113 protein-coding genes and 1 pseudogene (2 of these 114 only partly in view) are annotated in these 113,065 nt (G+C 69.2%); 47 read left to right on the plus strand and 67 right to left on the minus strand.

Features of this window, described 5'->3' with window-relative positions; translation table 11 throughout:
- The 7 genes from tkt to NB3_RS13465 all read left to right on the plus strand — a co-directional run.
- Positions 1-1,265, plus strand: the 3' portion of a protein-coding gene (gene tkt, locus NB3_RS13435) for a transketolase (protein ID WP_067801884.1). The gene continues 877 nt to the left of window position 1, outside the view; 1,265 of the gene's 2,142 nt are visible here — the last part of the coding sequence; its start codon lies beyond the left edge, outside the window; it ends in the stop codon at positions 1,263-1,265.
- Positions 1,266-1,271: 6 nt separating this feature from the next.
- Positions 1,272-2,408 carry a transaldolase gene (gene tal, locus NB3_RS13440; RefSeq protein ID WP_067801886.1) on the plus strand — a complete coding sequence of 379 codons (1,137 nt, stop codon included), beginning with the start codon at positions 1,272-1,274 and terminating at the stop codon, positions 2,406-2,408.
- Positions 2,409-2,411: 3 nt separating this feature from the next.
- The gene (zwf, locus tag NB3_RS13445; RefSeq protein WP_067801888.1) at positions 2,412-3,986 is read left to right on the plus strand and encodes a glucose-6-phosphate dehydrogenase; all 1,575 of its coding nucleotides are present in this window, start codon (positions 2,412-2,414) and stop codon (positions 3,984-3,986) included.
- Positions 3,983-4,891 carry a glucose-6-phosphate dehydrogenase assembly protein OpcA gene (opcA, locus tag NB3_RS13450; RefSeq protein WP_174553200.1) on the plus strand — a complete coding sequence of 303 codons (909 nt, stop codon included), beginning with the start codon at positions 3,983-3,985 and terminating at the stop codon, positions 4,889-4,891. The genes zwf and opcA overlap by 4 nt, the downstream gene beginning before the upstream one ends.
- On the plus strand, positions 4,884-5,639 hold the full coding sequence (pgl, locus tag NB3_RS13455; protein WP_067801907.1) for a 6-phosphogluconolactonase: 756 nt from the start codon (positions 4,884-4,886) through the stop codon (positions 5,637-5,639). The genes opcA and pgl overlap by 8 nt, the downstream gene beginning before the upstream one ends.
- Positions 5,640-5,745: 106 nt before the next feature.
- Positions 5,746-8,061: a transketolase C-terminal domain-containing protein gene (locus NB3_RS13460; RefSeq protein ID WP_084486206.1), complete on the plus strand. Its 2,316-nt coding sequence runs from the start codon at positions 5,746-5,748 to the stop codon at positions 8,059-8,061.
- A gap of 48 nt (positions 8,062-8,109) precedes the next feature.
- Positions 8,110-8,589, plus strand: a complete 480-nt coding sequence (locus NB3_RS13465; protein WP_067801909.1) for an SRPBCC family protein — start codon at positions 8,110-8,112, stop codon at positions 8,587-8,589.
- Positions 8,590-8,597: 8 nt separating this feature from the next.
- Here NB3_RS13465 and NB3_RS13470 read toward each other — a convergent pair whose 3' ends face one another.
- Together NB3_RS13470 and NB3_RS13475 are read right to left on the minus strand one after the other, a co-directional pair.
- Positions 8,598-9,200: a DUF7691 family protein gene (locus NB3_RS13470; protein WP_067801911.1), complete on the minus strand. Its 603-nt coding sequence runs from the start codon at positions 9,198-9,200 to the stop codon at positions 8,598-8,600.
- A 61-nt stretch (positions 9,201-9,261) separates the two neighbouring features.
- A complete protein-coding gene (locus tag NB3_RS13475) occupies positions 9,262-10,197 on the minus strand; it encodes an alpha/beta fold hydrolase (RefSeq protein WP_067802259.1) in 936 nt (311 codons plus the stop codon).
- 101 nt (positions 10,198-10,298) lie between these two features.
- Here NB3_RS13475 and NB3_RS13480 point away from each other — a divergent pair, with 101 nt between their 5' ends.
- Positions 10,299-11,147 carry an SDR family NAD(P)-dependent oxidoreductase gene (locus tag NB3_RS13480; protein WP_067801913.1) on the plus strand — a complete coding sequence of 283 codons (849 nt, stop codon included), beginning with the start codon at positions 10,299-10,301 and terminating at the stop codon, positions 11,145-11,147.
- 225 nt (positions 11,148-11,372) lie between these two features.
- Here the strand turns inward: NB3_RS13480 and secG are convergent, their stop codons facing one another.
- From secG to NB3_RS13495, 3 genes are read right to left on the minus strand one after another with little or no spacing between them, the layout of a single operon-like run.
- Positions 11,373-11,606: a preprotein translocase subunit SecG gene (secG, locus tag NB3_RS13485; protein ID WP_039798855.1), complete on the minus strand. Its 234-nt coding sequence runs from the start codon at positions 11,604-11,606 to the stop codon at positions 11,373-11,375.
- 55 nt (positions 11,607-11,661) lie between these two features.
- Positions 11,662-13,260, minus strand: coding sequence for an MFS transporter (locus NB3_RS13490; RefSeq protein ID WP_067801915.1), 1,599 nt, complete (start codon positions 13,258-13,260; stop codon positions 11,662-11,664).
- 10 nt (positions 13,261-13,270) lie between these two features.
- The gene (locus NB3_RS13495) at positions 13,271-14,215 is read right to left on the minus strand and encodes an EamA family transporter (RefSeq protein WP_067801918.1); all 945 of its coding nucleotides are present in this window, start codon (positions 14,213-14,215) and stop codon (positions 13,271-13,273) included.
- A gap of 288 nt (positions 14,216-14,503) precedes the next feature.
- On the opposite strand from NB3_RS13495, the gene NB3_RS13500 reads away from it, so the two are divergent.
- Positions 14,504-15,286, plus strand: coding sequence for an META domain-containing protein (locus tag NB3_RS13500; RefSeq protein WP_067801922.1), 783 nt, complete (start codon positions 14,504-14,506; stop codon positions 15,284-15,286).
- A 9-nt stretch (positions 15,287-15,295) separates the two neighbouring features.
- On the opposite strand, the gene NB3_RS13505 is transcribed toward NB3_RS13500, so the two are convergent.
- From NB3_RS13505 to NB3_RS13550, 10 genes are all read right to left on the minus strand, one after another.
- The gene (locus NB3_RS13505; protein WP_067801925.1) at positions 15,296-15,940 is read right to left on the minus strand and encodes a DUF1579 family protein; all 645 of its coding nucleotides are present in this window, start codon (positions 15,938-15,940) and stop codon (positions 15,296-15,298) included.
- Between the two features lie 144 nt (positions 15,941-16,084).
- Entirely contained in the window at positions 16,085-16,870 is a 786-nt protein-coding gene (tpiA, locus tag NB3_RS13510; RefSeq protein ID WP_067801933.1) for a triose-phosphate isomerase, read from the minus strand.
- A 2-nt stretch (positions 16,871-16,872) separates the two neighbouring features.
- Positions 16,873-18,087 carry a phosphoglycerate kinase gene (locus NB3_RS13515; RefSeq protein ID WP_067801936.1) on the minus strand — a complete coding sequence of 405 codons (1,215 nt, stop codon included), beginning with the start codon at positions 18,085-18,087 and terminating at the stop codon, positions 16,873-16,875.
- A gap of 5 nt (positions 18,088-18,092) precedes the next feature.
- Positions 18,093-19,112, minus strand: a complete 1,020-nt coding sequence (gene gap / locus NB3_RS13520; RefSeq protein ID WP_063017743.1) for a type I glyceraldehyde-3-phosphate dehydrogenase — start codon at positions 19,110-19,112, stop codon at positions 18,093-18,095.
- A gap of 200 nt (positions 19,113-19,312) precedes the next feature.
- Positions 19,313-20,296, minus strand: a complete 984-nt coding sequence (gene whiA / locus NB3_RS13525; protein WP_043693711.1) for a DNA-binding protein WhiA — start codon at positions 20,294-20,296, stop codon at positions 19,313-19,315.
- Positions 20,287-21,333, minus strand: coding sequence for a gluconeogenesis factor YvcK family protein (locus NB3_RS13530; RefSeq protein WP_067801940.1), 1,047 nt, complete (start codon positions 21,331-21,333; stop codon positions 20,287-20,289). The genes whiA and NB3_RS13530 overlap by 10 nt, the downstream gene beginning before the upstream one ends.
- Positions 21,330-22,310: an RNase adapter RapZ gene (gene rapZ, locus NB3_RS13535; protein ID WP_084486207.1), complete on the minus strand. Its 981-nt coding sequence runs from the start codon at positions 22,308-22,310 to the stop codon at positions 21,330-21,332. Before rapZ ends, NB3_RS13530 begins: the two co-directional genes overlap by 4 nt.
- A 111-nt stretch (positions 22,311-22,421) precedes the next feature.
- Positions 22,422-24,431, minus strand: a complete 2,010-nt coding sequence (gene uvrC, locus NB3_RS13540; protein ID WP_067801945.1) for an excinuclease ABC subunit UvrC — start codon at positions 24,429-24,431, stop codon at positions 22,422-22,424.
- A gap of 57 nt (positions 24,432-24,488) precedes the next feature.
- Positions 24,489-24,914, minus strand: coding sequence for a hypothetical protein (locus NB3_RS13545; protein ID WP_067801947.1), 426 nt, complete (start codon positions 24,912-24,914; stop codon positions 24,489-24,491).
- 138 nt (positions 24,915-25,052) lie between these two features.
- Complete coding sequence (locus NB3_RS13550) at positions 25,053-25,742, minus strand: HAD family hydrolase (RefSeq protein ID WP_067801949.1); 690 nt, start codon at positions 25,740-25,742, stop codon at positions 25,053-25,055.
- Between the two features lie 153 nt (positions 25,743-25,895).
- Here NB3_RS13550 and NB3_RS13555 point away from each other — a divergent pair, with 153 nt between their 5' ends.
- Complete coding sequence (locus NB3_RS13555; protein WP_067801952.1) at positions 25,896-27,848, plus strand: gamma-glutamyltransferase family protein; 1,953 nt, start codon at positions 25,896-25,898, stop codon at positions 27,846-27,848.
- Positions 27,849-27,890: 42 nt separating this feature from the next.
- Here NB3_RS13555 and NB3_RS13560 read toward each other — a convergent pair whose 3' ends face one another.
- The 5 genes from NB3_RS13560 to NB3_RS13580 form a co-directional block, all read right to left on the minus strand.
- Positions 27,891-28,430 carry a GNAT family N-acetyltransferase gene (locus NB3_RS13560; protein ID WP_067801955.1) on the minus strand — a complete coding sequence of 180 codons (540 nt, stop codon included), beginning with the start codon at positions 28,428-28,430 and terminating at the stop codon, positions 27,891-27,893.
- A gap of 52 nt (positions 28,431-28,482) precedes the next feature.
- The gene (locus tag NB3_RS13565; RefSeq protein ID WP_067801957.1) at positions 28,483-28,974 is read right to left on the minus strand and encodes a PH domain-containing protein; all 492 of its coding nucleotides are present in this window, start codon (positions 28,972-28,974) and stop codon (positions 28,483-28,485) included.
- Between the two features lie 2 nt (positions 28,975-28,976).
- On the minus strand, positions 28,977-29,456 hold the full coding sequence (gene ribH / locus NB3_RS13570; RefSeq protein ID WP_067801959.1) for a 6,7-dimethyl-8-ribityllumazine synthase: 480 nt from the start codon (positions 29,454-29,456) through the stop codon (positions 28,977-28,979).
- Positions 29,457-29,487: 31 nt separating this feature from the next.
- Positions 29,488-30,732: a bifunctional 3,4-dihydroxy-2-butanone-4-phosphate synthase/GTP cyclohydrolase II gene (locus tag NB3_RS13575; protein ID WP_039798874.1), complete on the minus strand. Its 1,245-nt coding sequence runs from the start codon at positions 30,730-30,732 to the stop codon at positions 29,488-29,490.
- 358 nt (positions 30,733-31,090) lie between these two features.
- On the minus strand, positions 31,091-31,714 hold the full coding sequence (locus NB3_RS13580; RefSeq protein WP_067801961.1) for a riboflavin synthase: 624 nt from the start codon (positions 31,712-31,714) through the stop codon (positions 31,091-31,093).
- A gap of 562 nt (positions 31,715-32,276) precedes the next feature.
- On the opposite strand from NB3_RS13580, the gene NB3_RS13585 reads away from it, so the two are divergent.
- Positions 32,277-32,747 (plus strand): hypothetical protein, encoded by a 471-nt coding sequence (locus NB3_RS13585; RefSeq protein ID WP_067801964.1) that lies wholly within the window; start codon positions 32,277-32,279, stop codon positions 32,745-32,747.
- 6 nt (positions 32,748-32,753) lie between these two features.
- On the opposite strand, the gene rpe is transcribed toward NB3_RS13585, so the two are convergent.
- Positions 32,754-33,410 carry a ribulose-phosphate 3-epimerase gene (gene rpe, locus NB3_RS13590; RefSeq protein ID WP_067801969.1) on the minus strand — a complete coding sequence of 219 codons (657 nt, stop codon included), beginning with the start codon at positions 33,408-33,410 and terminating at the stop codon, positions 32,754-32,756.
- A 96-nt stretch (positions 33,411-33,506) separates the two neighbouring features.
- On the opposite strand from rpe, the gene NB3_RS13595 reads away from it, so the two are divergent.
- Together NB3_RS13595 and NB3_RS13600 are read left to right on the plus strand one after the other, a co-directional pair.
- The gene (locus NB3_RS13595) at positions 33,507-33,929 is read left to right on the plus strand and encodes an ATP-binding protein (RefSeq protein ID WP_067801972.1); all 423 of its coding nucleotides are present in this window, start codon (positions 33,507-33,509) and stop codon (positions 33,927-33,929) included.
- Entirely contained in the window at positions 33,929-34,792 is an 864-nt protein-coding gene (locus NB3_RS13600; protein ID WP_084486208.1) for a SigB/SigF/SigG family RNA polymerase sigma factor, read from the plus strand. The genes NB3_RS13595 and NB3_RS13600 overlap by 1 nt, the downstream gene beginning before the upstream one ends.
- 290 nt (positions 34,793-35,082) lie before the next feature.
- Here NB3_RS13600 and NB3_RS13605 read toward each other — a convergent pair whose 3' ends face one another.
- The 3 genes from NB3_RS13605 to def are packed head-to-tail and all read right to left on the minus strand — an operon-like array spanning position 35,083 to position 38,212.
- Positions 35,083-36,726, minus strand: a complete 1,644-nt coding sequence (locus NB3_RS13605) for an RsmB/NOP family class I SAM-dependent RNA methyltransferase (protein WP_084486209.1) — start codon at positions 36,724-36,726, stop codon at positions 35,083-35,085.
- On the minus strand, positions 36,723-37,646 hold the full coding sequence (gene fmt / locus NB3_RS13610; RefSeq protein ID WP_067801974.1) for a methionyl-tRNA formyltransferase: 924 nt from the start codon (positions 37,644-37,646) through the stop codon (positions 36,723-36,725). Before fmt ends, NB3_RS13605 begins: the two co-directional genes overlap by 4 nt.
- Complete coding sequence (gene def / locus NB3_RS13615; RefSeq protein ID WP_067801975.1) at positions 37,646-38,212, minus strand: peptide deformylase; 567 nt, start codon at positions 38,210-38,212, stop codon at positions 37,646-37,648. The genes fmt and def overlap by 1 nt, the downstream gene beginning before the upstream one ends.
- 309 nt (positions 38,213-38,521) lie before the next feature.
- Here def and NB3_RS13620 point away from each other — a divergent pair, with 309 nt between their 5' ends.
- Positions 38,522-38,857, plus strand: a complete 336-nt coding sequence (locus NB3_RS13620; RefSeq protein WP_067801977.1) for a YnfA family protein — start codon at positions 38,522-38,524, stop codon at positions 38,855-38,857.
- 423 nt (positions 38,858-39,280) lie between these two features.
- Here the strand turns inward: NB3_RS13620 and NB3_RS35020 are convergent, their stop codons facing one another.
- Positions 39,281-39,460, minus strand: coding sequence for a hypothetical protein (locus NB3_RS35020; protein WP_157111782.1), 180 nt, complete (start codon positions 39,458-39,460; stop codon positions 39,281-39,283).
- 134 nt (positions 39,461-39,594) lie between these two features.
- On the minus strand, positions 39,595-40,014 hold the full coding sequence (locus tag NB3_RS13625) for a tautomerase family protein (protein ID WP_067801979.1): 420 nt from the start codon (positions 40,012-40,014) through the stop codon (positions 39,595-39,597).
- A gap of 279 nt (positions 40,015-40,293) precedes the next feature.
- Here NB3_RS13625 and NB3_RS13630 point away from each other — a divergent pair, with 279 nt between their 5' ends.
- The gene (locus NB3_RS13630) at positions 40,294-40,752 is read left to right on the plus strand and encodes a winged helix-turn-helix transcriptional regulator (protein WP_067801980.1); all 459 of its coding nucleotides are present in this window, start codon (positions 40,294-40,296) and stop codon (positions 40,750-40,752) included.
- A 112-nt stretch (positions 40,753-40,864) separates the two neighbouring features.
- On the opposite strand, the gene NB3_RS13635 is transcribed toward NB3_RS13630, so the two are convergent.
- Positions 40,865-41,809 (minus strand): LacI family DNA-binding transcriptional regulator, encoded by a 945-nt coding sequence (locus tag NB3_RS13635; RefSeq protein WP_244891892.1) that lies wholly within the window; start codon positions 41,807-41,809, stop codon positions 40,865-40,867.
- A 310-nt stretch (positions 41,810-42,119) separates the two neighbouring features.
- On the opposite strand from NB3_RS13635, the gene NB3_RS13640 reads away from it, so the two are divergent.
- The 4 genes from NB3_RS13640 to NB3_RS13655 all read left to right on the plus strand — a co-directional run bounded on the left by NB3_RS13640 (position 42,120) and on the right by NB3_RS13655 (position 47,378).
- A complete protein-coding gene (locus NB3_RS13640) occupies positions 42,120-43,037 on the plus strand; it encodes a nitrilase family protein (protein ID WP_067801992.1) in 918 nt (305 codons plus the stop codon).
- A gap of 10 nt (positions 43,038-43,047) precedes the next feature.
- On the plus strand, positions 43,048-44,250 hold the full coding sequence (locus NB3_RS13645) for a hypothetical protein (protein ID WP_067801995.1): 1,203 nt from the start codon (positions 43,048-43,050) through the stop codon (positions 44,248-44,250).
- A complete protein-coding gene (locus tag NB3_RS13650; RefSeq protein ID WP_067802000.1) occupies positions 44,247-45,638 on the plus strand; it encodes an amidase in 1,392 nt (463 codons plus the stop codon). Before NB3_RS13645 ends, NB3_RS13650 begins: the two co-directional genes overlap by 4 nt.
- A gap of 96 nt (positions 45,639-45,734) precedes the next feature.
- On the plus strand, positions 45,735-47,378 hold the full coding sequence (locus NB3_RS13655) for a FumA C-terminus/TtdB family hydratase beta subunit (protein ID WP_067802003.1): 1,644 nt from the start codon (positions 45,735-45,737) through the stop codon (positions 47,376-47,378).
- Between the two features lie 22 nt (positions 47,379-47,400).
- On the opposite strand, the gene NB3_RS13660 is transcribed toward NB3_RS13655, so the two are convergent.
- Positions 47,401-48,315 (minus strand): D-alanyl-D-alanine carboxypeptidase family protein, encoded by a 915-nt coding sequence (locus NB3_RS13660; protein ID WP_067802272.1) that lies wholly within the window; start codon positions 48,313-48,315, stop codon positions 47,401-47,403.
- On the opposite strand from NB3_RS13660, the gene NB3_RS35550 reads away from it, so the two are divergent.
- Positions 48,214-48,423: a hypothetical protein gene (locus NB3_RS35550; protein WP_169810680.1), complete on the plus strand. Its 210-nt coding sequence runs from the start codon at positions 48,214-48,216 to the stop codon at positions 48,421-48,423. The two genes, NB3_RS13660 and NB3_RS35550, sit on opposite strands and share 102 nt — an antisense overlap.
- A gap of 17 nt (positions 48,424-48,440) precedes the next feature.
- Here NB3_RS35550 and NB3_RS35025 read toward each other — a convergent pair whose 3' ends face one another.
- Positions 48,441-48,617, minus strand: a complete 177-nt coding sequence (locus NB3_RS35025; protein WP_157111783.1) for a hypothetical protein — start codon at positions 48,615-48,617, stop codon at positions 48,441-48,443.
- 48 nt (positions 48,618-48,665) lie between these two features.
- On the minus strand, positions 48,666-49,652 hold the full coding sequence (locus tag NB3_RS13665; RefSeq protein ID WP_067802009.1) for a helix-turn-helix transcriptional regulator: 987 nt from the start codon (positions 49,650-49,652) through the stop codon (positions 48,666-48,668).
- Positions 49,653-49,744: 92 nt separating this feature from the next.
- Between NB3_RS13665 and NB3_RS13670 the strand changes: the two genes are divergently transcribed.
- The 5 genes from NB3_RS13670 to NB3_RS13685 all read left to right on the plus strand — a co-directional run bounded on the left by NB3_RS13670 (position 49,745) and on the right by NB3_RS13685 (position 52,772).
- Positions 49,745-50,167, plus strand: coding sequence for a VOC family protein (locus NB3_RS13670; RefSeq protein ID WP_067802012.1), 423 nt, complete (start codon positions 49,745-49,747; stop codon positions 50,165-50,167).
- 98 nt (positions 50,168-50,265) lie between these two features.
- Positions 50,266-50,940, plus strand: a complete 675-nt coding sequence (locus NB3_RS13675) for a hypothetical protein (RefSeq protein WP_067802016.1) — start codon at positions 50,266-50,268, stop codon at positions 50,938-50,940.
- A gap of 220 nt (positions 50,941-51,160) precedes the next feature.
- Entirely contained in the window at positions 51,161-51,307 is a 147-nt protein-coding gene (locus NB3_RS35030; protein WP_157111784.1) for a hypothetical protein, read from the plus strand.
- A gap of 39 nt (positions 51,308-51,346) precedes the next feature.
- Positions 51,347-52,324 (plus strand): NAD-dependent epimerase/dehydratase family protein, encoded by a 978-nt coding sequence (locus NB3_RS13680; protein WP_067802023.1) that lies wholly within the window; start codon positions 51,347-51,349, stop codon positions 52,322-52,324.
- 106 nt (positions 52,325-52,430) lie between these two features.
- Positions 52,431-52,772 carry an ArsR/SmtB family transcription factor gene (locus NB3_RS13685; RefSeq protein ID WP_067802025.1) on the plus strand — a complete coding sequence of 114 codons (342 nt, stop codon included), beginning with the start codon at positions 52,431-52,433 and terminating at the stop codon, positions 52,770-52,772.
- 30 nt (positions 52,773-52,802) lie between these two features.
- Here NB3_RS13685 and NB3_RS13690 read toward each other — a convergent pair whose 3' ends face one another.
- Positions 52,803-53,882, minus strand: coding sequence for an alpha/beta fold hydrolase (locus tag NB3_RS13690; RefSeq protein WP_084486210.1), 1,080 nt, complete (start codon positions 53,880-53,882; stop codon positions 52,803-52,805).
- Positions 53,883-53,974: 92 nt separating this feature from the next.
- The gene (locus NB3_RS13695; RefSeq protein WP_067802030.1) at positions 53,975-54,373 is read right to left on the minus strand and encodes a MerR family transcriptional regulator; all 399 of its coding nucleotides are present in this window, start codon (positions 54,371-54,373) and stop codon (positions 53,975-53,977) included.
- Positions 54,374-54,435: 62 nt separating this feature from the next.
- On the opposite strand from NB3_RS13695, the gene NB3_RS13700 reads away from it, so the two are divergent.
- Together NB3_RS13700 and NB3_RS13705 are read left to right on the plus strand one after the other, a co-directional pair.
- Positions 54,436-55,257, plus strand: a complete 822-nt coding sequence (locus tag NB3_RS13700; protein ID WP_067802032.1) for an LLM class F420-dependent oxidoreductase — start codon at positions 54,436-54,438, stop codon at positions 55,255-55,257.
- A 224-nt stretch (positions 55,258-55,481) separates the two neighbouring features.
- Positions 55,482-56,342, plus strand: a complete 861-nt coding sequence (locus NB3_RS13705) for a TIGR03619 family F420-dependent LLM class oxidoreductase (RefSeq protein ID WP_067802034.1) — start codon at positions 55,482-55,484, stop codon at positions 56,340-56,342.
- Positions 56,343-56,454: 112 nt separating this feature from the next.
- On the opposite strand, the gene NB3_RS13710 is transcribed toward NB3_RS13705, so the two are convergent.
- Positions 56,455-56,928, minus strand: a complete 474-nt coding sequence (locus NB3_RS13710; RefSeq protein ID WP_067802037.1) for an RICIN domain-containing protein — start codon at positions 56,926-56,928, stop codon at positions 56,455-56,457.
- 212 nt (positions 56,929-57,140) lie between these two features.
- On the opposite strand from NB3_RS13710, the gene NB3_RS13715 reads away from it, so the two are divergent.
- The 3 genes from NB3_RS13715 (at position 57,141) to NB3_RS13725 (ending at position 60,833) form a co-directional block, all read left to right on the plus strand.
- The gene (locus NB3_RS13715) at positions 57,141-57,497 is read left to right on the plus strand and encodes a hypothetical protein (protein WP_067802040.1); all 357 of its coding nucleotides are present in this window, start codon (positions 57,141-57,143) and stop codon (positions 57,495-57,497) included.
- Positions 57,498-57,585: 88 nt separating this feature from the next.
- Positions 57,586-59,043 (plus strand): flavin-containing monooxygenase, encoded by a 1,458-nt coding sequence (locus NB3_RS13720; protein WP_067802041.1) that lies wholly within the window; start codon positions 57,586-57,588, stop codon positions 59,041-59,043.
- A 47-nt stretch (positions 59,044-59,090) separates the two neighbouring features.
- Complete coding sequence (locus NB3_RS13725) at positions 59,091-60,833, plus strand: GMC family oxidoreductase (RefSeq protein ID WP_067802045.1); 1,743 nt, start codon at positions 59,091-59,093, stop codon at positions 60,831-60,833.
- Positions 60,834-61,194: 361 nt separating this feature from the next.
- Here the strand turns inward: NB3_RS13725 and NB3_RS13735 are convergent, their stop codons facing one another.
- The gene (locus NB3_RS13735) at positions 61,195-61,986 is read right to left on the minus strand and encodes a DUF1206 domain-containing protein (protein ID WP_244891893.1); all 792 of its coding nucleotides are present in this window, start codon (positions 61,984-61,986) and stop codon (positions 61,195-61,197) included.
- 956 nt (positions 61,987-62,942) lie between these two features.
- Between NB3_RS13735 and NB3_RS13740 the strand changes: the two genes are divergently transcribed.
- Complete coding sequence (locus NB3_RS13740; RefSeq protein ID WP_067802049.1) at positions 62,943-64,475, plus strand: acyl-CoA synthetase; 1,533 nt, start codon at positions 62,943-62,945, stop codon at positions 64,473-64,475.
- Between the two features lie 12 nt (positions 64,476-64,487).
- On the opposite strand, the gene NB3_RS13745 is transcribed toward NB3_RS13740, so the two are convergent.
- Positions 64,488-65,429 carry an alpha/beta fold hydrolase gene (locus tag NB3_RS13745; RefSeq protein ID WP_067802053.1) on the minus strand — a complete coding sequence of 314 codons (942 nt, stop codon included), beginning with the start codon at positions 65,427-65,429 and terminating at the stop codon, positions 64,488-64,490.
- A gap of 184 nt (positions 65,430-65,613) precedes the next feature.
- Positions 65,614-66,474, minus strand: a complete 861-nt coding sequence (locus NB3_RS13750) for a TetR-type transcription factor C-terminal domain-containing protein (protein ID WP_067802055.1) — start codon at positions 66,472-66,474, stop codon at positions 65,614-65,616.
- Positions 66,475-66,633: 159 nt separating this feature from the next.
- Between NB3_RS13750 and NB3_RS13755 the strand changes: the two genes are divergently transcribed.
- Both NB3_RS13755 and NB3_RS13760 read left to right on the plus strand, forming a co-directional pair.
- A complete protein-coding gene (locus tag NB3_RS13755; protein ID WP_067802057.1) occupies positions 66,634-67,848 on the plus strand; it encodes an acyl-CoA dehydrogenase family protein in 1,215 nt (404 codons plus the stop codon).
- Positions 67,849-68,059: 211 nt separating this feature from the next.
- Positions 68,060-68,287 carry a hypothetical protein gene (locus tag NB3_RS13760; protein WP_067802060.1) on the plus strand — a complete coding sequence of 76 codons (228 nt, stop codon included), beginning with the start codon at positions 68,060-68,062 and terminating at the stop codon, positions 68,285-68,287.
- Positions 68,288-68,371: 84 nt separating this feature from the next.
- Here NB3_RS13760 and mbp1 read toward each other — a convergent pair whose 3' ends face one another.
- Positions 68,372-68,617: a microaggregate-binding protein 1 gene (mbp1, locus tag NB3_RS13765; RefSeq protein ID WP_067802064.1), complete on the minus strand. Its 246-nt coding sequence runs from the start codon at positions 68,615-68,617 to the stop codon at positions 68,372-68,374.
- Positions 68,618-69,285: 668 nt separating this feature from the next.
- Here mbp1 and NB3_RS13770 point away from each other — a divergent pair.
- Positions 69,286-69,570 (plus strand): hypothetical protein, encoded by a 285-nt coding sequence (locus NB3_RS13770; RefSeq protein ID WP_067802066.1) that lies wholly within the window; start codon positions 69,286-69,288, stop codon positions 69,568-69,570.
- Between the two features lie 158 nt (positions 69,571-69,728).
- Here the strand turns inward: NB3_RS13770 and NB3_RS13775 are convergent, their stop codons facing one another.
- From NB3_RS13775 to NB3_RS13795, 5 genes are all read right to left on the minus strand, one after another.
- The gene (locus NB3_RS13775; protein ID WP_067802069.1) at positions 69,729-70,952 is read right to left on the minus strand and encodes an NADH:flavin oxidoreductase; all 1,224 of its coding nucleotides are present in this window, start codon (positions 70,950-70,952) and stop codon (positions 69,729-69,731) included.
- Positions 70,949-71,530: a TetR/AcrR family transcriptional regulator gene (locus NB3_RS13780; RefSeq protein ID WP_067802073.1), complete on the minus strand. Its 582-nt coding sequence runs from the start codon at positions 71,528-71,530 to the stop codon at positions 70,949-70,951. Before NB3_RS13780 ends, NB3_RS13775 begins: the two co-directional genes overlap by 4 nt.
- A gap of 216 nt (positions 71,531-71,746) precedes the next feature.
- Entirely contained in the window at positions 71,747-72,697 is a 951-nt protein-coding gene (locus NB3_RS13785; protein ID WP_244891900.1) for an esterase/lipase family protein, read from the minus strand.
- A 117-nt stretch (positions 72,698-72,814) separates the two neighbouring features.
- Entirely contained in the window at positions 72,815-73,468 is a 654-nt protein-coding gene (locus tag NB3_RS13790; RefSeq protein ID WP_067802075.1) for a PadR family transcriptional regulator, read from the minus strand.
- 102 nt (positions 73,469-73,570) lie between these two features.
- A complete protein-coding gene (locus tag NB3_RS13795) occupies positions 73,571-74,149 on the minus strand; it encodes a TetR/AcrR family transcriptional regulator (protein ID WP_067802079.1) in 579 nt (192 codons plus the stop codon).
- Positions 74,150-74,224: 75 nt separating this feature from the next.
- On the opposite strand from NB3_RS13795, the gene NB3_RS13800 reads away from it, so the two are divergent.
- Entirely contained in the window at positions 74,225-75,067 is an 843-nt protein-coding gene (locus NB3_RS13800; RefSeq protein ID WP_067802081.1) for an NAD(P)H-binding protein, read from the plus strand.
- Between the two features lie 198 nt (positions 75,068-75,265).
- Here the strand turns inward: NB3_RS13800 and NB3_RS36170 are convergent, their stop codons facing one another.
- From NB3_RS36170 to NB3_RS13870, 14 genes are all read right to left on the minus strand, one after another.
- Entirely contained in the window at positions 75,266-77,662 is a 2,397-nt protein-coding gene (locus NB3_RS36170) for a primosomal protein N' (RefSeq protein WP_169810686.1), read from the minus strand.
- Positions 77,663-77,750: 88 nt separating this feature from the next.
- Positions 77,751-78,962, minus strand: a complete 1,212-nt coding sequence (gene metK, locus NB3_RS13810; protein WP_084486213.1) for a methionine adenosyltransferase — start codon at positions 78,960-78,962, stop codon at positions 77,751-77,753.
- Positions 78,963-79,183: 221 nt separating this feature from the next.
- Complete coding sequence (gene coaBC / locus NB3_RS13815) at positions 79,184-80,407, minus strand: bifunctional phosphopantothenoylcysteine decarboxylase/phosphopantothenate--cysteine ligase CoaBC (protein WP_067802084.1); 1,224 nt, start codon at positions 80,405-80,407, stop codon at positions 79,184-79,186.
- Between the two features lie 44 nt (positions 80,408-80,451).
- The gene (gene rpoZ / locus NB3_RS13820) at positions 80,452-80,733 is read right to left on the minus strand and encodes a DNA-directed RNA polymerase subunit omega (protein WP_040780043.1); all 282 of its coding nucleotides are present in this window, start codon (positions 80,731-80,733) and stop codon (positions 80,452-80,454) included.
- A gap of 176 nt (positions 80,734-80,909) precedes the next feature.
- Positions 80,910-81,494 carry a guanylate kinase gene (gene gmk, locus NB3_RS13825; RefSeq protein ID WP_067802087.1) on the minus strand — a complete coding sequence of 195 codons (585 nt, stop codon included), beginning with the start codon at positions 81,492-81,494 and terminating at the stop codon, positions 80,910-80,912.
- 8 nt (positions 81,495-81,502) lie between these two features.
- Complete coding sequence (mihF, locus tag NB3_RS13830; RefSeq protein WP_028476708.1) at positions 81,503-81,823, minus strand: integration host factor, actinobacterial type; 321 nt, start codon at positions 81,821-81,823, stop codon at positions 81,503-81,505.
- Between the two features lie 570 nt (positions 81,824-82,393).
- The gene (gene pyrF / locus NB3_RS13835) at positions 82,394-83,218 is read right to left on the minus strand and encodes an orotidine-5'-phosphate decarboxylase (RefSeq protein WP_067802287.1); all 825 of its coding nucleotides are present in this window, start codon (positions 83,216-83,218) and stop codon (positions 82,394-82,396) included.
- Between the two features lie 25 nt (positions 83,219-83,243).
- Positions 83,244-86,552, minus strand: coding sequence for a carbamoyl-phosphate synthase large subunit (gene carB, locus NB3_RS13840; protein WP_067802089.1), 3,309 nt, complete (start codon positions 86,550-86,552; stop codon positions 83,244-83,246).
- Positions 86,552-87,664: a glutamine-hydrolyzing carbamoyl-phosphate synthase small subunit gene (gene carA / locus NB3_RS13845; RefSeq protein ID WP_067802094.1), complete on the minus strand. Its 1,113-nt coding sequence runs from the start codon at positions 87,662-87,664 to the stop codon at positions 86,552-86,554. The genes carB and carA overlap by 1 nt, the downstream gene beginning before the upstream one ends.
- A complete protein-coding gene (locus NB3_RS13850) occupies positions 87,661-88,182 on the minus strand; it encodes a PH-like domain-containing protein (RefSeq protein WP_067802098.1) in 522 nt (173 codons plus the stop codon). Before NB3_RS13850 ends, carA begins: the two co-directional genes overlap by 4 nt.
- A gap of 38 nt (positions 88,183-88,220) precedes the next feature.
- The gene (locus tag NB3_RS13855) at positions 88,221-89,525 is read right to left on the minus strand and encodes a dihydroorotase (RefSeq protein ID WP_067802102.1); all 1,305 of its coding nucleotides are present in this window, start codon (positions 89,523-89,525) and stop codon (positions 88,221-88,223) included.
- Positions 89,522-90,487, minus strand: a complete 966-nt coding sequence (locus NB3_RS13860) for an aspartate carbamoyltransferase catalytic subunit (RefSeq protein WP_067802105.1) — start codon at positions 90,485-90,487, stop codon at positions 89,522-89,524. The genes NB3_RS13855 and NB3_RS13860 overlap by 4 nt, the downstream gene beginning before the upstream one ends.
- Before the next feature lie 40 nt (positions 90,488-90,527).
- Positions 90,528-91,160: a bifunctional pyr operon transcriptional regulator/uracil phosphoribosyltransferase PyrR gene (gene pyrR, locus NB3_RS13865; protein ID WP_067802108.1), complete on the minus strand. Its 633-nt coding sequence runs from the start codon at positions 91,158-91,160 to the stop codon at positions 90,528-90,530.
- Between the two features lie 134 nt (positions 91,161-91,294).
- The gene (locus NB3_RS13870) at positions 91,295-92,152 is read right to left on the minus strand and encodes an SAM-dependent methyltransferase (protein ID WP_067802111.1); all 858 of its coding nucleotides are present in this window, start codon (positions 92,150-92,152) and stop codon (positions 91,295-91,297) included.
- A gap of 133 nt (positions 92,153-92,285) precedes the next feature.
- On the opposite strand from NB3_RS13870, the gene NB3_RS13875 reads away from it, so the two are divergent.
- The 3 genes from NB3_RS13875 to NB3_RS13885 are packed head-to-tail and all read left to right on the plus strand — an operon-like array spanning position 92,286 to position 94,169.
- On the plus strand, positions 92,286-92,912 hold the full coding sequence (locus tag NB3_RS13875) for an alpha-ketoglutarate-dependent dioxygenase AlkB (RefSeq protein WP_067802114.1): 627 nt from the start codon (positions 92,286-92,288) through the stop codon (positions 92,910-92,912).
- A gap of 50 nt (positions 92,913-92,962) precedes the next feature.
- Entirely contained in the window at positions 92,963-93,412 is a 450-nt protein-coding gene (locus NB3_RS13880; RefSeq protein ID WP_067802117.1) for an SgcJ/EcaC family oxidoreductase, read from the plus strand.
- 43 nt (positions 93,413-93,455) lie between these two features.
- Positions 93,456-94,169, plus strand: a complete 714-nt coding sequence (locus NB3_RS13885; protein WP_067802120.1) for an HD domain-containing protein — start codon at positions 93,456-93,458, stop codon at positions 94,167-94,169.
- Between the two features lie 64 nt (positions 94,170-94,233).
- Here the strand turns inward: NB3_RS13885 and NB3_RS13890 are convergent, their stop codons facing one another.
- Positions 94,234-94,809, minus strand: a complete 576-nt coding sequence (locus NB3_RS13890) for a TetR/AcrR family transcriptional regulator (protein WP_067802123.1) — start codon at positions 94,807-94,809, stop codon at positions 94,234-94,236.
- Between the two features lie 86 nt (positions 94,810-94,895).
- Between NB3_RS13890 and NB3_RS13895 the strand changes: the two genes are divergently transcribed.
- Complete coding sequence (locus NB3_RS13895) at positions 94,896-95,882, plus strand: quinone oxidoreductase family protein (protein ID WP_067802290.1); 987 nt, start codon at positions 94,896-94,898, stop codon at positions 95,880-95,882.
- A gap of 36 nt (positions 95,883-95,918) precedes the next feature.
- Entirely contained in the window at positions 95,919-97,085 is a 1,167-nt protein-coding gene (locus NB3_RS13900) for a serpin family protein (protein WP_067802126.1), read from the plus strand.
- Between the two features lie 3 nt (positions 97,086-97,088).
- On the opposite strand, the gene NB3_RS13905 is transcribed toward NB3_RS13900, so the two are convergent.
- The 4 genes from NB3_RS13905 to NB3_RS13920 form a co-directional block, all read right to left on the minus strand.
- Positions 97,089-98,315: an FAD-dependent oxidoreductase gene (locus NB3_RS13905; protein WP_067802128.1), complete on the minus strand. Its 1,227-nt coding sequence runs from the start codon at positions 98,313-98,315 to the stop codon at positions 97,089-97,091.
- A gap of 105 nt (positions 98,316-98,420) precedes the next feature.
- Positions 98,421-98,948 carry a DUF4334 domain-containing protein gene (locus tag NB3_RS13910; RefSeq protein ID WP_067802129.1) on the minus strand — a complete coding sequence of 176 codons (528 nt, stop codon included), beginning with the start codon at positions 98,946-98,948 and terminating at the stop codon, positions 98,421-98,423.
- A gap of 101 nt (positions 98,949-99,049) precedes the next feature.
- Positions 99,050-99,556 carry a DMT family transporter gene (locus tag NB3_RS13915; RefSeq protein WP_067802132.1) on the minus strand — a complete coding sequence of 169 codons (507 nt, stop codon included), beginning with the start codon at positions 99,554-99,556 and terminating at the stop codon, positions 99,050-99,052.
- A gap of 66 nt (positions 99,557-99,622) precedes the next feature.
- On the minus strand, positions 99,623-100,111 hold the full coding sequence (locus tag NB3_RS13920) for a DMT family transporter (RefSeq protein WP_067802135.1): 489 nt from the start codon (positions 100,109-100,111) through the stop codon (positions 99,623-99,625).
- A 213-nt stretch (positions 100,112-100,324) separates the two neighbouring features.
- Between NB3_RS13920 and NB3_RS13925 the strand changes: the two genes are divergently transcribed.
- The gene (locus NB3_RS13925; RefSeq protein WP_244891894.1) at positions 100,325-101,578 is read left to right on the plus strand and encodes an ArsB/NhaD family transporter; all 1,254 of its coding nucleotides are present in this window, start codon (positions 100,325-100,327) and stop codon (positions 101,576-101,578) included.
- A gap of 237 nt (positions 101,579-101,815) precedes the next feature.
- Here the strand turns inward: NB3_RS13925 and NB3_RS13930 are convergent, their stop codons facing one another.
- Genes NB3_RS13930 through NB3_RS13945 form a run of 4 tightly spaced genes read right to left on the minus strand, consistent with a single transcriptional unit; the run spans position 101,816 to position 104,355 of the window.
- Positions 101,816-102,079: a YciI family protein gene (locus tag NB3_RS13930; protein WP_174553198.1), complete on the minus strand. Its 264-nt coding sequence runs from the start codon at positions 102,077-102,079 to the stop codon at positions 101,816-101,818.
- Positions 102,076-102,585 (minus strand): transcription antitermination factor NusB, encoded by a 510-nt coding sequence (nusB, locus tag NB3_RS13935; RefSeq protein ID WP_067802299.1) that lies wholly within the window; start codon positions 102,583-102,585, stop codon positions 102,076-102,078. Before nusB ends, NB3_RS13930 begins: the two co-directional genes overlap by 4 nt.
- A 33-nt stretch (positions 102,586-102,618) precedes the next feature.
- The gene (efp, locus tag NB3_RS13940) at positions 102,619-103,182 is read right to left on the minus strand and encodes an elongation factor P (protein WP_039798939.1); all 564 of its coding nucleotides are present in this window, start codon (positions 103,180-103,182) and stop codon (positions 102,619-102,621) included.
- A gap of 48 nt (positions 103,183-103,230) precedes the next feature.
- Positions 103,231-104,355: a M24 family metallopeptidase gene (locus NB3_RS13945; protein WP_067802137.1), complete on the minus strand. Its 1,125-nt coding sequence runs from the start codon at positions 104,353-104,355 to the stop codon at positions 103,231-103,233.
- Between the two features lie 204 nt (positions 104,356-104,559).
- Here NB3_RS13945 and NB3_RS13950 point away from each other — a divergent pair, with 204 nt between their 5' ends.
- The 5 genes and pseudogenes from NB3_RS13950 to aroB all read left to right on the plus strand — a co-directional run bounded on the left by NB3_RS13950 (position 104,560) and on the right by aroB (position 109,386).
- The gene (locus NB3_RS13950; RefSeq protein ID WP_067802139.1) at positions 104,560-105,021 is read left to right on the plus strand and encodes a prepilin peptidase; all 462 of its coding nucleotides are present in this window, start codon (positions 104,560-104,562) and stop codon (positions 105,019-105,021) included.
- Between the two features lie 168 nt (positions 105,022-105,189).
- Entirely contained in the window at positions 105,190-106,071 is an 882-nt protein-coding gene (locus tag NB3_RS13955; protein ID WP_067802142.1) for a universal stress protein, read from the plus strand.
- A 104-nt stretch (positions 106,072-106,175) separates the two neighbouring features.
- On the plus strand, positions 106,176-107,384 hold the full coding sequence (gene aroC, locus NB3_RS13960; RefSeq protein ID WP_067802305.1) for a chorismate synthase: 1,209 nt from the start codon (positions 106,176-106,178) through the stop codon (positions 107,382-107,384).
- Positions 107,381-107,899: pseudogene (locus NB3_RS36175) on the plus strand (shikimate kinase); the annotation flags it as partial. The gene aroC and the pseudogene NB3_RS36175, both read left to right, overlap by 4 nt.
- A gap of 365 nt (positions 107,900-108,264) precedes the next feature.
- On the plus strand, positions 108,265-109,386 hold the full coding sequence (gene aroB, locus NB3_RS13970) for a 3-dehydroquinate synthase (RefSeq protein ID WP_067802147.1): 1,122 nt from the start codon (positions 108,265-108,267) through the stop codon (positions 109,384-109,386).
- Between the two features lie 55 nt (positions 109,387-109,441).
- On the opposite strand, the gene NB3_RS13975 is transcribed toward aroB, so the two are convergent.
- Complete coding sequence (locus tag NB3_RS13975) at positions 109,442-109,921, minus strand: B-4DMT family transporter (protein WP_244891895.1); 480 nt, start codon at positions 109,919-109,921, stop codon at positions 109,442-109,444.
- Between the two features lie 118 nt (positions 109,922-110,039).
- Here NB3_RS13975 and NB3_RS13980 point away from each other — a divergent pair, with 118 nt between their 5' ends.
- Positions 110,040-110,978 carry a TauD/TfdA dioxygenase family protein gene (locus tag NB3_RS13980; RefSeq protein WP_067802152.1) on the plus strand — a complete coding sequence of 313 codons (939 nt, stop codon included), beginning with the start codon at positions 110,040-110,042 and terminating at the stop codon, positions 110,976-110,978.
- Here NB3_RS13980 and NB3_RS13985 read toward each other — a convergent pair.
- Positions 110,957-113,065, minus strand: partial view of an nSTAND1 domain-containing NTPase gene (locus NB3_RS13985; RefSeq protein WP_067802155.1) — the 3' portion only. It continues 1,467 nt past the right edge of the window; 2,109 of the gene's 3,576 nt are visible here — the last part of the coding sequence; the start codon falls outside the window, past its right edge; its stop codon occupies positions 110,957-110,959. The genes NB3_RS13980 and NB3_RS13985 overlap by 22 nt on opposite strands.

Below are 113,065 nucleotides of genomic sequence, written 5' to 3' on the forward strand. Positions count from 1 at the left end.
CCGCCACCAAGAAGATCCTCGGCTTCGACCCGGACAAGAGCTTCGACGTCGACCCGGCCGTCATCGAGCACACCCGCAAGGCCATCGAGCGCGGCCGCGCGGCGCACGAGCAGTGGCAGCAGTCCTTCGACGCGTGGGCCGCGGCCAACCCGGAGAACAAGGCGCTGTTCGACCGCCTCTTCGCGCGGCGGCTGCCGGAGAACTGGACCGCGAATCTGCCCAGCTACGAACCGGATCCGAAGGGCATGGCCACGCGCAAGGCGTCCGGCAAGGTGCTCGCCGCGCTGGCGCCGGTGCTGCCGGAGCTGTGGGGCGGTTCGGCCGACCTGGCCGAGTCCAACAACACCACCATGCCCGACCAGCGCAGCTTCGGGCCGGAGTCGATCTCCACCGGCATGTGGAAGGCCGACCCGTACGGCCGCACCCTGCACTTCGGCGTCCGCGAGCACGCCATGGCCGCGATCCTCAACGGCATCGCGCTGCACGGCCCGACCCGTCCGTACGGCGGCACCTTCCTGGTGTTCAGCGACTACATGCGCCCCTCGGTGCGCCTGGCCGCGCTGATGCGGGTGCCCGCGATCTACGTCTGGACCCACGACTCCATCGGTCTCGGCGAGGACGGCCCCACCCACCAGCCGATCGAGCACCTGGCCGCGCTGCGCGCCATCCCGGGCCTGAACGTGGTCCGTCCCGGCGACGCCAACGAGACCACCTACGCCTGGCGCACCATTCTGGAGCGCGACAGCAGCGAGCACAGCTCGCACTTCTCCGTGTCCGAGCCGCCGCACCAGGACGGCCCGTCCGGCCTCGCGCTGACCCGCCAGGATCTGCCGATCCTCGAGGGCACCAACTACGAAGGCGTCAAGAAGGGCGGCTACATCCTGGCCGAGGCGTCCACGGGCACACCGCAAGTGATCCTGATCGCCACCGGGTCGGAGCTCCACCTCGCGGTCGCCGCCCGCACTACGCTGGAGGAGCAGGGCATCGCCACCCGCGTGGTGTCGATGCCGTGCGTGGAGTGGTTCGACGCGCAGGACAAGGCTTACCGGGACGAAGTGCTTCCCCCCGCGATCGCCGCGCGCGTCATCGTCGAAGCCGGTATCGCGATGCCGTGGTACCGGTTCGCCGGTGACGCGGGCGAGATCGTGTCGATCGAGCACTTCGGCGCCTCCGCCGACTACAAGACCCTGTTCCGCGAATTCGGCTTCACTCCGGAAGCCGTCGTTGCCGCCGCGCAGCGCACGCTCGAGAACGTGAAGGGATAAGCGCTCATGGCTCAGAACGAGAATCTCGCCGCCCTCTCGGCGGCGGGGGTGTCCGTATGGCTCGACGATCTGTCCAGGGACCGGATCGGCTCGGGCAACCTGCTCGAGCTGATCGAGACCAGGTCGGTCGTCGGTGTCACCACCAACCCGACGATCTTCCAGGGTGCGCTCAGCCAGGGCCACGCCTACGACGGCCAGCTGAAAGACCTTGCCGCGCAAGGCGCCGACGCCGACGCCGCCATCCGCACCATCACCACCGATGACGTCCGCGCGGCCTGCGACGTGTTCGCCCCGGTCTTCGAGGCGACCGGCGGCGTGGACGGCCGGGTCTCCATCGAGGTCGACCCCCGCCTGGCGTTCGACACCGGCAAGACCGTCGCGCAGGCGGTCGAACTGTGGAAGATCGTCGACCGGCCCAACCTGTTCATCAAGATCCCGGCCACCGAGGAGGGCCTGCCCGCCATCACGGCCGTGCTCGCGGAGGGCATCAGCGTGAACGTCACGCTGATCTTCTCGGTGCAGCGCTACCGCGCGGTCATGGGCGCCTACCTGGAAGGCGTGAACAAGGCCAAGGTCGCCGGGCACGACCCGGCCAAGATCCACTCCGTCGCCTCGTTCTTCGTCTCCCGCGTGGACACCGAGATCGACAAGCGGCTCGAGGCGATCGGCACCGAGGAGGCGCTCGCGCTGCGCGGCAAGGCAGGCATCGCCAACGCCCGTCTGGCCTACGCCGAGTACCAGGACGTATTCGACGGCGGCAAGCACACCTCCACGTTCCTGACCCTGGCCGCTTCGGGCGCGAACCGGCAGCGGCCGCTGTGGGCATCGACCGGCGTGAAGAACCCGGAGTACCCGGACACGATGTACGTCACCGAGCTGGTCGCCGGGAACACGGTGAACACGCTGCCGGAGAAGACGCTGCAGGCCGTCGCCGATCACGGCGTGATCAGTGGCGACACGATCAGCGGCAAGGCGGAGGAGGCCCAAGAGGTCTTCGACCGGCTCGCCGCGGTGGGCGTCGACCTCGACGACGTGTTCGCGGTGCTCGAGCGCGAGGGCGTGGACAAGTTCGAGAAGTCCTGGGAGGAGCTGCTTTCCGCCACCGCCGACGAGCTGAAGTCGGCGTCGACCGGGAACGGCTGATCGATGGCCGGGACAGCGGCCGAGGATCGGCCCGACGCGGCCGAATGGCACAACCCGCTGCGGGACAAACGGGACAAACGGCTTCCGCGCATCGCCGGACCGTGCAGCATGGTCATCTTCGGCGTGACGGGTGACCTGTCGCGGAAGAAGCTGATGCCGGCCATCTACGACCTGGCGAACCGGGGGCTGCTGCCCCCGGCCTTCGGCCTGGTCGGCTTCGCGCGCCGCGACTACGCGGACGAGGACTTCGCTCAAGTGGTGCTGGAGGCGGTCAAGGCGCACGCGCGCACCCCGTTCCGCCAGGAGGTCTGGGATCAGCTTCTGGAGGGCATCCGGTTCGTCCAGGGCACCTTCGACGACAACGCGGCCTTCGACCGGCTCGCCGACACCCTGACCACGCTGGACAAGGAGCGCGGCACCGGCGGCAATCACGCGTTCTATCTGTCCATCCCGCCGAACATGTTCCCGGTCGTGCTCGATCAGCTCTGCGCGCACGGCCTGGCCCAGACCACCGGGCCGGACGCGGCGCGCAAGCCGTGGCGGCGGGTGGTGATCGAGAAGCCGTTCGGGCACGACCTGAAGAGCGCGCAGGAACTCAACGCGCTGGTCAACGGCGTGTTTCCGGAGGAGCGGGTCTTCCGCATCGACCACTATCTCGGCAAGGAGACGGTGCAGAACATCCTCGCGCTGCGCTTCGCCAACCAGCAGTACGAGCCGATCTGGAATGCCAACTTCGTCGACCACGTGCAGATCACCATGGCCGAGGACATCGGCCTCGGCGGACGCGCAGGCTATTACGACGGCATCGGCGCCGCGCGCGACGTGATCCAGAACCACCTGCTGCAACTGCTGGCCCTCACCGCCATGGAGGAGCCGATCAGCTTCGAGCCCAAGCAATTGCAGACCGAGAAGATCAAGGTGCTCTCGGCGACCAGGCTCATCGAACCGCTGGACGAGACCACCGCGCGCGGCCAGTACACCGAGGGCTGGCAGGGCAGCGAGCACGTGGTCGGGCTGTTGGAAGAAGAGGGCTTCGACCCGAACTCCAGGACCGAGACCTATGCCGCGATCCGCCTGGAGATCGACACCCGCCGCTGGGCGGGTGTGCCGTTCTTCCTGCGCACCGGCAAACGGCTCGGACGCAGGGTCACCGAGATCGCGGTGATCTTCAAGCGGGCGCCGCACCTGCCGTTCGACCAGACCATGACCGAGGAACTCGGCCAGAACGCGCTGGTCATCCGGGTGCAGCCGGACGAGGGCATCACCACGCGGTTCGGCTCGAAGGTGCCCGGCTCCAGCATGGAGGTACGCGACGTCAACATGGACTTCAGCTACGGCGAGGCGTTCACCGAGTCCTCGCCGGAGGCCTACGAACGCCTGATCCTCGACGTGCTGCTCGGGGAGCCGTCGTTGTTCCCGGTGAACGCGGAGGTCGAATTGTCCTGGCGCATCCTCGATCCGGTGCTCGACCACTGGGCCGCGGGGGGAAGGCCGGAGCCGTACGAGGCGGGCACCTGGGGTCCGTCGTCCGCGGACGAGATGATCGCCCGCACCGGGCGGGAATGGCGGCGCCCGTGATCGTCGACATGCCCGACACCAAGACCGGCGAGGTCACCAAGCGCATCGTGCAGTTACGCGAGAGCAACGGCGTGATCACCATGGGCCGCGTGCTCACGCTGGTGGTGTGCACGCTCGACAGCTCCGAGGCCGAGCACGCGATCGAGGCGGCGAACGAGGCCAGTCGCGAGCACCCCTGTCGCGTGGTGGTGCTCGCGCGCGGCGACCGGGAGGCGCCCACCCGGCTGGACGCGCAGATCCGGGTCGGCGGCGACGCGGGCGCGGCCGAGGTCATCGTGCTGCGGCTGCAAGGCCAACTGGTCAATCACGAGAGCAGCGTCGTCACCCCGTTCCTGCTGCCGGACACTCCGGTGGTCGCCTGGTGGCCGCGCGGAGCGCCGGAGTTCCCGTCCAAGGATTCGGTCGGCCGTCTCGCGGGCCGCCGCATCACCGACGCCACGTTCGCCGCCGATCCCCAGGCGGCGATCAAGAAGCGGCTGCGGTCCTATGCCAGCGGCGACACCGATCTGGCGTGGAGCCGGATCACCTACTGGCGGGCTCTGCTGGCGTCGGCCATGGACGAGCCGCCGTTCGAGCCGGTGGATTCGGTGACGGTCTCCGGGCTGCGCGACGAGCCCGCCCTGGACATGCTGGCCGGCTGGCTGGCCGCCCGGCTGGATTGTCCCGTGCGCAGGCGCACCGGCCCGCTGCGGGTGGAGCTGCATCGGCCCACCGTCTCCATCGCGATCGAACGACCGCAGACCGGGCGCACCGCCACGCTGACCCGCACCGGCGAACCGGTGCAGCGCATCGCGCTGGCGCGCAGGGAGACTCGGGACTGCCTCGCCGAGGATCTGCGCAGGTTGGACGCGGACGAGATCTACGCCGAGGCGCTGGCCGGAATCGAAAGGGTGATCTATGAGTGAGCACACCGATTCGCCGTTCCCCAGCGACACCGTCGAGGTGCATCTCGACACCGAGTCGCTGGTGGCCGCCGCGGCGGCCCGCTTCGTCTCGGTCGTCGTGGCCGCTCAGGCCGAGCGCGGTTCGGCGTCGGTGGTGCTGACCGGCGGCGGCACCGGCATCGCCCTGCTCGAGCAGGTGCGCAAGGCGCCTGGTGACATCGACTGGTCCCGGGTCGAGGTGTTCTGGGGCGACGAGCGTTTCGTGCCCGCGAACGATCCCGAGCGCAACGACCTGCAAGCCAGGCAGGCGCTGCTCGACCACGTGCCGGTGGATCCGGCGCGCGTGCACCCGGTGGCCGTGTCCGACGGCGAGTACCCCGATCCGGTGGAGGCCGCCGCCGAGTACTCCGCCGCGGTGCACGCCCACCTCACCGAACACGGCGCGTTCGATCTGCACCTGCTCGGCATGGGCGGCGAGGGTCACGTGAATTCGCTGTTCCCGGATACCGACGCGGTGCGGGAAGCGCACGAACTCGTCGTCGCCGTGACGAATTCGCCGAAGCCGCCGCCGGTGCGGGTGACGTTGACCCTGCCCGCGGTGCGCCGCAGCAGGCACGTCGTGCTGGTGGTCGGCGGCGCGGCGAAGGCCGAGGCGGTCGCCGCGGCCATCGGCGGCGCGGACCCGGTGGACGTGCCCGCGGCGGGCGCGACGGGCATCGACTCCACCACCTGGCTGCTCGATCAGGAGGCCGCGTCCGCCCTGCGCTGAGCGACTGTCCGCCACCTCGTAAATCCACCTGTCAGCAACCCCGGTTTTCGTAAGAACACCGTCGGATATCCCCGCCGAGCGGCGGAGTTTACGAGATGATCGGTCGGTGACCGATCAGGCAGTCGAGCTGGACGAGCGGTTCCGTGCCGCCGTCGCCGCACTCGCGCCGTACCCCGGCCGCGCGGCGGATCAGCCGATCGCACCGGGCGCGGCGATCACCGGCGCGGCATGCCTCGAGTTGTTCGAAGCACAGGCGACGAGCAGGCATCTCGATTTCGCGGCCCGCCGCCTCGGTGCTGCCCGGCAGGGCTACTACAGCATCGGATCGTCCGGCCACGAGGGCAATGCCGCTCTGGCGGCCGCACTGCGGGTCACCGATCCCGCCCTGTTGCATTACCGGTCGGGAGCGTTCTTCGTGCACCGGGCCCGGCGCGTGCCGGGGCTCGATCCCATCCGGGACGTCCTGCTCGGGGTGGTGGCCGCGGCGGCGGACCCGATCTCCGGTGGGCGGCACAAGGTGTTCGGCAGCGCCGCCGCCGACGTCATCCCGCAGACCTCGACCATCGCCTCACACCTCCCACGCGCCGTCGGGCTGGCGTTCGCGATCGATCGCGCGGCCCGGCTCGATGTCCCCTGTCCCTGGCCCGCCGACTCGGTCGTGGTGTGCAGTTTCGGCGACGCGTCGGCCAATCACTCCACCGCGGCCGGGGCGATCAACGCCGCGATCCACACCGCCCGGCAGGGCGTCGCCATGCCGATCCTGTTCGTCTGCGAGGACAACGGCATCGGGATCAGCGTTCCCACCCCAGCGGAGTGGATTCGGCAGGCGTACGGCAGCCGCCCCGGCCTGGCCTGGTTCTCCGCGGACGGTTGCGCCGCCGTCGACGCGCTGACCACCGCGAACACCGCGGCGCGGTGGGTGCGGGAGCGCCGTGCGCCCGCGTTCTTGCACCTGCGGACCGTGCGTCTGCTCGGTCACGCGGGATCCGACGTCGAGACCGCCTACCGCCGCCCCGCCGAGATCGCCGCCGACCTCGCCCGCGATCCGGTCCTGGCCACCGCACGGCTGCTGATCGAGTCCGGCGTGGCCACGCCCGCCGACGTGCTCGACCGCTATGCCGCCATCGGCCGCCGGGTCGCCACCGTCGCCGAACTCGTCTCGACGGAACCGAAACTCGCCTCGGCGGCGGCCGTGCTGGCCCCGATCGCCCGCGCCCGCCCGGCGCTCGTGCGCGCCGACGCGCTCCGACCCGGCCCGTTCCCCCGCGACCAGCGCGAACACGCGGACACACCGGAGGCGATCATCGGCGTCGGCGCGTCACGCCGGAACGGCGCGGCCCGCACCGAGCCGATGACCATGGCGCAGGCGATCAACGACACCCTCGCGAGTCTGCTGGCACGCGATCGCGACGTGCTCGTCTTCGGGGAAGACGTCGGCCGCAAGGGCGGCGTGTACGGCGTGACCAAAGGTTTGCAGAAGGCGTTCGGCGCGCGCCGGGTGTTCGACACCCTGCTGGACGAACAGAGCGTCCTCGGCACCGCGTTGGGCACGGCACTCGCCGGGTTCGTGCCGATTCCGGAGATCCAGTACCTCGCCTACCTGCACAACGCCGCCGACCAGATCCGCGGCGAGGCGGCCACGCTGTCGTTCTTCTCCGACGGCCGCTACCGCAATCCGATGGTGGTGCGGATCGCCGGATACGCCTACCAGAAGGGTTTCGGCGGCCACTTCCACAACGACAACTCGGTGGCCGCGCTGCGTGACATCCCCGGCATCGTGCTCGCCTCGCCCGCCCGCGCCGACGACGCAGCGGCGATGCTGCGCACGTGCGTGTCGGCGGCCCGCGTGGACGGCAGGGTCTGCCTGTACCTCGAGCCGATCGCGCTGTATCACACCCGCGACCTGCATCGTCCCGGCGACGACGAATGGCTGGCGTGCCCGTCCGCGGCCGGGGACGCCGCGATCGGCCGCGCCCGCGTCTACGGTGACGGCGCCGATCTGACCTTGGTCGGCTTCGCCAACGGGGTGCCGATGAGCCTGCGCGCGGCGCGGCGTCTGGCCCGGCACGGCATCGACGCGCGCGTGCTCGACCTACGCTGGCTCGCTCCCCTGCCGGTGGACGATCTGCTGCGCCACGCGCGCGCGACCGGGCGGGTCCTCGTGGCGGACGAGACCCGCCGCAGCGGGGGTGTGTCGGAGGCCGTGTGCGCCGCGCTGGTGGATGCCGGTTTCACCGGCCGCCTGGCGCGTGTGACCAGCGAGGACAGTTTCGTGCCTCTGGGTCCGGCCGCCGCGACGGTGCTGCTCGACGAGGACCGGATCGAAGCCGCGGCGCTGCGCCTGCTGAGCGAGGCGACCGGCGCACGACCGCGGCGCGCCGAAGCCCCGCATTCCGCGGAACTCGATTCGGCCGGGGAATAGTGGAAATACAGTGAGCACGACGGTGACCAGCAGCGGAAAGGACTCGCGATGACCACGATGTCCATGCTCGGCGAGGTGCGACCGGAGCACGAGCACACGGCCGACGGCGACCTGGTGCTTCTGCACTACCTGCGGTCGTTCCACAAGCCCGTGCTGGAGGTGTGGTCGGCGGCCACCGAACGCGGCCAGCTCGCCCGCTGGCTCGGCGCGGTCTCCGGCGGCAACGGCAACCTGACCATCGATCTGTTCGACGGTCCCGTGTCCGGTCCGGTCGCGGTGCGCGTCGACCACTGCCAGGCGCCGCACGAATTGGTCGTGCACGTCGACGGCTGCCTGCTGGAAGTCCGGATGACCCAGGTCGGCGTGGTCACCACCGTGGAGCTGACCCGCCGTCATGTCTCCCCCGCCGACGCGGGCGTCATCGGCCCGCGCTGGCAGTACCTGCTCGACCGCCTCACCGCCTACCTCGACTATCAACCGCTGCCGCGCTGGTCGGACTATCCGAAGCTGGCCGGGGAATACCGCTAGGCCCGCGGTCAGTAGAAGAATCCGGCGACACCCCAGCCGGGACGCGCCTGCGCCTCCCGGATCCACGCCACGCAGGACTCGATGGCGGCGAGCACCTCGTGATCCACCTCCTCGCGTTGCGGTGGCGTGGTCGACTCCCATTGCACCAGCGCTTCCGCGCACTGCTCCGGCGTCCACTCGCCGTAGCCGGGCAATTCGTCCGGCTGCGGCAGCGACGGCGGCAGCGAGTGGTACATGAACGACCGGACACTGACCGCTTTGATGCCGAGCGTGGCCAGCCCGTCGTCGACGTGGTCGAGCCAGCGGCCCCGGAACGCCGAGAAGTAGCGATTGTCCACGAACCGGCCGTAGAACTGGCAGATCGTCTGGAAGGCGTAGCCGTACTGGAAACCGTAGGCGGGGTCGAACGGGCCGCCGTCGATGACGGCGCGCACCGCCTCGTAGCGGGTGGGCGCGCCGGCCGCGATCTCCTCGGCGAACCAGTCGTCGTCATGGGTGAGCTGGGCTTTGAACCGGCCGCCGATCATCCGCCGGAGCTTGTCGTCCCCTGACCCGATGGCGCCCTTGATCCGGTCCAGCTCGACGACGTAGATGCTCAGGCCATAACTCATTCACCGAACAGTAGCGGTGCCCACCGACATCGAACGCGCCTGAGCCCGACGATGATTCGGTTCAGGCCGGATGCGCGGCCAGATGGGCCAGATGAGCGGTGAGCAACGCGTTCACCTGCTCGGTCCGTTCCAACTGGACGAGGTGGCCCGCGTCGGCGATCTCGGTCACCGCGCGCAGGTCGGCGACGTGCGCGCGCATCGTGGCGAGCGGATCGCGGCCGCTGAAACCTTCCATGTCGGGATCTCGGTCGCCGTACAGGAAGTAGGCGGGCACAGTGACTTTCGCGTCCGCGTAGTCGGCGGTGAGTTCCCAGTTGCGATCGAGGTTGCGGTACCAGTTCAATCCGCCGGTGAACCCGGTTCGCTCGAAATCCTCGGCCAGCACGTCCAATTCGTCCGCGCCGAGCCAGCGCCACGGCAGCGCGGGGGCCTGCGGCAGCACGTCGAGGTAGCCGGTGCCCTCGGCGGGGAAACGCCAGGTGTCGAGGTAGTGATAGTCGGCGCTGAGCGCGTGGTACACGCGGGCGAGGAACTCCCGTGGCCGCGCGCCGAGTTCCGCGTCCGCCACGCCGGGAGTCTGGAAGTAGTGCAAGTGCAGGAAGTGCCGAGCCGCCGCCTTGGCCCACAGCTGCGACGGAGCGCGCGGCGGACGCGGCGCGAACGGATTGTTCAGGACGACCACCCCGCGCACCCGCTCCGGCGCGCGCAACGCCAGTTCCCATACCAGGGCCGCACCGAAGTCCAAGCCGACGAACACCGCCTGCTGCGCGCCGATGTCGTCGAGCAGGGCGAGCAGATCACCGCAGACCGCGCGATTGGTGTACGCCTCCGGGTCGGCCGGGATATCGGTGCGCCCGTAACCCCGCAGGTCCGGCGCGATGGCACGGTATCCGGCCGCCGCGACCGCGGGAAGCTGACGGTGCCAGATGTACCAGGTGTGCGGGAAGCCGTGGCAGAAGACCACCGGCTGCCCGGCTCCCTGCTCGGCGACGTGCATTCGCACGCCGCCGGTCGTCACGAACCGATGCGTCAGCTCCACTCGGACCTCCCAGCGATACACTAGAACACGTTATCGTTTCACGGTAATGTTCCGGTTTCGTGAGCGGAATACCCGAAAGGCTCGAAGGCAAGGTCGCGGTGGTCACCGGCGCCAGCCGCGGCATCGGCAAGGGCATCGCGCTGGAACTCGGCGCGGCGGGCGCCACGGTGTTCGTCACCGGCCGCTCGACGGCGCAGGGACGACTACCAGGCACCGTACACGCCACGGCCGCCGAAATCGATGCCGCGGGCGGGACCGGCATCCCGTTCGTGTGCGACCACCGCGACGACGACGCGGTGGAGCGGCTGTTCGAGCTGATCCGCACCGAGCACGGCAGACTGGACGTGCTGGTGAACAACGTCTACAACTCCCCCGCCGCGGCCCGCTGGCTGGGCAAGCCGTTCTGGGAGGTCCCGCCGGAGGCATGGGACGAATCGTTCGACGTGGGCGTGCGATCCCATTATGTGGCAAGCTATTTCGCCGCTGGGCTGCTGATCGAGTCCGGCGGGCTGATCGTCAACATCTCGTCGCCGGGCGCGCGCCGGTACATGCACAACGCGGTGTACGGAGTCGCGAAATCCGCCGTCGACCGGCTCACCGCCGACCTGGCGCAGAATCTCGCCGGCACCGAGGTCACCGTGGTCTCGCTTTGGCCGGGCATCGTGAACACCGAACTGCTGCAACTGGTTCCGGCCGATGCCGAGGGCAGGCGGCTGGTCACCCTCCCCGGCGAGGGCACCTTCGACCTCGGCGACGCGCAGACGCCGCGCTTCACCGGCCGCGCCGTCGTCGCGCTCGCCACCGACGCGGGGCGGCGCGCGCGCACCGGACTTCCCTGGCCGGTCGCCGATCTCGCCGAGTACTACGGGTTCACCGACGTCGACGGCCGCGTTCATCGCCTCGACTGACGCCGGTCAGAGCACACCGAGAAAGCGCTGCACCGAACGCGGCGGGACCGGCTTCGAGCGTCAGCGCCGCGGCCGCGCCGCTGACCGCCGGTTACGGCGCGGGACAGATCCTGGGTCCGCTGGTGGTGGCCCCGGTGATCGGGACGAGCTATTCCGCCGCGTTCGTCATCGCCGCGATCGTGCTCGGCGCGGCGGCGCTCACGGCGGGCGCGGTGACCGCGGGGATCAGGCGAACTTGATCTCCAGGCCGATGCCGAGGATGGCGATCAGCCAGATGACGCCGGTGAAGATGGTGACGCGGTCGAGGTTCTTCTCCACGACGGTGGACCCGGACAGGCTGGACTGCACGCCGCCGCCGAACAAGCTGGACAGACCTCCACCCTTGGCGCGGTGCAGCAGCACCAGCAGCACCAGCAGCACGCTGGTGATGATCAGGAGGATATCCAGGAACATCCGCATGCCGGACAGTGTATGCGGTCGGTGCGACGGCACCGAATCAGGCACTCGGCGGGGCCTACCGCCGGTCGACCGCGACCAGGTGGGTGACCTGTTCCCCTTCGGCGGCGCCGAACTTCGCGACGGCCTCTTCCCGCAGCTGATCCTGGGCGGTGAGCCGAACCTGGTGCTGGTGCATGTGCTCGGCCCAGGAGCGCACGACGAACGCCTCGACATAGCGATCGATCACCCCGACGTCGCGATACAGGCGCCATTCCATCGCTCCGGTGCGCTGCCTGGAGCGCCCGACGAAGGCCATGGCGGCGAGGAATTCCTCCACGCATTCCTCCGGCACGTCGTAGTTGCGCAGGATCAGCACCGGACCGTCGTCGGGATCGGGTTCGACCACCAGCTCCGGTTCCGGCCAGAACGCCGATGGTGTGAGATCGAGCAGCTCGGGATCGTTGCGGATGGGCAGCCACACCGTGCTCACCGCGCAGAACGCCAGCAGCGCCGCGGCCCACAGCAGCGCGGGCACCGTACCGATCGCGTCGGCGACCACGCCCCAGACCAGCGAGCCGATCGCCTGTCCGCCCATGAAGACCAGCAGGTACACCGACAGTCCTCGGGCGCGCACCCAGGACGGCAACAGCAGTTGCATGGTCGAGTTCATCGTGGACATGGCCAGCAGCCAGGCCAGCCCCGCGAACACCAGCAGCACGAGCACCACCGGCACGACGCTCAGCAGCGCGCTGCCCGCCGTCGCCAGTCCGAACAGGATCGCGGCGGCGGTCAACCGCTGAGTGGGGGTCAGCCACGCGCGCAACCGCGACAGCCCCGCGGCGCCGAGCACCGCGCCGATGCCGAGCGCGCCGAGCATCAGGCCGTACCCGGACGAGGACAATCCGAGCTGATCACGCGCGACCACCGGCAGCAACGCCCACACCGCGCTGGCGGGCGCGATGAACAGGATCGAGCGCAACAGCACCCGGCGGATGGCGGGTGCCGCGCGGATGAACCGGGTGCCCGCCTGCAAGGCCGCCAGCGGGCGCTCGGTGGGCAGACGCCGATCGGTCGCGGGGCGGCGCCACACCGTCAGCACCGCGACGATGCCGACGAACGACACCGCGTTCAGCGCGAACACCAGCGTCGGCCCGGACAGCGACACCAGGACCCCGGCCAGCGCCGGACCCACCGCCCTTCCGATGTTGATGTTCATGCTGCCCAGCGCCGACGCCGCCGGGATCTGCTCGCGCGGGACGAGTTCGGGCTGGATGGCCTGCCAGGCGGGCGCGGTCAGCGCTTGGCCGCAGCCGAGCAGGAACAACAGGGTGAGCAGCACCGCGGGCGTGGTGTGCCCGGTCGCGGTCGAGACCGCCAGGACCATGGCCAGCACCGCCATCGTGGACTGCGCGCCGAGCAGCAGCCTGCGCCGATCCAGCAGGTCGGCGATCACGCCGGACGGGATGGACAGCAACATCACCGGAAGCGTGATCGCGGTCTGCACGAATGACACCAGCGCCGCCGCGTTGGGCTGATCGACCATGATCCACTGCGCGCCGACGGTCTGCATCCAGGTGCCCAGGTTCGACACCAATTGCGCCACCCACAGCGCCCGGTAGACCGGAGAACGCAGCGGCGCCCAGGTGGAAATCGGCGTCGTCGCGGCGGTGGTCACTCGCCGGAGTCTAGTCGCGGGACGAACACCTTCCCGCCGCCGTGTCCTGCGCAGGCGCCGCCGGTCGCGCCGGTCTCGCCGCGAGCAGCACCGCCAGGACGAGCAAGGCGGCGCCGGCCAGCCCCGGCGCGGTGAGGCGTTCGCCCAGGAACACCGCCGCCAGCACCGCTCCCGTGAGCGGTTCGAGCAGGGCGAGCACCGCGGCGAGCCCGGGACCGGCCGTCGCGAGCCCCCGGAAGTACAGGGTGTAGGCCACGGCGGTGGGCGCCAGCCCCAGCAGGAGCACCAGCGCGACGCTGTTCGGCGTCGGATCGAACGCGACACCGCCCGCCGCCGCGAGCGGAGCCAGCAGCACAGCGCCACCGGTGAACCCGAGGCCCGTGGTGGTCATCGCGTCGAGCCCGGGAACGGGCGTCGCGTTGATCACGGTGACCGTCGCGAACGCCGCCGCGGCCGTCGACGCGAGCACCGCACCCGCCAGCAACCCGCCTGCCCCCGCGTCGCCGGTCGGGACGCCGACCAGCAGAGCCAGTCCGCAGAGGGCGATGCCGATGGTCACCGCACGGAGCCGGTCCACCGCGCGCCTTCCGGTGGAATGCTCCAGCGCGGCGACGAGCACCGGCGACATGCCGATCGTGATCAACGTGGCGAGGCTCACCGACGACGTCGTCACGGCGGCGAAATAGGCCGCCTGGAACACCGCCGCGAGCACGGCCACCGCGCCGATCCGCCGCCACGCCAGCGGGTCGCGCGGCCACGGCCGCCGCGTACTCACCAGCAGCGCCACCAACAGCAGCCCGCCGACGGCGAGCCGGCAGGTCGCCACCGCGACAGGTGACAACCCGGTGGCCCGGTGCAACAAGGTGCCGAGCAGACCTCCGGTACCCCAGAGGATTCCGGCGCCGACGAGGTGGACCAGCCCCGAACGGCCGGTCGAGGACACAGATGAGGACATCGAGAATCGCGCTCCTGCGACGAGAGGGATAAGGGGTCGCGGAAGCGAGGTGCACAGCAATGCCGAAAGGGCGCGCTCACCGCTCGGTGGCGCGCTGGAGACCTACACCTCGCTCAGGAGGCGGGCGGCGGGGTGATGGGGAAGCACCGGTGCACGGCACAGATCCTAGTACGAGGCGCGGCGAGTCATCCCATGAGTTCCGGTTTCCGCCCGGCCACGGTTGCCCCGCGCAGCCGCCGCGACCGCCGAAATCCTGGTGGAACTGGACGACATCGGTAGCATCGCCGCATGGTGGCACACTCGGCGCGACTGGGACCCGTCGTCCTGCTCGCCCTCTGCGCGATCACCGGGTGCTCGAGCGGCGAACCGAAGCGGGGCGCCGACGAACCGACTCCGGTGGACCGCACCTTCATCTCGACCGATGTGCAGGGCACTCCGATTCCCGGCGGCGGACCGCTGACGCTCGGCTTCACCGACAGCCGCGTCGCCGCAGACGCCGGCTGCAACAAGTTCACCGGCGCGGTCTCCTTCGACGACCACGTCCTGCACGTCTCCGGTCTGGCCACCACCCTCATGGCCTGCGAGGACGATCGGCGCGGAGCCGACGAATGGCTCAGCGAGCTGCTGAATTCCGAGCCGAGCTGGCGGCTCGACGACGCGCGGCTGATGCTGCACAGCCCCGACCGCACCGTCACCTTGCTCGACAAGAAGGTCGCCCGGCCGGACAAACCGGTCAAGGGCACGCCGTGGCTGGCCACCGCGCTCATCACCGACAACAGCCAGGTCCGCTCCCGCGCCCTCGACGAGGCCCAGCCCACGCTCGTCATCGCCGAGGACGGCGGTGTCTCCGGCAACGCCGGGTGCAACCGCATGACCGGCAGCGCCGAGGTGTCCGGTACCGGGATCACGTTCCGGATCGCCACCACGAAGATGATGTGCTCGCCGGAGGTGATGGAAGTCGAGCAGGCCGTGCTGAAAGCCCTGGACGGCAAGACCACCGCCGCGGTGGACGCCGACACGCTGACCCTGCGCAACGACAACGGCGCGGGACTGGTCCTGCACGCGCAGTGAGCGCGCCCGCTACTTCTTCCGCGTGAGCACCACGCGATCGGCGACCCGCTCCGCCTCGCCGGGCGGCGCGAAGTAGATCTCCATGACCACCCGATCGGCCGATTCCGGGCGGATCACCGTGCGCATCGGAATGGTCTTGCCCACGAACTGCGGGCCGAGCACACCGGGATCGGTGAATTCCCCGGCCATGACGATGTCGGGGTCGCCGCCACTGTTCTTGGCGCCCTTGTAGCTCATCGTCATCGGCGTGACACTGTCGACGGTCGTCCACTCGTAGCGGTTGTCCGTCGGCGCGAATCCGAGCAGACCGAGCCGGTAGTACGGTTTGTCGCCGAAGGCGCCCTCCGCTTGCTCCCGCAGGAAGTTGCCGCCGGTCTCGGCGATCCAGTCCCACCGCGAGACGATCTCGCTCCTGATCGGATTCTCCGCCGTGCCACCGGCGATGTAGGTCGATTTCTCGCCCTTCCACTCCCCCACGAGCTGGTTCAGCCTGCGGTGCCCGGCGTCCTGCTGCTGCGGCTGCGCCGCCGTCGCGGTGGCGGAGGTCGCGTCGTGGTGGGTGTGCTCGTCGTGCGAGGTGTCTCCGGAACAACCGGCGAGGGCGGCCAGCGCGACGAGCGCGACCGGGAGTGCGGCGTACAGCTTGCGTGGCATCACGGAAATCCTTGTCCGACCGGCGATTCGAGCCGCGTCATCATCGCACGGACCGACCGCGCCGGTCGTTCACCGCTGGGAAACGCACGACAGCCCGGTATCGCGGGAGCGGCGATACCGGGCTGTCGCGGGTAGTGCCAGGGGTCAGGGCAGCGGGCCGCCCGCGGCGATGGCGGAAAGAGTGGCGAATTCGTCACCCTTGAGCGAAGCGCCGCCGACCAGCGCGCCGTCGATGTCGCTCTGCGCGACCAGTTCTCCGACGTTCTTGGCGTTCACCGACCCGCCGTAGAGCACGCGGACACCCGCCGCGACCTCCGGCGAGGCGAGCTTCTCCAGTTCCCCGCGGATCGCGCCGCACACCTCTTGCGCGTCGGCGGGAGTGGCGACCTTGCCGGTGCCGATCGCCCACACCGGCTCGTAGGCGATGACGATCTTCGAGATCTCCTCCGCCGTCAGGCCTTTCAGCGAGCCACGCAGTTGCTCGAGGTTGTACTCGACGTGCGTGCCCGCCTCGCGGATGTTCAAGCCTTCGCCGATGCACACGATCGGGGTGATCCCGTGCTTGAGCGCCTGCTTGGCCTTCGCCAGCACGGTCGCGTCGTCCTCGTTGTGGTACTGCCGCCGCTCGGAGTGCCCGACCACGACGAAGGTGCAGCCCAGCTTGGCGAGCATGCTCGCGCTGATCTCGCCGGTGTAGGCGCCCGACTCGTGCACCGAGACGTCCTGGCCGCCGTAGGTGAGCAGCAGCTTGTCGCCTTCGACCAGCGTCTGCACGCTGCGGATGTCGACGAACGGCGGGATCACCGCCACGTCCACCTTGTCGAAGTACTTCTCCGGCAGCGCGAACGCGATCTTCTGCACCAGAGCGATGGCCTCGAGATGATTGAGGTTCATCTTCCAGTTGCCCGCGATGAGCGGTTTGCGTGCCATGCTCAGTCCTCCAACACCGCGATGCCGGGCAGTTCCTTGCCCTCCAGGTACTCCAGCGACGCGCCGCCGCCCGTGGAGATGTGCGAGAAGCCGTCCTCTGGCAGGCCGAGCGCGCGCACGGCCGCCGCCGAGTCGCCGCCGCCGACCACGGTGAACGCGCCCTTGCCGGTGGCCGTCACGATCGCCTCGGCCACCCCGCGGGTGCCCGCGGCGAACTTCTCGAACTCGAACACGCCCATCGGCCCGTTCCAGAACACGGTCCGCGCCTCGGTCAGCAGGGCCGCGAAGCGGTCCACCGAATCCGGGCCGATGTCCAGGCCCAGCCAGTCGTCCGGGATCTCGTGCGCCGCAACCACCTTCGACTCCGCGTCGGCGGCGAACTTGTCGGCAACCACGATGTCGCGCGGCAGATGGATGACGTCGGCGTACTGCTCGAGCAGCCGCTTGCAGGTGTCGACCATCTCCTCCTGCAACAGCGAGGCGCCCACCGAAAGGCCCTGTGCCGCAAGGAAGGTGAAGCACATGCCGCCGCCGATCACCAGCGTGTCGACCTTCGGCGCGAGCGCCTCGATGACCGCGAGCTTGTCGGAGACCTTGGAACCGCCGAGCACGACCGCGTACGGCCGGTCCGGGTTCTCGGTGAGCTTGGCCAGCACGTCCACCTCGGCCGCGACCAGCGTGCCCGCGTAGTGCGGCAGCGCCTGCGCGACGTCGTACACCGACGCCTGCTTGCGGTGCACCACGCCGAACCCGTCGGAGACGAACGCGCCGTCGTCGCCGACCAGCTCGACCAGCGCCGCGGCCAGCTTGGCCCGGTCGGCGTCGTCCTTGCTGGTCTCGCGCGGGTCGAAGCGGATGTTCTCCAGCAGCAGCACGTCACCGTCGGTGAGGCCCTCCGACCGCGCCAGCGCGTCCTGGCCCACCACGTCACCGGCGAGCTGCACATTGCGGCCCAGCTCCTCGGCGAGCCTGGCGGCCACCGGCGCCAGCGACAGCTTCGGGTCCGGTCCGCCCTTCGGCCTGCCGAGGTGCGCGGTGACGACGACCTTGGCGCCCGCCTCGGCGAGCGCCTTGATGGTCGGCGCGGAGGCGATGATGCGGCCGGGATCGGTGATCTGTCCCTGGTCGTCGAGGGGCACGTTCAGGTCGGAGCGCACCAGCACGCCCCGGCCCTCGACGCCCTCGCCGAGCAGGTCCGCGAGTGTCTTGACAGCCATGCGCGTCAGAGCGACTTGCCGACGAGGCCGATGAGATCGGCGAGGCGGTTGGAGTAGCCCCACTCGTTGTCGTACCAGGACACGACCTTGACCTGGTCGTCGATCACCTTGGTCAGCGGCGCGTCGTAGATCGACGAGGCCGGGTCGGTGACGATGTCGCTGGAGACGATCGGGTCGGTGTTGTACTTCAGGATGCCCTTCAGCGGACCCTCGGCGGCGGCCTTGTAGGCGGCGTTGATCTCCTCGATCGAGGCCGACTTGCGCAGGGTGGCGGTCAGGTCGGTGACCGAGCCCGTCGGGACCGGGACGCGCAGCGCGTAGCCGTCCAGCTTGCCCTGCAACTCGGGCAGCACCAGGCCGATGGCCTTGGCGGCGCCGGTGCCGGTGGGCACGATGTTCAGCGCGGCGGCGCGGGCGCGGCGCAGGTCGCTGTGCGGGCCGTCCTGCAGGTTCTGGTCCTGGGTGTAGGCGTGGATGGTGGTCATCAGGCCGCGCTCGATGCCGAACTCGTCGTTGAGCACCTTGGCCAGCGGGCCGAGGCAGTTGGTGGTGCACGAGGCGTTGGAGATGATGTTCTGGCTGCCGTCGTACTTGTCGTCGTTGACACCCATGACGATGGTGATGTCCTCGCCCTTGGCCGGCGCGGAGATGATCACCTTCTTGGCGCCCGCAGCCAGGTGGCCCTTGGCCTTGGTGGCGTCGGTGAAGATGCCGGTGGACTCGACGACCACGTCGACGCCCAGGTCGCCCCAGGGCAGCGCGGCGGGGCCCTCCTTGATGGCCAGCGCCTTGATCCGCTGGTCGCCCACCACGATGGTGTCGTCGCCGTCGAGGGAGACGTCCTGGGGCAGCCTGCCCAGGATCGAGTCGTACTTGAGCAGGGTCGCGAGGGTCGCGTTGTCGGTGAGGTCGTTGACCGCGACGATCTCGATGTCGGTGGTGCCGAGCGCCTTCTGCGCCTCCACCGCCCGGAAGAAGTTACGTCCGATACGACCGAAGCCGTTGATGCCTACCCGGACAGTCACGTTATCGCTCCTCAACTTTCCAGCGGATCATTCCGATGTCCACTCACACTAACGTCCTGCCGTGGCCTCGCCGACACGCACCTGGCTTTCGCGCGAGCCGCGATGCCTGGTCAGACGCCCGACCAGCAGGAGTCGCAGCGGGCCGGAAACACGCGATCCCCGCGACCGGGGACGGCGCGGGGATCGTGGAAAACGCGTGCTCAGGCTTCGTCGAGCAGTTCGGCCGTGACGGCCGATTCGGTGTCGGGCACGCCCAGCTCCTTGGCGCGCCGGTCGGCCATCGACAGCAGCCGCCGGATACGGCCAGCGACAGCGTCTTTCGTCATCGGCGGGTCGGCGAGCTGGCCGAGTTCCTCCAGCGACGCCTGCCGGTGCTGCACCCGCAGCCGGCCCGCCGCGGCGAGATGATCGGGCACGTCGTCGCTGAGGATCTCCAGCGCGCGTTCCACCCGCGCCGCCGCCGCGACCGCCGCCCGCGCCGAGCGGCGCAGGTTGGCGTCGTCGAAGTTGGCCAGCCGATTCGCGGTCGCGCGCACCTCGCGGCGCAGCCTGCGTTCCTCCCACACCATCCTGGTGCCGTGCGCGCCCATCCTGGTCAGCAGCGCGCCGATCGCCTCACCGTCGCGCACCACCACGCGATCGGTGCCGCGCACCTCCCGCGCCTTGGCCGTGATGCCGAGCCGCCGGGCCGCGCCGACCAGCGCCAGCGCCGCCTCGGGACCGGGGCAGCTGACCTCGAGCGCCGAGGAGCGGCCCGGTTCGGTGAGCGAGCCGTGGGCGAGAAACGCACCGCGCCAAGCGGCTTCGGCGTCGGCGATGCTGCCGCCGACCACCTGCGCGGGCAGGCCGCGCACCGGACGGCCGCGGACGTCGAGCAGACCGGTCTGCCGGGCCAGCGCCTCGCCCTCCTTGGAGACGCGCACCACGTACCGCGAGGTCTTGCGCAGTCCGCCCGCGCCGAGCACGTGCACGTCGGAGCCGTAGCCGTAGAGCTCGAAGATCTCCCGGCGCAGCCTGCGCGCGATGGACCCCATGTCCACCTCGGCCTCGACGATCACCCGGCCGCCGACGATGTGCAGGCCGCCCGCGAAACGCAGCAGAGCGGACAGTTCCGCCTTGCGGGAACTCACCTGCGACACCGTGAGCCTGCTCAGCTCGTCTTTCACATCGGCTGTCATCGCCACGGGACGCGCTCCTTTCCACCCAACCCGGAACGCACATCCTGACCCATGTGCCGTCCCTCGACTCGAAGCCCTGCCATTTGCGGCCGAGGTTGCCGGATCAGTTGATCCAGTGCGGCGGCAAGTTTTCCGGGGTGATGCCGGTCCGTTCCCGCTTCGGCGACATCGGAGAAGGTTACTCGCGCCCGCAACTGCTCGGCAGCCCTGGCCACATGTTCCCGCTCGCGGCCCTCCGGCACGCAGCCGGAGTCGACCAGCACCTCATCGACGACGAATTCCGGTGCGTGCTGGGACAATACATGCAAATGCCGTTCGGCGGAGAACCCCGCGGTCTCCCCCGGCTCCGCGGCGAGATTGAGCACGAGGACTTTCCGCGCCCTGGTGTACACCAGGGCCTCCCGTAGCTCGGGGACGAGGACGTGCGGAATCACGCTGGTGAACCACGATCCCGGGCCGAGCACCACGACGTCGGCGTGTTCGATCGCCGAGGTCGCCTCCGGGCTGGCCGGTGGATCGGACGGAATCAGCCGCACCCGCCGCACCTTACCCGGCGTCGTGGCGATGGCAACTTGACCGCGAATGCAGCGGCTCACCCGAGGATCGGCTTCGAGCCCGGACACATCCGCCTCGATGTCCAGCGCGATCGGCGACATGGGGAGGACGCGGCCGGTGATGCGCAACATGCGGGCGACTTCGTCGAGCGCGGCCACCGGGTCGCCGAGCACCTCGGTGAGCCCCGCCAGGATCAGATTGCCCACGGAGTGCCCGGCCAGCGCGCCGGTACCGCCGAAGCGATGCTGCACGGTGCGCGTCCAGACGCCGTCGGCGTCCTCGGCCAACGCGGCCAGCGCCATCCGCAGATCACCCGGCGGCAGCACCCCCAGCTCGGCGCGCAGCCGCCCCGAGGAGCCGCCGTCGTCGGCGACGGTGACCACCGCGCAGATCTTCCTGGTCAGCCGCCGAACCGCGGTCAGCGTCGCGTACAGCCCGTGTCCGCCACCCAGCGCGACGATGCTGGGATTGGATTCCCAACCGGTCATTCTCGCCCCAGATCTCGATGCACGACCCGCACCACGTCGGCGGACTCCTCCGCCTCGCCGGTGACCTCGCTCATCAACTCGCCCAGTGCCTCGGCAATCGCGACGCTCCGGTGCTTGCCTCCGGTGCAGCCCACTGCGACCGTCATGTATCGCTTCCCCTCTTGGCGGTAACCGTTGGTGGTCAGCTCGACCAGGTGGTGGCAGGTGCGCAGGTAATCCTCCGCACCGGGACGCGACAGCACGTACTCGCTGACCACCGTCTCCTGACCGGTATGTTCCCGCAACTCCGGTATCCAATGCGGATTGGGTAGAAAACGGACATCCAACACCATGTCGGCGTCCAGCGGAACCCCGTACTTGAAGCCGAACGACTGCACGGTGAGCTGCAACGCGGTGGGCGCGCCGCCGCCGTAGGCCTCCTCCATCTTGCGGTGCAGCTGATGGATGGACAGCTCGGTGGTGTCGATCACCAGGTCGGCGGCGGCCTTCACGGCCGAAAGGCGCACCCGCTCGGCGGCGATGCCCGCCGACAGCGTGCCGTCCTTGCTCTCGCTCTGCAGCGGATGCCTGCGCCGCGCGAAACCGAAACGTCGGATCAGCACGTCGTCGGACGCCTCGAGGAAAAGGACTCTGGTGCGCACGCCGAGAGTCCGCAACTGCTCGGTGACCACCGAGAGGTCGCCGGTGAAGAACCGGCTGCGCACGTCCATGACCAGCGCGAGACGGCGGATCGGCGGCTTCGCCGAAGCGCCCAGCTCCACCATCCGCCCGAACAGCTCGGGCGGCAGGTTGTCGGCCACATACCAGCCGAGGTCTTCGAGCACGCGGGCGGCGGTGCCTCGGCCCGCGCCCGAGAGCCCGGTCACGATCACGACCTCGACCGGCGGATTCGCCCCGCCGACGGCGCTGGACGAGACCGCTCGTCCCGCGCTCGTCGGCGGGTTGCCCGCACTGCTGTTCGATTCGACGCGTGTCATGTCCTACCGGATCCGTCTCTGGGGTGCCTTCCGATCATCGCGCACCGGCTTCGGTATCGGCCGCAGACACAACGTACGCGAAACCGAAACTTCCGGTGCACTGTCGACTGACTATTCGGACTCGAGCGCCGCAAGGACCGCTTTCGCGGTCGCCAACCCGATGCCGGGCACCTCGGTGATCTCCTCGACCGTGGCCTGCTTCAGCTTGGCCACCGACCCGAAATGGGTGACCAGCGCGGTCCGGCGCGCCGCGCCGAGCCCGGGGACCGAGTCCAGCGCCGAGGCGGTCATCCGGCGGGAGCGTTTGCTGCGATGGAACGTGATGGCGAAGCGGTGCGCCTCGTCCCGGACCCGTTGCAGCAGATACAACGCCTCACTGGTGCGCGGCAGGATCACCGGGTCGCTCTCGCCGGGCACCCAGACCTCCTCCAGGCGTTTGGCCAGCCCGATCACCGCGACATCGGTGATGCCCAGCTCGTCGAGCACCTCGGCGGCCGCCGCGACCTGGGGCGCGCCGCCGTCGACGACGAACAGGTTGGGCGGGTAGGAGAACTTGCGCGGACGCCCGGTGCGGGGATCGATGCCCGGGCGGGAGGTGAGGTCGAGCGCGTCCTCGTCGCCTCCGGTCGCGGCGAGCTCCTCGTGCTCCATCAGGTCGCGCTCGCGGCGCAGCTTGAGGAAGCGGCGGCGGGTCACCTCGGCGATGCTGCCGACGTCGTCGGAGCGGCCTTCGCCCGCCGCTTCCCGGATCGTGTAGTGGCGGTATTCGGACTTGCGGGCCAGACCGTCCTCGAAGACCACCAGCGAGGCGACCACATCGGTCCCCTGCACGTGGCTCACGTCGACGCACTCGATGCGCAGCGGCGCGGTGTCCAGCTCCAAGGCGTCCTGGATCTCCTGCAGCGCTTGCGATCTCGACGTGAGATCGCCCGCTCGCTTGAGCTTGTGCTGGGCCAGCGCCTCCATCGCGTTGCGCTGCACGGTCTCGGCCAGCGCCTTTTTGTCCCCGCGCTGGGGCACGCGCAGCTTCACCGCCGAACCGCGCAGGTCCGACAGCCACTGCTGGACCTGCTCGACGTCGGCGGGCAGCTCGGGCACGAGCACCTCGCGGGGCACCACGGCGGCGGGCTGCTCGTCGGCGGACTGCTCGGCCACCGCCACCTGCTCGCCGTAGAACTGGGTGAGGAACTGCTCGACCAACGCGGCGAGTTCCCCGCCCGCCTCGGGGACGTCGACAGCGTCACCCGACTTGTCGACCACCCAGCCGCGCTGGCCGCGCACCCGGCCGTCGCGCACGTGGAAGACTTGCACCGCGACTTCCAGCTCGTCGGCGGCGAAGGCGATGACGTCGGCGTCGGTGCCCGTGCCGAGCACCACCGCCTGCTTCTCCAGCGCGCGGCGCAGCGCTTGGACGTCGTCGCGCAGCCGGGCCGCGGTCTCGAAGTCCAGGTCTTCGGCGGCATCGTGCATCCGGCGCTCCAGTTCCCGGACCAGGCGATCGGTGCGGCCCGCGAGGAAATCGCAGAAGTCCTCGACGATCGCGCGATGCTCCTCGGCGCTCACCCGCCCGACGCACGGGGCCGAGCACTTGTCGATGTAGCCGAGCAGGCACGGACGCCCGATCTGACTGTGCCGCCGGAAGACTCCGTTGGAGCAGGTGCGCGCGGGAAACACCCGCAGCAGCAGATCCAGCGTCTCGCGGATGGCCCACGCGTGCGCGAAGGGGCCGAAATAACGGACGCCTTTGCGCCGCGCGCCGCGGTAGACGAACAGTCGCGGGTATTCCTCGTTCAGGGTGACCGCGAGCACCGGATAGGACTTGTCGTCGCGGTAGCGGACGTTGAAGCGGGGATCGAATTCCTTGATCCAGTTGTATTCCAGCTGCAACGCCTCCACCTCGGTGGAGACGACCGTCCACTCGACACTCGCGGCCGTGGTGACCATCTGCCGCGTGCGTGGATGCAGCCCGGCGACGTCGGCGAAATACGAATTGAGCCTGCTGCGCAGGCTCTTGGCCTTGCCGACGTAGATGACCTGCCGATGGGCGTCCCGGAATTTGTAGACACCTGGTTCGACGGGGATCGTGCCCGGCGCGGGCCGGTACGTCGCTGGATCTGCCACCCATCCAGGGTATAGACCGGGACCGACAGCCCGGCCGACGGTGGCTCCCGGCGGAGGTCAGCGCACGGGGACCCCGAACCACGCCTTGGCTTCCTGGCGGCACAGCAGGTGCACGACGGCTGCCGACGTGGCGAGCGAGTACCCGGCGGCGACGAGGCCGACGACGGGCGGGACCGTCGCGAGGTCCCTGATCGCCCAGCACCCGACAACCGCCTGCAACAGTGCCAGCGCGAGCGTCAGCCTGCGCACGGCGGGCGCGCCCTCGGCGAATCCCAGCACGAGCAAGCCCAGCGCCCACGCGACGCAGAACTGGGTGGATGCCGTCGCGGCCGCGTCGCCGCCGCGGGTCACATTCATCAGCACGGGATAGGCGAGTCCGAATCCCGCCATCCCGGCGACGGCTTCCCGCACGTCCCTAACCGCGTCCGGCATGGCCGTTTCCACGCCGACGGAGGGCTCCTCACCGGAGAACGCCAAGCTCACAGCCGTACCCCCGTTGGTAGGCGAACCGTCCGGCGCACCTGCGAACACGCCGGAACCGCACCGTAACACGGTGACATGCGGCACAACTCGGACTTCGGGAAATGAACCCGAGCGATCCCGTCGGATCGACCGGCCGGGCTACGCCACGAGACCGTGCCGCCGCAGCGCGGCCAGCAGCGCGTCCGGCCGCTCGGCGGTGGGCAGCGCCTCGACCAGAGCGAACCGGCTGCCCAGCGCCTCGGCGCCGCCGTCGGCCTCGGCGCTGTCGCCGATCATCAGAGCGGCTTCGGCGGGCACACCCAGTTCACCCAGGGCGGAACGGAAGATCTCCGGATCGGGCTTCATGGCGCCGACCTCGTAGGAGAGGGTGAACGCGCCGACCAGCCGATCCCAGCCGCGCGACGCGAACGACGGACGGATGTCGAACGGGATATTGCTGACCACCGCGACCGGAACACCCTGTGCCGCGAGCAGATCGAGAACGGCCGCGCTGTCGGGGTACGGCGTCCACTCCAGCGGGTCGAGCAGCCGGGCATACAGTCGTTCGGCGTCCTCGTCGGTGGGCACTCCCGAGGCGCGCAGCACCTTCATCATCACCTTGCGATGCAGCGCGGGGTCCAGGTCGCGATGATCCCAGGCGTACTGCGTCTCTTCGTCGAACTCGACGACGTGATGGATCGGCGCCGTCATCCGCCGCATGATCTCGGCCTTCTCGTCCACGTCGAACGCCTGCCCGTCCGGGCGGGTCAGGTCCGCGTACCAGGATTCGTCGGCCTCCAAGCGGAACAAGGTCCCGGAGAAGTCGAACAGCACCGCCTCGATCGCCACTCGGCCAGCCTACCGGCCGCGCGCGCGGCGGCTCGGGGCCCGCACCCGCCGTTCCCGGTCGCTCTCGCTTCGACACACGCTGCGGCCAGGGCGATTTCGCCGGTGGGAAGGAAACCGGCGCGGCCTTCGGTACCGGGGGTTAGAGTCCCCGGCATGGGGCGCAAGCGAGGAACTCGGGTCGCCGTAATGGCGGCGTTCGTACTCACCGTCGGCATGGCCACCGCCTGTTCGTCCGGAGAAGACCAGGCGGGCGGTGTCTGCGAGACGGTGCCGAACGGTACGCCGGTGACGGCCGCCGCGACGGGGCCCGCGGGCAGTGGCACCAAGGATCTCAGCACCAACCCGGAAATAGCGTCCGGCTATCGCGCGAACATGACGCCGGTGCGCACGCACACGTTCGCGGTGTCCACGGCGAACCCGGTGTCGACCAAGGCCGCGTGCGAGGTCCTCCGCGACGGCGGCACCGCGGCCGACGCGCTGGTCGCGGCCCAGACGGTGCTCGGGCTGGTCGAGCCGCAGGCCTCCGGTATCGGCGGCGGCGCGTTCCTGGTCTACTACGACGCGAACACCAAGACCGTGGACGCCTACGACGGCCGCGAGACGGCCCCTGCCGCCGCCACCGAGAACTATCTGCGCTGGATCAGCGATACCGATCGCACCGAACCCAAGCCGAACACCCGGGCCAGCGGCCGCTCCATCGGCGTGCCAGGCGTGCTGCGGATGCTCGAACTGGCGCACCACGATCACGGCAAGACCGCGTGGCGCGAACTGTTCGACCCCGCCATCGGACTGGCCGATCAGGGCTTCCGGATCAGCCCCCGCCTCGCGGGACAGATCGCGGAGTCGGCCAAGGACCTCGCCGCGGACGACGACGCCAAGGCGTATTTCCTCAACCCGGACGGTAGCCCGAAGACCGCCGACACCGTCCTGACCAACCCGGCCATGGCGAAGACGCTCGGCGCCGTCGCCACCGACGGCGCGCAGGCCTTCTACACCGGCGCCATCGCCCAGGACATCGTCGCGGCCGCGGGCCGGTCCTCCGGCGGGCGCACTCCCGGCCTGATCACCACCCAGGACTTGGCCGGCTACCAGGCGAAGAAGCGCACCGCCCTGTGCACCGGCTACCGCGAGCACGAACTCTGCGGCATGCCCAGCCCCTCGTCGGGCGGCATCACCGTCGCCGCCACCTTGGGCATCCTGGAGAACTTCGACATGGCCGCCCTGCGGCCCGACGAGATCGACCGCAACGGCGGCAAGCCCGATGCCGAGGCGGTGCATCTGATCTCGGAGGCCGAGCGCCTCGCCTACGCCGATCGCAACAAGTATGTGGCCGACCCGGATTTCGTGCCGCTGCCGGGCAATTCGGCGCAGACCCTGCTGAATCGCGACTATCTGCGTCAGCGCGCCGGGCTGATCGACCGGAACCGCAGCATGGGCACCGCGCAGCCGGGCGACTTCGGCCCCGCGCCGCTCGGCGTCGGCCCGCAACCGCCCGAGCACGGCACCAGCCACATCTCGGTGGTCGACAAGTACGGCAACGCCGCGGCGATGACCACCACCGTGGAGTCGGCGTTCGGTTCGTTCCACCTGGTGGACGGCTTCGTGCTGAACAATCAGCTCACCGACTTCAGCGCCGATCCGCTGGGCGCCGACGGCCTGCCGGTGGCCAACCGGGTGCAGCCGGGCAAGCGCCCGCGCAGCTCCATGAGCCCGACGCTGATCTTCGGCAAGGCGCCCGACGGCTCGCGCGGCGAGCTCACGCATGTCGCGGGCTCGCCAGGCGGTTCGGTGATCATCCAGTTCGTGGTGAAGACGCTGGTCAATATGTTCGACTGGGGCCTGGATCCGCAACAAGCGGTGTCCGCGGTCGCGTTCGGCGCCGGTAACACTCCGTCCACCGGCATCGGCGGTGAGCATCCCGCGATCGACGCCACCGACAACGGCGACCACGATCCGCTGGTGTTGCGGCTGCGCCAGCTCGGCCATCAGGTCTCGGTGGCGCCGCAGTCCAGCGGTCTCAGCGCCCTGAAACGCGACGGCGCCGACGGCTGGATCGGTGGCGCGGATCCACGCCGCGAAGGCGCGGTCCTCGGCGATACGCGGTGATCGAACCGGTGGGCTCGGCCGGACCGCCCGAGCCCACCGGGGCTATCTCCTCCTGAGCATCGGATACACGACCGGACCCCGGCCGATCGGCAGCTCGGCTTGCGGCTGGAAACCGAATCGCGTGTAGAACGGCACCGTGCCGCTGGTGTTCGAGATGAGGAAGCAGTCCTGCTCGGCCGCCGCCAATCGCCGTTCGAGCAGCTCCGTCGCCAGTCCCCGGCCCTGCGCACCGGGCCGCGTCCCGATGGCGGCCAGGTACAGATGCGGCGTCCGCGGCCGTGCGTGCTCCATTAGCCGCCCGGCGGCCAGCGCCCGCGCCGCGCTCGGCCCCAGGGCTCGCAGCAAGGTCAACGGCTTCGCCGTCGGCGACAGCACGTGCGCCGGTTCCCACAGCGCCACACACGCGAGGTTGCCCTCCGCATCGTGCGCGAGATCGACCAGGCCGTTCTTTCGGCGCGACGCGATGCGCGATTCCCAGAACCAGGGCAATGCTTTTCGCCGCCGCGGCTGCCTCGGCCAGAAGTAGGTCATCAGTGGATCGTCGGCGAAAGCCGCCGCGAGAACGGACGCACCTGGCTCCATGACCGCGAGGCTAGACGACCACGCGGACCCGCGCGAGCCGGGCAGCGCCCGCTTACTTCCTCCCGGAATACTTCGCGCCGAGTTCGCGCAGCCGAGCCATCGCCCGCGCCGCGTGCTCCTTGTCGTTCGAGCGGATCGCCAGCAGCGGGACGTAATCGTCGTCGACCAACTCCAGGCGCGCCCACGACTTCCGATCCGGGAACGACACGCCGCGGATGTAGTCCCACGGGAACTCGTTGTCGCCCAAGATATTTCGCACCGACACGCCGCGCGGACCGACGCGGAGGCGCGGCCTGGTCAGCAGCAGCACGGCCGCGGCGCCGAGCAGGCCGATCCCGATCATCGCGATCTGATCGGCCACCCGGAAGTTCACGCCGGTAGACCCACTGCGCAACCAGATACCGCCCACCGTGAACGCGGCCGCCACCAGCACCGCCGCGATCCAGGCCGTCCGCACCGCGCGCCGGGGCCGCACCTCGAAGTCCCACTCGGACGCGTCGTCGGCCGCGACCACGTTCCTCCGGAAGATACGGACGACCGGCATCGCTACGCGGACTGCCGCAGGGCGCGCAGCGTCAGCGCGGCGTCCAGCGCCGCGGCGGCCGCCTGCTCGCCCTTGTTCTCATGGGAGTCCGGCAACCCGGCCCGATCCAGGGCCTGCCGCTCGTTGTTGGTGGTGAGCACTCCGTTCGCGACCGGCGTGCCTTCGTCCAGCGAAACCCGGGTGAGCCCCGCGGTCACCGCGTCGCAGACGTACTCGAAATGCGGCGTGTCACCGCGGATCACCACACCGAGGGCTACCACCGCATCGTGCGACTTGGCCAGCTCCTGAGCCACCACCGGCAATTCCATCGCGCCCGCGCAGCGCACCACCGTGATCTGCTGGACGCCCGCGTCCTTGGCCACCCGCTCGGCGTTCGCCAGCAAGGTGTCGCAGATCTGGGTGTGCCAGCGCGAGGCGACGATGCCCAAGGAGAGTTCCTTGGCGTCCGCCAGCGCGAAAGTCGGTACCCCGGTACCGCTCATCGATGTCCGCCTTTCGGAGTCGGTTCGCAGTTCAGTGCGCGGTCTCGCCGAGGTCGAGCTCGTCGAGTCCGATCAGGTCATGACCCATGCGGTCGCGCTTGGTGCGCAGGTAGCGCAGGTTCTCCGCGTTCGCGCGCAGCGGCATCGGCACCCGCTCGGTGATCCGCAAGCCGTAGCCGTCCAAGCCGACCCGCTTGGCCGGGTTGTTGGTGAGCAACCGCATCGACCGGATGCCGAGATCCACCAGGATCTGCGCGCCGGTGCCGTAATCGCGGGCATCCGCGGGCAGGCCGAGTTCCAGATTCGCGTCCACCGTGTCGTGGCCGGAGTCCTGTAGCTGGTAGGCCTGCAACTTGTGCATCAGGCCGATCCCGCGGCCTTCGTGACCGCGCATGTACAGCACCACGCCGCGCCCCTCGGCCGCGACCATCTCCAGCGCGGCATCCAGCTGCGGACCGCAGTCGCAGCGCAACGACCCGAACACGTCACCGGTCAGGCACTCCGAGTGCACGCGCACCAGGATGTCATCACCGTCGCTGATGTCGCCACGCACCAGCGCGACGTGCTCGACCTCGTCGTAAATGCTCTGATAGCCGACGGCCATGAACTCGCCGTGCGCGGTGGGGATACGCGCCTCCGCCACCCGCACCACATGCTTCTCGTGCCTGCGCCGCCACGCGATCATGTCCGCGATCGAGATCAGCGCGAGCTCGTGCTCGTCGGCGAAGACGCGCAACTCCTCGGTGCGGGCCATGTGACCCTCGTCCTTCTGGCTGACGATCTCGCAGATCACGCCCGCCGGGCGCAACCCAGCCATGCGCGCCAGATCCACGGCGGCCTCGGTGTGACCGGGCCTGCGCAGCACGCCACCGTCCTTGGCGCGCAACGGCACCACGTGACCGGGCCGAGTGAAGTCGTCGGCCTTCGCGTCGGCGTCGGCCAGCAGCCGCATCGTGGTGGCGCGGTCGGCGCCGGAGATGCCGGTCGTGACACCCTCGCGCGCGTCCACCGAGACGGTGTAGGCGGTGCCGTGCTTGTCCTGGTTCATCGCGTACATCGGCGGCAGGCCGAGCCGATCGCAGTCGTCGCCGGTGAGCGGCACACAGATGTAACCGGAGGTGTAGCGGATCATGAAGGCGACCAGTTCGGGGGTGGCCTTCTCCGCCGCGAAGATGAGGTCGCCCTCGTTCTCGCGGTCCTCGTCGTCGACGACGACGACCGCCTTACCGGCGGCGATGTCGGCGACTGCGCGCTCGATGCTGTCGAACCTGGTCACGTCTGCTGTGCTCCATCTCGAAATAGGTGCCTCACCACAGTACTGGGTTGCATTTGCAGCGCCTGCGGCGCTGCGTGTTCGCGGCCCCTTTGTGGCTCGCGTCCGAGTGACCGCCGCTGGCGACTTCGTCGCGGACGCGGCGGCCACTCGGACGCGAGCCGGGCCGCGAACGGCACATGCTCGGTCTCGCTTCGCTCGAAAGACGGGGTGAGGTTCGTCCGGTCGCGCAAGATCGGCGGCACCGGATCCGCATGTCGGCCAGTTCCCGACCGGCTATCGGTCGGCGGCCGACCGCAGCCGCTGTGGCTTGACGCGCACCCCTCGTCCCGCGTGGGCGGGAACAAGCGGGCGGCCACTGTCAGCCGCGCTGCTGGAGGCGTTCGACGTACTTGGCGATGACGTCGACTTCCAGGTTGACGGTGGTGCCGACGGTGGCGAAGCCGAGGTTGGTCAGCGAGAGGGTGGTGGGGATGAGGGAGACCTCGAACCAGTCGGTGCTGCCGGTCTCGGCGGGCTCGTCGGAGACGCCGAGGCCGGAGACGGTGAGCGAGATGCCGTCCACCGTGATCGAACCCTTCTCCACGACGTAGCGGGCGATGTTCTCCGGCAGCGAGATCCGCACCACGTCCCAGTTGTCCGACGGTGTGCGCGAGAGCACGGTGCCGGTGCCGTCGACGTGGCCTTGGACCAAGTGGCCGCCGAGCCTGCTGTTCAGTGCGGCGGCGCGCTCGAGATTCACCTTGGCGCCGACGTCCAGCTTGCCGATGCTGGAGCGGTTGAGCGTCTCCGCCATGACATCGACGGTGAACGAGTCGCCGCCGACCACCTCGACGACGGTCAGGCACACGCCGTTCACGGCGATCGAATCACCGTGCCCGGCATCGGAGGTCACCAGCTCGCCCTTGATCGTCAGTCGCGCGGCGTCGGTCAGCTGCTCGCTGGCGACGATCTCGCCGAGTTCCTCGACGATGCCTGTGAACATGTGCTGTGACTCCTGTCGCGTCGTTGTCTTCCGTTGCGGAAACAGCGCCGGACCCGGCCGCTATTCCCCGCGCCTCCTCAGCCTAGTGACGCGGGACGGTCGTAGACAGCCGCGTCACGGGCTCGCCCGGCCACCCTGCCCTGATCCGGGAACAGACCGCGGGGCGGGCCGCGACCGGCGGAACCGGCCGGTCCCATCGAAAATGGAACGAAAGATGTCCACACACGCAGCGATAGACGGGCTCGACGGGTATCGATTTCTCTTCCGCGCCATTCGGCATACCGCACGAATTAATTTACCCCGCGGGGAGATTGCCGATTCGTACTCGATACTTGAACGAAACACGGTTATAACGCAGATTCCGCGCTCGTATGGCACAGGAGGCGATATCGTTACGCGGCCGACTTCTCGCGTTCCACTTTCCCGGCCACGCGGTCCGATGAGACGTTCTACCAGGGAACATGCCGGACGAACGGGGAAGCCTGCCACACGATGTTCACTCCTCGAGAAAACCGGAGAACACAGTGGAAGAAAGCAGGTCGAGCACAGCTGGAGGCGCGGTGTGACCACATTTCTCGATTCGACGCCGGAAATTCGCTGCTCACGGTATCGGCGCGAATTCCAGCTGCCCGCATCGATGGATCCTGGTTCGCACCGCATTCTCCTGCACATCGGCGTCGACTACGGCGCGGTGACCATGCCCGCCGAACTGGGCGAGCAGGTGCTGCGGCAACTCGTCCAGGACGGCATCGCCGGGCCGGTCGTCGACCACCCGCGGGCCAAGCACTGGACCTTCCTCACCGGCCCCGCCGGACGCGACGACCTCAGCCCGGCGGTCTCGGCCGAATTGTTCCGCCTCTACGCGGCCGTGGCCTGCGCCGGCAGCCAAGTGGTGCTGCCCTCACCGGACGACGAGCGCACCGGGTATCGGGTGTGGATCCGGTCGCCCGAGGCCGGGGCCCGCCGCCCGCCGATCAACGCGGTGATCGAGACGATCCGCGCGGTCACCGCCCGCGGGACGCGGACCGGCTGACACCGTTCAGCGAGCCCACGCCGAGGCCGCCTGGCTGCGCAGCTTCTGCACGGTGGCCCCGGGGTCGGCGGTGCTGTAGACCGCGGACCCCGCGACGAAGCAGTCCACCCCCGCTTCCGCGGCCGCCTCGATGGTGTCGGCGTTGATGCCACCGTCGATCTCAACCAGCAGGCGCAGCTCACCGGAATCGACCAGGTTCCGCACGATGCGCGCCTTCTGCAGCACCTCGGGGATGAACGACTGCCCGCCGAAGCCCGGCTCGACGCTCATCACCAGCAGCGTGTCGAATTCGCGCAGGATCTCCAGGTACGGCTCGATCGGCGTGCCCGGTTTCACCGAGAGCCCCGCCTTGGCGCCCGCGGCACGGATGTCGCGGGCCACCGCGATCGGATCGTCGGTCGCCTCCGCGTGGAAGGTCACGTTGTGCGCGCCCGCCTCGGCGTACGGCGGCGCCCAGCGGCCGGGATCCTCGATCATCAGGTGGCAGTCCAGGGGGATCTCGGTGGCCTTCAGCAGGCTTTCCACCACCGGGAGACCGAGCGTGAGATTCGGCACGAAGTGCGCGTCCATCACGTCCACGTGCAGCCAGTCGGCGCCTGCGACGGCCTGCGCTTCGTCCGCGAGGTGCGCGAAGTCGGCGGACAGGATGGAGGGGGCGATCATCGGAGCGGCCGGACGCGGGTGAATCGGGTTGGACACAACGCCGGAGTCTAACGGTACCCAGGGTTGTCCAGCGCGGGAGTGGGTAGCCTGCATAGGGTGATCAATATTTCGGCGGAACAGGGGCTCTACAGCACCCCGGTGGAGATTCGGGTGGCGGCGTCGGTGACACAACTGCCCATCGTGCGTGGGCTCGCCGAAACTCTCGTCCTACTCAGCGATTTCACGCTGGACGAGGTGGCCGACATCCGGCTCGCCGTCGACGAGGTCTGCTCGACCCTGATCGCGGTCGCGGCCCCGGATACGAGCCTGAACTGCCGTTTCACCGTCGGCGACACCGAGTTGCTGGTCCGGGTCGAAGGCCTCGCGGAGAAGCCGGGCCTGCCCGACCAGCGCAGTTTCGGCTGGCATGTGCTGCGCACCCTCACCGACGCCGTGGAGGCGACCCAGGATTCGTTCGACACGACGGTCTCCGGATATCCGACGACGGTCGAGTTCCGTCGGGTCCGGGGGAAGGCGTAGTGGCGGACGAAGAAACCGTGTACGACTCCCAGCGCGACGACGACGCAGACACGCTGACCACCGAGGACGACATCGAAGCCAGGGAAACCCTGGACGAGGCGGGCACGGTTCCCGGGTACGACGACGTCGGATTGCTCTTCGAACAGCTCGCGACCAGCGAGGCGGGCACGGCGCGGCACAGCGCGCTGCGCGCGGAGCTGATCAGCCGGTGCATTCCGCTCGCCGACCACATCGCCCGCAAGTTCAGCGGGCGCGGTGAGCCCTTCGACGACCTCACGCAGGTCGCGCGGGTCGGGCTGGTGCACGCGGTGGATCGTTTCGACGTCGAGCGCGGCTCCAACTTCCTATCCTTCGCGGTGCCCACCATCATGGGCGAGGTCCGCCGGTATTTCCGCGACAACACCTGGGCGATGCGGGTGCCGCGACGGGTCAAGGAGACGCACCTACGCATCGGCGCGGCCATCGACAGTCTCTCCCAGACGCTCGGCCGCTCGCCGACGGCGAAGGAGATCGCCGCGGAACTGGACGTCGACCCCGACGAGGTGACCCAGGCGGTCATCGCGGGCAACGCCTACCAGCCGAGTTCGATCGACGCGGCCACGCTCGGCCGCGACACCGACGCCTCGCTCCTGGACACCCTCGGCGAGGAGGAGTCCCAGTTCGATCGGGTCGAGGAGTACGTCGCGATCCGCCCGCTGCTGGCGGGGTTGCCGGAGCGGGAGCGGCGCATCCTCACCATGCGGTTCTTCGAATCGATGACCCAGACCCAGATCGCGCAGCAGATGGGCATCTCCCAGATGCACGTCTCGCGCATTCTCGCCAAAACCCTTGCCCGCTTGCGGGAGCAGTCCAGCCGGGAATGACCGTCCTCAGCGGGCGGCGCGCTCCCGCGGCTCGCGCATCTTCGCCGCAGCGGTGAGCCACCACGCGTCGCCGAGCAGGTCGCGCAGATGCTCGGGCTCGACGCGCTCCAGGTCGATCAGGATGTAAGCGTGCCCGTCGTATTTCAGCGCCCGGCTGCGCCACCAGTGGACTCGGCCACTCCGCCGAGGGCGATCGCCATCGCGACCACGTCGTGCCAGGTCATCGTCATACGTCCGAGTGTGCGCCGGAGCAGGCGCACGACTCGGACGAAGGGAACAGCGCCGACCGCTCAGCGCGGCTTGCGCAGCGCGGCGAGAAACATGGCGTCGGTACCGTGCCTGTGCGGCCACAGCTGTGCCCCCGGCCCGTCCCCGACGTCGGTGACGCCGGGCAACAGCTCGCGGGTGTCGAGTTCCTCGGCCCCGAGGCGACGCACGGCGTCGGCGACGATCGACACCGTCTCGGGCAGGTGCGGCGAGCACGTCGAATACAACACCACTCCACCCGGGCGCACCAGTTCCCATGCGGCGGTGAGCAATTCCCGCTGCAACACCACGAGCTCGCGAACGTCCGCCGGAGTGCGCCGCCACCGCGCCTCGGGTCTGCGGCGCAGCGCCCCGAGGCCGGTGCACGGGGCGTCGACGAGGATGCGGTCGTAGCCGGGGGTCAGTCCGCTGGCACGGCCGTCGGCGACATGGACGTCCACCGGCAGGTCGTGCACGGCCTTGCATACCAGTTCGGCGCGGTGGGCGGCGGGTTCGACGGCGTCCACCCGGAACCCGTCGATCGCGGCGATCGCCCCCAGCAGCGCGGCCTTACCGCCCGGTCCGGCGCACAGATCGAGCCAGCGACCGGTATCCGGCCCGTCGAGCGCGGCGTTGAGCAGCGCAAGCGCCACCAGCTGGCTGCCTTCGTCCTGCACCGCCGCCATGCCCGCACGCACCGGCTCCAGCTTGCCCGGGTCGCCGCCCTCCAGGTAGACCGCGTACGGCGACCAGCGACCTTCCTCGCCGCCGGTCACCAGCGCGAGTTCCTCGGCGCTGATGTCGCCGGGGCGGGCAACCAGGTGCACCAGCGGGCGAGCGTCGTCGGCGGCGAGCACGTCGCGCAGTTCCGTCGCTCGCGCGCCGAGCGCGTCGGCGAAGGCCTGCGCGATCCAGACCGGATGGGCGTACTCGAACGCCAACCGGCCGACGGGATCGGCGGGCGCGAGCGCGTCGACCCACTGCTCGGGCGTCTTCTCCCCCGCACGCCGCAGCACGGCGTTGACGAAACCGGCCTTGCCCGCGCCGAATTCGGCGCGGGTCAGCGCGACGGAGGTGTCCACGGCGGCGTGCGCACCGATCCGGGTGCGCAACAACTGGTAGACGCCCAGCCGCAGCACGTCCAGCAGCGGTCCGTCGATCTCCTCGATCGGCCTGCCCGCGCCTGCGGCGATCACCGCGTCCAGCAGTCCCAGCGACCGGCACGCGCCGTAGGCGAGTTCGGTGGCCAGCGCGGCGTCTCGACCCGACAATCCCCGTTCGCGCAGCAACGCGGGCAGCACGAGGTTGGCGTAGGCGTCGCGCTCCCGGACCGCCCGCAGCACATCCCTGGCGACCGCCCGCGGCGGATCGGCGGACTCGCCACGGTGCGGTCGCCCAGCGGACTTGGCCCCTTGGCGCGGCGCGGTTCGCCCGCCGCTGGAGCGGTCCGATCGGCCCGCCGCGGAGCGGCGTCCGGTGGAGCCGCGCCGCTCGTCACGATCACGACCGCCCGCCTCGGCGCGCCCGCCGGCGGAACGCCGGCCTGCCGCCTGTGACCGGCCCGCACCGTCGCGATCCTGCTGCCTGCCGCCCTGCGCTCGCGCGCGGCCCGCCTCGCCGGAACCCTTCGGCGCGGACTGTCGTTCGTCGCGCCGCCGGTCGCGTGCGTTGCCGTCGCCGCGTGTCATTCGACCACCGCGCCGGGCTGCAGGCGGGCGCCGCGCGCCCAGTCCAGCGCGGCCATCACGCGCTTGCCCTGCGGTTGCACTTGGTCGAGCCGCACCGCGGTGGTCGCGGTGCCGACGAACACGCCGGACTTACGGACCTCGATCACCCGCTCAGGCAACTCCTCCTCCACCAACTCGACCGGCCCCAGCTTCAACCGCGTACCAGCGACCTCGGTCCACGCCCCCGGCGCGGGGGTGACCGCGCGGATGCGCCTGCTGATGGCCAACGCGGGTTGATCCCAGCGCACGTGTCCGGCCTCGACGCCGACCTTGGGCGCGTACGAGACGCCGTCGGTGGACTGCGGAATCGCCTGCAAGGTTCCGTCCTCCACTCCGTCGAGGGTCGCTTCCAGCAGCCGGGAGCCGCTGTCGGCCAACCGCTGCAGGAGGCTGCCCGCCGTGTCGGTGACGGCGATCTTCTCGGTCACCATGCCGAAGACGGGACCGGTGTCCAGTCCGGCCTCGATCTGGAAGGTCGAGGCGCCGGTGATCTCGTCGCCCGCATCGATCGCCGCCTGCACCGGCGCCGCGCCGCGCCACGCGGGCAGCAGCGAGAAATGCAGGTTGATCCAGCCGAAGCGCGGGATGTCGAGCACCTGCTGGGGCAGCAGCGCGCCGTAGGCGACGACGGGACAGCAGTCCGGCGCCAATTCGGCGAGCCGCGTGACGAATTCCGGCTCCGACGGCCGCTGCGGGGTGAGGACCGGGATGCCGTGCTCGTCGGCCAACCGGCCGACCGGCGACCTGGTCACTTTCCGGCCGCGCCCTGCGACGGCGTCCGGGCGCGTCACCACGGCGATCACCTCGTGCCGAGCCGATTCCAGCAGCCGCAGCAGCGACGGAACCGCCGGTTCCGGGGTTCCCGCGAAAACGACGCGCATCAGCGGCCCGCTCCGAACGGGTTGGGCCGGCCCGCGCCGCTCATGGAGCGAGACGGGCGCACCGTCACTCCCGCGGCGAACCAATCGGATTCGCGAATCACCCGCATCGCCTCCTTGCGCTGGGCCGGGTCGAGACGGTCGATGAACAGCACCCCGTCGAGATGATCGGTCTCGTGCTGAACGCACCGCGCCAGCAACCCTTCGGCCTCGAAGGCGACCGGTGCGCCGTCGAGGTCCACACCGGAGGCCCGCACCCGCAGCGCACGCCGCGTGTCGTAGCGCACGCCGGGAATCGACAGGCAGCCCTCCGGCCCGACCTGCTCCTCGTCGCCGACGACCTCCCACTGCGGGTTGACCAGATGCCCGGCGGCGTCGCCCGTGTCGTAGACGAACACGCGCAGCCCGACCCCGATCTGCGGCGCGGCCATCCCCACACCGCCGTCGTCGTGCATCGTGTCGGTCAGGTCGGTCACCAGCTGCCGCAGGTCGCGGTCGAACGCGGTGACCTCCGCGGCGCGGGCACGCAGGATGGGGTCGCCGAACAGGCGAACGGGCTGGATGGTCACGACTGGCTCCCGGAAGCGGACGAATACGGTCGCCCCATTCTAGTGAGACGACCGGAAATCCCCGATTCACCAGCCGGAAGCTGGTACAACTCCTATGCGGTCCGGGCGGGGTGTCGATCCCTCCGCCCGGCCGCCCGGAAAAGCCCTGGTCAGCGACTTGTCGATGACACCTGACCTGCGGGCTCACCACACGCATCGCCGCATGTCACGACAGAGGAGGCATCGACGGGACCGGCTCACACTTCGCATGCGCGGGTTGCGGATGCGCCACCGCCACGTCGTGGACCCGGGTTCGTAGGCTCGGCGGTCATGACCGTGTTGCGTTCGATCCTGTTGTTCGTCCTCGCCGCCGTCGCGGAGATCGGGGGCGCGTGGCTGGTGTGGCAAGGGGTGCGCGAGCACCGCGGGTGGGCCTGGATCGGCGCCGGCGTCATCGCACTGGGCCTGTACGGGTTCGTCGCCACCTTTCAACCCGACGCCCACTTCGGGCGCATCCTCGCCGCATATGGCGGGGTTTTCGTCGCGGGCTCGCTGGCCTGGGGCATGGCCCTGGACGGATTCCGGCCCGACCGCTGGGATGTGACCGGTGCGGCGATCTGCCTGCTCGGCGTGGCGGTCATCATGTACGCCCCTCGCAGCGCATGAGCTGAGCCGACGGCCCGAAGCAAGCGGAATGTGGGCTGGACCGACTGGACAGCACACCCGGCGCATCGCCGGTGTCTGCCCAGTCGCTGGTGCGGATCACATCATCGGCACTACGAAGCTGCACGCAGGCTTCGAGTAGGACGGCCCAGTGGTTGGATTCTCAGCACCGGCACCCGGCTCTACAAAGGGATCGGCCTCGAATCCGAGACGGCTCGGGTATACCCGTCCGCCGGTTCCCGCAACCGAGGGCGCCCGACTTGCTCGACCGGGACTTCACCGCGATCGCTCCGGACCGGAAGGTGGTAGAAGATCGGGCGCTCACCCGCATCGAGCAATCGGGATGTCGAGCTGGCCGACGCGCCCCTGCGGGAAGACCGGATTCAGGACTAGCCTTCGACTTCTCGGCGCTCTATCTGATACTGATCAAGGTTCGAGATAGAGCTGCTCGTTCGGCAGTCGGCGCAGCGCAGTGGTGTCTGCCAGCGCCACGGTTACCTGGTCCACACAGCGGTGGGCTTGGTTGTCTTGAACGAATACCAGCGCGGCGGTCAGACAGGCGGCGAAGTCGAAGCGTATGCCGCGTAATGACAGTGACAATTGCACATCTGGCTCATTCGGGTGCGGAGACCGGGATCCAATAGGCCCGCAGCTGATGGCTTCCTGTGTTATCGCGATACGGCGGTCATCGATGGCGGCCGTATCCGACATCCTGAGTGCCACACCAGCGAGCCAGTACATCACAAGCTGGCAGCAGAGCTGTTGGTGACCCTTTCATCTCCTGTCCAGTCGGTGTTGAAGCCGGACAGGTGAGGGTGGTACATCTCGTCACCCGAGTGTTGAGTGAATTCGACCTTGATCCACAGTGCCTCCAGTCCGAACATGTCCGCGCAAGCGTCGATCAACGACTGCGCGAGCCGAGCCCGGGTCTGCACAGGCCGCCCACTCCGGACATCGCACATGATCAGAGCCGATGGCGTCGGGACTCCGCCCTCGTGGCACCGCCACACGCCGCCCGCTCCGAGATCGTGTATCGACACGGTGAGAAGGTCCATGCCGACCTGCATTATTTCCCCATAGATTTCACCGACACGGTGCGCCAGCTTCTGCTTGGCCGCGGCCGAGGTCGTCAGCGGCAGGTCGATCTGTATGGATGGCATCGGGTTTCCTTCTGCTGGTGGCGAAATAGATATGCCGAAGAGCCGGCGCCGCACGGCCTGCCTCTAGCGCCGGTACAGCGGCGAACAGGAGGTCTTCACCGCCACTGCGTAGCGTTCGGGTTCTCCACACCCGGACCCGTCTGTCACGGCCCCTCCTCGGTCACTCCATGAGGGTCTGGTTTCTTTTTAAAACCAGCGGTGGCAACATTAGGGCAATGGGTTTAAACTTGCAACCACTTCGGTGAGTTATTTCGGGCAGTCGTCCGGACAGGGGTAGCGATGCGAGCACGGGGTGTGAGTCATCGACGGGCGGAGTGCCCGGTCGCCAGGACGGTCGACATAGTCGGGGATCGCTGGTCGTTGCTCATCATCCGGGACGCGTTCGACGGGATCCGCCGGTTCGGTGAACTGCAGCGCAACCTGGGTCTGGCCAAAAACATCCTGGCAACCCGCCTGCGTGAACTCGTTGCTCAAGGCATCTTGGAGGTAGTCCCCGCGGCCGACGGGTCCGCCTACCACGAGTACGTACTGACAACCAAGGGCAGTGAACTGTTCAGTGTCATCGTGGCACTTCGCAAGTGGGGCGAAGCGTACCTCTTCGACGAGGATGAGCCACGCTCGGTGCTTCTGGACACCGAGAACAAGCTTCCCGTCACGCTCCAGATCACGAACGCCGCGGGCGATCCGATCAGTGCCGCCGACGCGTTCGTGCGCAAGGTGCCGGCCGGTCCGGCTTGAACTCGACGACACATGCCGCGGCCCGGCGAAGGATCCGACAACAGACGCGCGAAGCCGGTCCCGGAATCATCGGAGCGACAACAGCCCCTGAGCGAAGACGGCCATCCCTCGCTCAGTATCCCGGCTTCGTCGAATCCCTGACGACAAGCCGAGGCTCGGTGTATCGACTGGAGACGCGCTCGCCCGCGAGCATGCTCACAAGCATCTCCAACGCGGCGTGTCCCATCTCGGCTGGAGCGGAGTCGATGGAACTGAGCGGGACATGTAGCTCGGATGCGAGGTCGATGTTGTTGAAGCCGATAACGCCGATATCGTGACCCACCCGCAGGCCGCGTTGCTGGATGGCGCCGGCGGCGCCGATGGCGGCGAAGTCGTTGACGGCGAACAGCGCGGTGGGCCGGGGATCGAGGTCGAGCAGCCGATCGGCGGCACAGTGACCACCGGCGCTGTCGAGACCGGAGTAGACGAGATAGGCGGGGGGGATCTCGATTCCCGCTTCCCGATAGCGGTCGATGAAGCCGGCCGGCCGGTCGATGCCGGTACTGGCGTGGGCGAGGCCGCCGATGATGCCGACGCACGTGTGGCCCAAATCCAGCAGGTGCTCAGCGGCGATGCGTCCGCCTCGGTAGTTGTCGCACGTGGATGCCGGATGATCCCCCACTCCGCGATTGACCAGGACGAAGGGGATCTCTTTACGCACCAGGTCCTCCAGCACAGCCGGGTCGTCGGAGCGCACATCGCCCAGAATCAGCCCGTCTACCCGGCGATCGAGCATCGTCTCGATGCGCGCGCGTTGAATCTGCTGGACGTCGGAGGTGTTGGCCACGAACGCAGTCAATCCATGTCGGCCCGCCCCGGCTTCGATGCCTGCGTAGATCGTCGCCAGCACGATATCGGTGAGATTGGGCACGAGAACGCCGACAAGACCGCTGCGTTGCGTACGAAGGCTCGCGGCATGCGGATTGGGACGGTAGCCGACTTCAGCAGCTCGACGCCGGATCCGTTCGGCGGTCGCGCCGGATGCCGCGCGAGTTCCCTCCCGCTTGTCATTCAGCACTCGAGCGACCGTGGATACGTGTAATCCCAGGTCGTCGGCTATGGCCCGCAGTGTCGCTGGTCGGCGTTGGTGCGCCACTGTTCTCCTCACCTTCGCGTCTCGGACGCCTCTTCCCGAGCGCGTTCCGCTGTTGCCTCTCAGATGTTAAGAGTTCAAGTTCACGGTTTCCTCTTGACATACCCGCGGCTCCACAGCAAGCTTATACCCGAACGTTCGGCCCGAACGTTCGGGTACCTCTGAGCAGGGCTTTTCCAGCCTTCTGACGCGTAATCACGCGTGCTGAGCCTTGCCGTGAACGAAGGATTGTGCGATGAGTGAGACAGCGGCGTCCGAGAACACCACCGACCAGCGGCACAGTCCGCTCCGCGTCGCCGTGGTGCAATTCGATCCGCAGGTCGGCGTGGAAAACCTGAAAGCCAACGCCGCCGCCGTCCAGGAACGACTGCTGCGCGCGGTCGAGGAGGGGGCGAACCTGGTCGTGCTACCGGAGTTGGCGACGACCGGTTACACCTTCGCCACCCGGGAAGAGGCCTACGCACACGCCGAGGTCGTGCCGGACGGAGCCACAGTGGCAGGGTGGGTCTCGTTCGCGGCCGAGCACGAGGTGTACCTGGTCGGGTGCCTCCCGGAGTTGGACGGCGCGCGTCTCTACGACACGGCGGTGCTCGTCGGGCCGGAGGGATTCATCGGCAAGTATCGCAAGACTCATCTGTGGAATGAGGAAAAGCTGTTCTTCACCCCCGGCGACCTGGGCTATCCGGTGTTCGACACCAAGGTCGGCCGCATCGGTCTGCTGGTGTGCTGGGACATCTGGTTTCCCGAGACCGCGCGCATCGTCGCGCAACAGGGTGCAGACATCATCTGCATCCCGACCGGCTGGGTGTGGACCCCGCCCCCGCTGTACGACGCCAGTGGCACCTGCATGGCCGCATATCTGACCATGACCGCTGCTCATGTCAACAACGTGTTCATCGCCACCGCCGACCGGATCGGCACCGAGCGCACATCTGGTTTCATGGGCAACTCGCTTATCGCAGGCACCAACGGTTGGCCCATCGGACGCATCGCCGGCCCCGATGAGGACACCATCCTCTATGCCGATATCGACGTCGTCCAAGCGCGGACCGCGCCGATCTGGAATCAGCTCAACGATCTGCATCGTGATCGCCGGACCGACCTGTACGACCAACTGCTCGGCTATCGCGGTGGCCCGGCGCTGCCCCGGTAGGGAGTGGGTCATGGCTATGGCGATCACAACGTGGTGGACGCGACGTGGACCACTTGCCCTGTCCGCCTTCGTCGGCGAACTTGCCGTCGTAGGTTCGGCGGTCGCGGTGCTCTTGCTCACCGCCCGCGACCACCTGCCCGTCCTGATCGGCGGTTACACCGCCTGGAACGGCTCCTTTCGTCCAGCTCACGCGGTGGTGGCGTGGATCATCTCCGCGGGCAGCGAACCGACCTTCTATTCTTGTGCGCTCTCGGGCATCGGGCTGATGGCCGGGGGTGCGTTCGCACACTGGTTGATGGTGCGTAGCGCCCGCGGGCAGGGCTTCACCCAAGCGTGCGGCACCACCGCCTGGCCATGGGTGGTCTCAGCCGCTCTGCTCGGAGTGGTGCTGAGCAACTTGCTGTGGGGTTGGACGCTGGCCGCCAGCCACACATGGCAGCCATTGTTCGTCCCGTTCGTGTCGGTGTCCCCGACGATCGTGCTCATGTACGGCCCCAGCCTGCGTACCGTCTTGACCGGGGCCGGACTGGGGGCGCTCACGACCCCACCGTTCGCACTGCTCGGCACGAACTATCTCTGTCCCTGGCTGGCCCTGCCTCCGGTGGTCGGCGTCACCGGCGGTATGGCCATCGGGGCGCTGATCGCCTTCGGTATCTGCCGAGTGCTGCCGTGGCTACCGCTGCCACTGCACCTGCGTCAACAGGAACCACCGAAACCGGTTCCTTCGCAAGCAGAGCACAGCATCGGGTGGTCGATGCGGCGCGTACTGGCCGATTTCTCCGAGGCACAGTTCTTCGGCAGCGAGTGGGCAAGCCTGGGACTCATCGCGGGCGCGGTGGCGGCCTATCTCCTCAACCCCGCGCTGCCGTCCTACGGTTCGGGGCTACTACCGCACATCCTCGTCGGACAGGTGCTCACAGCTGCCATCGGAGTGGCATTGTGGCATCGACAGTGGTCAGCGCGGCCCTTCTTCCCAACCTTCGTCCCCATCGTGTCAGTGGCCCCTGCCACGGTCCTGACCTACGGCGGCACGGTCGCCTCCATCATCGCTGGAGCGCTGCTGGGAGCCCTGATCGCCCCGCCATTGGCTGCCGCTGTATCTCACCGGCTTCCTACCGATTTTCATCCCTTCATAGGCAATGTCGCCTCGATGGCATTCAGCACCGCGCTCATCGTTCCGGCATTGGGGCTGCTGCCCGGGTTCTCCGCATGACAGGCTTCATCACCGATTCGCTGCTCGACGGCTATTTCAGCGGCCGATCACTGACCACACTGGGACGAGATCTGCGATCGGGCCGCACGTCCTCGGCCGCCTTGGTCGAGCACGCCTTGGAATCGATCGCCCGCCTCGATCCGATCGTGAACGCGTTCGTGTCCGTCAGCGCCGACACGGCACGCGCCGCTGCTCGCGCGGCCGACGCCGAGCTCGGCAGCGGCCTCGATAGAGGCCCGCTGCACGGCATCCCTGTCGCCATCAAAGACATCGTCGACATCGTCGGCCAAGTCACCGGTTGCGGCTCGAACGCCCGTCCAGCGCAACCCGCAACGGCGGACGCTGACTGCACCGCGGTGGTGCGGGCCGCAGGTGCGGTCATCATCGGAAAGACCGTGCTACACGAATTCGCCTACGGTGCGACAGGCGATCGCTCCGCCCAAGGTCCGTCCCGCAACCCGCACGATCCGGGGCGGATCAGCGGGGGCTCGAGCGGCGGCAGCGCCGTGGCGGTAGCGGCGGGAATGGTTCCGCTGGCCATCGGCACCGACACTGCCGGATCAGTCCGGGTACCGGCTGCGCTGTGCGGGGTCGTCGGTTTCAAACCGGCCTTCGACGCCATCTCCACTCGTGGCGTGTTTCCGCTCGCACCGACGCTCGATCACGTCGGATTGTTCGCGCGATCGGTCGAGGATACTGCCACGGCATACCGAATCCTTGCGCGCGCCGATGTCGTTGCCGTCCAGGCGCCGCTGCGGCAGCTGGCCTGGATCGAACCGGAAGCCCTGGGACCCGTGGACCCACGCGTCGCCGACTGTGCCATAGCTGCCGTGCGGGCCGCGGGGATCTCGGCCACATCGATCGATCTGGGCCACGGCCCGGGCGACCTGTTCGAGTTGTTCACCACGCTGCAGGCCAGCGAGGTCTACGCGGTGCACGCCGAAGCCCGTGAAACTTACACCCGCACAGTTGATCCGAGTGTGCTCGCGCGAATCGACCGCGGAGCGGAGATTCCCGCGTGGCGCTACATCCACGCCGGCATCGAGCGAACACGGTTCAGCCATGAGATCGGCGCGCTGCTCGAGCGTTTCGATGCGCTCGTGCTGCCCACCGCTGGGACTATCGCCACCCGCCTGGGTGAATCCCATCCCGATATCGGTGGCGCTACCTACGAAGTCCGAGCGGCCCTGCTCGCACTGACCAGCCCGTGGAACTTGACCGGCTCGCCCGCATTGACCATCCCGGTCGGCACAGTCGAGGGTCTACCGACCGGCTTGCAGATCGTCTGCGCGCCCGGCCGGGAGTCCGTGCTGTGGCAACTGGCCGGGCAGATCGAGGCAGCCATCGTGGGCAAGTCCCATCTCACGCACGTGACCTGCGACAACTGAATCGAACTGCGGCGCACCGGTCGATGAGGGGCGGTGCGCCGTAGTTCACATCCATCACATCGCTACCGAACTCATCCCTACCGAAACCGCGGTGCCATGCCTGATTTCCGCTACACCCCGATGCTGCCACAACAACGCGCGGACACCACAAGCTATCGTCGCCTCCAGATCGAAGGCATCGAACCACTAGTTGTCGACAGTCATGATGCGCTACGGATCCCGCCGCATGCGTTGACCACCTTGGCCTTCGAAGCCTTCAAAGATATCTCGCATCTGCTCCGCACTACTCACGTCGAACAGGTCGCGGCCATTCTCGATGATCCACAGGCATCGGCCAATGACCGTTTCGTCGCGACGGAATTGCTGCGCAACGCTCATATCTCCGCCGCAGGCGTCCTACCGATGTGCCAGGACACCGGGACCGCGATCGTCCACGCTGATCGCGGCAGATTCGCGATCACCGACGGTCATGACGCCGAGCACCTGTCGCGTGGTATCTACGATGCTTACACGACGCTCGATCTCCGCTACTCGCAGATGGCCCCAACCGGCATTGTCGACGAATACAACACAGGCACGAATCTTCCGGCTCAGATCGAGATCGCCGCAGAGGGCGAGGACAGCTACGAATTCCTGTTCATGGCCAAAGGCTGTGGCAGCGCCAACAAGAGTTTGCTGTTCCAACAGACGGCAGCCCTGCTGTCGAGCCGCGACCGGCTGCTCGAGTTCATCGTCGAGCAAGCCGCCGCAATCGGCACCTCGGCCTGCCCGCCTTACCATCTGGCTGTGGTCATCGGCGGCACCACGGCCGAATACGCGGTCAAAACAGCCAAACTCGCGTCCGCGCACTATCTCGACGACACCGTCACGACACCGTCCGGCGCCGGCTATCGTGACATCGAACTCGAGACCGAACTGCTCACCCGCATGCACCTGCTCGGCATCGGAGCCCAATTCGGGGGCAAGTACTTCTGCCACGATGTACGGGTCATCCGGCTACCCCGGCACGGCGGGTCGCTACCCATCGCGCTCGCCGTGTCCTGTGCGGCCGATCGTCAAGCACGCGCGCGTATCACCCGTGACGGGGTCTATCTCGAACAACTCGAACGAGACCCCGGACGTCTGCTTCCCGACACGCTCCCCGACGAGTTGTCCAGCGACACGATCCACATTGATCTCGACCAGCCCATGGATGCCATCCGCGCCCAGTTGTCGGGTCACCCGGTCGGCACACGCCTCGCACTCACCGGATCCATGGTCGTCGCGCGCGATCTGGCCCACGCCAGGATCAAAGCCAGGCTCGACGCCGGGGAACCGATGCCGGCCTACCTGCGGGACCACCCCGTCTACTACGCCGGCCCGGCAAAGAAACCCGAAGGTCTTCCCTCCGGCTCATTCGGCCCGACCACCGCCGGGCGGATGGACAGCTACGTGGACCAGTTCCAGGCGGCGGGCGGCTCGATGATCATGCTCGCCAAAGGGAATCGCGCCCCGGCCGTCGCAGACGCCTGCCGCCGATATGGTGGCTTTTATCTCGGCAGCATCGGCGGGCCGGCCGCCCGCCTCGCGCACGATTGCATCACCGACATCGAATGCCTGGAGTACCCCGAGCTCGGGATGGAAGCCGTACTGCGCATCCAGGTCGAAAACTTCCCCGCGTTCATCGTCATCGACGACCAGGGCAATGACTTCTACCGAAAAACCAGACTATTGACGCTGGCACCACCACGCCGGACCTAGTTGCCCCCGCCCCAGGCGGCACTCAACTGATCGGCAGTGCGCTCAGGATCGGGTTGTAGGCCCAGTTCAACATGCGTTCGGCGTCGTCTTTCGCGGCCCGATCGCTGTGGGGTGAGCTGTGCAGGACCACACCGATCAGCGGGATTCCTGCCCTGACCGTCTCGAAGAGCAGGCACGTTCCGGCGGCGTCGGTGTATCCGGTCTTGATGCCGATCGCGCCGGGATAGTCGCGCAGCAGCGAGTTCGTGGTCTGCCAGAGGTGAGCGCGGTTGTCCGGGCCGGCTGGCACGTGATGGCTCTGCGCGCTGACGATCTCCCGGAACACCGGAAGGCTCATCGCGCGCAGGCCGAGGGTTATCAGGTCCGCCGGCGTGGAATAGGTGGAGTGGTCGGTGGGGGCGGGCAGCCCGCTGGGGTCGGTGAAATGCGTTCCCGTCAAACCCATCTGACGCGCGGTGTCGTTCATTTTGGCGATGAAGCCGTCTTGGCCGGGTCCATAGGCTTCGGCAAGGGTGTAGGCGGCGTCGCAGCCCGACGGCAGCATCATCGCGTACAGGAGCTGTCGCGCGGTGAGCACTTCGCCGGGGGCCAGGCCCGCGGTGCTTCCGTCGTACTCGGCGTCGTAGGCGATGATCTCCTGCGGCACGGTGATGGCCCGGTCCAGGTCGCCGGCCTCGATCACGACCAGCGCCGTCATCACCTTCGTGATGCTGGCCATCGGGACCGGGGTATTCGGCTGTCGCGACCACAACACCGTGCCGGTGATTCCGTCTGCCAGCGCCGCTCCCGACGCCTGCACCGCCTCCGGCCCGGACGTCAGCCAAGGCAACTGAATATGGACCTCGCTCGCCGCCGGGGCAACCGCGACAGCCTGACCGGCTACCACGACCAGCGCCGCGATGACAGCTATCCGCAACAGTTCAGCAACTTTCCGCATCGCCATATTGTGCCTGGCAACACGGAGATCACCGGGATTTCGCCGACCGAATACCGCACCATTCCGATGAAGGCATCCGATTGGCTACTCCAGGCTGTGCTGAGCTGAACACTTCCCGCGGGCGTTCACCCCGGCTGTTCGCCGACCGGGATCAGCGTCGCGGTCAGCACACCGAACGGTTCGTGGCCGTCGAGTTCGGGTTCGGCCGCGACGAGGGCGAACGCACCGACGACTTCGAGCACGCGGAACACCCACCTACTGCCGGGAACCAGCCGCACCCGGTCACCGACATGCACGCCCATACCGAGCAGACTATTCTCCTCACCAACCCGGGGAATAGGCATACCCGGTCACCTTTTCCGGGACGTCCTGTTCGCCGCGTCGGTGTAGCGGCGGGCCAGGTGCGCGAAAGCGGCCGTGAGCTCGGGCGGCCCGATGACTTCGATGTCCGCGTCGAACCTGCCGAGACCGCTTGCGAGCGCGGGCCATGACCACGAGCCGAGGACGACCCGGCAACGGTCGGGACCGAGGGACTCGACCACCCCATCCTGCAGGAAGGGAGCGACCTCGGTGGCGGGGCGGTACAGGATCACCGCCCCGCGGCACGGCCAGTCGCCGGTCCCGTCCGAACCGCGGAATCTACTGGTCACGAAGGTCGCCACATCATCGGCGGGCAGTTCACGGGGAGTGAAGCGGGGACCGGTGGGAGTGCGCGGAGCGATCCGGTCGGCGCGGAACGTCCGCCAGTCGTCCCGGTCGAGGTCCCAGGCCACGAGATACCAGCGCCCCGCCCAGGTGACGAGGTGATGGGGCTGCACTCGACGCGGCGGGCGCTCGACGGCATCCGGTGGGGAGGCGTAGTCGAAACGCAGCACTTCGCGGGCGGCGACGGCGGCCGCGATCACGGTGAGAACCTCCGTGCCGACCTCGGCTTCGGACCGGTCCGAAGCCGGTGCGACGGCGGTGATGCGCAGGGTGTCCATGCGATGGCGCAGTCGCGCGGGCATGACCTGACGGACCGTGTGCAACGCGCGCGCCGCGGCCTCTTCCAGACCGGCGCCTGCGGTGGTGGCGATCTGTAGCGCGACGGCGAGGGCGACCGCCTGCTCGTCGTCGAACAACAGCGGCGGCAGGCGGGTACCCGTGCCGAGTCGGTATCCCCCGTCCGGGCCCTTGGTGGTGACGATGGCATAGCCGAGTTCACGCAGCCGGTCGACATCACGGCGCACCGTCCGCGGGCTGACCTCCAGTCGTTGCGCCAACAGCGTTCCCGGCCAGTCCCGGCGCGCTTGCAGCAGGGACAGCAGCGCCAGCAGTCGAGCGGATGTCTTCGGCATGATCGCATCGTGCCCGAAGTAGCGGACACAACCTGGCCACTACTCTTGCGAGGGTTGCTCACGTCAGCCGATCAGCAGAATCAGGAGCAACCATGTCCCTCACGACCACCACCCACCTGAACTTCCGCGGTGACGCCCGCGCGGCGCTGGAGTTCTATCGCTCCGTTTTCGGCGGCCACCTCGCCGTCGTCACCTACAGCGACGCCGGGAATGTCCAGGACGCGCCCGAGGCGCACCAGATCATGTGGGGAGAAGTCCGCGCGGACAACGGTTTCCACGTCATGGCCTACGACGTGCCCGCGGCGATGGGCTACGACCAGGGCGAGAACGCGTTCTTCGTCTCGGTGCGCGGCGCGACCGTCGAAGAGGTATCCGGCTATTGGAAGGAACTCACCGCGGGGGCGACCATCGTGGTCCCGATGGGCCCGGCGAACTGGGCGCCCGCCTACGGGATGCTGCGTGACCGTTTCGGTGTCGTGTGGGTCCTCGACGTCGTCAGCGAATACAACGGGTAACCCGGTGCGTCGCCGGGGGCGGCGGGCGCTGCCGCCCCCGTGGCACGCATCCGCGCTGGTTTCCTGTCGTGTCGGATGTCGTCGTTAATCTGCCGGGCATGGTCAACCCCGATACGGCACTGCGCCGCCTGCTGCGCGAAACAGGAAAACTGCTTCAGCCGTATGGGTTCCACGGCGCCGAGCCCACTTGGACCCGAGTCGAGGCGCGCGGTGTCGCCTCCGTCGGCCGCACCCGCGTCACCCGCACGTGGATCGATGGACAACAGGTCCTCGGCTTCGGATTGACCTTGCATGCCACCCCCATCGCGTGGTGGGAGTTCTGCAACTGGCGCGACACCCGGCGGGGCCTGCCCCACGTGCCGCTGGAATCGGCCACCGGCCCGGACCTGATCGACAACCGGTCCCTGGCCGACGAACTGACCGCGCCGTGGACCCTGCGGGTCGACCCGGATCAGCCCGGCAGCCACGCGCTGCAATCCGATATCGACACCATTCGCAGCCAGCTTCCCCGCCGCGTCCACGCCTACGCCCGCAGAGCGCTACGACTGCTGGAAACCGATCACTACCTGGACGAACTGTCCGAGCGATCCGATCAGGGAGTCCGGACCCAGGAAGCGATCATCGTCCTGCTCGCCGACCGAGGAGCGGGGCCGCGCCTCGACGAGGCCGTACACCGCTTCCGACAGTGCATCGCGGGATCGGCGTACCCGGAAGACGCCATCACTTACGCCCGCACCCGAACAGCGGTCGGCGAAATCCTCCGCGAGCATTGACGTTCCGGTCCCGCACCGGTGCACGATCATTCCCGCGATCCGCATGGGCCGAGTGGCCTCGCGGCGCGCCTGTGAGTCGACGGAGGTTGTCGATCAGCGGCGTGCCGATCGGTTGTCCGGTCACGGCCTCCCCACCCGCACCATCCGGGCGGAACCGGAACGTGTGGAACATGCGTCGCACCCCGCGCGTGAAAACGACGACGGTGGGTAGGCCGGGAACGTGACCGAACCCGGAAACAAGAACGCACCCGAACTGGGCGACCCGACCGATACCACCCACCCTGACGACCTGGATCTCGAAACCGGCGAAACCCCGGAGAACGAGGACGTCGACGAGGCGGCGGGCGCCGTCGAACCGCCCGACTGAACACCGTTTCGCCCACCGCGGCCGGGGAATTCCGGCCGCATGGGTATCACTGTCGCCGTCACCGGGCCGACCGGCGAGATCGGCATCTCCGCCGTCACCGCATTGGAAAACGATCCGGCCGTGGACCGGATCGTCGGCATGGCCCGCCGCCCCTTCGACCCCGCCGCGCACGGCTGGACCAAGACCGAGTACCGGCGCGGCGACATCCTCGACCGAGCCGCCGTGGACGCCCTGGTCGCCGACGCCGACGTGGTGATCCACCTGGCCTTCGTGATCATGGGCTCGCGCCAGGAGAGCGCGCAGGTGAATCTCACGGGCACCCGCAACGTCTTCGCGGCCACGGTAGCCGCCGAGCGACCCCGCAGGCTGGTCTATACCTCCTCGGTCGCCGCCTACGGCTACCATCCGGAAAATCCCTCGCCCCTCACCGAGGACGTGCCGGCCGAGGGCTCGACCGAGCACTACTACTCCCAGCAGAAAGCAGCCTGTGAGGCCGCGCTCACCGAGATCACCGCGGGCGCCGACCTCGAAGTGTTCGTGCTGCGGCCCTGCATAGTGGCAGGCCCGAAGGCCCCCGCCTTGCACGACCTGCCGTGGGAGAAGGTCCCCGGCCCGCTGCGCGCGCTGGCCCGATCCAATCCGCTGTTCAAGCCGCTGATTCCGGATCCGGGCCACCCCCTGCAACTCGTCCACCACGACGACGTGGCCGCGGCCATCGCGCTGGCCGCCACCGCGGACGCGCCGCCCGGCGCGTACAACATCGCCGGTGACGGCACGCTCACCCTGTCCGAGGTGGCGACCGCGCTCGGCGGCAGGCCGGTGCGCGTCCCCGCCTTCGCCGCGACGGCTACCTCGGCGGCCCTCACCTATCTCCCTTTCGTGCCCGCGACCCTCGAGTGGCTGCACATCGTCCGCACTCCCGTCGTCATGGACACCACCCGTGCGAAACAGCTTCTCGGCTGGAAACCGGCGCACACCTCCGCCGAAACCCTCGCGGCCCTCGCCGCCACCCGCTGAGCCCCGCCTACCATCCGTTCGGCGCGAAGGTCACACGGCTGGGCTTCCCTACCGATGGCGTGCGAGCAGGCGTGCTGCGGCACGATCGTCAACATACAATCGAACAATGGCGCTCCTGCATCCCAGCCGTGATCAGCTTCGGATCGACAGCGTGTTGTCGGCGCTGGGAAATCCGACTCGTCTCGCGGTGGTGCGCGTGCTGGATTCCGGCGGCGAGTACAACTGCACCGGTGTGCTGAATGTCCTCGGCATCACCGCGAAATCGACGATGACCCATCATTGGCGGGTGCTGCGGGAGAGCGGCGTCATCCGGCAGACTCCCTCGGGCCGGGAGTTCCTCCTCGAACTCCGCCGTTTCGATCTGGACGCCCGCTATCCCGGACTGCTGGACACCGTCCTCGCCGGCGCGCGTGCCGACGAGGACGCCGAGGCGGGCGAGCGGGTGTAGCGCATACCTCCGCGCGCCCGCGAGTCGCGGTCAGGAGGCGGGGTAGAACGTGTCGATCTCGGCCACGACCCGGTCGGGCTGTTGATCCACCAACCAATGTCCCGCGCCATCGATTTCGCCACCGGACACCGCGGGAGCCGCGTCCCGGACGGCGGGGACCATGACATCGCTCAGCCCGTCCTGGGTCAGCATCCGGACCGGAATGGTGAGCGGTGTCTGTTGCAGCCGCTTGTTCTCGGCTTCGTCGGCGCTCCAGGTCCGATACAGCTCGAACCCCGCGTGCAGCACCTGCGGCCGCGAGTACACCCGCACGTACTCCGCCAACGCGCGCGGCGTCACGGGCAATTCGTGCGCGGAACTCGCGCGGGCTTGTTCGGAGACTTCGCTGTGGCGGAGGAAGTAGTCCAGGAACGTCTCGACCCGGCCGGTGACGAGATTCTCGGCCAGCGGGTTCTGCACATTGAAGGAGAAGTGCCACGACAGCGGTTGCACTGCCGCGAAGCCGAGGTTCTTGCCGACCAGCGGGAAGTCCATCAGCAGCAGTCCGGCGATCTGCTCTCGATGTTCGGCGGCGAGAGCGTAGGCCACGCCGACACCGAAGTCGTGCGCGACCACCCGTACGTCGTGCCCGACGCCGATCTTCGTCAGCAGCGCCGAGACATACCGAGCCAACGTCGTTTTCGTGTACGACGGGGGTTCACCGGTGGTGTCGCCGAGCCCTGGGAGGTCGATCGCGATCACGGTGCGGCCGGCGAGCAGTCGCGGCATCACCGCGTGGTATTCGTACCAGCTTTCCGGCCAACCGTGCAGCAACACCAGCGGCTGCGGGCCGGACCCACCGATGACGTAGTGCATCTGCACGCCGTCGACGGTCGTGAAGCAGTGCCGGAACGATTCCGCGAGGAGGGGATCATCCTTGGTCGCCGTGTCGTAGCCCCGGCTGCGGGGTTCCTCACCGGCCACACATGCGGGAGCGGTCGAGGAAGCCGGCGCCGAATGCTGCTCCGCTCTCGAAACGAGCACTGCCACAACGACTATGAGTACGACGGCCAGACCGGCGGGCCACCGCAGGCGGCGTACCCACCGGCGGGCTGGCGCTGAGTTGGGCATGACAGATCCTCCCAATTGTACGTATATAGTCGTATAAACGTACCATTGCGATGAGCGGGCCCACCAGCACGCTCCGGCCCGCCCGGACTCGATCAGACCTCGGCCGTGTGCGAATCCTCAGGTCCGCGACTCACGTGGGCGCGCACGGCATCGAGGTATCCCGCGATGGCCTCCCGGTTGCGCGTGAGGCAGTCGATGCGGCGGGACATGCGGGTCAGCTCGTCCTCCAGCAGGGTGAGCATCTCCGGCGTCGCCTCGTCGAACATGATGGAGCAGGGTCGGTCGAGACAGGGCAGGATCTGTTTGATGATGCGGGTCGGCAGGCCGGCATCGAGCAGGCCGCGAATCTGGCGAACGCGGTCCACCAGCCGCTCGTCGTAGGTGCGATAGCCGTTGCCACAGCGCTGCGCGACGATCAGGCCCTGCTCTTCGTAGTAACGCAGCAGCCGACGAGACGTGCCGGTTCGCTCGGACAGCTCTCCGATGCGCATATGTGTTCCACCTCATACCGGGTTGACCATCACATACATGTGAGGGTTCGAGCATAGGGCTCATGAAGATAGGCATCACCACCTTCGTCACCGACGAGGGCATCAGCGGTCCGAAACTCGGTGTGGCACTGGAAGAGCGAGGCTTCGAGTCGTTGTTCTTGGCCGAACACTCGCATATTCCCGCGAGCCGGAAGTCCCCCGCCCCGGGCGGAGGCGAACTGCCGCGGCCGTACTACCGGGCGGTGGATCCGTTCGTCGCCCTCGCCGCCGTCGCGGCCGTCACCGAACGGCTGATCCTCGGGACCGGCGTGACCCTGCTGATCCAGCGCGACGTCATCCACACCGCCAAGGAGGTCGCGACGCTCGACCTGATCTCCGGCGGGCGTGTCGTCTTCGGCGTCGGCATGGGCTGGAATCGAGAGGAGATGGCCGATCACGGCACCGACCCGCGCACCCGCGGGGCGCTGCTGGACGAGCAACTCGACGCCATCCGGGCGATCTGGACCGATGACCTGGCCGAATTCCATGGACGCTTCATCGATTTCGAGCCGATGTACGCCTGGCCGAAGCCGGTGCAGCAACCGCATCCGCCGATCCTCCTCGGCGGCGCGGAGGCGGCGGCCGAACGCGCGATCCGCCACGGTGTCGGCTGGATTCCCGCGGCGGTGACCGATCCCGCCGACATCCCGGCGCAGCTGTCCCGGCTCCACGGGCGCGACCTCCCCGTCACGGTCGCATTCGCCGCGCCGGATCCCGCCTTGATCGACGGCTATGCCGAGGCCGGAGCGCAGCGATTGCTCTTCGGCCTGGCGACCCAGCCGGAGCCGGAGACACTGCGTGCGCTCGACGAACTGGCGAAGGTCGCCGACCAGTACCTGGTCTGAAGCCGGATAGCGCCGGGGATCGTTCGCGACCGACCGCGAACACCACGGCCCGCGGGCCCACGTTTCGGATTTGCCTTGACGTCGGCGACAAGGTTTACCGTTTGCGATGCCGGTGTGCCGAGAAGGTCGCGGGTACGGCGACACCGAATCACACACCGGCTCCGCTCGGCATCCGAGCTGCTCCCCCGCTGGGTCCGCAGAGACGCGCATACGAAGGAATATCCGTGAAATTCGCGATCAGCTACAGCACGTCGTTCAACGGGACCGATCCCGATCGGCTCATCAGGTTCGCCCAGCATGCCGAGGAGTGTGGGTTCGAGGCCCTGTACGTGCAGGACCATATCGCGCTGTACCCGGGCGCGTCCTACGGCGCCGGAGAACTGCCCGCGACACTGCCCTACTTCGACCCGCTCGACTGTCTGAGTTTCGTCGCCGCGTCCACGCGACGGCTGTTGCTGGGTACCGGGGTCCTGTTGCTGCCGTACCGCCACCCCGTGGTGCTCGCCAAACGACTGGCCACCATCGATGTCCTGTCCAAGGGGCGGATGCGGCTGCTCACCGTCGGAATCGGCGCCCTGCCGGGCGAGGCGCGGGCGGTGGGGGTGGACTTCCGCACCCGCGGTCGTCGCGCCGACGAGGCGATCGACGTGCTGCGACTGCTGTGGTCGGGCGGCCCCGACGGCGTCGGCTATCACGGCGAGTTCTACGACTTCGACGATCTCTGCAGTTACCCGAAACCGCTGGGCGAGACCGAGCTTCCGATCCATGTGGGCGGATCGAGCCACGCCGCCGCGCGCCGCGCCGGACTGCGCGGCAACGGCTACTTCGCGGGCGGAATGCTGGCGGAGGCCGAGCGCGATCTGCAGATGGAATCGGCACGCAAGGCGGCCGCCGAAGCGGGCCGCGACCCGGCCGCCTTGGAGTACACGCGCTGGGGCTCGGCCGATCTGTCGGTCGAGGAGGTCCGGCAACTCGAAGAGCACGGTGTGACCCGGATCGTGGTCAACCCCACCGCGGCAAGCGCCGGGGAGCAGCACGACAAGATGTCGGCATTCGCCGAGCGATTCGGTCTCGCGACGACGTAGTGGGCATGTGGCGACCGTCGCGGCCGCCCGGGATCGAGACGACCTCGGCCCGACGGTCCCGCCCAGGCGATTCGAGTCGCCCGCCGAGTCGCAGTGCCCGGATCGGGAAGGCTCACACCTTACGGAAGATCCATTTCTCCCGATCGCTTTCCCGGTTGATCAACAGCTGAGGTCGATTGTTCAAGACCACCCCGATAACGAATTCGTCGTCACTGGTCGCGATCGGTGTTATTTCGGGGAAATCCGGCATGTCCCAGCCGTAATGCTCGTCGCTGCACACCAGGTGCCCATTCGCGCGGATCGCCGCGAGGTGGCCGCCGGTTTTCGTGTTGACGATATCGAAATCGCCCTCTTCGGGATTGGCCGGGCACGTCCACAGCTGGGCGTTGTCGTCCGCGGCACGCTGACGCATGGTCACGCTGTCCGCATCACCGTCGACCGCCAATGCCTGACCGGTCTCGTAGTTGATGATCTGGTATGTGGTGGCAGTCTTTTCGGCCATGGTCTCGTCCTCACTGTGTGAGCGCACCGCTACCGGGCTCGACACCGCCCGTGACGCTGCGCTGATCTCGTAGTCGTCGTCCAAGGCGAATCGCAGACAGCAAGTACAGCAGAACCGGAGCCGCAACGGAGCGGATTCCCTCAGCTGTATCCCGATTGCCGTCCGCGGTGCTCGGTGCGGAAGTAATTCATCCGAAAGAGGTGAGGGAAGCCCCGGTCGCGAATTCATATGCTGCACCGCGAAAGAGGTTCACGCCAGCGATTCCTGCCGAGCGCACGACCTGAAGGAGACGACCGATGACCGATACCGGCATGGGTGCCAAGCGAAAGATCGTGCCTTTGTCCTCGCTGACCGAGCAACCGGCCCCCCAGAAGAGCTCGCCCGGCTGGTACAAGCTGTACAACGACACGGACGTCTACGTCTCGGTCTACCGGCAGGAATGGGACAAGCCCAAATCGCTGTTCATCCTCGCCCCCGGCCAGACCAGCTCGGAGTACGAGGCCGGGCACGAGATCTACATCCTGTGGATCACGAATGTCGGCACCGAGTCGACGCCGATCACCTGGGATGATTCCGGCGGTTTCAGCTGCGAGTACGTGTGGAGCGGGTACACGCAAGCCAACCAGGTGAACAACGTGAGTTCTTTCGGGTAGGTCGCGGACGGCGATTTGGCCGAAAGTATGGATTTTCTGACCTCAGGTGTTTGGCATCGGTCTTTGTCCAGGTCATAGCGTTGTCGCCATGAGCACACCTTCGATCGTCATCATCGGCACCGGTTTCGGGGGGCTGGGCATGGCGATGGAACTCCAGCGCGCGGGACTGCACGACGTCACGATCCTGGAGCGGGCCGAGGACGTCGGCGGCGTCTGGCGGGAGAACACCTACCCCGGCGCGGGCTGCGACATCCCCTCGCCGCTGTACTCCTACTCCTACGCGCCGCGCACCGACTGGCCCAAGCGGTTCTCCCGGCAGCCCGACATCCTCGCCTACCTGCGTGGCATCGCGCGCGATCACGACCTGCTGCCGAAGATCCGCTTCCGCACCGAGGTCACCGAGGCGGAGTTCGACGACGCCACCGGACGGTGGACTGTGCGCACCGCCGACGGCGGCGAGCTGACCTGCGATGTGCTGATCTCCGCGGTCGGGCAGCTGTCGCGCCCCGCGCTGCCGAACATCCCGGGTGTGGAGAGTTTCCGAGGCACGGCCTTCCACTCCGCCGAGTGGGATCACGACACCGACCTGACCGGCAAGCGGGTGGCGGTCATCGGCACCGGAGCGAGCGCGGTGCAGTTCGTGCCCGCGATCGCGCCTTCGGTGGCGCATCTGACGCTGTTCCAGCGTTCGGCCGCGTGGATCATGCCGAAACCGGACGTCGAGTACAAAGCCTGGCATCATCGCGCCTTCCGGCTGCTGCCGGTCACCCGCCTCACCGAGCGCTTCGCGTTCTGGCTGTTCTGCGAGTTCCTCGCGCTGGGCATCGTCGACGTGCCGGTCATCCGCAAACTGGTGACGCGGATCGGCCTGCGACATCTGAAGCGGCAGGTGCCCGACCCGCGATTGCGGGCCGAGCTCACCCCGGACTACCCGGCCGGCTGCAAGCGGGCGCTGTTCTCCAACGACTACCTGCCCGCGCTCACCCGGCCCAACGTGACGGTGGAGACCACCGCGATCACCGAGATCACCCCCGATGGCGTGCGCACCGCCGACGGCGTGCTGCACGAGGTGGACGCGATCGTCTACGGCACGGGCTTCAAAGGCACCGAATTCCTCTGGCCGATGCGGATCTCCGGGCGAGGCGGGCGCAAGCTGGCCGACGAGTGGTCGCAGGGCGCCCGCGCGTACCAGGGCATCACGGTGCCCGGCTACCCGAACCTGTTCCTCGTCTACGGTCCGAACACCAACCTCGGCGTCGGTTCGATCGTCTACATGATCGAATCGCAGGCCCGCTACATCCGGCAGGCCGTCCAGCGCATCGCGGAGCAGCCCGGCCACGTGCTGGAAGTGCGACCCGATGTCGAGGCAGGCTTCGATCGCAGGCTGCAACAGCGCCTCGACCGCACACCGTGGAACTTCTGCTCGAGCTGGTACCGCAACGCGGCCGGGCGGATCACCAACAACTGGCCCGGCACCGTCACCAGTTACCGGTGGCAGACGCGCAAGGTGGACTTCGCGGACTACGACTCGAGGCGCGTCTGTTGACGCTCGCCTCCCCTGCGGCAACAACTTCGACAAGTGGTGGAGATCAGATGACGTTCGACTACGACGTGGTGGTCGTCGGTTCCGGCTTCGGCGGCAGTGTGACCGCGCTGCGGCTCACCGAGAAGGGTTACCGGGTCGGCGTGCTCGAGGCGGGACGGCGTTTCGCCGACGACGAGTTCGCGAAGACCTCGTGGGACGCGCGTAAGTACCTGTGGGCCCCGGCCCTGGGTTGCTTCGGCATCCAGCGGCTGACGCTGCTGAAGGACACCTTCATCATGGCGGGCGCCGGCGTCGGCGGCGGCTCGCTGGTCTACGCGAACACGCTTTACGAACCGCCGGACAAGTTCTACCGGGACCGCCAGTGGGCCCACATCACCGACTGGAAGGACGAACTCGCCCCGCACTACGACCAGGCCAAGCGGATGCTCGGTGTGACGGCCAACCCTGCGACCACGCCGTCGGATCGCGTGCTGGCCGAGGTGGCGGAAGAGATGGGCGTCGGAGCCAGCTACCGCAGCACTCCCGTCGGTGTGCTGTTCGGCGGCAACAGCGCGCGGCCGGGTCAGGATGTGCCCGACCCGTTCTTCGGCGGCGTCGGCCCCGCCCGCAACACCTGCACGCACTGCGGCGAATGCATGACCGGCTGTCGCCACAACGCCAAGAACACCTTGGTCAAGAACTACCTCTACCTGGCGGAGCGGGCCGGAGCGACGGTTCATCCGCTCACCACGGTGACCGATGTGCGCCCGCTGCCCGGCGGGGGCTACGAGATCTCCACCGTCCGCACCGGACGCTGGGTCCGCAAGGCCCGCAAGAAGTTCACCGCTGAGCAGGTCGTCTTCGCCGCGGCAGCCCTCGGCACCCAGAGACTGTTGCACCGGCTGCGCGACCGCGGGTCCCTGCCGGACATATCCCCGCGTCTGGGTGAACTCTCGCGCACCAACTCCGAGGAACTGCTCTCGATACGAAGCCGCCGCAAGGACTCCGACTTCACCAAAGGGGTGGCGATCACCTCCTCGATCCACCCGGATGACGACACCCATATCGAGCCCGTGCGCTACGGCAAGGGCAGCAACGCCATCGGTTTGATCGGCACCGCTATGATCGATCCCGACGGGCGCACATCGAAGCTGCGGCTGTGGGCGCGAACCATGCGCAAGCTCGGACGCGACGCCTTCCACCTGCAGAATCCGCGCGGCTGGTCGGAGCAGATGATCGGGCTGCTGGTGATGCAGTCGGTCGACAACTCCATCACCACCTACACCAAACGCGGTCTGTTCGGTCGCAAGATGACCACCAGACAGGGTGTGGGCGAACCGAATCCGACCTGGCTCCCGGCCGGGCACGAGGTGGCCCACCGGGTGGCCGAGAAGATCGACGGCATCCCGGGCGCAGGCTGGAGCGCCCTGTTCGACATCCCCATGACCGGGCACTTCATCGGCGGCTGCGTCATCGGCGATTCCCCGGACGCCGGGGTCGTCGATCCCTACCATCGGATGCACGGCTACCCGGGATTGCACGTCATCGATGGATCGACCATCTCGGCCAATCTCGGGGTGAACCCTTCGCTCACGATCACCGCGCAGGCCGAGCGGGCCACCGCGCTCTGGCCGAACAAGGGTGAGCCGGATCCGCGTCCGGAACTCGGCGCGCCCTACCGGCGCATCACCCCGGTGCCGCCGCGCAAGCCGGTGGTCCCGGCCGACGCCCCTGCCGCGCTCCGGTTGCCGATCGTCGAGATCAAAGGCCCGGCCGATCGAGCGGAACCGACCGCGGACACACGCGGCTGACCAGGTCGAACGCGCCGGTTACGTCGATCGGGTCCCCGATCCGGCCGATCGCCGCGCCCGCTTGGTGTGCCTGACCGACCGCGGCAGGCAGGTGGCGGAGTTCGCGAACTCGGTCGCCGAAAGCGTCGAGCAGGAATGGGCGGCCCATCTGGGCGCCAAGGGGATGCGGGCACCTGCGGCAAGCGCTGAATCGCATGCGGGAGATCACGATCCGTATGCGGAGAATTCCGGGCCGGTCGACCGACCGTGCGCGGACTACCCGCGCCGCCGGGAGACGGGTGGCTGCTCACCCGGCTCCTCGGCGCACGTTGTGATGTCCTACTTCGCGCGGATGATCGCGACGCAAAGAAGGTCGCAGGAGTCAGACCGGGACGCCGCCATAGGTGCGCCGGTATCGTGCTTGGAGGAACGACAGGATCCCGAACGCCGTCAGGCCGAGGGATACCGCGATGAGCAGCCACGGCCCCAGCACGCTGCCGGCGAAATCGTGCAGCACGGCATCGACCCCTTTGGCGTTCGCGGGCTCGTAGTTCGCGGCGGCCACCACCGCGGCGATTCCGATGCCGACGACGATCGCCCCGCGCGCCAGATAACCGATCCGGCCCAGCCAGATCACGCTCTCCCGCGAAGCATGCGTCATCCAACCCATGCGCAGATCGTCGACGAAGGCGAGACGAATCCCACGCAGGGTGATCAGGACACCCGCTGCCACAACAGCCAGGCCGAGGAGCAAGACGACCACCTGACCGCCGTCCCAGCCGAGAATCCGGGCCGTCACGTCGCGCGCGAGAGCGTCGCTCGGCGGCGGCGTCCGGCCGTCGACGACGAACCGGAGAACGACGAAAGATGCGATGGCGTAGAGGATTCCGAGTGCCAGTGCGCGCAACCGCGGTCCGTTCGAACGCGCCGCGGACGCGGCGGCGGCCTGCGTCAGCCGCCAAGCGGCAAGGGCGGCGAACCCGAGGGCCAGAATCCACAGCAGAAGATATCCCAATGGCTTGCCCGCGAGCGTGGCGAGCGCTCCACCCGCGGTCGGCTCGTGTTCTGCGGCGCCGACGGCCAGCATGAACGCGAGAATGCCGATGACGATGTACGCGATCCCGCGTGCGATGAAGCCGAATCGCGCGGCCCCCGACAAACCACCGGATCGCACATGCCCGCCGCCGCCCCGGCGCTCGCGCCGTCGCCACCGGCCGCCATACCTACTGCGCCAACCGCTTCGGCTTCCGTAACCGGTCCGCCACCGACTGCGCCGCACTCCGCCGTTGCGGCGCCACCGATATCTGTCAGCACTTCCTATCAAGCTCATGGTTCTCACCTCTCCATGGACCGTATTGCCCACTTCGGCTGGAATAACCACGAACTCACCGCTGGAGAGACAAATAGTCCTGGACGGCGCCGACGGCTCGCCGGGCGCTCTCCGCCGCGGATTCCATCGTGGACGGCAGCTCGATGCGGGTCCAGTCGCCTGCGAGGGAGGGCCCGCCGATGGGCGTCTGCGGCTCAGCCGCCGGGACTCGAATCCGGGGTGGGCGGAGAACCTGGCCTGCGGCTGGTGAAACACTCTGGCGCGCACAACTTCCGCCGCACGCGCCTCCGAATAGTGCTGGTACAGCTATTCGATCGCCCTGCGGACGAACTCGTCGTTGCACCGATGCACGACGTTCCCAGGACGCGCCGACCGCGAGCGAATAGCCGACGATCACCGTCGTGCATGCCGGTGGTGTCATCACCCACTCGATGGTGGTGTCCCGGAGGTTCCCGGCCAGCCACATCATGTGTAGCGGACGGTCGAGCCAGACGTACACGCTGGAGATCGGCGCCGGCTCGATCCTGCGGACGGAAAGGAACCGTTCGGCCGGTGCGAGAACAGTTCGTGCCAGCTCACCCACGGCCATCCCGCGTCACCCGCGCGACGATCGCCGTCCGTCCGGCCGGATGCCGCCGATCGGATCGCCGGTCACGATGTTCGCGAATGAACCAGAATCGCCGTTTACTTTCAGCTATCGTCGGTGACAGAGCAACCGCTCTGCGGGACGCCGTGGATCCGTGCGGCCCGCGCAGGCCCTGCGGTCGGGTGCCGACCGCTCCGTTCCACCGAGGAGCCGCATGTACCCCGGCGCGCACGTCGACCGAATCCCAGACAAACCGGCTGTCATCGTCGCCGAGAGCGGCGAAGCGCTGACCTATCGGGAGCTCGAGGAGAACTCGGTTCGACTGGCCAGGCACCTGCACGACGCGGGGCTGCGCAGAGGCGATCACGTCGCGCTGCTGTCCGGGAACGACCCGAAGATCTACGAGGTCTACTGGGCGGCATTGCGAACCGGGCTTTACATCACCGCGGTCAACCGGCATCTGTCGCCGAGCGAGATCAGCTACATCGTCAACGACTGCGGAGCCAGGGCGCTGATCGTATCGGCAGGTCTCGCCGACGCCGCCGAGCAGATCGTCCCGGAGACGCCCGCGGTCGAGATCCGCCTCGCCTTCGGCGGTCACGTCCCGGGGTACAAGTCCTACGAGGAGGCCACGGCGGCGGCGTCGCCCCAGCCCTTGCCGGATCAGCCGCGCGGCGCGGACATGCTCTATTCCTCCGGCACCACCGGACGGCCGAAGGGCATCAAACAGCCACTGCCGGACCGTCAGGTCGGCGATGCGCCCGGTGACACCTACACCGCGATCTTCGGCCCGCTCTACGGGTTCGACACCGAGACCGTCTACCTCTCCCCCGCTCCGCTCTATCACGCCGCGCCGCTGCGCTTCGGTGGCGTGGTCCACGCACTCGGCGGAACGCTCGTGATCATGAAGAAATTCGACGCCGAACAAGCGTTGGCCGCGATCGAGCGCTACCGCGTGACCCACAGCCAATGGGTGCCGACCATGTTCGTCCGGATGCTGAAACTCGACGAGGCCGTCCGCGCCCGCTACGACGTGTCCAGCCTGCGGGTCGCCGTGCACGCGGCCGCCCCGTGCCCCGTGGACGTGAAGCGGGCGATGATCGACTGGTGGGGCCCGATCCTGTACGAGTACTACGCCTCGACGGAGGCCAACGGCGCCACTTTCATCGACAGCGAGCAATGGTTGCGCAAGCCCGGCTCGGTCGGCACGGCTGGTCTCGGCACCATCCGGGTGTGCGGCGACGACGGCGCGGAACTTCCCATCGGAGAGATCGGCACCATCTACTTCGAACGCGAAGCGGCCCCGTTCGCCTATCACAACGACCCGGCGAAAACGGCCGACGCGGTCCACCCGGACCACCCCAACTGGACCACCACCGGGGACATCGGCTACGTCGACGAGGACGGCTACCTCTTCCTCACCGACCGCAAAGCCTTCATGATCATCTCCGGCGGGGTGAACATCTACCCGCAGGAGGTCGAGGACGCCCTCGCGCTGCATCCCAAGGTGTTCGACGTGGCGGTGATCGGCGTGCCCGACGAGGAGATGGGCGAATCGGTCAAGGCCGTCGTCCAGCCCGCTCCCGGCGCCGAGCCCGGCCCGGAGCTGGCCGCGGAGCTGCGCGATTATCTGCGCGACCGCATCGCCCACTACAAGGTGCCGCGCAGTTTCGACTTCGCCGACGATCTGCCCCGCACACCCACCGGGAAGCTGGTGAAGGGCAAACTCCGCCAGCGGTATGTGTGAGATTTCCCCGCGCTACGCGGCGTAGGCCACGTCTGCGTCCGCGCCTACGCGCGTCATCAGGCGCGCGACAGCCTCCGCCACCAGGCCGGGCCGTTCCAGGATCACGGAGTGACCGGCGCTCTCGACGATCACGAAGTCGGAGTACTCGACGGCGGCGGCCATCGCGACCGAATGCGACGGCGGTGTCATCAGGTCCGCGGCGCCGCACAGCACCAATGTCGGGATCCTGGACAGCAGCGCGAGCGCGTCGGTCCGGTCGTAGACCATGAACTCGCTCAAGTAGCTCGCCATCGTGACGATCGGCGTCTCGTTGCGCATCGCGTTGGCGAGAGCGAGCACCCGCGGACTCACCTTGCGATCACCGAATTCGGCGGTGCGGATGAGGGGGGCGAACAGGCGGCACACCAGCAGCTTCGCGTGGTGCATCGCCCCAGGAGCCCGGCGGACGGCCGCCTGGAACGCGGACACCACCGGGTTGCGCAGCAGACGGCCGAAGCCGGCGTCGGCGAGTCCGCCCGCGGCGGTCGCCAACAGCGCCACGCCGACGACGCGGGTGCCGATCTCGTGCGGATTCTGCGCCGCATAGGTCAGCACGGTCATGCCGCCCATGGAGTGACCCGCGAGGACGACCGGCCCGGTGGGGGCAACGGCGTCCAGCACCGCGCGCAGGTCCCGGCCGAGCTGGTCGAGATGGTAGGTCCGCCGGGACGCCGCGGCGGACTCGCCGTGGCCGCGATGGTCGTAGCAGACGATCCTTGCGCCCGCGTACCGGCGCAGCAGTTCGTCGCGGACGTAGGTCCAGGACTCGCTGCGCAGGCAATGCCCGTGCAACAGGACGACGGTGAGGTCCGCGTCTCGCGGGCCGTATTCGCGAACCGCGAGCGCCACCCCGTCTTCGGTCCAGACCGTGGCACGCCGTTCCGCCGTCGCGGGGATCGAGTTGAGAATCGACATGGGATGCTCCGGTTCACTGGCGTTGACTCGTCCTACTTTCCGCCGTCCGCGCCGCCGCCAGCAGGCCCCCGAGTGCTGAGCTCCGATCCCCAAGGGGTATGCCGATCGCCACCAAGGTGGAGGTGGCCACCGCGGCGCGCTCCTCCCGCGGGCGATGACCGCAGGCCGAGCCACGAACGCGCTGCTACCGCACCGGATCGATCCCGAGCACGCCCAAGGCGAAATCGCCGTACTGCGCGGCCACTTCCTCCGGCGTCGCCGGGCCGGACTCGCGGAACCACTGCGGGATCGCGGTGCACATGGTGGCAATCGCCCGCCCCGCCGCCCGGACCTGGGGAACGGCGATGCGGCCCTCGGCGGCGGCCGCGGCGATCGCGTCGTCCAGGATGGCTTGGATGTCGCGGCGGGAGCGGGCGATGCGCGCGCGTTCGCCCGGGGAAAGGCTGCGCATCTCGCTGGCGCCGATGAATCCGAGGTCGCGGCGGTGCGTGTGGAACAGGGCCAGCGCTTCGACGATCAGGCGCACCTGGTGAACGCTGTCGAGGCCTTCGGCACGGGCGGCGCGCACCCGCCAGTGCAGTTCGTCCATGGTCAGATCGAGGATGCGCACCAGCAGGTCGTGCTTGTCGCGATAGTGGTGGTAGAGGCCGGGAACGCTGGTGCCGGCCCGCCGGGCGATGGCGCGCACTGTCGTGCCGTGGTAGCCGATCTCGACGAATGACGCGAGGGCGGCGGCCAGCACCGGGTCGACGTCCAGCGGGGCGAATTCGCGCCAGGTCCCCCGCGCACCCGGCGCGGGATCGACCCGGCCGTAGCTGGGCCGCGGCGCGAACGGAGCATCCCCGAGCAGGTGCGCGACCGGCACACCGAGCACCTCCGCCAAGCGTGTGAGCCGCGCGATCGAGATCCCGGTCTTACCCGTCTCCACGGCGCTGAGCGTCGCCGGGCTCACCTCCAGCCTGCGGGCCACTTCGCGCAGCGACAGGCCCGCGGCGCGGCGCGCGCGGCGGATCGCCTCGTGCGGCGCCGTGACCTTGTTTCGCATAATGTTCAGAATAGCTGAACAGCAGAATTCGACCGCCAATGTCTCGATCTCTACGCCACCAGCGCACTTTGACACCGCGGGCCAGCCGGTGGGACAGTGTTCGAACGGAGCGATCGTTCGGTCGAAGACCGGGGCTCTGATGGCGAGGAGGAATGCGCGATGCCGATCGATCTGACCTGTTCCGACGAAGTGCGGGCGCTGACCGACCGCACCCGTGAGTTCGTGCGGGAGACGGTGCTGCCGATCGAGGACGAACACCACGGCGACATCACCGCGGCAGGCGGCGACGGACTGCGCGTCACGCTGAACAAGCTGGCGCGCGAGGCCGGGGTCTTCGCGCCGCACGCGCCCGTCGAGTACGGCGGGCACGGGCTGTCGATGTCGGATCGCGCGCCGGTGTTCGAGGAAGCGGGCTACTCGCTGTTCGGCCCGACGGCGCTCAATATCGCCGCGCCGGACGAGGGCAACGTGCACATGCTCGCTCACATCGCCGACCCGGAGCAGAAGCAGCGCTACCTGGAACCGCTCGCCCGCGGCGAGGTGCGCTCGGCGTTCGCGATGACCGAGCCCGCGCCCGGCGCGGGTTCGGACCCGGCGGCGCTGGCCACCCGGGCCGTTCGCGCCGACGGCGGCTGGCGGATCAACGGCCACAAGCACTTCATCACCGGCGCCGATGGGGCCGGTTTCTTCATCGTGATGGCCCGCACCTCCGGCGAACCGGGACAGCGCGGCGGGGCGACGATGTTCCTGACGCCTGCCGACACCCCGGGTCTGCGCGTCGGCAGGCATATCACCACGCTGGACCGCGCCATGATCGGCGGCCACTGCGAGGTCTTCTTCGAGGACATGCTCGTCCCCGACGAAGCGGTGCTCGGCGCCGTCGACCGCGGCTTCGAATACGCCCAGGTGCGGCTGGGCCCGGCCCGCATGACGCACGTGATGCGCTGGCTGGGAGCGGCGCGCAGAGGCCACGACATCGCCGTCGAGCGTGTCGCCCAGCGGGAAGGCTTCGGTTCCCGGCTCGGCGATCTGGGCATGGCGCAGAAGATGATCGCCGACAACGAGATCGACATCGCCGCCACCCGCGCGCTGCTGGTACGGGCCTGCTGGGAACTGGACAACGGCGAGCACGCTGGCAACGCCACGTCGATCGCGAAGACCTTCGCCGCCGAGGCGATCTTCCGCATCGTCGACCGCAGCATGCAGTTGTGCGGCGGCCTCGGCGTCTCCGACGACCTGCCGCTGGCGCGGCTGTCCCGCGAAGTGCGGCCGTTCCGCATCTACGACGGGCCTTCGGAAGTGCACCGCTGGGCCATCGCCAAGCGTGCGGTGAGCGCCGCCCGCCGGGCGGCGGCCGACGAGTCTTCGCGCTGATCCGCCGCGCCGATCTTCCGCAGGACGGGCCGCTCGTCGTCGACGAGCAGCGCGCCCGGCGCGCCTGCCCGATCGGCGCGCGTACGATCGCGGCAAGACGGCTGCGCGTAACATGCGTATTCCCGACTCCGCCCTGAAGGCGCAGTTCAGCGGGTGAGAGTGGCGAACCCCGATCCGATCGAATCCCCGGGATGATCGAAAGGACAGCCGTATGCCAGCGCACGACCGCCGATACCTCGTCCTCCTGAATCCCGGCGATCCCGGCGACGACATCGCTCTGACCGCGATCCGTGCGAAGTTCTTCGACTGGCTCCGGGCGTCCGGCGCGGAAGTCGTCGAGGACGGCGGCGCCAACCGAGTGGTCATCACGTCATCGCCGGAAACCGCGCAGCGCCTCACCAGGCTCGAGGACGTGCGCATCGTCGAGCCATACGCCTAGACGCCTCCCCGCCGGATCACGCGGACCGCCGCCGCCAGCTCTGCTGACGGCGGCGGATGCCTGCGGTGGGGCGAACCGGCGTGGTTACCGCCCGTGCTGATGCGCCGACTGACGGGCCTCGTCGACGTCCGCTTCGGCCCGCGCCTTCTCGGCCGCGGCTTCCTTGCCCGCCGCCTCGCGCTGGGAATCCGCCTTGTCCTGCTGCGCGCGACCTTCGTCCTTCAGGTCTTCGTGCCCGGTGACGGTACCGGCGGCTTCCTTCACCTTGCCCTTGACGTCTTCGACGACGCCCTCGACGCCCTCACGAGCACCGCTTCCATGTTCAGCCACAACAACCTCCCGGATATCGGAACAAGCTGACATCTGGCGCATACCCGTATGACCGGCCTCGAATCCGGAGCGACGAAGTTCGGTTCGCGCGTCGCGCCCTCCCGCAGGTAGGCCGGGTCAGCGCAGCTGGGTGCTCGCCGACGCGGCGGTCCGCTCCGTGCACGACCGGTACCGGGTCGACGAGCTCGACGGCGTCCGGCGCTTCGCGGAGTCTCGACGGTGACCAACCCCCCGCGGTGACCGAGGGCAGCACCCTCGAACCGGTGCTACGGGCCCAGACGGGTGCGACTGGGGTTGCGACGGCTGATCCCCCGCCGCACCTACCGCGTCCCCGGCGCGATCGCGCCGACCGTGGTCGCCGAGGAGTCCGGCGAGCGCATCATCGAAGCCGGCCGCGAGATCTGCCGTACCCGGCGATCGGCTGTTCGGCGCCATGACGACACACTCCGAGGCGTCGGAACGGCGAGGTTCCCGCGCTCAACGCGGATCGCCGATAGAAAGATCCGATCGCACGCTCGATCCAGCGGTTCCCGGCTGGCACGGGTGCCCGCGCGCGTGCCAACGTGGGCGCGCGGCCGACTGACGCTCACGCGAATCGCCTGCACTGCAAGCGCTTTCGGCAACAACCGCACTATCCCGAGCCCCGACGGTCACGACACCAGAGGACGATGAACCAGCACACGAAGAGCCCGACCGCCGCGGCCCGCGACTATGTGGCCGCCTGCGCGACGCTGACCAGCCTGATCGACCTCGCCGCGCACCCCGCGACGTCGCCGCGCTTGCGGGTGGCGCTCGCCGAGTACTGCCGCCGTCACGGCACCGCCGATCCCGGATTGGCGGCGAGTTTGTCCTTCTGGAAGCAGCGCCGTGCCTCCTTGACACCCGCCGACTACGAGGCGATCCGCGCCGTCCTCTCCCGCGACGGCGCGATCCTCTACGCATTCCACGACTGATCATCGCCGCAAGGAAGTGGCGTTCCGCCCCTGCTGACCACTTACCATTCGGTCACGTACACGCTCCTTCGTCGCCTGCTGGCACGGCGATGCCATCCGGTCAACGGCCCGCGTTCGACCGCCCCTCGCCGACACGGCGCCGGTCGATCAGTGACCGCTTATTGCTGCGTGCCGGCGCCACGGATGCCCGACAGGGTCAGCTCGACGGGTTCGCGCGGCTGACCGGGGCGGAACACGCAGCGGGTGCAGGTGTAGATCGTGGGCATGCACTCGTTGCAGTGCACGCATGCCGACCGCGTCGAGGCGTCCGACTGGATGCGGCGCAACAGATTCGGTTCCCGCAGCAGCGCACGGCCCATGGCGACGAACTCGAAGCCTTCCGCCCTCGCCAGCCGCATGGTGTCCAGGTTCGTGATGCCGCCCAGCAGAATCAGCGGCATCGACAATTCCCGCCGGAAGTGCCGCGCACGCTCGAGCAGATACGCCTCCCGGTACGGATACTCCTTCAGGAAGGCCTTGCCGACCATACGGAAGCCCCACCGGGCCGGCACCGGGAGAACGCCGGCGAAGGATTTGCGCGGAGCGTCACCGTGGAACAGCAGCATCGGGTTGAGCAGTGAGCTGCCCGCCGTCAGTTCCAGCGCGTCCAGAGTGCCGTCGGCTTCCAGCCAGGCGGCGACCTGCAGCGACTCGGGCACGGTGAGCCCGCCCCGCACTCCGTCCTCCATGTTCAGCTTCGCGGTCACCGCGAGCCTGCCGCCCACGGCTTGCCGAACCGCTGCGGCGATCTCACGGGCCAACCGCGCGCGGTTGGCCAAGCTGCCGCCATACCGGTCCGCGCGGCGGTTCAGCTTCGGGCTCAGGAACGAACTCACCAGGTAGTTGTGCCCGAAATGGATCTCAACCGCGTCGAAACCGGCCTCCTCGGCCAGCTTCGCCGCATCGGCATGCGCGGCCACGAGCGCACGGATCCCGTCCTCGTCCGGGCTCCGCATCATGCGCATCGACAGCGGACTGAGCATCCGGCTCGGCGCCAGGGCGGGAGCCCGGTTGGACGCCGCGTTGGCCACCGGACCGGCGTGGCCGATCTGCGCGCTCGCCGCCGCCCCCTCGCCGTGGACGGCGTCGGTGAGCCTGCGCAGCCCCGGCACCGCTTCCGGGCGCAACCAGATCTGATGCCGATCGGTCCTGCCCCCAGGAGCGACCGCGCAATACGCCACGGTCGTCATCCCGACCCCACCGGCGGCGACCTCGCGATGGAACTCGATCAAGTCGTCGGTCACCAGGGCGTCCGGCGTGCGGCCCTCGAATGTCGCGGCCTTGATCACCCTGTTGCGCAAGGTGATCGGCCCGAGCCGGGCCGGTGTGAATACGTCGTTCATCGTTTCTCTCCTGTCGGCGCGGTCAATCCGGCCACCACGAATTCCCGGAGGGTGGCCACCGCCTCCTGCGACATCTCTCGGTGCTCCGCACTGCCGAATCGCATGATGAGCAGGTCGAACGCCAACATCCACCGGCGCATGCTCTCGCGCTCGCTCACCCCCGGCAACAGGCGCACCCACGCATCGAGGCGGAACCACGGCTGCCGCCACTCGGTCACCTGCCTGCCGAGGACGAACTGCGCCAGCAGTCTCAGGTGCAACCGGCCCACCGGATCGGCGGCCAACTCGACGAACGGCTCGATCACGGCGTCCACCACCTCGGCGATGGATCCGTGCCCGCCGGTGACAGCGGCCAAACGGTCCTCCCACACCGGGCCGAGCCGCTCCTCGAGCAGCGCGGCGACCAGGGCGTCCTTCGACCCGAAGTGGTAGTGCACCGCCGCCGGATTCGCTCCGGCCTGCGCGCAGATGCCCCGCACGGACACCTCGTCGTACCGGCCTTCGAGCAGCAGACGCTCGGCGGCGGTCAGCAGACGATCGCGGGTGGCGGCTGCGGCTTCGGAGACCGGCTTCGGCATGCGCTCAGTGAAGCACGTTTCCATCGTTGATTCAATCAGTGATTGAAAACGCGGTGCGCAGGGCTCAGCAACAGTGGCCCGAAATGGGCTCGGCACCCGAGATCGGCGACGAAGCCAACGGACGACAGGGGGTCGTGCGGTGTCGGCCTCAGCCGATCGCGCCCGCCGGCACCGACCGGCCGGACCACGTGACCCGGTGAACCGGTTCAGCGACGTTCAGGAATGGCCCGCGATGATCACCTCGGGGATACCGGTGCCGAGCGGAACCGGCCGGCACACCGGCGCCGGGCTGCCCGGATCCAGCTGCGTGAGCAGCAACTGCTGCACGAACGGGTCATAGACCATGTGGAAGTGCCCCGTGAGATCGGCCGGGCACAGGTCTTGCAGGGCGATGTTCCGCGCGCCAGGCCCGCGCAGCGCGATGTTCTCGAACGGCTGGATCATCTCGTCGACGCGACTGCCGACGGTCACATACCGAACGCCGGGCACTGTGTCGCCGCCCGCGTTGAGATCGAGCATGATCGGCGACCCCTCGGCCTGCTGCACGGCGGCGAGCGAGGTGACCTCGGCGAATGCCTGCAGAGCGCCGGGGATCGCCTCGGCGACCGGCACCAGCCCGTACATCACACCGCCGTAGGTGGGCGACGCCAGGCCGATCCATTGTTCGACCTTGGACGCGCCGCCCAGCTTGTTGACGTAGTAGCGAGTCACGTTGGCGCCCTGCGAGAATCCGACCAGATCGACCTTGCCCGCATGGGTCGCCGCCAGCACCTGATCGACGAACGCGCCGACCTGGTAGGCGCTGAGCACCAGATCCTCGGTACCGTAGCTGTGCGCGCCCGGCTTGCCGCCGTAGTTCAATGCGAACACGCAGAAACCGGCCGCCGTCAGCTGCGGCGCGATCCCCGACCAGTCGGAATACGCCGAGGAGTCGGTCCCGTGCGCGAGCACCACCGGACGGGGATGCCGGGCGCTCGGCACGCAGCCGAAATCGTTGGTGCCGCTAGGAACCGCGTCCGGATGGCTCTTCTGATACCAGGCGGCGGCCAGGTGATCCGCTTGCGGCGGAGCGGCGTCGGTGGGCACCTCGGGCGGGCGGAAGCCGAGCGGCTCGCCCGCCGCCACGCCCGGACCGAGCGCGGCCGCACCGGCCAGCGCGAAGGCCAGCACGGCGGCACGCAAGTGTGAAACGCCCCAAGTTCCAACTCTGCTCCACTGTCGCATCTCACAATGATCCCTCTGATCGAGTCGAAATGCGCGCCGTATCGGGGCGTTTCGCCTCCCCTACTTCTCGGGGGTCTCGTCCTCGGCGAGGATCCGGTAGAGGGACTTGCGGGTTTCGGTGAGCAGCTCCGCCGCCCGCGCCGCCTGCTGCGGGGTGCCGGCCGCCGCGACCTGGGCCACCGCCCCCATCAGCTGGCCGACGAGCGCGCGCAGGTCCATCGCCTGCGCGCCGACGTCCTGCTGCACGTCCGCCCACGGATCGCCCAGCTCGTCGCGGTGCGCGGCAACGTACTCGGCGCCGGACTCGGTGAGCTTCGCGGTCTTGCGCCCGGCGACCTTCTCGATGAGGACCAGACCTTCGTCCTCCAGTTGCGCCAGCGCGGGGTAGATCGATCCCGGGCTCGGCCGCCAGATGTCGTTGCTGCGCTCGCGGATCTGCTGGATGAGTTCGTAGCCGTGCATGGGCTGCTCGGTGAGCAGCAACAACACGGCGGCGCGCACGTCACCACGCCTGCCACGACCGCCACGACCGCGTCCGCGGCCGAAATGCGGGCCGAAGCCAGGCCCGAAGCCGGGCCCGAATCCCGGCCCGAACTCGGGTCCGAAGCCGTGGCGCCCGCCGCGACGGAAGCGCCGCCCGTGTTCGAAGCCCTCCGGGCCGGGCAGTGGACCCCGGCCGCGCCTGCCGAATTCTCGATGTTCTCGGTGTTCCATGTCAGCCTCCCAAGGCTCTCGTGTTCGAATCATGCTATCGACGATATATCGGCAATGCATCGAGCGCAAGGCCCGGTGTCGATTTCCGGGCCCCGTCCGCGGTCAGCTCGCCAGCGAATCAATCCAGCGCGACAGCCGCGCCCCCTCGGTAACCATCAGTCCGGGATCGCGAAAAGTATTGGTGAGCAGCGCGATTCCTTGATATGCCGCGACGTAGGCGATGGCGAGTTCCCTCGCGTCCGCACGCCCCATCGCGGCGAACTGCCGTTCGGCCCAGTCCACGAGCACGCGCATCACCTCGGCTGCCGCGGTGTCCAACCCGTCTGCCCGTTTGTCCAATTCCGAGGACAAAGTGCCGAACGGGCAGCCATACCGCACGGTCTGCTCACGCTCGGCGACCCACCCCGCGATCAAGGCCTTCAATCGCTCCGCGGGCGTCTCGTGCCGATCGCTCGCGGCGATCACGGCGTCGAGGATGCGGGCGTGCGAGCCGATCGCCGCCTCGATGAGCTGGTCTTTCGTCTTGAAGTAGTAGTAGACGTTGCCGACCGGAACGTCCGCGGCGCGCGCGATGTCGGCGATCGTCGTCTTCTCCACGCCCTGCTGGTAGAACACCCGGGCCGCGGCATCGACCAGCCGCTCCCGCTTCCCCGATCCGGCTTTCGCCTGTGAGTCAGTCACACAACTAACTGTAGACAGCACCTCGACGATCGGCTACGGTCCTATTTAGTCAGTGAACTAACTAAGGAGTAAACGATGATCGTTGTCACCGGAGCAACCGGAAATATCGGCGCGCCGCTCGTGCGCTTGCTGGCCGAGGCCGGCGAGGAGGTGACAGCCGTCGCCCGGCACGCGGACCTCTCGCTGCCCGCCGGCGTCCGGTCGGTCCGCGCCGATCTGGGCGAACCCGAGAGCCTCTCCCCCGCCGTCACGGGATCCGACACCCTCTTCCTTCTGATCACCGGTGCGCAGTTGGTGGCGGGTCCGGAACCCGAACAGGTGCTGAAAGTCGCCGCGGCGGGAGGCGTGCGGCGCGTCGTCTTCGTGTCCTCGCAGGGCGCTGCGACCCGTCCGGGCGCGGCGGGCTACGCCCGGCTCGTCGCCTACGAAGAAGCGATCAGGGCATCCGGGCTGGCCTGGACCCTCCTTCGGCCGTCCGGATTCTTCTCCAACACCTATGCGTGGGCGGACGCGGTACGCACGCAACGTATGGTCGCCGCGCCGTTCGGCGACGTCGGTCTCCCCTTGATCGATCCGGCCGACATCGCCGCGGTCGCGGCGGCGGCGTTGCGTGACGCCCGGCACGACGGACAGGTCTACACCCTGACCGGGCCCGAACTCGCCACGCCGCGGGCGCAGGCCGAGGCGATCGGCACGGCGATCGGCGAGCCGCTGCGCTTCGTGGAATTGACTCGTACGCAAGCTCGTTCGGCGATGCTCGAGTTCATGCCCGAGCCGGTGGCCGAGCACACGCTGACCATCCTCGGCGAGCCGACGCCCGCCGAGCAGCGGATCAGCCCCGACGTGCCGCGGGTGCTCGGGCGCCCGGCCACGACATACGCCGACTGGGCCGCCCGCAACCGAGCGGCCTTCGCCTGAGGCTCGGCAGCTCGCCGCGCCCGCACGGATGAGGCCCACTCCCGACGTCCGCGCAACATGGCCCCGAAACGATGACGATCGTGCCCCACGACGGGTCGCGCGAGAGCGGGTGGTCCGCACCCGTGCGGCAAAGACCTCGCTACCCGGGCGTGCGCGGCGATCGGGGGTCGCCGCGATGGCTCGCGGGTCCGGTGGTCGTCAGCCGATGTCGACCGGATCGATCTGTACCCGGAGCGGTGCGTCGGAGCGGTGCGTGCTGCGAACCGCCTGAGCCGCGCGCAGGGCACGCGCGAGCGCGGCCCCGGATCGACGGTCGACCCGCAACAGCAGGCGTTCCACTTCGGCGGGCGCGTCGCCGGAGGAGAACGGTTTGCGGGCGCCGTCCGGCAGCGGCACCGGTCCGAGGCGGTCGACCGTGCCGGGCAGATCCGCCGCCGAGAGCAGTTCGGCGATGGTGTCGGCGGTGCCGTCGATCGCGGCGAGACGGACGGCGGGCGGGAAGCCGACCTCGGCCCGCGCCGCGACCTCCGCACGCGCCGCGCCCACCGGATCCCACCGGACCAGCGCCTGCACGGTCGGGATGGACGGCTCGGCCACGACGATGACCTGGCCGTGCGCGCGGACCAGCGCCGCGGCGGCCATCCAGCGGCGCAGCGCGTCCTCGGCGGCTCGCAGGTCGGCACGGCCGAGCAGCGCCCAACCGTCGAGCAACAGCGCGACGCCGTACCCGCCGGGGACCACGGGTTCGGCGCCGACCGTCGCGACCACGACCTGCGGGCCCGACTCGACGGTGTCGAGCACGGCGCCGCCGCCGGACCCGCGGATCGGCACGCCGGGAAAGGCGCGGCCGAGCTCCTCCGCCGTGCGCGCCGCCCCGATCACCACGGCGCGCAGGGCGCGCGAACCGCAGGTGGCACAACGGAACGCGGCCTCGGTGATCCCGCACCAGCGGCACGCGGGACTCTGCGCGGCCGCGCCGGGATCCGCTGTCGCCCGGCCGGTTTCCGGCAGCGCGAGCGGCCCGTTGCAGTGCCTGCACCGGGCCGGAGTGCGGCATTTCCGGCAGGCCAGCGCGGGGATGTACCCGCGGCGGGGCACCTGCACCAACACGGGTGCGCCCTCCTTCAACGCCGCGCGGGCAGCCGCGAAGGCGACGCCGGGAATCCGGACGGCCTTCGCCACCGGGTCGCGTTCCAGGGCGATGTCACTGTCGCCGGGGGCGCTGATCCGCGGAGCGGCCTTGCGGAGCACGGCGCGATCGGCGATCAGGTCATGCGCCCAGCCGGAGTCGACCACCGCCTGGATCTCCGCGGTCCGCGCGAAACCCGCCGCGACGAACGCCGCGCCGGTGTCGTGCGCCCGCAACATCGCCACCTCTCGCGCGTGCGGATACGGTGCGCGGGGTTCGGCGTAGGTGCTGTCACCGTCGTCCCACAACGCGATCAGCCCGAGGTCCGCCGCCGGTGCGAACACCGCGCTGCGGGTGCCGACCACCACCCGCGCCGAACCGCGCAGCACCGCGAGCCACCGCCGGTACCGCGCGGCGGGACCGAGACCAGCGGACAGCCCGACCGCCGAGTCACCCACCAGCCGAACGCATTCCGTCAGTACCCGGTCGAGATCGCGTTGGTCGGGAACCATGAGGATGGCGCTGCGGCCCTGCCGTGCCACCACGGCGGCGAGTTCCGCCAGCCGCCGGGGCCAGTCCTCACCGGGCAGTGCCTGCCAGGCCGCGCGTGCCCCTTTTCCTTGCGCGAGGGCGCCGACGAAAGCCGAGCCGTGCACGTAACGCGCCCAGGCAGCGAGTTCTACGTCCTCGATCGGCGGGACCTCGGGGGCCGACTTCGCGCCGTCGCTGCCGGTCGTCGCACGATGTACTTCGCCTTCGGAGCGTGGTCGCGGTGGCGGATCGCCCTCGGATTCAGCAGTTCCCGCCGGAGACGAGCGAACTTCTCGCGTGGCGTCCTGGCTCGCCGGGCTCCGATCGTCCGTCTCGGGCACCCAGCCGGTTTCGGCGCACGCTCGCGTGGCTCCCTGACCGCCGCCTGCCAACTCGGCTTGCGGCACAGACGGATTCGCGGGTCGTGGCGAGCGACGCGTCGCGGCGAGCGCGGAGTCCGCGTCGACGGACTGCACGAAAGAGGTTGAGATACAAGTCTTTTCGTCTTCAGCAGCGGATTTCTCCGCGCCCACCGGGGAAGGCACAACCGTGGAGTCGACGGATTCTGGGCGTGCCGCGGCGGACTTCTTCTTGCCGCCGGTTTCCGTGCGGGCGTGGCGCGGTGGAACAGCCAGCCGCAGGACGTCGGCGCGCGTCCCCGCGTAGCGGGCCGCGACCTTCCCCGCCAGGTCCAGGATTTCCGGCGTCAGCACGCGTTCACCGGAGACGACGCGTTCCAGCGCGACCAGCTTGCCGCCGTGGTCGCTGTGCGGCAATCGCGCCAGCAGGTAGCCGTCCACCAGCCGTCCGGCGAATCGCACCCGCACCCTGACCCCCGGCTGGGCGAGTTCGTCCAGCTCGGGGGGCACGACGTAGTCGAAGTCGCGGTCGAGATGCGCGGGCGAGAGCAGCGGAAGCACCCGGGCGATCGGCAACTCGACGCCCGCGGGACCCGCGGCCGGACGGTCCGCCTCGGAGGCGGGAGCGCCCGCCGCGGGTTCGTTCACTCGGACCTGATCGTGATCAGAGGCCGACGGCGGCGCGCAACTTGTCCGCGCGGTCGGTGTGCTCCCACGGCAGGTCGACGTCGGTGCGGCCGAAGTGGCCGTACGCGGCGGTCGGCGCGTAGATCGGGCGCAGCAGGTCCAGGTCGCGGATGATGGCGCCGGGACGCAGGTCGAAGACCTCGGTGATCGCGGTGCTGATGCGCGCCGGGTCGACCTTCTCGGTGCCGAAGGTCTCGACGAACAGGCCGACCGGAGCCGCCTTGCCGATCGCGTAGGCCACCTGGACCTCGACGCGGTCGGCCAGATCGGCCGCGACGACGTTCTTCGCGACCCAGCGCATGGCGTAGGCGGCCGAGCGGTCCACCTTCGACGGGTCCTTGCCGGAGAAGGCGCCGCCGCCGTGGCGGGCCATGCCGCCGTAGGTGTCGACGATGATCTTGCGGCCGGTCAGGCCCGCGTCGCCCATCGGGCCGCCGAGCACGAACTTGCCGGTGGGGTTGACCAGCAGGCGGATGTCCGAGATGTCCAGGCTCGGCACGTCGAGGTCGGCCAGCACCGCCTCGAGAACCTTCTCCCTGATGTCGGGCGCGAGCAGGTTGTCCAGGTCGATGTCGGCGGCGTGCTGGGTGGAGACGACCACCGTGTCCAAGCGGACCGGGCGATCGCCGTCGTACTCGATGGTGACCTGCGTCTTGCCGTCCGGGCGCAGGTAGGGCAGCACGCCGGTCTTGCGCACCTCGGTCAGGCGGCGCGACAACCGGTGCGCGAGCGCGATCGGCAACGGCATCAACTCGGGCGTGTCCTTGGTGGCGTAGCCGAACATCAAGCCCTGATCGCCCGCGCCCTGCCGCTCGATCTCGTCGTCCGAGCCGCCGACGCGAGCCTCGTGCGAGGTGTCCACACCCTGCGCGATATCCGGCGACTGCGCGCCGATCGCGATATTCACACCGCAGGAATTTCCGTCGAATCCCTTTGCCGACGAGTCATATCCGATTTCCAACACCTTTTCCCGGACAATTCGGGGAATATCGGCGTACGCCGACGTGGTGACCTCACCCGCGACATGGACCTGGCCGGTCGTCACGAGGGTTTCCACCGCGACCCGGCTGCGCGGATCCTCCGCGAGCAACGCGTCGAGAATGGAATCGCTGATGGCATCACAGATTTTGTCCGGATGACCTTCGGTCACGGACTCACTGGTGAAAAGCCGGCTCCCGGACGTGCGCACAGTTCTTCCCTCTCCCTCAACGGGTTACTCGTATCGGCTTGCGACAGTAACGCGATGTCGTGACTGCGCAACCCTTATATCTCAGCCTATTCCAAATCACCGACAAGGCGGACCGCAACAAACGACGCGGCCGTCCCGGACAGCTGAACTCCCGGTGCCCATACGGTGGCGATTCGATGACGACGTCGCGGACTGCGCACCGGATGGCGATCCCGGCCGGTTCAGCGCAGCAATCCACCCAGCGCGTCGAGCACACGGCTGGCCAGCAACGCCTTGGAGCCGTGATCGAGCGCCTGTTCGGTGCCGTCCGCGCCGAGCAGCCAGCCGTCGTTGGTGTCCACCTCGAACGCCTTGCCCTCACCGACCGCGTTGACCACGAGCAGGTCGCAGCCCTTGCGGGCGAGTTTGGCCCGCGCGTGGGTGAGGACGTCGCCGTGCTCGTCACCGGTCTCGGCGGCGAAGCCGACGATCGCGGTGCCGGGCAGCTGCCCGTCGCGGCGCGCCTGCACCAATCCGGCGAGGATGTCGTCGGTCTTGGTCAGCGGAATGACGTCGGGTTCGCCGGCGCCCTTCTTGATCTTGGCGGCGGCGACGTTGGTCGGCCGGAAATCGGCGACCGCGGCGGCCATGATCACCGCGTCGGCGCCGACGGCGTGCTTGTCGACGGCGGTCTTCAGCTGTTCGGCGGTGGTGATGTGCACCAGGTCGACGGCGGCGGGCGCCGCCATCTCGATCGTGTTGCCCGCGATCAACGTCACGTGGGCGCCCCGCTGGGCCGCGACCCGCGCGAGCGCGTAGCCCTGCTTGCCGGAGCTGCGGTTGCCGAGGAAGCGCACCGGATCCAGCGGCTCCCTGGTGCCGCCCGCCGTGATGACGACCCGGCGGCCCTCCAGATCCCGCGGGATCGCGTCGGCACGTTCCATGAGCAGCGACGCGAGGCCGAAGATCTCCTCGGGCTCCGGCAGGCGTCCCGGGCCGGTGTCGGCGCCGGTGAGCCTGCCCGCGGCCGGCTCCATGACGATCGCACCGCGGGCGCGCAAAGTCGCGACGTTGGCGACGGTCGCCGGATGCTCCCACATCTCGGTGTGCATCGCGGGCGCGAACAGGATCGGACATCGGGCCGTCAGCAACGTGGCGGTGAGCAGGTCGTCGGCGCGGCCGGACGCGGCGCGGGCCATGAGGTCGGCGGTCGCCGGGGCGATGACCACGAGGTCCGCCTCCTGGCCCAGCCGAACATGCGGGACCTCGGGCACGTCGGAGAACACACCGGTGTGCACCGGGTTCCCGGACAGTGCCTCGAAGGTCGCCTTGCCGACGAACTCCAGCGCCGAGGTGGTGGGGATCACCCGGACGTCATGTCCGGTTTCGGTGAATCGCCGGACCAGAGAGCACGCCTTGTAGGCGGCGATCCCTCCGGCCACACCGACGACGATCCTTGTGGTCACTACGCCTCCGGCCTAGTCGTGGTCACTGGCGAACCGGGTTCGCCTCACTCGCCTTCGGAGTGCTCGAGCAGGTCGGCGTGGATCTCGCGCAGCGCGACCGACAGCGGCTTCTCCTGCAGACCCGGCTCGACCAGCGGGCCGACGTATTCGAGGATGCCGTCGCCGAGCTGGTTGTAGTAGTCGTTGATCTGCCTGGCCCGCTTGGCCGCATAGATGACCAGGGCGTACTTGGACGACGTGCGCTCCAGCAACTCGTCGATCGGCGGGTTGGTGAGGCCGACCGGCGTGTCGTATGCGGGCGCGGTCTTGGTGTCCGTACTGCTCACTAGGGAGACTCCTGCTGTGTGGTCTGGCGGATGAACGAGGGGCCCTGCGAGTGCGGCGGCCTGCCGCTTCCGGGCCCTGGTCACTCATGCCGAAGTGGATTGCGCATGCGCGAAGGGCCCTACGTGGTTACGCAGGCTACCTCCTCCGGGCCTGATCGCTCATGCGCAGGTGGGGGTCACGAACTCGAATTTGTGCTAACGAACAACGATACCAACTGCTCACAGGCGCTGGTCACCTCGTCGTTGACGATAACCATGTCGAACTCGTCACAGGCCGCCAGCTCGATCCTGGCCGTCTCCAAGCGGCGCTCGATCACCTCGGGCGACTCGGTGCCGCGCGAGGTCAGGCGCGCCACCAGCTCTTCCCAGCTCGGCGGGGCCAGGAAGACCAGGATCGCGTCCGGGATCGCCCGGCGCACCGATCGCGCGCCTTCCAGATCCACTTCCACCAATACCGGAAGGCCTTCGGCCAGCGCGGCGCGCACCGGCCCGGCGGGGGTGCCCGAACGCTGCAGCCCGCCGTGGATGTCCGCCCATTCGAGCAGCTCACCCGCCTCGATCATCGCGTCGAACTCCGCACGGGAGACGAAGTGGTAGTCGAGGCCGTCGACCTCCCCGGGCCGCGGGGCCCGGGTCGTTGCCGACACGCTGAAGACCAGGTCGGGCAGCCGTTCGCGGACACAGCGGACCACGGTGGACTTGCCCACGGCCGAGGGGCCGACCAGTACGACCAGTCGACCCTTCCGCGTGTGTTCGATCACCCTCGTCGTCAGGCGTCGAAGTCGAACCGGGCCAGCAGCGCCTTGCGCTGCCGGTCGCCGAGTCCGCGCAGCCGCCGGGTGGGGGCGATCTCCAGCTCGCTCATGATTTCCGCCGCCTTGACCTTGCCCACCTTCGGCAGGGCCTCCAGCAGCGCCGACACCTTCATCTTGCCGAGGATCTCGTCGGTCTCGGCATCGGTGAGGACCTGCTTCAGGTTGGTGCCGCCACGCTTCAAGCGCTCCTTGAGCTCCGCCCGAGCGCGGCGAGCGGCAGCCGCCTTCTCCAAAGCAGCGGCGCGCTGCTCGTCAGTCAGCTGGGGAAGGGCCACGGTTCCTCCGTCTCATCGTTCATTGCATCAACTCCTGCCGGTAACCCGGCAGTCTCAGCGACCGTACCCACGACGTCCGCCGATTGCGAACCCACCCCCCAGGTCAGCGCATGATTCCGGGTACGGACCGCACCCGGGCGGCCCGGTGCCGGCCCCGCCCGCGCCACCGAGCGCATCCCGCTGCTCGATCAGCGAAATACGCCGTCAGCAGGGTGTTTTCGACAAACCGAATGGTTTGCGGAAGGGTTGCGACACGGCAGCGCATCTCTCCAGCAACCCCTCACGCGCCCTACCAGGAACTTTCTGGAAATTCTCCGCGTGTCGCGAGTTTTTTGTGCGTGTCGGGCGACACATTCGGCCTGTCGCGGCCGCCACGGCCCGGCATCCGGTGCCGATCCTGGCCCTGTACGCCGGTCCAGGGGCGATGCGCCCACCCGGTGACACCGATGGGCCCCGAAATCAGCGCAGCAGCGCACACAGGCCCCGCTAAGGGGCACGTGTGTGCGAACAGCTGCACGCACAAGAGGCGGAAACGCGAAAGGCCGGCGCGGATGCGCCGGCCTTTCGCGGTCATTTCTGGAGGAAAGCGAACGCGTCCTGGAACTCGCGCACTTTGGCACGCAGTGCCGGAACGGTCGGTCCGTCCTTCAGCACCTCGCGCGAGACGTTCGGCACGACCGCCGCGAGCATCGGCTCACCGACCAGTCCCCGGATGGTTTCCGGGCCACCGCCCTGGGCGCCGACCCCCGGCATGAGGATGGGGCCGTTGAGCGCGGACAGATCGGGCGCGGCGCTGAGCGTCGCGCCGACCACCACGCCGACCGAGCCGAACTCCGCGCCCGCGTTGCGAGCCGCCGCCTCGTCGACCATGATCTGCGCGACCGTGCGGCCGTCCGCGGCGACCGCGCGCTGCACCTGGGCGCCCTCGGGATTCGAGGTCGCCGCCAGCACGAAGACGCCGCGGTGGCCCACTTCGGCGAGGGTCAGCGCCGGTGCCAGCGAACCGAATCCCAGGTACGGCGACACCGTCACCGCGTCGGACCCGAGCGGGCCGTCGGCCAGCCAGGTCCGCGCGTAGGCGTCCATGGTCGACCCGATGTCGCCGCGTTTGGCGTCGGCGAGCACCAAGGTTCCCGAGGCCCGCAACACCTCGATGGTGCGTTCCAGCACCGCGATGCCCCGGGAACCGTAGGCCTCGAAGAACGCCACCTGCGGCTTGACCAGCGCCACCAGGCCGTCGAACGCTTCCACGCAGATCTCGGCGAAGCGTTCGAGTCCCTCGGCGTCCTCGGGAAGACCCCAGGACCGCAGCAGCTCCGGATGCGGGTCGATCCCGACGCACACGGGCCCGAACTCCCGCATCGCGTGCCGCAGGCGGCCACCGAAGGTCTTCATCTCGCCCGTTCCGTCCGATCGCGGCTCACCCACGCAGCACCGCGTGCAGCTCCTGCAGCGACCGCACGCCGATGCCGCCGTTGATGCTCGCCTCGATGCCCTGCACCGCGGCCGCCGCACCCTGCACGGTGGTGATGCACGGGATGTTCACCCCGACCGCCGCGCTGCGGATCTCGTAGCCGTCGACGCGGGGGCCGGAGTTGCCGTAGGGCGTGTTGAACACCATGTCCACCTCGCCGTCGCGGATCTGCTCCACGATCGTCGGCTCGTCGTCCGGCCGCACCTCGGAGTGCTTGCGCACCTGCTCGCACGGAATCCCGTTGCGGCGCAGCATTTCCGCGGTGCCCTCGGTGGCGAGGATGCGGAAGCCGAGGTCGTGCAGGCGCTTCACCGGGAAGACCATCGCGCGCTTGTCCCGGTTGGCGATCGAGACGAACACGGTGCCCTCGGTGGGCAGCGAGCCGTAGGCGGCGGTCTGGCTCTTGGCGAAGGCCGTGCCGAAATCGGCGTCGATGCCCATCACCTCGCCGGTCGACTTCATCTCCGGCGACAGCAGCGAGTCGATACCGCTGCCGTCGGCGCGCCGGAAGCGGTGGAACGGCAGCACGGCCTCCTTGACCGCGACCGGAGCGTCCAGCGCGACGTGCCCGCCGTCGCCCTCGCTCGGCAGCATGCCCTCCTTGCGCAGTTCGGCGATGGTGGCGCCGAGCATGATCCGCGCGGCGGCCTTGGCCAGCGGCACCGCGGTGGCCTTGGACACGAACGGAACCGTCCGGCTCGCGCGCGGATTGGCCTCCAGGACGTAGAGCACGTCGTCCTTGAGCGCGTACTGCACGTTGAGCAGGCCGCGCACGCCGATGCCCTTGGCCAGCGCGACGGTCGAGCGGCGCACCGCCTCGATGTCGCTGCGGCCCAACGTGATCGGGGGCAGCGCGCAGGCGGAGTCGCCGGAATGGATGCCCGCCTCCTCGATGTGCTCCATCACGCCGCCGAGGTAGACCTCCTCGCCGTCGCACAGCGCGTCGACGTCGATCTCGATCGCGTCCTCCAGGAACCGGTCGACCAGCACCGGATGCTCCGGGCTGAGTTCGGTCGCGCGGGAGATGTAGCCCTCCAGGGAGTTCTCGTCGTAGACGATCTCCATGCCGCGGCCGCCGAGCACGTAGGACGGGCGCACCAGCACCGGGTAGCCGATATCGTTGGCGATCTTGCGCGCCTGCGCGAAGGTGGTCGCGGTGCCGTACTTCGGTGCGGGCAGCCCGGCCGCGACCAGCACGTCACCGAACTCGCCGCGGTCTTCGGCCAGGTCGATGGCGGCCGCGCTGGTGCCGACCACCGGCACGCCCGCCGCGGTGAGCCGCTGCGCGAGGCCGAGCGGGGTCTGCCCGCCCAGCTGCACGATGACCCCGACGACGGTGCCGGACTCGCACTCGGAGTGGTAGACCTCGAGCACGTCTTCGAAGGTCAGCGGCTCGAAGTAGAGGCGGTCGGCGGTGTCGTAGTCGGTGGAGACGGTCTCGGGGTTGCAGTTGACCATCACCGTCTCGTAACCGGCCTGCGACAGCGTCTGCGCCGCGTGCACGCACGAGTAGTCGAACTCGATGCCCTGGCCGATGCGGTTGGGCCCGGACCCGAGGATGATCACCTTCTCGCGTTCGCGCTGCGGCGCCACCTCGGACTCGGCCGCGGGATCGAGCTCGTAGGCCGAGTAGTGGTACGGGGTCTTGGCCTCGAACTCGGCGGCGCAGGTGTCGACCGTCTTGAAGACCGGGCGGATGCCGAGCCGGTGACGCAGGGCGCGCACGCCGGTCTCCCCCGCCAGCTCCGGCCGGAGTGCGGCCAGCTGACGATCCGACAGGCCGTAGTGCTTGGCCCGGCGCAGCAGCGGTTCGTCCAGCACGGGCGCGTCGAGGATCTCCTGGCGCAGCTCGACCAGACCGGCCACTTCGGCCACGAACCACGGGTCGATGCCGGAGGCCGCGGCGACGTCATCGATGCTCGCGCCCAGCCGCAGCGCGCGTTCCACCTGGTAGATGCGGCCCTCGGTGGGCGTACGCAGATCCTCGAGGATCGCCTCGACGTCGGTCCACGCGCCGTCGTCCTGGGTCCAGAAGCCCGCGGCCTTGGTCTCCAGCGAACGCAGCACCTTGCCGAGCGCCTCGGAGAAGTTGCGGCCGAGCGACATGGCCTCGCCGACGGACTTCATGGTGGTGGTCAGCGTGCCGTCGGCGCCGGGGAACTTCTCGAACGCGAACCGCGGCGCCTTCACGACCACGTAGTCCAGGGTCGGCTCGAAGCAGGCCGGGGTTTCCTTGGTGATGTCGTTGACGATCTCGTCGAGCGTGTATCCGATGGCCAGCTTGGCGGCGATCTTCGCGATCGGGAAGCCGGTCGCCTTCGACGCCAGCGCGGACGAACGCGACACCCGCGGGTTCATCTCGATGACGATCAGGCGGCCGTCGAGCGGGTTCACCGCGAACTGGATGTTGCAGCCGCCGGTGTCGACGCCGACCTCGCGCAGGATGGCGATGCCGAGATCGCGCAGCTTCTGGTACTCGCGGTCGGTGAGCGTCATCGCGGGGGCGACGGTCATCGAGTCGCCGGTGTGCACGCCCATCGGGTCGACGTTCTCGATCGAGCAGACCACCACGACGTTGTCGCGGCCGTCGCGCATCAGCTCGAGCTCGTATTCCTTCCAGCCGAGGATGGACTCCTCGATCAGGACGTTCGCGGTGGGCGATGCGGCCAGGCCGCCGCCCGCGATGCGATCGAGGTCCTCTTCGTTGTAGGCCATGCCGGAACCGAGGCCGCCCATGGTGAACGACGGGCGCACCACCACGGGGTAGCCGAGTTCGGCGACCGTCTCGCGGACCTCGTCCATGGTGAAGCAGACCCGCGAGCGGGCGCTCTCGCCGCCCACCTTGGCCACGATGTCCTTGAACTTCTGCCGGTCCTCACCGCGCTGGATGGCGTCGAAGTCGGCGCCGATCAGCTCCACGCCGTACTTCTCCAGCACCCCGCGCTCGTGCAGCGCGACCGCGGTGTTCAGCGCGGTCTGGCCGCCGAGGGTGGCCAGGATGGCGTCCGGGCGCTCCTTCTCGATGACCTTCTCGACGAACTCCGGCGTGATCGGCTCCACGTAGGTGGAGTCGGCGAACTCCGGATCGGTCATGATCGTCGCCGGGTTCGAGTTGACCAGCGACACCCGCAGGCCCTCGGCCCGCAACACCCGGCACGCCTGCGTGCCGGAGTAGTCGAATTCGCACGCCTGGCCGATGACGATCGGGCCAGAGCCGATCACCAGGATGTGCTCGAGATCCTCGCGGCGAGGCATCAGGCTCCTTCCATGAGACCGGCGAAACGGTCGAACAGATACGCGGCGTCGTGGGGTCCGGCGGCGGCTTCCGGGTGGTATTGCACGGAGAAGGCGCGGCCGTCGACCAGCCGGACGCCCTCGACGGTGCCGTCGTTGGCGCAGACATGACTGACCTCGGCCGTGCCGAAGGGCGTGTCGAAGCGCTCGCCCCGCTCGCCCTCCAGCGCGAACCCGTGGTTCTGCGCGGTGATCGAGATGCGGCCGGTCTCGTGCTCCACCACCGGGATGTTGATGCCGCGGTGGCCGAACTTCATCTTGTAGGTGCCACGGCCGAGCGCGCGGCCGAGGATCTGGTTGCCGAAGCAGATGCCGAACAGCGGCAGGCCCTGGCCGAGCACGCCCCGGGTCAGCTCGACCGCCGCGTCGGCGGTGGCCGGGTCGCCCGGACCGTTGGACAGGAAGACCCCGTCGGGCTTCAGTTCGAGGATCTGATCCAGCGTGGTGGCCGAGGACACCACGTGCACCCGGGTGCCGCGCTGCGCGAACATGCGCGGGGTGTTGGTCTTGATCCCGAGATCGACCGCGACGACGGTGTGCCGGTGGTCGCCGTCCGGCTCGATCGTGTAGAGCGCGTCCGTGCTGACCTCGCCCGCCAGGTCGGCGCCGAGCATGGACGGCTGCCCGTTCACCCTGGCCACCAGTTCCTCGGTGGCGGCGAGCGCGTCGCCGGAGAAGATGCCCGCCTTCATCGAGCCGCGGGTGCGCAGATGACGCACCAGCGCGCGGGTGTCGATGCCGGCGATGCCGACGACCCGCTGCCGTTCCAGCTCGTCCGGCAGGGTCCTGCTGGCGCGCCAGTTGGACGCGCGCCGCGCCGGGTCGCGCACCGCGTACCCGGCGACCCAGATCTTCGTGGATTCGTCGTCCTCGTCGTTCCAGCCGGTGTTGCCGATCTGCGGCGCGGCGGCCACCACGATCTGGCGGTGATAGGACGGGTCGGTGAGGGTCTCCTGGTACCCGGTCATCGCGGTGCAGAACACCGCCTCACCGAGCGTCTGGCCCACGGCGCCGTAGGCCTGGCCGCGGAATACCCGGCCGTCCTCCAGCACGAGTGCTGCTTCTCCTGTCATCCCTCGTCATCTCCCGTCGTCGTCCCGCTCTGATCCGCCGCGGGAAGCCTGCGCCAAGCCGGATAGACCGACTTGTCGTCGCCGCGGAAACCCGTATCGATCTCGGTTCCGGTCGGCAGCTTCCAGCGAATGACCAGCACACCATCTTCTGTCATCACTTTGCCCGCATGGCCGCGTTCGGTGCGCACCGCAGTGACGGATTCCTCCGGAATCCAGATCACCGCCGCACCGTCGCGTTCGAGCAGAATTCCCTTTTCGAACCGGGTGAGTTCGGCGGTGGCCCGGAAACCCAGGTCGCCGACCGTGATCCGGTCCTGCCAGCTCGGCGCGATGGTGCTGCCCAGGTACAGGCCGGTGGTCGGCTCCAGTACCTGCGCGCCCAGTTCGGCGGGCACGGCGGGCAGCGCGCCGATGCGCTCGGCCTGCCGTTCCGCGCGGTTGCGCCAACCCCGGTACATCAGCAAGAGGCAGACCCCGAACAGGATCAGCAGCCCCACCACCCAGAGCGTTCTTTCCACTACGAACCTCCTCGAACGGCTGCGCCTCGGTCGCTCATCTACGCCTCCGCCCGGTTGCCGAGCGCCTTGCCGTCCCTGGCGGTGACCCGGCCGCGCAGCAGCGTCGCCGTGACCCGCGCCGGGAAGGTCATCGCCTCGAACGGCGTGTTGTTCGAGATGCTGGCCAGGTCCTTTCCGCGCACCGTCCAGCTCGCCTCCGGGTCGACCAGCGTCAGGTTGGCCGGCTCGCCGACCTCGAGCGGTCTGCCGTGCTCGTCCAAGCCGACGATCGCGGCGGGGCGCTCGCTCATCACGCGGGCGACGCCGCGCCAGTCCAGCAACCCCGGCTCGACCATGGTCCGCACGATGATCGACAGCGCCGTCTCCAGCCCGAGCATGCCGGGCCGGGCCGCGGCGAACTCGCAGCACTTGTCCTGCTCGGCGTGCGGCGCGTGGTCGGTGGCGACGCAATCGATGATGCCCTCGGCCAGCGCCTGCCGCAGCGCGGCGGCGTCGGAGGCCTCGCGCAGCGGCGGGTTGACCTTGTTGACCGCGTCGTAGGTCTCCAACCGGGAGTCGTCCAGCAGCAGGTGGTGCGGGGTGACCTCGGCGGTGATCGAGATGCCCTGCGCTTTCGCCCACTTCACCAGTTCCACGGTGCCCGCGGTGGAGGCGTGGCAGATGTGCACGCGGGCGCCCGCGTCGCGCGCCAGCAGGGCGTCGCGCGCCACGATCGACTCCTCGGCCGCGCGCGGCCAGCCGGCCAATCCCAGCCGGGCCGCGGTCGGTCCCTCGTGCGCGACGGCGCCCTTGGTCAGCCTCGGCTCCTCCGCGTGCTGGGCGATCAGCACCCCGAGCGAATTCGCGTACTCCAAGGCCCGGCGCATGATCAACGGGTCGTGGACGCAGTGACCGTCGTCGGAGAACATGCGCACCGCCCCGACGCCCGCGGCCATGGTCCCCATCTCGGCGAGCTGCTTGCCCTCCAGCCCCACGGTGACCGCGCCGACCGGATACACGTCGACCAGGCCGACCTCCCGCCCCCGCCGCCACACATGGTCGGTGACGACCACCGAGTCGGCGACCGGGTTGGTGTTGGCCATCGCGAACACCGCGGTGTAGCCGCCGAGCGCGGCGGCGGCCGAACCGGTCTCGATGGTCTCGGTGTCCTCGCGGCCCGGTTCCCGCAGGTGGGTGTGCAGGTCGACGAAGCCGGGCAGCAGGATCTGGCCCCGCGCGTCGATGACCTCGGCGTCGACCACGCCCAGATCGGTGCCGATCTGCCGGATCTCCCCGTCGGCGACGAGCACGTCGACCGGCTCGCCCTCTCCGTACAGCAGCGCACCTTTGATCAGTACGTTCACGCTCGAGCCACCGCCTCCTGTGTTCCGACGAGCAGGCGGAACAGCACCGCCATCCGCATGTGCACCCCGTTGGTGACCTGTTGCAGCACCGCGGCTTTCGGAGAGTCCGCCACCGAGGACGCGATCTCCATGCCGCGCAGCATCGGGCCGGGGTGCAGCACCACGGCGTGGTCTTCGAGCAGGGCCAGCCTGCGCTCGGAGAGGCCGTAGGTGATCGAGTACTCGCGGGCCGACGGGAAGAATCCGCCGTTCATCCGTTCGGCCTGCACGCGCAGCATCAGCACCGCGTCGGCGCCGATCAGCTCGGCGTCCAGGTGGTGTGAGACGCGAGCGGGCCAGGACTCCACCCCCACCGGCAGCAGCGTGCGCGGGGCGACCAGCACGACCTCCGCGCCGAGCGTGGCGAGCAGGAAGACGTTCGAGCGCGCGACCCGGCTGTGCAGGATGTCGCCGACGATGACCACCCGCTTGCCCTCGATGTCGCCGAGCCGTTGCCGCAGCGTCAGCGCGTCCAGCAGCGCCTGGGTCGGGTGCTCGTGGGTTCCGTCGCCCGCGTTGACCACCGCGGGGCCGGAGCCGCGCCCCGCCGAGACCGCCCACTCGTCCATCCAGCGGGCGATCTGGTGTGCGGCTCCGGACGCCGGATGCCGCACGATCAGCGCGTCGGCTCCCGCGGCGTGCAAGGTCAGCGCGGTGTCGCGCAGCGACTCACCCTTCGAGACGGAGGAACTGCTCGCGCTCACGTTGATCACGTCCGCGCTCATCCACTTGCCCGCCACCTCGAACGACACCCTGGTGCGGGTGGAGTTCTCGTAGAAGACGGTCATCACGGTGCGTCCGCGCAGCGTGGGCAGTTTGTGCACCTCGCGGCCGAGCAGCGCCTGTTCGAACCGTTCGGCCTCGTCGAGCAGCTCGGTCGCGGCGGCGCGATCGAGCGCGGCGACCGACAGCAGATGCCTCATGCGCCCGCCTCCTGCCGTGAGCCGGCGTGTGGCGGTGTCATCACGCCTCCTCCTGGTGCAGGTAGACGCCGTCGCGGCCGTCGTGCTCGGTGAGCAGCACCGAGATGTCCTCGGAGCGGTTGGTCGGCACGTTCTTGCCCACGTAATCGGCGCGGATCGGCAGTTCCCGGTGACCGCGGTCGATGAGCACCGCCAGCTGCACCGCGCGCGGGCGGCCGAGGTCACGCAGGCCGTCGAGCGCGGAGCGGACGGTGCGACCGGAGAACAGGACGTCGTCGACCAGGACCACCAGCGCGTCCTCGATACCGCCTTCCGGAACCGACGTGCGCTCCAGCGGCCGGTGCGGACGGCTACGCAGATCGTCCCGGTAGAGGGTGATGTCGAGCGAGCCCAGCGCCGGGCGGACGCCGGAGAATTCCTCGATCTTGCCGGTGAGCCGCGCCGCCAGGGTGGTGCCCCTGGTGGGGATGCCGATCAGCACCACGCGTGGCGCGCCCGGCTCGCCCGCGTCCAGCGCGGTCTTCTCGATGATCTGGTGCGCGATGCGCGCGATCGTCCGTCCGACATCCGAAGCCGACAACAGCTCTCGCCCCGCCGCCACCCATTCCGGGGTATGTCGCTGCGATGTCTCGGCAGCGCCGGACCTGGCGGCCCGTTCTTCGGGCACAGCCATGCCGACCTCCTTCCCCGCCTCACCGGACGGTCCGTTAAAGGATGTCTTACGGCAAGCAGCGTAGCAGCGGCTCGAACCCCGCTTTCACCAGGCATATGCCGCTGTGAGCGGGGCCACTGGCCGCGGCGGCCCCGCTACCGGCGGACGGCGAGAACCAGTCCGAGATCCCGGTTGCCGAAGGCGGCCGGGCGTTCGAGCGGCGCCACCAGGTCGTCCCAGGCCCGGAACTCGATCCGCCATCCGTGCTCGGCGAGCCACTGTTCCGCGTCGGGTCCCAGCCCACTGGGCTCCCTCGGTCCGGCCGCGCCTGCCCGCACCAGCCGCCGCAGTTCGGTGTACCGGTCGCTGTGCTGATCGGTGTCGAACTTGCCGAGTCCGAACCGGCTCTCCGGCGCGGACAGCTCCGTCAGCGTGGCCGCCACCCGCATGGCTTCCGCGCGCCGCAGGTAGCCGAGGACTCCTTCGTCGATCCAGTGGGTCGGGACGTCGGCGCGGAAGCCACGCGCGCGCAGCGCGGCCGCCCAATCGCCCCGCAGATCGGCCGCCACGACGTGGCGCGCGCATACCGGACGGGCGCCCGCCGCCTCCAGCACCGGTTCTTTGAACTGGAACAACTCGGGCAGGTCGATCTCGAAGACCTCGACCTCGCGCGGCAGCGGCAACCGGTAGGCCCTGGTGTCCAAGCCCGCGCCGAGGATGACAACCTGCCCGCAACCCGCCGCGACGGCCGCTCGGGCGCTGTCGTCCACCAGGCGCACGGAGACGCTGCGGCCCTCGTAGAACTTCTCGGCCAGCGCCTCCAACCGCGCCCAGCGCTCTTCACCCCCCGGCTCGGCGCCGAAAGCGCGACGCGCGGCGTCGGCGAACAGGTGCGCCCACGGGTCGTCGTAGAGGCGGTCCGGCCTGCGCGATTCCCATGCGCGGATCACCGCCACTCCGAGCGCTGTCATCGCTACGCCCGCCGTCGGCGCTTGCGGTGTGGTTTCGGTCATCGACGACTCCCCTCGTCCGAGTGACATCCCGCTCGGCAAGGTACTCGGCCTACCGGCAACGCGAGACGAAGATCCGAGAAGGGTGACCGAAAACCGCTAGCACATACGTTCGAACGGCGGTAGGCTCGGCCGCATGTCCACACCACTGCAGGGATCGCTGCTCGACGGGTTCGGCGACACCGAACTCGGGCCGCTGCGCGACGCGCGCCGCACGGTGCTCGACCACGGCGCCTGGGTGGATCTGCTGCCCGGCTGGCTTTCCGGCGCCGACGCGCTGTTCGACCGGCTGGTCGACCGCGTGCCGTGGAAAGCCGAGCGCAGGCCGATGTACGACCGCATGGTGGACGTGCCAAGGCTGCTGCGGTTCTACGCGGAGCACGAACCGTTGCCCGATCCGGCACTGGACGACGCGCGCGCGGCACTGAGCGAGCACTATCGGCACGAACTCGGCGAACCGTTCCGCACCGCGGGCCTGTGCTACTACCGGGACGGGCGCGACAGCGTCGCCTGGCACGGCGACGACATCGGCCGCGGCGCCACCCACGACACCATGGTCGCGATCGTGTCGATCGGGGCGCCGAGGGCATTGCTGCTGCGGCCCCGCGGCGGTGGCGCGAGCATCAGATACCTGGTCGGACACGGCGATCTCCTCGTGATGGGCGGCTCCTGCCAGCGCACCTGGGAGCACGCGGTGCCCAAGACGCGCAAATCCACCGGCCCCCGGATCAGCATCCAGTACCGGCCGCGCGGCGTTCGCTGACCCGGCCGGGGGTTTGACCTGAACCCAAGTTGAGGTCGGAAGCTCGTCGCATGAGTACGACAACATCCACACCACCCTCGGTCGAGGACACGACGGTCGACCACTCCGCCGACATCGCCGCGATCCGGCAGATCGTCGCCAACGCGGAGACCGGTTTCAACACCAATGACGCCGAGCTGCTGTCGGCGGATTTCACCGCCAACGCGGCCGTCGTCAACGCGATGGGCACGCTGATCACCGGATTCGACGCGCTGCTCGACGCCAGCCGCCGAGGTCTGGCCGGATTCCTCGCCGACCAGTACGCCCGCTATGAGATCGCCGACATCACCTTCCTGCGTCCCGACGTCGCGATCGCGCACAAGCGCGCGTGGGCGACCACGCCGGACGGCGAGCCCATCGAGCTCGATCACGCCATGATCGCGCTGTACGTCTTCGTCAAGGAAGGCGAGCGCTGGTACGTCGCCGCGCGGCAGAACACCTTGGTGCCCAAGGCCGAGTGATCGTCGCCCGTCACGTGTCCCCCGCTCCGGTTAGCCTGGCATCATGAGCAATCCAGGGGCGGGGGTCTTGGCCGTGATGCCGCTGCACACGATCAGCGAGGTCTACGGCGCGGCCGGGCTGCGCGAACGACTACTGCTGGAAATCGCCGAGCTGCCGGACGCGCAGCGCCTGACCGCCGCGCTCGAACTCGCGGCCGACCTGCATCGCGACGATCGCTACGGCCGGGAGCCGTACCTGAGTCATCTTCTGCGCGTGTCGATTCGGATCATCAGCCACTACGAGGTCCGCGATCCCGACGTGGTCGCGGCGGGGCTGCTGCACGACTCGGTCGAGGACCATGCCGCCGAGTTGGCCGCCGATCGACCCGGCCCTGCCGTCGACGCCGCGCTGGACGCGATCACCGATCGGTTCGGCGCGCGAGTGGCCGATCTCGTCGCCGCGGTGACCAATCCCGAGCCGGATCCGGCGCGCGACCGGCAGGCGCAGTACCGCGAGCACGTCGCGACGAATCTGGACCGCGACCCGTGGGCCCGCGTCATCAAGCTCTCGGATTTCACCGACAACGGCGTCGGCATCCTCTACGCGACCGGCCCCGCGATGGCGAAACTCGCCGCCAAATACCGCCCGCTCACCGATGTGTACCGCGACCTGGTCACCCGGCCCGACACACCACTGGCCGAACACGTCCGGCAGCACATCCTCGATCAGCTGGACCGGGCCGACGAACGGTTCGAGGCCATCCTGTCGCGGGACTGACCAGCACCCGACGCGAACGGATCGAAACCGCCTCCGGCACAAGACCATTCAGCAGCAGGATGCGTCACGGCGCGCGCAGCACCGACTCGACCAGCTCGCGCACCGCGGCCAGTAGCCGTTCCGTCTCACCCGCCCGCACCATGGCCGGTACCAATTCGGCGCTCAGCGCGCCGAGCAGCAACCGCCCGACCACTTCGGCGTCCAGATCAGGACGCGCTTCGCGCAGCAACGTGGTGATGTGGTTGTCCCAGAAGGCGTGGAACTCGGCCGTTCGCGGATGCGGCGGCTCCGTGCGATAGGCGGCCATGAGCTCGGCATTGTCGATCACCAGCCGCGCCATGGCGTCGAAGTAGGCGATCAGGCGGGCGCCGGCGGGCGCGCCGGGGCCGAGAGGTGGCGGGCCGCTGGTGATCGCCTCCATCAGCGCGACCGCGCTCTGCGCGACCATCTCGTGCAAGAGCCCCGCGCGGCTGCCGAAGCGGTGGAAGATCGTGCCCTTGCCGACTCCGGCGGCGGCCGCGACGCGGTCCATGGTGATCGCCTCGGCGCCGTGCTCGGCCAGGAGGGCGAAGGTGGCGTCCACTATCGCCCGCCGGTTGCGCGCCGCGTCCGCCCGTTCCCTGGGTCGTCCGTCACCCATCGCACCCGCTTTCCTAGACAAGTTGACCGGCGGTCCATATCATCGGCAGGGTCAATTGGACCGTCAGTCAACTTATGGAGTTCATGATGCAGGCAATCGTAATGACGGCGACCGGCAGCCCCGATGTGCTGGTCGTCGCGGATGTCCCGGCGCCGAGGGCGGGCGCGGACGAGGTTGTGGTCCGCGCCGAGGCGATCCCCGTGCTGTTTCCCGAAACCAAGCTGCGCTCCGGCGAGTTCCCGCTCGGCGCGCCGCTGCCGCTGGTTTTCGGCTTCCAGGCCGCGGGGGTCGTCACCGAGGTCGGCGAGCGAGCCGATCCGGCGTTGATCGGACAGCGGGTGGTCGTGTCGACCCAGGGTTCCGGCGCCTACGCCGAATTCGTCGCCGCGTCCGCGGATTCCGTAGTGCCCATTCCGGACGACCTGTCCTTCGTCGACGCCGCCGCGGTGCTGATGAACGGATCGGTGGCGATTCCACTGCTGGAAACCGCCGCGCTCACCGGCGTCGAAACCGTCTTGATCGAAGCCGCGGCCACGGGCATCGGCAGCACGCTGACCCAATGGGCCAGAGAGTTCGGGGCGGCGCGCGTCATCGGGACCGCGGGCGGCCCCGGCAAAACCGCCCACGCCCGCAAACTGGGCGCCGACGAGGTGATCGACCACAACGATCCGGAATGGACCACCCGGCTGCGCGAAACCCTCGACGGCGCAACGGTGGACGTGGTGTTCGATTCGATCGGCGGCGCGAGCGCTTCCGGCCTGCTCGATCTCATGACGCCCCTGCGCGGCCGGATGCTCGGCTACGGATGGTTGTCCGGAGCACCCGCGCAGGTGTCCGCGAGCGACCTGCTCGTGCGCGGGCTCACTTTCACCGGCTGCGCGGGACCGGACTGGCTGGAACGAGTCGCCCTGGCGCGCAGTACCGTTCTGGCCCGCGCGGCGGCGGGCGGGCTCGATCCGCTGGTCGAGGCGGTGCTGCCGCTGGACCAGGCGAGCCACGCGCATCGGCTGCTGGAGGAAAGGACGGTGCTGGGCAAGATCGTGCTGCGTCCGGGCTCCGCCGTGTCCGGATAGCGGCGCGCGGCCGCGGGGCGTGACTAGGGTGGACGCGTGCGGACTTCGCTGGAATCCCATGTCGGCGCCGCCAACGCGCTCACCGCGCGGTGGTGCGCGGCGGCGGGTGATCGAGACTTCGTGGTGTCCGGCGCCGGGGTGTGGCCGCTGCTCGCCCTGCTCGCCTCCGCGGCGGACGGCCCGGCGCGGGACGAACTGACGACCGCGACCGGCGTGCCCACGGCGGACGCGCGAGCCGGGGCGCTGCGGCTGCTGCGGGATCTCGAGCGCGCGGAGGCGGTGTCGGCCGCACTCGGCGTGTGGGTGCGCCGCGATCTTCCCGTGCACGAGGCGTGGTCGCAAGCGCTCCCCGATGGCGTGCTCGCCCGGTTGGCCGGGCAGTCGGAACTCGACAGCTGGGCGGCCCGGCACACCGATGGGCTCATCGACCGCTTCCCTCTGACGGTCGATCCCGAGACGCTGCTGGTGCTGGCCACCGCTCTGGTCGCGAAAACTCGGTGGCGGGTGCCTTTCGACGTCGGGACGCTGGCACCCGAGAACGGTCCGTGGCATGGGCACCGCGGACCCGGGTTGTCCCGGGCGAGCCGCGACCTGGCGAACGCCGCGATCCTGGACGCGGCGGAACCGGTCACGCGTGTTGTCGTCGAAGGCGTCGCCGACCTCGACGTCCACCTTCTGCTCGGCGCCGGGGCACCCGGCGCCGTGCTCGGTACGGGTCTGGCCGCGCTGTCCGGCGATGCGCCGATCCGTTCCGATCTGCCGCTCGGCACAACGGGACCGGGGCTGACCGTGCGTACCGAACCGGTGATGCCCAACGCCGGTCGACTGCGAATCCACTTGCCGCCTTTCGAGGTTCGCTCCACCCACGATCTGCTCGCCGCCCCCGGCCTGTTCGGCATGACCGCCGCCACCGACTGCACCCGTGGTCACTTTCCGGCGATCTCCCCGCAGCCGCTGTGCGTCGGCCGAGGAGCGCAGGAGGTGCTCGCGCGGTTCAGCCACGAAGGTTTCGAGGCGGCCGCCGTGACAGCCTTCGCGTTACGCGCGGCAGCGGCGGTGCTGCGGCACGACTACGCGCCCGTCGTGTCGGTGGTCTTCGACCGCCCCTTCGGCTTCCTCGCGGTGCACCGCCCGACGGGTCTCGCGGTCGTCGCGGGATGGGTCGCGACCGCGCCGACGTCGTCCCCCGACGCTCCGGCCTGAGCGCTACCGCCGGGCGAAGGCCGGGGCGTGCTCGGGCCGGACACCGCGAGCGAGCAAGAAAGTCGGCACGCTGCGAAGCACGGGGATGCGCCGCAGCAGACGGATCGGCAGCGGCGCGCGAGCGGAACTCGCGATGTCCATGCGCCCGTCGAGGGCGGGGGCGATGGCGAAGGCGTGCAGGAGTCGTTGCATGCCCTGCGTCACCACGGTCGGGAATCGGCGCCGTCGCTGCACCTTCGCCAGCTGCCTGGTGCCGAGCGTGCCCGAGAGCAGGGGCGGGGCGAGGATGCCGGCCGCGGCCACGGCGTCCTGGACGGCCAGGTTGATGCCGACGCCGCCGGCCGGTGACATGGCGTGGGCGGCGTCGCCGAGGCAGAGCAGGCCGTTGGTGTACCACTTGGTCAGCCGATCGAGCCGCACCTCGAGCAACTGGACCTGATCCCAGCTGGTCAAGGCGTCGATCCGGTCGTAGAGCCAGGGCGCGGCCGCGGCCAGGGCGCGCATGATGTCCTGCACCGGCCCGCGGCGGGCGGATTCGTCGGCGCCCTTGGCGATCAGCGTGGCGCACTGCCAGTAGTCGCCGCGGTCGAGCAGCACCGCGACCCGCCGGGCGCTGACGATCGGCAACGCGCCGACGGGATCGATATCGGTGCGCGGCAGACGGAACCACCAGACGTCCATGGGCGTCGGCCATGTGCGGCTCGGCAAACCGGCGGCCGACCGCAGCAGCGATCCGCGGCCGTCGCAGGCCACCGTGAGGTCGGCTTCGATCGCGCCGGTGGCGCCGTCGGCGGTCCGGTAGGCGACACCACCCACCCTGCCGTCGATCCAGACGGGATCGGTGGCCTCGGTGTTCATCCGCAGCCGGAAGGTGGGTTCGGCGGCCGCGGCGCGCGCGAGCAGATCCAGCAGATCCCACTGCGGCACCATGGCGATGTACTTGTGCTTGCCCGGCAGGTGCGTCAGGGTGGCGAGCGTCTGCAGACCGCCGGCGATGGGCAGTTGCACGCGATCCACTTTGCGCGCGGGCAGTTTCGCGAACTCGGCGCCGAGACCCAGTTCATCCAGCAGGTCGAGGGTGGTGGGATGCACGGTGTCGCCACGGAAGTCGCGGAGGAAATCCTTGTGCTTCTCCAGCACCGTCACCTCGACACCGGCCCTGGCGAGCAGCAGCCCGAGGATCATTCCGGCGGGTCCCCCACCGACCACCAGGCATGTCGTGCGTTCCATCGACTGTGCCTCCTCGGTCACCACATCGCCGCAAGGTCTCGCCTGTTCGCGCAAATCCTAGTGTGGCGTGCGCGGCGCCGGACCCGGATCGGCGACGGCCGACCGTCAGCCGATATCCCGGTGCAGCAGGAAGAAGTACGGTTCGGCCATACCGCGCAAATCCATCACGCCGAGCAGGGTGTGCTCGTCGGCGCGCCGGAAGTGATCGATGATCGGCAGATGGTCGTAGACCATCGCGGCACTTGTGACGCCGCGGTATTCGACCGCACGCAGTCGCGCGGTGTATTTCCGCGTGCGCAGCGCGGGCCGCAGGATCGGCAGCACCTTGCGCACGGCGCGCACACCGGGCAGCGGCACCCGTCCGGCCAACGCGACCGGGACGCGGCGCGGATCGACGGCGAATACCGCGCCGCCCGAGGCGAACAGCAACGGATGCACGCTGTCGGGTCCGTCGAACTGCTTGCCGTACCAGCCCGAGGCGACCAGCACGCCGTCCATCGGATGGCCGGTGTCCAGCTCCTCGCCCCGCCAGCGCCCCGTCGTGATGTCCTCGACCGGCGCCGCGGGGAGGCTGTCGAACAGCGCCCACGCCTCCTGGGCAGAACGGATGTCGGTCAGCTCGCTCGCGGCCATGTCTCCCACTTCCCTCACCGAGGCAACGTTGCGATAAGCACTCTATCTGTCTCTCAGAGTCCGGCCGTCGACCAGGTCCTGAGGCGCCTCGGCGCGGCTGTTCAGTAGGACGCCATGAGATAGATCCCGGCGATGATCATGACGCAGGCCACGACGCGTTTGGAGCTGACCGTACGGCGCGGGAACCCCATGAGCCCGAAGTGGTCGATCGCGAGCGCGCCGAACATCTGCCCCGCGATGATCAAGGCGTTGAAGGTGCCCGCGCCCACGTCGGAGGCCACGGAGATCATCGCCAGGATCGCGGCGCCGCCGAGCAGACCGCCGAACGGCGCCCACCGGGGCATGGTCCGGATATCGGCCTTCGTCGGCCACGGCCGGTTCCGGGAAACCAGCAACGCCACCGTCAGGAAGATCGCGAAGCCGGTGAAGGCCACGGCGTAGGAGATCACGCCGCACAGCCAGACGTTCTTCAACGCGAGCTTCAGCGAGTTCTGGCAACCGGCTTCTACGGAGCGCAGCGCGCCGCCGACCAGGATGAACGCGAAGATGAGTGCCATCGTGGCGCGGGGCAGCGCGGCACGGGTCTTCTCGGCGGTCTGAACCGTCATCGAATGTCCTCGGGAGGGTGCGAGAGTGGATGGCTTGACCGGCAGCGGTGAGTGGGTGTCCTGCTGTCAGGTGACGCTGACCCTGGGCTCGTCACCCGCGGGTTCGTCGGCCATCAGGTAGATCGCGAGCGTGATCAGCCCGCAGGCCACCAGACGCGGAATGCTGGCGGATCGCTCTTCGAATCCCATGAGGCCGAAGTGATCCATGATCACGGCGACCACCATCTCGCCGACGATCACCAGCGCGCTGAACGTGGCCACGCCGACATGCCGGGCGACGGCGATCATCCCCATCACCGCCGCGCCGCCGAGCAGACCGCCGAACGGCGCCCACCACGGCATGTTCCGCACGTCGTCCAGCGTCGGCCACGGCGACTTCGACGAGAGGGCCAGGAAGATCGAAAAGCCGGTCAGCGCAACGGCATACGAGATCACGGCGCAGAGCCACATGTTCTTCATGTGGTTCATCAACGTGTTCTGACAGCCCGCTTCGGCCGACCGTAGGCTGCCTCCGACCAGGATGAACAGAAAGACCAGTCCGATGACGATGCTCATGGGCAATACATCCTTGGCTTCGGTGGCGGACGAACACCGAGAGTGCGTCGGGCGCACCGTCCCCACCCCAACGGTGGAAAGCGGTGGCGCCGGAGCCGTCGTCCGACCTGTGTGACGCGAATAACGTACCATTGCATAACGGTACGTTCAATGGGTAATCGGAAACCGCTCCGGCCCGCCCCCGCCGGGAAGGGCCCGTTGAGAAGGGCTGCCATGATGGCACCCGTGCCCGAACTGGTCGATTCCTCCGCACGCAGCCCGTCCGCGACGAGGTCCGAGCGGCGGCTGAGCATCCTGGACCGGGTCCGGCTCGCCCTGCTCGCGGCCGGTCTGCTGTGCGTGCTAACCGGCCTGCTGCCCCGCGCCGAGGCCGCCGCGAACATGCGTCGCATCGGCCCGCTGCTACTGTTTCTCGCCGCCGTGATCGTGCTGGCCGAACTCACCAGGCAAGCCAAGGTCTTCGACGCCATCGCCCATCGCCTCGCGATTCTCGGGCGCGGCCACTACCCGGCGCTGTTCGGCCTGTGCGTGCTGTTCGCCTCCGCCACGACGATCCTGTTGAACCTCGACACCACGGCCGTGCTCATCGCCCCGGTCATGCTGGCACTCGCCGCACCCGCTCGGATTCCACCGTTGCCGCTGGCCATGACCACCCTGTGGCTGGCGAACACCGCGAGCCTGCTGTTACCGGTCTCCAATCTGACGAATCTGCTCGCCGCCGACCGGGTGGCGCTGACCGCGACCGGCTTCGCGGGGAGAATGTGGGCGCCGCAACTGGTTTCGATCGCCGCGACGACGGTGTGCCTGTGGGTGTGGTACTGGCGGCGCGGCCGCAGGGAAACCGACCGCTACGTTCCGCCCGAGCCGATCCGCCCCGCGAACTCCCGGGAGCGCGCGCTGTTCTTCGCGACCGCGGGGGCCTGCGTGCTGTTCATCGTCGCGATCCCCGTCGTCGGCGACCGGATCGGTGTCGCGGCGGCGGTCGCGGCGCTCATCGCGTCGGCGGCGTTCGCCGTGTTCGATCGGGGCGCGTTGCGGCTGTCGCTCATCCCGTGGCAACTGCTTGTCTTCGTGGTCGGGTTGTTCCTGGTGGTGCCTACTCTGAGCCGGTTCGGCCTCGGTGACGCGATGCGGGCCTTGATCGGCTCGGACCCCGGTGCACCGGGCGCGTTCCGTGCCGCCGCGGCGGGCGCCGGGCTGTCCAACGTCGCGAACAACTTGCCCGCCTACACCGCGGGCGAGGCGGTGATCCCCGCACAGAACGGCGATCAGCTCCTCGCGTTGCTGATCGGCACCAATGTCGGCCCGATCGTCACACCGTGGGGCTCGCTCGCCACGCTGCTGTGCTTGGAGTTCTGCCGCACGCACGGCGTACGGGTGCCCATGCGGCGTTTCGTCCTGACCGGCGTCGCGCTCGCCACGATCGCCACCGCGGGCGCGGTCGCGGCGCTGCTGGTGACTGGTTAGTCGCCGAAAACCCCGCCTTCCCTTGACCTCGAGTGCGGTCGAGGTACGAGGATGCCGTCGAGGCCGGACGAAACGCGAGTCGGGTTCGGTCTCCGCGCGGGACCACCGGTTCCGGTGCTCCCGCTGGTTCATCCGTACACCCACCAGCGGGAGCATGCGCGCGGTCTCGCGGACCGCCCCGCGCTGCCACCACCCGGGCCAGAGCCGCCAGGAGCGCGGGCCCGGAGCCGCAGAAGGTCAGTTCGGATCCGTGACTTCCCACTCGTAGATCGTGAGTTCCGAGGAGCCGGTGGTGTGCACCGGATCGGTGAACGCGATCTCCCTTGCCGCGGCGAGGCTTTCGGCGTAGATGACATACGCGCCCCCGGTGCCGTCGGTGAAGCGGCCGCTCTCCTGCAACTGCCCTCGGTCGAGCAGTGCTCGCAGGAACTGGCGATGCGGCTCGATCACGGCGGTGTCGAAGCGTGGGGTGCGCATCGCCAGGACGAGGTACTTGTTCACGCCTCGGACTCCGGGCGAGGGGCCCTGGTCGCGGCCGCGGCGGCACGGACCTGCGGCGCCACCAGGACCACCTGCCCCAGCACGCCGTTGAGGAAGGACGGGGAGTCGTCGGTGGACAACTCTTTGGCCAGTTCCACCGCCTCGTCCACGGCGACGACCGGGGGGACGTCACTCGCGTGGAACAACTCCCACACCGCGATGCGCAGGATCGCGCGATCCACGGCCGGAAGGCGGGGCAGGGTCCAGTCCTGCAAGTAGGACTCGATGGTCCCGTCCACCCGGTCGAGATCGTCGGCGACGCCTTCGACCAAGGTGCGGGTGTAGGGGTGCACCGGCGCTACCGACTGGTCGCGGGCGGCCAGCTCGGCGCGCTCGTCGAGCAGGTCGGCGGCGTCGACGTCCCTGGCCTCCGCCTCGAACAGCAGGTCGACCGCACGGCGGCGGGCCTTGTGCCGCGCGCCGAGCTTCTTGAACGTGGACTTCTTGTCCACGGGCTGTTCAGCCACGGTCACATCATTCCGGATCGGCCGGCCCGGCGCTCAGGCGTTGACCCGGCCGAGGTAGCTGCCGTCGCGCGAGTCGATGCGCAGCTTGTCGCCGGTGTTGATGAACAGCGGGACCTGCACCTCGGCGCCGGTCTCCAGGGTGGCGGGCTTGGTGCCGCCGGTGGAGCGGTCACCCTGCAGGCCGATGTCGGTGTGCTGGACCACCAGCTCGATCGACACCGGGAGCTCGACGTACAGCGGCGCGCCCTCGTGCATCGAGACCTGCACGGTCATGTTCTCCAGCAGGAAGCGGGCGCCGTCGCCGATGGTGGCCTCGGAGATGGAGATCTGGTCGAAGGTCTCGCCGTCCATGAAGACGTAGTCCGAGCCGTCGTGGTACAGGTAGGTCATGTCGCGGCGGTCGACGGTGGCGGTCTCCACCTTCACGCCGGCGTTGAAGGTCTTGTCGACCACCTTGCCGGACACGACGTTCTTCAGCTTGGTCCGCACGAACGCGGGGCCCTTGCCCGGCTTGACGTGCTGGAACTCGATGATCTGCTGGAGCTGACCGTCGATCTTCAGCACAAGGCCGTTCTTGAAGTCGCTGGTGTCCGCCACTGTCTTCGGATCTCCTCGTTCTACCGCTTGGTCTCGGGCAGACCGGCGTCAGTCGACGACGGTCAGGTCTGTGCTGGTGTGGGTGAGCAACTCGGGGCCCCCTTCGCGCACCACGAGCGTGTCCTCGATCCGGACCCCGCCGCGGCCGGGAAAGTACACACCTGGTTCGACGGTCACCGCCACGCCAGACAGAAGTGTACCGGTTCCGGTTTTCGCGATTCCGGGCGCTTCGTCGATCCGCAGACCGACCCCGTGGCCGAGGCCGTGCACGAACGACTTGCCGTGCCCGGCCGCCTCGATCACCGCCCGCGCCGCGGCGTCGACGGCGGACACCGCGACCCCGGGGCGCAGCGCCGCGCGACCGGCCTCCCGCGCGGCGGCGACCAGCGCGTACGCCTCGCGCTGCCACTCCTCGGCCCGGCCGAGGACGAAGGTGCGAGTGAGCACGGCGTGATAGTCCCCGACGACCGCGCCGCAACGGACCGCGACCAGATCTCCCGTACCGAGCGGGGTGTCGGCGGGACGATGCCGTGGAACGGCGGAATTCTTCCCGGTGGCGACCGTGGCCGCGGCGACCCACTCCGCGCCGTGCTCGAACATCGCCCATGCCAGATCGCGAGCCACCTGCCGCTCGGTCCGTCCCGGCCGCAATCCCCCGGCTTCGAGTAATGCGCGCAGGCCCGAGTCGCACGCGTCCGCGGCGGTGCGAATACGCGCGGCCTCGTGCGCGTCCTTCACCATGCGCAACTGCTCGACCAACCCGACGGTGGCCGCGAACTCCAGGCCGGTGCGCCGCTCGACCAAGCCGCGATGCTGCTCGACCGTGACCACATGGCTCTCGTACCCGACTCGCCCCACGTGCCACTCTCCGGCCAGCTCCACGATCCGGCGCGTCGCCGCGCTCGCGATCTCGGCGCGCAGATCGGGCGCCTGGACGGCGACCAGATCGCGGTGGCAGCCGTCGGTGCCGATCACGGTGCGTTCCTCGTCGTTGCCGGTATCCCAGGAATGCACCAGCAGGGCGGAGTCCTTTCCGCAGAACCCGGTCAGATATCTGATATTCACCGGATCGGTGACCATCAGAGCGTCGACCTCGTTCTCCATCAGCAGACCGCGCAACGCGCTGCGGCGCGCAGCATAGTCCGGGCCCCGACCTGCGTGATCAGCAGACATGCGTCCAAGCTACCGCCGAAACGCGGTCGTGGGCGCGCAACACGGAGACCAGCCGGGAAGCGCCCCCGGCCTGCGCGCACGCCCGGCACGACGATCGGACGGCGGAGACGCATTCTGATACACGGGATCTTCACTTGTGCTGGAGTTGTGCACATTTCACCGGCGCCACGTCCAACTCGGGCTGCGGGCAACGAGCCTGGAGGCATGTCGTCGATCTATTTCACCGCGCTCACGGTGTGGTGCATCGCCGCGAGCTGCGTCGATCTCCGAACCCTGCGGCTCCCGAACGCCCTCACCGGCTCGGGCGCCGCCCTGATCCTCGGATTCGCCTTGTGCACAGGGCGATTCACGATCGCGCTCTGCGGCGCCGCACTGCTCGCATCGCCCTATCTGCTCGTGCACCTGGCCGCACCGGCCGCATTGGGCGCGGGCGATGCGAAGCTCGCCGTGGGTCTCGGCGCGGCCGCCGCGCTTGGCGGCGCGCAGTGCTGGGTGTCGGCCGCGCTCGCCGCGCCGGTGCTGACGGCGCTCGCCGCCGTCGTACAGCTGGTGCACCGAGCGGCACGTGCGGGCCCTCGGGCGGACCGCGCTGTGCTGCCCCATGGACCCTCGATGTGCTCGGCGACCTTGCTCGCCCTCGCCGTCTGGGCGCCGGGAGCACACTGAGCGCGACGGCTTTTCCTAGTCAGCAAATATTCCGCTATTGATCGGTAGCATCAATCGCGGGCATCGACTTCCCGAGCAGTCGCTGGAATGGGCTCGACGGCGGCCCCTCGGCCCGTTGCCCCCGTGCATGCGCCTGCAGGCGACGCAGCGTCCAGAAGGAGCCGCCCAGTGAATCCGAGGCACCCGTCGCGAAGACCGATCGTCGCGGGAACCGACGGTTCCGAGCAATCGATCGTCGCGGTCCGCTGGGCGGCGCAGACCGCGGCGCTGCGCGACGCGCCCTTGCACATCGCGCTCGTCATGGAGTCGTCGCTCGGCTCGGCCGACGACGATCCGCCGCGGCCCGCGGCGTTGCTGCGGGTGCGCGAGGCGGACGAGGCGATCGAGCGTGCCGCGGACGCCGCGGTGGCGGCCGCCCATTCCGTGCGCGACATCGCCATCGGCACCGAGATCCGCACCGCGCACATCGCCACCGCACTCGTCGAGCGCTCCCGCAACGCGGCGATGCTCGTGGTCGGCACCCGCGGGATCGGCCGCGTGCAGCGTGTTCTGCTCGGCTCGGTCAGCAGCGCCGTCGCCAGGGGCGCCGACTGCCCGGTGGCGGTGGTGCCCGCCGAGACGCCGCTGTGGGACCGGGCGAACACCGCTCCGGTGATCGTCGGCGTGGACGGCTCCACCGCCGAGCAGGCCGCCATCGGACTGGCGGCGGCGGAGGCGTCGCTGCGCGGAGTCGACCTGGTGGCCGTGCACACCTGGGGCGAGGTCGAACCGCTGGCCGCGATCGGCACCGATTTGGCCGCGGCACGCCGGACCGAGGAAGCGTTGCTCGCCACCGCCCTCGCGGGCTGGCAGGAGCGGTACCCGGAGCTGACCATCCGGCGCGAGGTCGTCCGCGACCGGCCGGAGCGGCGCTTGCTGGAACGCTCCAGAGAGGGACAGCTGCTCGTGGTGGGCAACCGTGGCCGGGGGACCTTGGGCAGGCTGCTGTTCGGCTCGGTCGGTGACGCGCTGCTGCGCGCGGTGGATCGCCCCATCGTCATAGCCCGCTGAGCGTCATAGCCCGCTGAGCGGCGGGGCCCGGACCGCCCGGCGTGCGCGCCGTCACGGCGGGCCGCGTTCCGGAGCACCCGCGTCGACATGGGAAGATGAACGATGTGCTGCGTTGGATAACTGCCGGAGAATCCCATGGTCCCGCTCTCGTCGCCATCCTCGAGGGGATGGTGGCAGGCGTCGAGGTGACGTCGGACGAGATCTCCGCGCAGCTGGCGCGCCGCAGGCTCGGCTACGGTCGCGGCGCGCGGATGAAGTTCGAGGCCGACAAGGTCACCGTGGTGGGTGGCGTTCGGCACGGGCGCACGATGGGCGGCCCGGTGGCCATCGAGGTGGCCAACAGCGAGTGGCCGAAGTGGACCACCGTCATGTCGGCCGACCCGGTCGACCCGGCCGAACTCGCCGACTTGGCCCGCAACGCACCCCTGACCCGGCCACGGCCCGGACACGCCGACTACTCCGGCATGCTCAAGTACAACTTCGACGACGCCCGCAATGTGCTCGAGCGCGCCAGCGCCAGGGAGACCGCCGCGCGCGTCGCGGCGGGCACCGTCGCACGCAATTTCCTGCGCCAGGCGTTCGGCGCGGAGGTCGTCTCGCATGTCGTGTCGATCGGCGCCGCGCAGAACACCTCCGGCATCGTGCCGACCGCCGCCGATCTCGCCGCGGTGGACGAGAGCCCCGTGCGCGCGTTCGACAAGGACGCCGAAGCCGCGATGATCGCGGAGATCGAGGCGGCCAAGAAGGACGGCGACACCCTCGGTGGCGTTGTCGAGGTGGTCGTGGCGGGACTTCCGGTCGGCCTCGGCTCGTTCACCAGCGGCGAGAACCGGCTGGACGCACGCCTGGCGGCCGCGCTGATGGGCATCCAGGCCATCAAAGGCGTCGAGGTGGGCGACGGTTTCGAGACCGCGCGCCGCCGCGGCAGCCAGGCGCACGACGAGATGCGGCCCGGCCCCGACGGCGTGCTGCGTTCGACCAACCGTGCCGGCGGCCTGGAAGGCGGCATGACCAACGGCGAGGCGCTGCGCGTGCGCGCGGCCATGAAGCCGATCTCCACGGTGCCGCGCGCGCTGTCCACCGTCGACATGACCACCGGCGACGAGGCCGTCGCCATCCATCAGCGTTCGGACGTGTGCGCCGTGCCCGCCGCGGGCGTGGTGGCCGAATCCATGGTGGCGCTGGTCGTCGCGCAGGCCGCGCTGGAGAAGTTCGGCGGCGACTCGCTCACCGAGACCGTCGATAACATCACCAGCTACATCAAGCGCATCAGCACTCGCCCCCACGTGCATGCGGACAGTCGGTCGCAATGATCGTGCAGACCGATCCGCGCGCCCCGCGCGTGGTGCTGGTCGGACCGCCGGGGGCGGGGAAATCCACGATCGGCCGCAAGCTCGCCAGGGAACTGGGGGTCGAGCTCTACGACACCGATGCCGGCATCGAGAAGGAGACCGGCCGCACGATCCCGGAGATCTTCGCCGAAGACGGTGAGCCCGAATTCCGCAAGATCGAGGAGCGGGTGGTGCGCCGCGCGGTCCTCGCCGAACGCGGCGTCGTCTCGCTCGGCGGCGGCGCGGTGCTGTCCGCGAACACCAGGGACCTCCTGCGTGGCCGCACCGTCGTCTACCTGGAGATCAGTGTCGCCGAGGGGCTTCGGCGCACCGGCGCGAGCACACAGCGGCCACTGCTCAACGGCGCCGACCCCGGCGCGAAGTACCGGGAGCTGATGCGTACCCGCAGGCCGCTGTATCGGGAAGTGGCCACCGTCCGGGTCCGCACCGATGGCCGCAGCCCGGGCCGGGTGGTGCGGATGATCATGACCAAGCTCGGGATGGAGCCGGTCGAACCGGCCGACGCGAACCTGCGGCCACCGCCGAGCGGAATCCCGCAGGGCAGCAGCCGATCCCGAGCCCGCAGGCGCGCCAGGGCCAGAGCGGCCGCCCGGCGCAAGGACGCCGATCAGAGCGAGACCACCGACACCGCGACCGGCGCCGCGGCCGAATCGACGGTGACCGCCGCCGTGCGATCCCGGCGCTCCCGCAGGAGCGTCACCAGCGAACCCGACGCCGCGAACGGAACCGGCAACGGTGAGACGGCGGCGGGCAGCCGGTCCCGGCGCTCCCGCGCGCGCCGTGCTCGTTCCCGGGCGCGGCAGCAGTCGACCACAGCAACAACAGAATCGGAGCAAGCCACGTGACAGAGCCGAGTCGTCTCGAAGTCCGGACCGCCGACCCGTACCAGGTGATCATCGGCCGCGGGTTGCTCGGCGAACTCGTCGAGTCGGTCAACAACGCGACCAAAGGCGTGCGCACGGTCGCGATCTTCCATCAGCCGCCGCTGACCGAGACCGCGGAAGTGGTGCGCAAGGCGCTGGCCGACACCGGCTTGGACGCGCACCGCATCGAGATCCCCGACGCCGAGGCGGGCAAGGACCTGGCCGTCGCCGGATTCTGCTGGGAGGTGCTCGGGCGCATCGGCTTGACCCGCAACGACGTCGTGGTCAGCCTCGGCGGCGGCGCGGCGACCGACCTCGCCGGTTTCGTCGCGGCCACCTGGATGCGGGGCGTGCGCATCGTGCACGTGCCGACCACGCTGCTGGCGATGGTCGACGCGGCGGTCGGCGGCAAGACCGGCATCAACACCGAAGCGGGCAAGAATCTGGTCGGCTGTTTCCACGAACCCGCCGCGGTGCTCGTCGATCTGGCGACTTTGGAGACGGTGCCGCGCAATGAGATCGTCGCGGGCATGGCCGAGATCATCAAGGCCGGTTTCATCGCCGACCCGGTGATCCTCGAGCTGGTGGAACGCGACCCGGAAGCCGCCCTCGACCCGTCCGGCGAGGTGCTGCCGGAGCTGATCCGCCGCGCGATCCAGGTGAAGGCCGATGTCGTCGCCGCCGATCTGAAGGAATCCAGTCTTCGCGAGATCCTGAACTACGGTCACACCCTCGGCCACGCGATCGAGCGGCGCGAGCGCTACCGGTGGCGGCACGGCGCCGCGGTCTCCGTCGGACTGGTGTTCGCCGCCGAACTCGGCCGGCTCGCGGGACGTCTCGATGACGCCACCGCCGACCGGCATCGTGCGATCCTGTCCGCCGTCGGGCTGCCGACCAGCTACGACGCCGACGCGCTTCCCCAGCTGCTGGACGCCATGCAGACGGACAAGAAGACCCGCTCCGGCGTGCTGCGCTTCGTCGTGCTCGACGGTCTGGCCAAGCCGGGACGGCTGGAAGGACCCGATCCCGCGTTGCTGGCCGCCGCCTATTCGGCGATCGCCCGGGAGGACAGTCCCAGCGGCGGTGCGGTGCTGCTGTAGTCGCACCGGCCACACGAAAACGGCGCGCCCGGTTCGGGCGCGCCGTTTCGTCGAATCAGATCGCGCTGCCCGCGGCGGAGTACAGCGACGGCGGAGTGGAGCGCCCCTTGCCGTTCTGCCGTTCGGCCAGCATCCGGCCGACACCGACGCCGACCAGCGCGGGCACGAAGATCAGCAGGATGATGAACGCCGCGCCCGCCGTGACTTCGAACAGCAAGCCGTTGTCGCCGAGATCGAACCGGGGAACCAAGTCCAGGATCCAGGAGGCCAGCCCGCTGCCGACACCACCGACGACAGCGGCCTTCAGCCACATCATGGTCAGATCGGCGCCGCGTTCGGCGTCTCCACTCGCGATGCGGTCCCTGCGACCGTCCAGCACACCCCAGGCCACGATGACCGCGACCAGCACGATCAGGCACAGCAGGCGCATCAGCGCCCCGTGCGTCGGCCAGTCAACCATCGCGAACCCGAGCCCGGCGCGCAACGCCACCACCAGCGCCCCGAGCACGACGGCCCGCAACAACCAAGCATTCATGCGAAACACCATAACGCCCATTCGGCCGTAAACGAACGAAACCGGCGCGGCGAGATTCGCGCTGCCCACCGGACGCCCTGCCGTATTCTGGCCGGACCCGCACTCGTCCGAGGTAGCCATGCGCGTCACGAAAATGACCACCCACGTCGGGGCCGAAGTCACCGATATCGATCTGTCTCGCGCACTTCCCGATTCGGAAATCGCCTCCCTCCGTGCCGCGCTGCTGGAACACAAGGTTTTGTTCTTCTCCGATCAGGACCTCGACCATGCGAGCCATATCGAGTTCGCCCGCCGGTTCGGTCCCGTCACTGCGGCGCACCCGCTGATCGACACCTCGTCGTCCGCTTTTCCTGAGATCTTGACCGTCGACAATCTCGCGAACGAACGGAAATACGGCAAGAGCGCCGCCGAGCGGCGCCGAACGCAGACCTCGCCGCTGTCGTCCTGGCACAGCGATCTCACGCCCGTGGTGAATCCGCCGTCCATCGGCATCCTCCGCGCGCAGACGGTCCCGGCTTTCGGCGGTGATACCCAGTGGTGCAATCTGGTCGCCGCTTACCAGGGCATCTCACCGGCGGTGCGGGCGATGCTCGAAACGCTGGCGGCCGAACATCGCTATCTCGCCGGCTACCAGAGCGCCGAACCCGACGACCGGTACCACCGCACGGTCGCCGCCCGCCCGCTGGCCGCGGTACATCCGGTGGTGCGCGGGCACCCGGAGACCGGCGAGTCGGCGTTGTTCGTGAATCCACTGTTCACCCACCGCATTCTGGGCCTGACCGGCGCGGAGAGCAGGCACGTTCTGGCGATGCTGTTCGAACAGCTCACCGATCCTGCCTTCACCGTGCGGTACCGGTGGCGTGCGGGCAGCGTCGCGATGTGGGACAACCGGGCGACGGCGCACACGCCGCCGGCCGATCTCGCCGGACCGGTGGAGCGAGTGCTGCACCGCGTGTCCGTCGTCGGCGAGGTCCCCGTCGGCGTCGGCGGCCAGCGCTCGTACGCGTTGGACGGCGACCCGTGGCCGGCACACCGTCACGGGGACGCGGCGGGTTGACCGTTCGCTTGCCGGGCGGGCAGTAGGAACCGGTGCCGCTCGTCGACGGTGAGTTCGCGCAACCCCATCGCGTTCGCCACGGCGGGCACCGAGTCGAGATCCCTGCCGAAGTTCCAGATCCGGATCTCGCCGTCGTCGCTGCTGGTGGCCAGCTGTTCGCCGTCCCTGCGCCAATGCAGACCCCAGACCGGCTGCTTGTGACCGCGCACCACGGCCAGCGACCGCTGGTCGTCGACCGACCAGAGCCGGATCGTCCCGCTCCGGGTGGCCCCCGCGATCCAGCCCGGCTCCCGGGGCGACCAGGCGACCGCCTGGACCGCGTCGTCGCCGATGCTGAAGCTCGCCTGCAGCTCCCCCGTGGCGGCGTCCCAGATCCGCAAGTAACCGTCGAAGCATCCGGTCGCGATCCGGGTACCGTCGGTCGACCACGCCGCGGTCCAGACTTCGTCGTGGTGCCCGTCCAGCATCAGGATCTCCCGCTGTCCCGCCACGTCGAGGACGCGGACCGTCCGGTCCAGCAGCGCTACGACCAAGCGGCCGCCGTCGCGGGACCAATCCGTGGCGGTGACTCCGTCGGCGAAGGTCAGCACCGTCGGTGCGGATTCGACGGCCGACATGTCCCACAGCCGCACCGTGCGGTCCCGTGAGGCGGTAGCGAGCCGGTCGCCTCCGGGACTCCACGAAACCCAGGTCCCCACCCCGGAGTGACCGCGCAAGACGGAACGGCAACCGCCGGTCGCAGAGTCCCAGATCCGGATGGTCTGGTCACGGCTGGTGCTGGCCAGCAGTCCCCCGGATGGCGACCAGTGCAGATGGACGGCCTCGGATTCGTGGCCGAGGAACGTGGTCAACTCGCGTCCGGTGCGAACGTCCCAGAGCTTCACCGAACCGTCGAACGCCGCGGAAGCCAGTCGCCGTCCGTCCGCGGCCCACGCGACGGCGCGCGTCAATCGGTCGTGCTGCAGCTGCGTCACCGCGCTGCTCCAGACCCGCAGGGTTCCGTCGGCCGATCCGGTCACCACTTGGCTGTCGTCGGGCGCCCAGGAGACCGATGTGGTCGCCTCGTCCTGGCTGCGCTGCGTGATCACCGCGCGGTAGGGCCGCACCGACCAGATCTTCAGGGTCCGGTCCTCGCTACAGGTCGCCAGCCGGTCGCCGTCGTGCGACCAGGCGACGGCCACCGTCGCGGCGTCGTGGGCGACGAACAGCTCGTCGAGCGCGCGCTCCCGCGGCGCCCAGATCCGCACGATCCAGTCGCTGGAGCCCGAGGCGAGCCGATCTCCGCTCGGATTCCAGTCCAGGTCGAGCACGGCCGCTTCGTGCCCGTACAGGACATCGGTGGCGGTCGCGCCCGCGACGTCCCAGAGGCGGACGGTGCGGTCGGCGCCACCGCTGGCCAGCCGCGCGCCGTCGGGCGACCACGCCACCGCGTGCACCGCACCGGCATGCTCGCTCCAGCACGCCACCTCCGACCCCGCCGCCACATCCCACACCCGCACCACCCCGTCCGCGCCACCGCTGGCCAGCCACGCGCCGTCGGGCGACCACGCCACCGCGTGCACCGCACCGGCATGCTCGCTCCAGCACGCCACCTCCGACCCCGCCGCCACATCCCACACCCGCACCACCCCATCCGCGCCACCGCTGGCCAACCACGCGCCATCCGCCGACCACGCCACCGAGCAGGCGCCGCTCCCACCCACCGGCCAGGACACCGTCTCCTGGCTGCCCGCGCGGTCGTACAGCATCACGGCGCCGTCGGCCAAGGCGGCGGCGATGAGCTGGCTGCCGGGCGCCCAGGCCACCTGACGGACGGCGGCCGAGGCCAGACGGGTCACCCGATGCAACCTCGTCGCGCACAGAGCGGCGACCAGGACCTGCCGGGTTTCCGGGGTGGGCGCGTACTCCCGTTCGGCGGCGAGCGCCACCATGATGGCGGTATCGGGTTCGCGCATGATCCACTCCGAGGCCACCACGGCGCTGGCATCGGCGAGCCGTTCCGCGGTCACCCGGTCCGCACGGGTCGAGCGCTGCAGGAACTCCTCGACCGTCGGCACCGCCTGCGCGTCCGCTCCCGCATCCGCCCA

Source organism: Nocardia beijingensis NBRC 16342 (assembly GCF_001612785.1).
Classification (GTDB): domain Bacteria; phylum Actinomycetota; class Actinomycetes; order Mycobacteriales; family Mycobacteriaceae; genus Nocardia; species Nocardia beijingensis.

Excerpts from the sequence above, each read along its gene's own strand:
- NB3_RS13715 (WP_067802040.1), top strand. The coding sequence starts at position 57,141 with ATGACCGATACCGGCATGGGTGCCAAGCGAAAGATCGTGCCTTTGTCC.
- NB3_RS13580 (WP_067801961.1), bottom strand. The coding sequence starts at position 31,714 with ATGTTCACAGGCATCGTCGAGGAACTCGGCGAGATCGTCGCCAGCGAG.
- NB3_RS13700 (WP_067802032.1), top strand. The coding sequence starts at position 54,436 with ATGAAGATAGGCATCACCACCTTCGTCACCGACGAGGGCATCAGCGGT.
- NB3_RS13500 (WP_067801922.1), top strand. The coding sequence starts at position 14,504 with ATGGTGGCACACTCGGCGCGACTGGGACCCGTCGTCCTGCTCGCCCTC.
- NB3_RS13725 (WP_067802045.1), top strand. The coding sequence starts at position 59,091 with ATGACGTTCGACTACGACGTGGTGGTCGTCGGTTCCGGCTTCGGCGGC.
- rapZ (WP_084486207.1), bottom strand. The coding sequence starts at position 22,310 with ATGACACGCGTCGAATCGAACAGCAGTGCGGGCAACCCGCCGACGAGC.
- NB3_RS13875 (WP_067802114.1), top strand. The coding sequence starts at position 92,286 with ATGTCCACACCACTGCAGGGATCGCTGCTCGACGGGTTCGGCGACACC.
- NB3_RS13860 (WP_067802105.1), bottom strand. The coding sequence starts at position 90,487 with ATGAGGCATCTGCTGTCGGTCGCCGCGCTCGATCGCGCCGCCGCGACC.
- NB3_RS13880 (WP_067802117.1), top strand. The coding sequence starts at position 92,963 with ATGAGTACGACAACATCCACACCACCCTCGGTCGAGGACACGACGGTC.
- pyrF (WP_067802287.1), bottom strand. The coding sequence starts at position 83,218 with ATGAAGACCTTCGGTGGCCGCCTGCGGCACGCGATGCGGGAGTTCGGG.
- NB3_RS13660 (WP_067802272.1), bottom strand. The coding sequence starts at position 48,315 with ATGCGGAAAGTTGCTGAACTGTTGCGGATAGCTGTCATCGCGGCGCTG.
- NB3_RS13760 (WP_067802060.1), top strand. The coding sequence starts at position 68,060 with ATGCCAGCGCACGACCGCCGATACCTCGTCCTCCTGAATCCCGGCGAT.
- NB3_RS13665 (WP_067802009.1), bottom strand. The coding sequence starts at position 49,652 with ATGCCGAAGACATCCGCTCGACTGCTGGCGCTGCTGTCCCTGCTGCAA.
- tal (WP_067801886.1), top strand. The coding sequence starts at position 1,272 with ATGGCTCAGAACGAGAATCTCGCCGCCCTCTCGGCGGCGGGGGTGTCC.
- NB3_RS13755 (WP_067802057.1), top strand. The coding sequence starts at position 66,634 with ATGCCGATCGATCTGACCTGTTCCGACGAAGTGCGGGCGCTGACCGAC.
- NB3_RS13950 (WP_067802139.1), top strand. The coding sequence starts at position 104,560 with ATGTCGTCGATCTATTTCACCGCGCTCACGGTGTGGTGCATCGCCGCG.
- tpiA (WP_067801933.1), bottom strand. The coding sequence starts at position 16,870 with ATGGCACGCAAACCGCTCATCGCGGGCAACTGGAAGATGAACCTCAAT.
- pgl (WP_067801907.1), top strand. The coding sequence starts at position 4,884 with ATGAGTGAGCACACCGATTCGCCGTTCCCCAGCGACACCGTCGAGGTG.
- NB3_RS13675 (WP_067802016.1), top strand. The coding sequence starts at position 50,266 with ATGGTCAACCCCGATACGGCACTGCGCCGCCTGCTGCGCGAAACAGGA.
- NB3_RS13945 (WP_067802137.1), bottom strand. The coding sequence starts at position 104,355 with ATGTCTGCTGATCACGCAGGTCGGGGCCCGGACTATGCTGCGCGCCGC.
- NB3_RS13890 (WP_067802123.1), bottom strand. The coding sequence starts at position 94,809 with ATGGGTGACGGACGACCCAGGGAACGGGCGGACGCGGCGCGCAACCGG.
- NB3_RS13870 (WP_067802111.1), bottom strand. The coding sequence starts at position 92,152 with ATGACCGAAACCACACCGCAAGCGCCGACGGCGGGCGTAGCGATGACA.
- secG (WP_039798855.1), bottom strand. The coding sequence starts at position 11,606 with ATGCGGATGTTCCTGGATATCCTCCTGATCATCACCAGCGTGCTGCTG.
- NB3_RS13530 (WP_067801940.1), bottom strand. The coding sequence starts at position 21,333 with ATGACCGGTTGGGAATCCAATCCCAGCATCGTCGCGCTGGGTGGCGGA.
- NB3_RS13690 (WP_084486210.1), bottom strand. The coding sequence starts at position 53,882 with ATGCCCAACTCAGCGCCAGCCCGCCGGTGGGTACGCCGCCTGCGGTGG.
- NB3_RS13555 (WP_067801952.1), top strand. The coding sequence starts at position 25,896 with ATGGGGCGCAAGCGAGGAACTCGGGTCGCCGTAATGGCGGCGTTCGTA.
- NB3_RS13740 (WP_067802049.1), top strand. The coding sequence starts at position 62,943 with ATGTACCCCGGCGCGCACGTCGACCGAATCCCAGACAAACCGGCTGTC.
- NB3_RS13780 (WP_067802073.1), bottom strand. The coding sequence starts at position 71,530 with ATGCCGAAGCCGGTCTCCGAAGCCGCAGCCGCCACCCGCGATCGTCTG.
- NB3_RS13920 (WP_067802135.1), bottom strand. The coding sequence starts at position 100,111 with ATGAGCATCGTCATCGGACTGGTCTTTCTGTTCATCCTGGTCGGAGGC.
- NB3_RS13495 (WP_067801918.1), bottom strand. The coding sequence starts at position 14,215 with ATGTCCTCATCTGTGTCCTCGACCGGCCGTTCGGGGCTGGTCCACCTC.
- NB3_RS13885 (WP_067802120.1), top strand. The coding sequence starts at position 93,456 with ATGAGCAATCCAGGGGCGGGGGTCTTGGCCGTGATGCCGCTGCACACG.
- NB3_RS13915 (WP_067802132.1), bottom strand. The coding sequence starts at position 99,556 with ATGACGGTTCAGACCGCCGAGAAGACCCGTGCCGCGCTGCCCCGCGCC.
- NB3_RS13670 (WP_067802012.1), top strand. The coding sequence starts at position 49,745 with ATGTCCCTCACGACCACCACCCACCTGAACTTCCGCGGTGACGCCCGC.
- NB3_RS13775 (WP_067802069.1), bottom strand. The coding sequence starts at position 70,952 with ATGAACGACGTATTCACACCGGCCCGGCTCGGGCCGATCACCTTGCGC.
- NB3_RS13770 (WP_067802066.1), top strand. The coding sequence starts at position 69,286 with ATGAACCAGCACACGAAGAGCCCGACCGCCGCGGCCCGCGACTATGTG.
- NB3_RS13790 (WP_067802075.1), bottom strand. The coding sequence starts at position 73,468 with ATGGAACACCGAGAACATCGAGAATTCGGCAGGCGCGGCCGGGGTCCA.
- rpe (WP_067801969.1), bottom strand. The coding sequence starts at position 33,410 with ATGATCGCCCCCTCCATCCTGTCCGCCGACTTCGCGCACCTCGCGGAC.
- NB3_RS13650 (WP_067802000.1), top strand. The coding sequence starts at position 44,247 with ATGACAGGCTTCATCACCGATTCGCTGCTCGACGGCTATTTCAGCGGC.
- NB3_RS13655 (WP_067802003.1), top strand. The coding sequence starts at position 45,735 with ATGCCTGATTTCCGCTACACCCCGATGCTGCCACAACAACGCGCGGAC.
- NB3_RS13720 (WP_067802041.1), top strand. The coding sequence starts at position 57,586 with ATGAGCACACCTTCGATCGTCATCATCGGCACCGGTTTCGGGGGGCTG.
- NB3_RS13895 (WP_067802290.1), top strand. The coding sequence starts at position 94,896 with ATGCAGGCAATCGTAATGACGGCGACCGGCAGCCCCGATGTGCTGGTC.
- fmt (WP_067801974.1), bottom strand. The coding sequence starts at position 37,646 with ATGCGCGTCGTTTTCGCGGGAACCCCGGAACCGGCGGTTCCGTCGCTG.
- NB3_RS13800 (WP_067802081.1), top strand. The coding sequence starts at position 74,225 with ATGATCGTTGTCACCGGAGCAACCGGAAATATCGGCGCGCCGCTCGTG.
- carB (WP_067802089.1), bottom strand. The coding sequence starts at position 86,552 with ATGCCTCGCCGCGAGGATCTCGAGCACATCCTGGTGATCGGCTCTGGC.
- NB3_RS13505 (WP_067801925.1), bottom strand. The coding sequence starts at position 15,940 with ATGCCACGCAAGCTGTACGCCGCACTCCCGGTCGCGCTCGTCGCGCTG.
- NB3_RS13560 (WP_067801955.1), bottom strand. The coding sequence starts at position 28,430 with ATGGAGCCAGGTGCGTCCGTTCTCGCGGCGGCTTTCGCCGACGATCCA.
- carA (WP_067802094.1), bottom strand. The coding sequence starts at position 87,664 with ATGACAGGAGAAGCAGCACTCGTGCTGGAGGACGGCCGGGTATTCCGC.
- NB3_RS13640 (WP_067801992.1), top strand. The coding sequence starts at position 42,120 with ATGAGTGAGACAGCGGCGTCCGAGAACACCACCGACCAGCGGCACAGT.
- NB3_RS13605 (WP_084486209.1), bottom strand. The coding sequence starts at position 36,726 with ATGACACGCGGCGACGGCAACGCACGCGACCGGCGGCGCGACGAACGA.
- NB3_RS13685 (WP_067802025.1), top strand. The coding sequence starts at position 52,431 with ATGGCGCTCCTGCATCCCAGCCGTGATCAGCTTCGGATCGACAGCGTG.
- NB3_RS13475 (WP_067802259.1), bottom strand. The coding sequence starts at position 10,197 with ATGCACGTCGCCGAGCAGGGAGCCGGGCAGCCGGTGGTCTTCTGCCAC.
- NB3_RS13905 (WP_067802128.1), bottom strand. The coding sequence starts at position 98,315 with ATGGAACGCACGACATGCCTGGTGGTCGGTGGGGGACCCGCCGGAATG.
- NB3_RS13750 (WP_067802055.1), bottom strand. The coding sequence starts at position 66,474 with ATGCGAAACAAGGTCACGGCGCCGCACGAGGCGATCCGCCGCGCGCGC.
- NB3_RS13645 (WP_067801995.1), top strand. The coding sequence starts at position 43,048 with ATGGCTATGGCGATCACAACGTGGTGGACGCGACGTGGACCACTTGCC.
- NB3_RS13630 (WP_067801980.1), top strand. The coding sequence starts at position 40,294 with ATGCGAGCACGGGGTGTGAGTCATCGACGGGCGGAGTGCCCGGTCGCC.
- NB3_RS13980 (WP_067802152.1), top strand. The coding sequence starts at position 110,040 with ATGCGCGTCACGAAAATGACCACCCACGTCGGGGCCGAAGTCACCGAT.
- ribH (WP_067801959.1), bottom strand. The coding sequence starts at position 29,456 with ATGAGCGGTACCGGGGTACCGACTTTCGCGCTGGCGGACGCCAAGGAA.
- NB3_RS13625 (WP_067801979.1), bottom strand. The coding sequence starts at position 40,014 with ATGCCATCCATACAGATCGACCTGCCGCTGACGACCTCGGCCGCGGCC.
- NB3_RS13515 (WP_067801936.1), bottom strand. The coding sequence starts at position 18,087 with ATGGCTGTCAAGACACTCGCGGACCTGCTCGGCGAGGGCGTCGAGGGC.
- NB3_RS13470 (WP_067801911.1), bottom strand. The coding sequence starts at position 9,200 with ATGAGTTATGGCCTGAGCATCTACGTCGTCGAGCTGGACCGGATCAAG.
- pyrR (WP_067802108.1), bottom strand. The coding sequence starts at position 91,160 with ATGGCTGTGCCCGAAGAACGGGCCGCCAGGTCCGGCGCTGCCGAGACA.
- NB3_RS13465 (WP_067801909.1), top strand. The coding sequence starts at position 8,110 with ATGACCACGATGTCCATGCTCGGCGAGGTGCGACCGGAGCACGAGCAC.
- zwf (WP_067801888.1), top strand. The coding sequence starts at position 2,412 with ATGGCCGGGACAGCGGCCGAGGATCGGCCCGACGCGGCCGAATGGCAC.
- NB3_RS13910 (WP_067802129.1), bottom strand. The coding sequence starts at position 98,948 with ATGGCCGCGAGCGAGCTGACCGACATCCGTTCTGCCCAGGAGGCGTGG.
- NB3_RS35025 (WP_157111783.1), bottom strand. The coding sequence starts at position 48,617 with ATGGGCGTGCATGTCGGTGACCGGGTGCGGCTGGTTCCCGGCAGTAGG.
- NB3_RS13565 (WP_067801957.1), bottom strand. The coding sequence starts at position 28,974 with ATGCCGGTCGTCCGTATCTTCCGGAGGAACGTGGTCGCGGCCGACGAC.
- NB3_RS13975 (WP_244891895.1), bottom strand. The coding sequence starts at position 109,921 with ATGAATGCTTGGTTGTTGCGGGCCGTCGTGCTCGGGGCGCTGGTGGTG.
- NB3_RS13695 (WP_067802030.1), bottom strand. The coding sequence starts at position 54,373 with ATGCGCATCGGAGAGCTGTCCGAGCGAACCGGCACGTCTCGTCGGCTG.
- NB3_RS13925 (WP_244891894.1), top strand. The coding sequence starts at position 100,325 with ATGATGGCACCCGTGCCCGAACTGGTCGATTCCTCCGCACGCAGCCCG.
- NB3_RS35550 (WP_169810680.1), top strand. The coding sequence starts at position 48,214 with ATGGACCTCGCTCGCCGCCGGGGCAACCGCGACAGCCTGACCGGCTAC.
- NB3_RS13745 (WP_067802053.1), bottom strand. The coding sequence starts at position 65,429 with ATGTCGATTCTCAACTCGATCCCCGCGACGGCGGAACGGCGTGCCACG.
- NB3_RS13680 (WP_067802023.1), top strand. The coding sequence starts at position 51,347 with ATGGGTATCACTGTCGCCGTCACCGGGCCGACCGGCGAGATCGGCATC.
- NB3_RS13620 (WP_067801977.1), top strand. The coding sequence starts at position 38,522 with ATGACCGTGTTGCGTTCGATCCTGTTGTTCGTCCTCGCCGCCGTCGCG.